93 protein-coding genes (2 of these 93 cut by a window edge) are annotated in these 115,343 nt (G+C 72.1%); 29 read left to right on the forward strand and 64 right to left on the reverse strand.

Going from position 1 to position 115,343, the window contains the following annotated elements:
• Together GIS00_RS09160 and GIS00_RS09165 are read right to left on the reverse strand one after the other, a co-directional pair.
• Positions 1-551: the 5' portion of an ABC transporter permease gene (locus tag GIS00_RS09160; protein ID WP_154768139.1), read on the reverse strand. 523 nt of this gene lie to the left of the window's left edge; only the first 551 of its 1,074 coding nucleotides appear in the window; it begins with the start codon at positions 549-551; the stop codon falls past the left edge of the window.
• Positions 548-1,735, reverse strand: a complete 1,188-nt coding sequence (locus GIS00_RS09165; protein ID WP_154768140.1) for a sugar ABC transporter substrate-binding protein — start codon at positions 1,733-1,735, stop codon at positions 548-550. The genes GIS00_RS09160 and GIS00_RS09165 overlap by 4 nt, the downstream gene beginning before the upstream one ends.
• Before the next feature lie 137 nt (positions 1,736-1,872).
• On the opposite strand from GIS00_RS09165, the gene GIS00_RS09170 reads away from it, so the two are divergent.
• Complete coding sequence (locus GIS00_RS09170; protein ID WP_322097759.1) at positions 1,873-3,003, forward strand: glycoside hydrolase family 76 protein; 1,131 nt, start codon at positions 1,873-1,875, stop codon at positions 3,001-3,003.
• Positions 3,004-3,017: 14 nt separating this feature from the next.
• Here GIS00_RS09170 and GIS00_RS09175 read toward each other — a convergent pair whose 3' ends face one another.
• Genes GIS00_RS09175 through GIS00_RS09195 form a run of 5 tightly spaced genes read right to left on the reverse strand, consistent with a single transcriptional unit; the run spans position 3,018 to position 8,306 of the window.
• Positions 3,018-4,148, reverse strand: a complete 1,131-nt coding sequence (locus GIS00_RS09175) for a glycosyltransferase family 4 protein (protein ID WP_154768334.1) — start codon at positions 4,146-4,148, stop codon at positions 3,018-3,020.
• Positions 4,145-5,239: a glycosyltransferase family 4 protein gene (locus GIS00_RS09180; RefSeq protein WP_322097761.1), complete on the reverse strand. Its 1,095-nt coding sequence runs from the start codon at positions 5,237-5,239 to the stop codon at positions 4,145-4,147. The genes GIS00_RS09175 and GIS00_RS09180 overlap by 4 nt, the downstream gene beginning before the upstream one ends.
• An 11-nt stretch (positions 5,240-5,250) precedes the next feature.
• Complete coding sequence (manB, locus tag GIS00_RS09185) at positions 5,251-6,399, reverse strand: mannose-1-phosphate guanylyltransferase (protein WP_154768143.1); 1,149 nt, start codon at positions 6,397-6,399, stop codon at positions 5,251-5,253.
• A gap of 16 nt (positions 6,400-6,415) precedes the next feature.
• On the reverse strand, positions 6,416-7,297 hold the full coding sequence (gene rfbA / locus GIS00_RS09190) for a glucose-1-phosphate thymidylyltransferase RfbA (protein WP_322097762.1): 882 nt from the start codon (positions 7,295-7,297) through the stop codon (positions 6,416-6,418).
• A 58-nt stretch (positions 7,298-7,355) separates the two neighbouring features.
• Positions 7,356-8,306: a glycosyltransferase family 2 protein gene (locus GIS00_RS09195; RefSeq protein WP_322097763.1), complete on the reverse strand. Its 951-nt coding sequence runs from the start codon at positions 8,304-8,306 to the stop codon at positions 7,356-7,358.
• 135 nt (positions 8,307-8,441) lie between these two features.
• Here GIS00_RS09195 and GIS00_RS09200 point away from each other — a divergent pair, with 135 nt between their 5' ends.
• Together GIS00_RS09200 and GIS00_RS09205 are read left to right on the forward strand one after the other, a co-directional pair.
• Entirely contained in the window at positions 8,442-10,784 is a 2,343-nt protein-coding gene (locus GIS00_RS09200; protein WP_196073197.1) for a DUF2142 domain-containing protein, read from the forward strand.
• 70 nt (positions 10,785-10,854) lie between these two features.
• Entirely contained in the window at positions 10,855-11,559 is a 705-nt protein-coding gene (locus GIS00_RS09205) for a class I SAM-dependent DNA methyltransferase (protein WP_230313352.1), read from the forward strand.
• Between the two features lie 92 nt (positions 11,560-11,651).
• Here the strand turns inward: GIS00_RS09205 and GIS00_RS09210 are convergent, their stop codons facing one another.
• The 5 genes from GIS00_RS09210 to GIS00_RS09230 all read right to left on the reverse strand — a co-directional run bounded on the left by GIS00_RS09210 (position 11,652) and on the right by GIS00_RS09230 (position 17,859).
• Positions 11,652-12,446: an ArsR/SmtB family transcription factor gene (locus GIS00_RS09210; protein ID WP_154768145.1), complete on the reverse strand. Its 795-nt coding sequence runs from the start codon at positions 12,444-12,446 to the stop codon at positions 11,652-11,654.
• A 187-nt stretch (positions 12,447-12,633) separates the two neighbouring features.
• Positions 12,634-14,097 (reverse strand): alginate O-acetyltransferase AlgX-related protein, encoded by a 1,464-nt coding sequence (locus GIS00_RS09215; protein ID WP_154768146.1) that lies wholly within the window; start codon positions 14,095-14,097, stop codon positions 12,634-12,636.
• Positions 14,098-14,109: 12 nt separating this feature from the next.
• Complete coding sequence (locus GIS00_RS09220; protein WP_322097764.1) at positions 14,110-15,549, reverse strand: MBOAT family O-acyltransferase; 1,440 nt, start codon at positions 15,547-15,549, stop codon at positions 14,110-14,112.
• Positions 15,550-15,721: 172 nt separating this feature from the next.
• On the reverse strand, positions 15,722-16,762 hold the full coding sequence (locus GIS00_RS09225; protein ID WP_154768147.1) for a glycosyltransferase family 2 protein: 1,041 nt from the start codon (positions 16,760-16,762) through the stop codon (positions 15,722-15,724).
• Positions 16,759-17,859, reverse strand: a complete 1,101-nt coding sequence (locus GIS00_RS09230) for a glycosyltransferase family 4 protein (protein ID WP_154768148.1) — start codon at positions 17,857-17,859, stop codon at positions 16,759-16,761. Before GIS00_RS09230 ends, GIS00_RS09225 begins: the two co-directional genes overlap by 4 nt.
• 327 nt (positions 17,860-18,186) lie before the next feature.
• On the opposite strand from GIS00_RS09230, the gene GIS00_RS09235 reads away from it, so the two are divergent.
• The 4 genes from GIS00_RS09235 (at position 18,187) to GIS00_RS09250 (ending at position 25,728) form a co-directional block, all read left to right on the forward strand.
• Complete coding sequence (locus tag GIS00_RS09235) at positions 18,187-18,957, forward strand: ABC transporter permease (RefSeq protein WP_196073198.1); 771 nt, start codon at positions 18,187-18,189, stop codon at positions 18,955-18,957.
• Positions 18,954-20,285 carry an ABC transporter ATP-binding protein gene (locus GIS00_RS09240; RefSeq protein WP_154768150.1) on the forward strand — a complete coding sequence of 444 codons (1,332 nt, stop codon included), beginning with the start codon at positions 18,954-18,956 and terminating at the stop codon, positions 20,283-20,285. The genes GIS00_RS09235 and GIS00_RS09240 overlap by 4 nt, the downstream gene beginning before the upstream one ends.
• A 79-nt stretch (positions 20,286-20,364) precedes the next feature.
• Positions 20,365-24,276 carry a rhamnosyltransferase WsaF family glycosyltransferase gene (locus GIS00_RS28900; protein WP_154768151.1) on the forward strand — a complete coding sequence of 1,304 codons (3,912 nt, stop codon included), beginning with the start codon at positions 20,365-20,367 and terminating at the stop codon, positions 24,274-24,276.
• A gap of 48 nt (positions 24,277-24,324) precedes the next feature.
• Positions 24,325-25,728, forward strand: coding sequence for a glycosyltransferase family protein (locus tag GIS00_RS09250; RefSeq protein ID WP_154768152.1), 1,404 nt, complete (start codon positions 24,325-24,327; stop codon positions 25,726-25,728).
• 210 nt (positions 25,729-25,938) lie between these two features.
• Here GIS00_RS09250 and GIS00_RS09255 read toward each other — a convergent pair whose 3' ends face one another.
• The 4 genes from GIS00_RS09255 to rfbB form a co-directional block, all read right to left on the reverse strand.
• Positions 25,939-27,033 carry a CAP domain-containing protein gene (locus tag GIS00_RS09255; protein ID WP_154768153.1) on the reverse strand — a complete coding sequence of 365 codons (1,095 nt, stop codon included), beginning with the start codon at positions 27,031-27,033 and terminating at the stop codon, positions 25,939-25,941.
• Positions 27,034-27,859: 826 nt separating this feature from the next.
• On the reverse strand, positions 27,860-29,320 hold the full coding sequence (locus GIS00_RS09260) for a CAP domain-containing protein (RefSeq protein WP_154768154.1): 1,461 nt from the start codon (positions 29,318-29,320) through the stop codon (positions 27,860-27,862).
• Positions 29,321-29,765: 445 nt separating this feature from the next.
• The gene (gene rfbD, locus GIS00_RS09265) at positions 29,766-30,647 is read right to left on the reverse strand and encodes a dTDP-4-dehydrorhamnose reductase (protein WP_322097765.1); all 882 of its coding nucleotides are present in this window, start codon (positions 30,645-30,647) and stop codon (positions 29,766-29,768) included.
• Positions 30,648-30,664: 17 nt separating this feature from the next.
• Positions 30,665-31,660: a dTDP-glucose 4,6-dehydratase gene (gene rfbB / locus GIS00_RS09270; RefSeq protein ID WP_154768155.1), complete on the reverse strand. Its 996-nt coding sequence runs from the start codon at positions 31,658-31,660 to the stop codon at positions 30,665-30,667.
• Positions 31,661-31,994: 334 nt separating this feature from the next.
• Between rfbB and GIS00_RS09275 the strand changes: the two genes are divergently transcribed.
• Positions 31,995-34,145: an LCP family protein gene (locus tag GIS00_RS09275; protein WP_196073199.1), complete on the forward strand. Its 2,151-nt coding sequence runs from the start codon at positions 31,995-31,997 to the stop codon at positions 34,143-34,145.
• Positions 34,133-34,831, forward strand: coding sequence for a TIGR03089 family protein (locus tag GIS00_RS09280; RefSeq protein ID WP_154768157.1), 699 nt, complete (start codon positions 34,133-34,135; stop codon positions 34,829-34,831). The genes GIS00_RS09275 and GIS00_RS09280 overlap by 13 nt, the downstream gene beginning before the upstream one ends.
• Positions 34,832-34,847: 16 nt before the next feature.
• On the opposite strand, the gene GIS00_RS09285 is transcribed toward GIS00_RS09280, so the two are convergent.
• From GIS00_RS09285 to GIS00_RS09300, 4 genes are all read right to left on the reverse strand, one after another.
• Positions 34,848-36,020 (reverse strand): acyl-CoA dehydrogenase family protein, encoded by a 1,173-nt coding sequence (locus GIS00_RS09285; RefSeq protein ID WP_322097766.1) that lies wholly within the window; start codon positions 36,018-36,020, stop codon positions 34,848-34,850.
• A gap of 91 nt (positions 36,021-36,111) precedes the next feature.
• Entirely contained in the window at positions 36,112-36,609 is a 498-nt protein-coding gene (gene purE / locus GIS00_RS09290) for a 5-(carboxyamino)imidazole ribonucleotide mutase (RefSeq protein ID WP_154768341.1), read from the reverse strand.
• A 47-nt stretch (positions 36,610-36,656) separates the two neighbouring features.
• Positions 36,657-37,937: a 5-(carboxyamino)imidazole ribonucleotide synthase gene (locus tag GIS00_RS09295; protein ID WP_322097768.1), complete on the reverse strand. Its 1,281-nt coding sequence runs from the start codon at positions 37,935-37,937 to the stop codon at positions 36,657-36,659.
• 214 nt (positions 37,938-38,151) lie between these two features.
• On the reverse strand, positions 38,152-38,898 hold the full coding sequence (locus GIS00_RS09300) for a GGDEF domain-containing protein (protein WP_154768158.1): 747 nt from the start codon (positions 38,896-38,898) through the stop codon (positions 38,152-38,154).
• Positions 38,899-39,351: 453 nt separating this feature from the next.
• Here GIS00_RS09300 and GIS00_RS27440 point away from each other — a divergent pair, with 453 nt between their 5' ends.
• Both GIS00_RS27440 and GIS00_RS09310 read left to right on the forward strand, forming a co-directional pair.
• The gene (locus tag GIS00_RS27440) at positions 39,352-44,157 is read left to right on the forward strand and encodes a sigma-70 family RNA polymerase sigma factor (RefSeq protein WP_322097769.1); all 4,806 of its coding nucleotides are present in this window, start codon (positions 39,352-39,354) and stop codon (positions 44,155-44,157) included.
• Positions 44,158-44,310: 153 nt separating this feature from the next.
• Positions 44,311-44,832 (forward strand): GtrA family protein, encoded by a 522-nt coding sequence (locus GIS00_RS09310; RefSeq protein WP_322097770.1) that lies wholly within the window; start codon positions 44,311-44,313, stop codon positions 44,830-44,832.
• Between the two features lie 21 nt (positions 44,833-44,853).
• Here the strand turns inward: GIS00_RS09310 and GIS00_RS09315 are convergent, their stop codons facing one another.
• From GIS00_RS09315 to GIS00_RS09335, 5 genes are read right to left on the reverse strand one after another with little or no spacing between them, the layout of a single operon-like run.
• Complete coding sequence (locus GIS00_RS09315; protein ID WP_154768159.1) at positions 44,854-46,098, reverse strand: sensor histidine kinase; 1,245 nt, start codon at positions 46,096-46,098, stop codon at positions 44,854-44,856.
• Positions 46,099-46,110: 12 nt separating this feature from the next.
• On the reverse strand, positions 46,111-46,782 hold the full coding sequence (locus tag GIS00_RS09320; RefSeq protein ID WP_322097771.1) for a response regulator transcription factor: 672 nt from the start codon (positions 46,780-46,782) through the stop codon (positions 46,111-46,113).
• A 46-nt stretch (positions 46,783-46,828) separates the two neighbouring features.
• Positions 46,829-48,349 carry an acyl-CoA carboxylase subunit beta gene (locus tag GIS00_RS09325; RefSeq protein WP_407666826.1) on the reverse strand — a complete coding sequence of 507 codons (1,521 nt, stop codon included), beginning with the start codon at positions 48,347-48,349 and terminating at the stop codon, positions 46,829-46,831.
• Between the two features lie 14 nt (positions 48,350-48,363).
• Positions 48,364-49,260: a DMT family transporter gene (locus tag GIS00_RS09330; protein ID WP_154768160.1), complete on the reverse strand. Its 897-nt coding sequence runs from the start codon at positions 49,258-49,260 to the stop codon at positions 48,364-48,366.
• Positions 49,257-50,417 (reverse strand): aromatic amino acid transaminase, encoded by a 1,161-nt coding sequence (locus GIS00_RS09335; protein WP_154768346.1) that lies wholly within the window; start codon positions 50,415-50,417, stop codon positions 49,257-49,259. The genes GIS00_RS09330 and GIS00_RS09335 overlap by 4 nt, the downstream gene beginning before the upstream one ends.
• Positions 50,418-50,515: 98 nt before the next feature.
• On the opposite strand from GIS00_RS09335, the gene GIS00_RS09340 reads away from it, so the two are divergent.
• A complete protein-coding gene (locus GIS00_RS09340) occupies positions 50,516-50,986 on the forward strand; it encodes an Lrp/AsnC family transcriptional regulator (RefSeq protein WP_154768161.1) in 471 nt (156 codons plus the stop codon).
• Here GIS00_RS09340 and GIS00_RS09345 read toward each other — a convergent pair.
• The 15 genes from GIS00_RS09345 to GIS00_RS09415 form a co-directional block, all read right to left on the reverse strand.
• Entirely contained in the window at positions 50,940-52,046 is a 1,107-nt protein-coding gene (locus GIS00_RS09345) for an ABC transporter ATP-binding protein (RefSeq protein ID WP_154768162.1), read from the reverse strand. The genes GIS00_RS09340 and GIS00_RS09345 overlap by 47 nt on opposite strands.
• Position 52,047: 1 nt before the next feature.
• Positions 52,048-53,070: an ABC transporter ATP-binding protein gene (locus tag GIS00_RS09350; protein WP_154768163.1), complete on the reverse strand. Its 1,023-nt coding sequence runs from the start codon at positions 53,068-53,070 to the stop codon at positions 52,048-52,050.
• On the reverse strand, positions 53,067-54,083 hold the full coding sequence (locus GIS00_RS09355) for an ABC transporter permease (protein WP_154768164.1): 1,017 nt from the start codon (positions 54,081-54,083) through the stop codon (positions 53,067-53,069). Before GIS00_RS09355 ends, GIS00_RS09350 begins: the two co-directional genes overlap by 4 nt.
• A 6-nt stretch (positions 54,084-54,089) precedes the next feature.
• On the reverse strand, positions 54,090-55,079 hold the full coding sequence (locus GIS00_RS09360; protein ID WP_154768165.1) for an ABC transporter permease: 990 nt from the start codon (positions 55,077-55,079) through the stop codon (positions 54,090-54,092).
• The gene (locus GIS00_RS09365; RefSeq protein ID WP_322097773.1) at positions 55,076-56,350 is read right to left on the reverse strand and encodes a metal-dependent hydrolase family protein; all 1,275 of its coding nucleotides are present in this window, start codon (positions 56,348-56,350) and stop codon (positions 55,076-55,078) included. Before GIS00_RS09365 ends, GIS00_RS09360 begins: the two co-directional genes overlap by 4 nt.
• 2 nt (positions 56,351-56,352) lie before the next feature.
• A complete protein-coding gene (locus GIS00_RS09370) occupies positions 56,353-57,999 on the reverse strand; it encodes an ABC transporter substrate-binding protein (protein ID WP_154768167.1) in 1,647 nt (548 codons plus the stop codon).
• Positions 58,000-58,067: 68 nt separating this feature from the next.
• Positions 58,068-59,864 carry a hydantoinase B/oxoprolinase family protein gene (locus GIS00_RS09375; protein WP_154768168.1) on the reverse strand — a complete coding sequence of 599 codons (1,797 nt, stop codon included), beginning with the start codon at positions 59,862-59,864 and terminating at the stop codon, positions 58,068-58,070.
• A 2-nt stretch (positions 59,865-59,866) separates the two neighbouring features.
• Complete coding sequence (locus GIS00_RS09380; RefSeq protein ID WP_196073202.1) at positions 59,867-61,933, reverse strand: hydantoinase/oxoprolinase family protein; 2,067 nt, start codon at positions 61,931-61,933, stop codon at positions 59,867-59,869.
• Between the two features lie 324 nt (positions 61,934-62,257).
• The gene (locus tag GIS00_RS09385; protein WP_154768170.1) at positions 62,258-62,932 is read right to left on the reverse strand and encodes a GntR family transcriptional regulator; all 675 of its coding nucleotides are present in this window, start codon (positions 62,930-62,932) and stop codon (positions 62,258-62,260) included.
• Positions 62,933-62,946: 14 nt separating this feature from the next.
• Positions 62,947-63,963 carry an ornithine cyclodeaminase family protein gene (locus tag GIS00_RS09390; protein ID WP_154768171.1) on the reverse strand — a complete coding sequence of 339 codons (1,017 nt, stop codon included), beginning with the start codon at positions 63,961-63,963 and terminating at the stop codon, positions 62,947-62,949.
• Positions 63,960-65,018, reverse strand: coding sequence for a proline racemase family protein (locus GIS00_RS09395; protein WP_322097774.1), 1,059 nt, complete (start codon positions 65,016-65,018; stop codon positions 63,960-63,962). Before GIS00_RS09395 ends, GIS00_RS09390 begins: the two co-directional genes overlap by 4 nt.
• 141 nt (positions 65,019-65,159) lie before the next feature.
• Positions 65,160-65,708, reverse strand: a complete 549-nt coding sequence (locus tag GIS00_RS09400; RefSeq protein ID WP_154768172.1) for a PH domain-containing protein — start codon at positions 65,706-65,708, stop codon at positions 65,160-65,162.
• 43 nt (positions 65,709-65,751) lie between these two features.
• Complete coding sequence (locus GIS00_RS09405) at positions 65,752-66,498, reverse strand: YggS family pyridoxal phosphate-dependent enzyme (protein ID WP_322097775.1); 747 nt, start codon at positions 66,496-66,498, stop codon at positions 65,752-65,754.
• Complete coding sequence (locus tag GIS00_RS09410; protein WP_154768173.1) at positions 66,495-67,334, reverse strand: biotin--[acetyl-CoA-carboxylase] ligase; 840 nt, start codon at positions 67,332-67,334, stop codon at positions 66,495-66,497. Before GIS00_RS09410 ends, GIS00_RS09405 begins: the two co-directional genes overlap by 4 nt.
• A gap of 4 nt (positions 67,335-67,338) precedes the next feature.
• On the reverse strand, positions 67,339-67,749 hold the full coding sequence (locus tag GIS00_RS09415; protein ID WP_154768174.1) for a VOC family protein: 411 nt from the start codon (positions 67,747-67,749) through the stop codon (positions 67,339-67,341).
• 107 nt (positions 67,750-67,856) lie between these two features.
• On the opposite strand from GIS00_RS09415, the gene GIS00_RS09420 reads away from it, so the two are divergent.
• The 5 genes from GIS00_RS09420 (at position 67,857) to GIS00_RS09440 (ending at position 73,248) form a co-directional block, all read left to right on the forward strand.
• Complete coding sequence (locus tag GIS00_RS09420) at positions 67,857-68,855, forward strand: helix-turn-helix transcriptional regulator (protein WP_322097776.1); 999 nt, start codon at positions 67,857-67,859, stop codon at positions 68,853-68,855.
• A gap of 83 nt (positions 68,856-68,938) precedes the next feature.
• Positions 68,939-70,552: an acyl-CoA carboxylase subunit beta gene (locus tag GIS00_RS09425; RefSeq protein WP_322097777.1), complete on the forward strand. Its 1,614-nt coding sequence runs from the start codon at positions 68,939-68,941 to the stop codon at positions 70,550-70,552.
• A 20-nt stretch (positions 70,553-70,572) separates the two neighbouring features.
• The gene (locus tag GIS00_RS09430; protein WP_154768175.1) at positions 70,573-70,764 is read left to right on the forward strand and encodes an acyl-CoA carboxylase subunit epsilon; all 192 of its coding nucleotides are present in this window, start codon (positions 70,573-70,575) and stop codon (positions 70,762-70,764) included.
• A 23-nt stretch (positions 70,765-70,787) separates the two neighbouring features.
• Positions 70,788-71,411 (forward strand): nucleoside triphosphate pyrophosphatase, encoded by a 624-nt coding sequence (locus GIS00_RS09435; protein ID WP_154768350.1) that lies wholly within the window; start codon positions 70,788-70,790, stop codon positions 71,409-71,411.
• Between the two features lie 70 nt (positions 71,412-71,481).
• Complete coding sequence (locus GIS00_RS09440) at positions 71,482-73,248, forward strand: acetyl/propionyl/methylcrotonyl-CoA carboxylase subunit alpha (protein WP_322097779.1); 1,767 nt, start codon at positions 71,482-71,484, stop codon at positions 73,246-73,248.
• 60 nt (positions 73,249-73,308) lie between these two features.
• Here GIS00_RS09440 and GIS00_RS09445 read toward each other — a convergent pair whose 3' ends face one another.
• The gene (locus tag GIS00_RS09445) at positions 73,309-75,891 is read right to left on the reverse strand and encodes an HNH endonuclease signature motif containing protein (RefSeq protein WP_196073203.1); all 2,583 of its coding nucleotides are present in this window, start codon (positions 75,889-75,891) and stop codon (positions 73,309-73,311) included.
• Between the two features lie 1,145 nt (positions 75,892-77,036).
• On the opposite strand from GIS00_RS09445, the gene GIS00_RS09450 reads away from it, so the two are divergent.
• The 3 genes from GIS00_RS09450 (at position 77,037) to GIS00_RS09460 (ending at position 78,623) form a co-directional block, all read left to right on the forward strand.
• A complete protein-coding gene (locus tag GIS00_RS09450) occupies positions 77,037-77,450 on the forward strand; it encodes an ArsR/SmtB family transcription factor (protein WP_154768178.1) in 414 nt (137 codons plus the stop codon).
• The gene (locus GIS00_RS09455; protein ID WP_154768179.1) at positions 77,447-77,932 is read left to right on the forward strand and encodes an SRPBCC family protein; all 486 of its coding nucleotides are present in this window, start codon (positions 77,447-77,449) and stop codon (positions 77,930-77,932) included. The genes GIS00_RS09450 and GIS00_RS09455 overlap by 4 nt, the downstream gene beginning before the upstream one ends.
• A 187-nt stretch (positions 77,933-78,119) precedes the next feature.
• Positions 78,120-78,623, forward strand: a complete 504-nt coding sequence (locus tag GIS00_RS09460; protein ID WP_322097780.1) for a DUF1707 SHOCT-like domain-containing protein — start codon at positions 78,120-78,122, stop codon at positions 78,621-78,623.
• Between the two features lie 132 nt (positions 78,624-78,755).
• Here the strand turns inward: GIS00_RS09460 and GIS00_RS09465 are convergent, their stop codons facing one another.
• From GIS00_RS09465 to GIS00_RS09500, 8 genes are all read right to left on the reverse strand, one after another.
• A complete protein-coding gene (locus GIS00_RS09465) occupies positions 78,756-79,394 on the reverse strand; it encodes a hypothetical protein (protein ID WP_196073204.1) in 639 nt (212 codons plus the stop codon).
• A gap of 444 nt (positions 79,395-79,838) precedes the next feature.
• The gene (locus GIS00_RS09470) at positions 79,839-80,333 is read right to left on the reverse strand and encodes a hypothetical protein (RefSeq protein WP_154768181.1); all 495 of its coding nucleotides are present in this window, start codon (positions 80,331-80,333) and stop codon (positions 79,839-79,841) included.
• Entirely contained in the window at positions 80,330-81,814 is a 1,485-nt protein-coding gene (locus GIS00_RS09475) for a DUF58 domain-containing protein (protein ID WP_154768182.1), read from the reverse strand. Before GIS00_RS09475 ends, GIS00_RS09470 begins: the two co-directional genes overlap by 4 nt.
• A gap of 49 nt (positions 81,815-81,863) precedes the next feature.
• Entirely contained in the window at positions 81,864-82,919 is a 1,056-nt protein-coding gene (locus tag GIS00_RS09480) for an AAA family ATPase (RefSeq protein ID WP_154768183.1), read from the reverse strand.
• Positions 82,916-83,557 (reverse strand): hypothetical protein, encoded by a 642-nt coding sequence (locus tag GIS00_RS09485; protein ID WP_154768184.1) that lies wholly within the window; start codon positions 83,555-83,557, stop codon positions 82,916-82,918. The genes GIS00_RS09480 and GIS00_RS09485 overlap by 4 nt, the downstream gene beginning before the upstream one ends.
• A 113-nt stretch (positions 83,558-83,670) precedes the next feature.
• Complete coding sequence (locus tag GIS00_RS09490) at positions 83,671-84,363, reverse strand: DUF4129 domain-containing protein (RefSeq protein ID WP_154768185.1); 693 nt, start codon at positions 84,361-84,363, stop codon at positions 83,671-83,673.
• Positions 84,364-84,512: 149 nt separating this feature from the next.
• Entirely contained in the window at positions 84,513-86,243 is a 1,731-nt protein-coding gene (locus tag GIS00_RS09495; RefSeq protein ID WP_154768186.1) for a glycerol-3-phosphate dehydrogenase/oxidase, read from the reverse strand.
• A 136-nt stretch (positions 86,244-86,379) separates the two neighbouring features.
• Positions 86,380-87,783 carry an NAD(P)H-quinone dehydrogenase gene (locus GIS00_RS09500; protein WP_154768187.1) on the reverse strand — a complete coding sequence of 468 codons (1,404 nt, stop codon included), beginning with the start codon at positions 87,781-87,783 and terminating at the stop codon, positions 86,380-86,382.
• A 113-nt stretch (positions 87,784-87,896) separates the two neighbouring features.
• Here GIS00_RS09500 and GIS00_RS09505 point away from each other — a divergent pair, with 113 nt between their 5' ends.
• On the forward strand, positions 87,897-88,355 hold the full coding sequence (locus tag GIS00_RS09505) for a gamma-glutamylcyclotransferase (protein ID WP_154768188.1): 459 nt from the start codon (positions 87,897-87,899) through the stop codon (positions 88,353-88,355).
• Positions 88,356-88,370: 15 nt separating this feature from the next.
• Here GIS00_RS09505 and GIS00_RS09510 read toward each other — a convergent pair whose 3' ends face one another.
• On the reverse strand, positions 88,371-89,672 hold the full coding sequence (locus GIS00_RS09510) for an amidohydrolase (RefSeq protein WP_154768189.1): 1,302 nt from the start codon (positions 89,670-89,672) through the stop codon (positions 88,371-88,373).
• Between the two features lie 149 nt (positions 89,673-89,821).
• Here GIS00_RS09510 and GIS00_RS09515 point away from each other — a divergent pair, with 149 nt between their 5' ends.
• The 3 genes from GIS00_RS09515 (at position 89,822) to GIS00_RS09525 (ending at position 93,427) form a co-directional block, all read left to right on the forward strand.
• Complete coding sequence (locus tag GIS00_RS09515) at positions 89,822-91,297, forward strand: glutamate-cysteine ligase family protein (protein ID WP_154768190.1); 1,476 nt, start codon at positions 89,822-89,824, stop codon at positions 91,295-91,297.
• A gap of 152 nt (positions 91,298-91,449) precedes the next feature.
• Positions 91,450-92,394 carry a hypothetical protein gene (locus tag GIS00_RS09520; RefSeq protein ID WP_154768191.1) on the forward strand — a complete coding sequence of 315 codons (945 nt, stop codon included), beginning with the start codon at positions 91,450-91,452 and terminating at the stop codon, positions 92,392-92,394.
• A 4-nt stretch (positions 92,395-92,398) separates the two neighbouring features.
• Positions 92,399-93,427 (forward strand): hypothetical protein, encoded by a 1,029-nt coding sequence (locus tag GIS00_RS09525; RefSeq protein ID WP_154768192.1) that lies wholly within the window; start codon positions 92,399-92,401, stop codon positions 93,425-93,427.
• Here GIS00_RS09525 and GIS00_RS09530 read toward each other — a convergent pair.
• From GIS00_RS09530 to GIS00_RS09545, 4 genes are all read right to left on the reverse strand, one after another.
• Complete coding sequence (locus GIS00_RS09530; RefSeq protein ID WP_154768193.1) at positions 93,387-95,342, reverse strand: flavin-containing monooxygenase; 1,956 nt, start codon at positions 95,340-95,342, stop codon at positions 93,387-93,389. The two genes, GIS00_RS09525 and GIS00_RS09530, sit on opposite strands and share 41 nt — an antisense overlap.
• 10 nt (positions 95,343-95,352) lie before the next feature.
• Positions 95,353-96,471: an LLM class F420-dependent oxidoreductase gene (locus tag GIS00_RS09535; protein WP_322097781.1), complete on the reverse strand. Its 1,119-nt coding sequence runs from the start codon at positions 96,469-96,471 to the stop codon at positions 95,353-95,355.
• A complete protein-coding gene (locus GIS00_RS09540) occupies positions 96,468-97,643 on the reverse strand; it encodes an acyl-CoA dehydrogenase family protein (protein WP_322097782.1) in 1,176 nt (391 codons plus the stop codon). Before GIS00_RS09540 ends, GIS00_RS09535 begins: the two co-directional genes overlap by 4 nt.
• 199 nt (positions 97,644-97,842) lie before the next feature.
• The gene (locus GIS00_RS09545) at positions 97,843-99,033 is read right to left on the reverse strand and encodes a TetR/AcrR family transcriptional regulator (RefSeq protein ID WP_230313353.1); all 1,191 of its coding nucleotides are present in this window, start codon (positions 99,031-99,033) and stop codon (positions 97,843-97,845) included.
• A gap of 252 nt (positions 99,034-99,285) precedes the next feature.
• Between GIS00_RS09545 and GIS00_RS09550 the strand changes: the two genes are divergently transcribed.
• From GIS00_RS09550 to GIS00_RS09565, 4 genes are all read left to right on the forward strand, one after another.
• The gene (locus tag GIS00_RS09550) at positions 99,286-100,110 is read left to right on the forward strand and encodes an enoyl-CoA hydratase-related protein (protein ID WP_154768194.1); all 825 of its coding nucleotides are present in this window, start codon (positions 99,286-99,288) and stop codon (positions 100,108-100,110) included.
• Positions 100,111-100,423: 313 nt separating this feature from the next.
• Complete coding sequence (locus GIS00_RS09555; RefSeq protein ID WP_196073205.1) at positions 100,424-101,293, forward strand: alpha/beta hydrolase; 870 nt, start codon at positions 100,424-100,426, stop codon at positions 101,291-101,293.
• A 119-nt stretch (positions 101,294-101,412) separates the two neighbouring features.
• Positions 101,413-103,035, forward strand: coding sequence for a flavin-containing monooxygenase (locus GIS00_RS09560; protein ID WP_154768196.1), 1,623 nt, complete (start codon positions 101,413-101,415; stop codon positions 103,033-103,035).
• The gene (locus tag GIS00_RS09565) at positions 103,032-103,973 is read left to right on the forward strand and encodes an alpha/beta hydrolase (protein ID WP_154768197.1); all 942 of its coding nucleotides are present in this window, start codon (positions 103,032-103,034) and stop codon (positions 103,971-103,973) included. The genes GIS00_RS09560 and GIS00_RS09565 overlap by 4 nt, the downstream gene beginning before the upstream one ends.
• A 95-nt stretch (positions 103,974-104,068) precedes the next feature.
• Here the strand turns inward: GIS00_RS09565 and GIS00_RS09570 are convergent, their stop codons facing one another.
• The 3 genes from GIS00_RS09570 to GIS00_RS09580 are packed head-to-tail and all read right to left on the reverse strand — an operon-like array spanning position 104,069 to position 106,145.
• Positions 104,069-104,506 carry a MaoC/PaaZ C-terminal domain-containing protein gene (locus GIS00_RS09570; protein ID WP_154768198.1) on the reverse strand — a complete coding sequence of 146 codons (438 nt, stop codon included), beginning with the start codon at positions 104,504-104,506 and terminating at the stop codon, positions 104,069-104,071.
• Positions 104,503-104,958 carry a MaoC family dehydratase N-terminal domain-containing protein gene (locus tag GIS00_RS09575; RefSeq protein WP_154768199.1) on the reverse strand — a complete coding sequence of 152 codons (456 nt, stop codon included), beginning with the start codon at positions 104,956-104,958 and terminating at the stop codon, positions 104,503-104,505. Before GIS00_RS09575 ends, GIS00_RS09570 begins: the two co-directional genes overlap by 4 nt.
• Positions 104,958-106,145, reverse strand: coding sequence for a lipid-transfer protein (locus GIS00_RS09580; RefSeq protein WP_154768200.1), 1,188 nt, complete (start codon positions 106,143-106,145; stop codon positions 104,958-104,960). Before GIS00_RS09580 ends, GIS00_RS09575 begins: the two co-directional genes overlap by 1 nt.
• Before the next feature lie 294 nt (positions 106,146-106,439).
• On the opposite strand from GIS00_RS09580, the gene GIS00_RS09585 reads away from it, so the two are divergent.
• A complete protein-coding gene (locus GIS00_RS09585; RefSeq protein ID WP_154768201.1) occupies positions 106,440-107,261 on the forward strand; it encodes an SDR family NAD(P)-dependent oxidoreductase in 822 nt (273 codons plus the stop codon).
• A 36-nt stretch (positions 107,262-107,297) separates the two neighbouring features.
• On the opposite strand, the gene GIS00_RS09590 is transcribed toward GIS00_RS09585, so the two are convergent.
• The 7 genes in view from GIS00_RS09590 to GIS00_RS09620 are tightly spaced (at most 21 nt apart) and all read right to left on the reverse strand, a layout consistent with a single transcriptional unit that may run on beyond the window.
• A complete protein-coding gene (locus GIS00_RS09590) occupies positions 107,298-108,320 on the reverse strand; it encodes a hypothetical protein (RefSeq protein WP_154768202.1) in 1,023 nt (340 codons plus the stop codon).
• A complete protein-coding gene (locus tag GIS00_RS09595) occupies positions 108,317-109,873 on the reverse strand; it encodes an AMP-binding protein (RefSeq protein WP_154768203.1) in 1,557 nt (518 codons plus the stop codon). The genes GIS00_RS09590 and GIS00_RS09595 overlap by 4 nt, the downstream gene beginning before the upstream one ends.
• Positions 109,873-110,763 (reverse strand): alpha/beta hydrolase, encoded by an 891-nt coding sequence (locus tag GIS00_RS09600; protein ID WP_154768204.1) that lies wholly within the window; start codon positions 110,761-110,763, stop codon positions 109,873-109,875. Before GIS00_RS09600 ends, GIS00_RS09595 begins: the two co-directional genes overlap by 1 nt.
• Positions 110,760-111,542, reverse strand: coding sequence for an ABC transporter ATP-binding protein (locus GIS00_RS09605; protein WP_154768205.1), 783 nt, complete (start codon positions 111,540-111,542; stop codon positions 110,760-110,762). The genes GIS00_RS09600 and GIS00_RS09605 overlap by 4 nt, the downstream gene beginning before the upstream one ends.
• Complete coding sequence (locus GIS00_RS09610; protein WP_154768206.1) at positions 111,539-113,473, reverse strand: branched-chain amino acid ABC transporter ATP-binding protein/permease; 1,935 nt, start codon at positions 113,471-113,473, stop codon at positions 111,539-111,541. The genes GIS00_RS09605 and GIS00_RS09610 overlap by 4 nt, the downstream gene beginning before the upstream one ends.
• A complete protein-coding gene (locus GIS00_RS09615; RefSeq protein WP_154768207.1) occupies positions 113,470-114,333 on the reverse strand; it encodes a branched-chain amino acid ABC transporter permease in 864 nt (287 codons plus the stop codon). Before GIS00_RS09615 ends, GIS00_RS09610 begins: the two co-directional genes overlap by 4 nt.
• Positions 114,334-114,354: 21 nt before the next feature.
• Positions 114,355-115,343, reverse strand: partial view of an ABC transporter substrate-binding protein gene (locus GIS00_RS09620; RefSeq protein ID WP_154768208.1) — the 3' portion only. Its footprint extends 316 nt past the window's final position; 989 of the gene's 1,305 nt are visible here — the last part of the coding sequence; its start codon lies beyond the right edge, outside the window — the gene reads right to left on this strand; it ends in the stop codon at positions 114,355-114,357.

Raw genomic sequence — 115,343 nt, forward strand, 5'->3', positions numbered from 1 at the left:
GCCCGGAACCCCGGCAGCGAGATGGCCAGCCCGCTCGGGATCAGGTAGGCGAGCCCACGCAACAGGGACATCGCGGCGAAGGTCATCGCAATGCTGTTCACCTCGGCGACCGTCACCAGCAGGCCGTTGATCAACCCGATGAGCAGGCCGGTGAGCACGGCCAGCAGCACCGCGACCACCATCCCGGATCCCGGCGCGGTGCCGGCCAGCACGATCCCGGTGAACGCGGCGGCGGCCCCGACCGACAGGTCGACGTGCCCGCTCATCATCAGGAAGGTGGCCGGCACGGCCAGCAGCCCGGCCAGCGCGACGTCCTCCATCAGGTTGACCAGGTTGTCGCCCGACAGGAAGTACGGGCTGGAGAACGAGAAGGCGACGGCGGCGAGCACGGCGCTGGCGGCGAGCAGCATCGTGGTCAGCGAGCGGCGCCGGCGGCGCACCCGACCGGCCGCGGAGGTCACCGCGGCACCGGCACCCGGTGTGCCGACGGTCGTGCCGGCTGCGTCGGACTCCGCGGTGGGCAGGGTGGGAACGGCGGTGCGGTCGGTCATGGTCCGGCACACTCCTGCACGTCGTAGACCTTCCGGAGGGAACCCGCCGACAGCAGTGCGGTGTCGACGAGGATCCGTTCCGGCACCGACTCCCCGTGCAGCAGGTCGAGCACGGTCGGCACCACCACCTCGCCGTAGCGCTCCGGGAAGAGCGCGGCGTCGCCGATCCAGTCCGGGTCGGTGGTGATGGCGCACCAGGCGCGCTGGTCGGCGCCGATCGCCCCGATCACCACGTGGTCGTCGCCACCCTCCGGGATCGCGGCGACCGCGCCCAGGGCGGCACCGTCGTTGACCGCCGCCACGATCACGTCGGCGTCGGCCGGCACCCCGGTGAGCACGGTGGCGAAGGCCTCGTAGGCGACGTCCTGGGTGCCGGCGTCCAGCACGGTCGGGGTGATCCCCACCCCCGGGCACTGGGCCTGCCAGCCGTCCAGCACCCCGGCGATCCGGGCCGCGGTGGAACCGGGGGACGCCGGGTCGGCGAGCAGCACCCAGGCCGCCGGCCGGCAGCCGGCGGCCACCCGCGCGCGGAGCCCGAGGGCCACCCCGAGCAGCCGGCCGGCCCGCACGTCGTCGGCGCCCACCGCGGTGCTCTGGCAGGGCAACGGGTCGGACCCGATGACCACCAGCGGGACCTCCTGGGGACCCGCGTCGCACAGCACGTCGCGGAGGTCGCCCGGCGGCCGCAGCACGATCCACCCGTCCACCTGCTGGGTGGCGAGCCGGCGGGCGCAGTCCAGCACCAGGCCCGGGTCGGCGCCGGCGTCGCAGACCGTCAGTTCCGCGCCGGCCAGGTCCGCCTGCTCGATCACCGAGTCGGTGACCGCCCGGTCGAAGGCGTCGGAGCCGGCCGACGAGATCAGCCCCAGCCGGACACCGGTGGCCGAGTCCGGGTCCGGGGTGCGGAACGGCACCGTGCTGCCCGGTGCCGACCACCAGGTGGTCGGCGTCGGCGTCGTCGTCCCGGTGGTCTCTCCCGTGGTCGCAGTGGGTCCTGCGGTGCCGTCCGTTCCGTCCGTGGCGGTGGTGGATGTGGTCCCCGTGCTGCCCGGGCCGGTCGACGGATCGGCACCGGTGCCCGTGGTGCACGCGGCCGACAGCATGGCGACGACCACCGCGCAGCCGATCAGCCGGGTGCGACGGCGCTCACCGCGGCGGTAGGCCGGGCGGCCGATCGGGAACACTGGGATCACCTCCGTGTGCGGTGCGGTCCAGTCTTCCGTACCCGACGGGGCCGCCGCTGCACCCCCGAGAGACCAGCACGACACCTGCCCGAGAGACCTGACAACACCTGCGAGAGCCGCCGGAGGATCGAGATCACGTGCGTCACCGCCGCCTGAGCCGCACCGTCGCCGCGGTGACCGCCGGGCTGCTCGCACTGACCGGGTGCGGCGGCCAGGCGCCCTCCGACGTGCCCGCGGTCGACGCCCTGGTCGGCTTCTACGACCAGGGCAGCGGGCTGTGGCCGACGACCGGCTGGTGGAACAGCGCGAACGCGCTCACCGCGCTGATCGACTACATGATCGCGACCGGGGACCGCCGCTATGCGTGGGTGGTCGAGAACACCTACGAGCAGAAGCGGAACGCCGCCCGCGGCAACTTCGTCAACGACCTGATCGACGACACCGGCTGGTGGGCACTGGCCTGGATCCGCGCCTACGACCTCACCGGCGAGCAGCGCTACCTGTCCACCGCGCGCACCGCGATCGACTTCATGGGCGGTTTCGAGGACGACCACTGCGGCGGCGGCATCTGGTGGACGGTGGCCAGGACCTACAAGAACGCCATCGCCAGCGAGCTGTACATCAAGGCAGCGGCCGAGCTGGACGTCCGGCTCGGCGGCGGCACGCCGTACCGGGACAGCGCGGTGCGGGTGTGGGACTGGTTCGAAGCCTCCGGGATGATCAACGAGGACCTGCTGGTCAACGACGGCCTGAACAACGGCACCTGCGAGAACAACGGGCAGACCACCTGGACCTACAACCAGGGCGTGGTGCTCGGCGCGCTGGTCGCGCTGCACGAGAGCACCGGCGACACGGCCTATCTCGAGCGCGCGGAGGAACTGGCGGACGCCTCCACCGACTCCGACGCGATCAACGTGGACGGCATCCTCACCGAACCGTGCGAGCAGACCGGTTGCGGCGTGGACGGTCCCAGCTTCAAGGGCATCTACGTGCGCAATCTCGGCGAGCTCGACCGGGCACTGGAGGACCGCCCGTACCACGACTACCTGGTGGACCAGGCGACCTCGGCCTACGAGAACAACCGCACCGAGGACAGCCAGTACGGCGTGCACTGGGCCGGTCCGATCGCCGGGATCACCGGCGCCACCCAGCAGAGCGCGGTGGATGCGCTGGTGGCGGCGCTGGTCCCGCCGGGCGAGGAGGAGACGGACACCGACGCCACCACCGACGGATCCACCGGGGCCCCGGCACCGGCGTCGACCGGCTGAGATCCCAGCGGCTGTCAGCGGGTGGCGGCGGCTCGGCGGTAGGCCTGCTCGTGCTTCTCGGCGCAGGCGTCCCAGGTGAACCCGGCGGCCCGCTCGACGGCCAGGTCCGCCAGCTCGGTGCGCCGCGCCGGGTAGTCCAGCAGACCGGCCAGTGCGTCGCCGATGTCGCCGGCCCCGGTCCCGGTGTAGGCGACCGCGTCGCCGCCCACCTCCGGCAGCGAGAGCCGGCGCGTGGTCAGCACTGTCGCGCGGCAGGCCATCGCCTCCAGCACCGGCAGCCCGAACCCCTCGCCCAGGCTCGGATAGGCCACCACGGTCGCGCCACCCAGGAGGGCCGGCAATCGGTCGAGCGGCAGGTGGCCGGTGCGCAGCACCCGCACACCCGGCGGGACCGCAGCGATGGCCGGGTCGACCGCGTGGTCCCAGCCCGGCGACCCGGCGAGCACCAGGGCGGGCGGGTCGGTGCGGCCGGCCACCGCGCGGACGAACCCGCGGATCAGCGCCGGGACGTTCTTGCGCGGTTCGACGGTGCCGAGGAAGGCGACCCAACCCGTGGGCAGGTCGAGGTCGTCGGCGAAGGCCTGCACGTCGGCGGCGGCAGGCGGGTGGAACAGCCCGGTGTCCACGCCGTGGTGCGCCACCACCAGCCGGCCGGTCCGGGCGCCGGCCAACCGCACCAGCTCGTCCGCGGTGGCCCGGCTGGGCACGACGCAGACGGCCGCCCGTCGCAGCGAGACCCGGGTCCAGCTGCGGAAGAACCGGCCCTTCACGCCGAGATGCAGGTTGCGGTCGGAGAAGAAGGTGGCGTCGTGCAGCGTGCTGACCACCGGCAGCCCGGCGGCCAGCGGCATCGTGTAGTGCGGGGAGTGGATGACCTGTGCCGCCACCCTTCTCGCCAGCCGGGGCAGGGTGGTCTGTTCCCAGGCGAGCCGGGCCGGGCGGTTCCGCAGCTCCTCGGCGACCGGCACGATCCGGCTGTGCGGGGCGAGCGCCTGCATGATCTCCGCGTCGCCGTGCTGGCAGGCGATCGCCAGGTCGGCGCCGCGGGCGTCCAGGGCGGCGGCGAGCTGGTCGACGTAGCGGCCGACCCCGCCACGCTCGGCGGGAATGGCGGTGGCGTCCAACAGGATCCGTGGCGGCGTCAGCACGAGGTGTAGACCTCCCAGGTCGCCCGGGCGGTGCGGTCCCAGCCGAAGTCGGCGGCGCGGGCGAGTCCGGCGGCGGACCGGTCGGCGGCCAGGGCGTCGTCGGTCCAGATCTCCCGGACCGCGTCGGCCAGCGCGCCGATGGACCCCACCGGCACCGGGATCCCGGCGCCACCGGCCACCTCGACGAGCGCGGGGATGTCGGAGTGCAGCGCCGGCACGCCGGCCGCCATCGCCTCGATCACCGGCAGGCCGAAACCCTCGGCCCGGCTGGGCATCACCAGCGCCCGGGCACCGGCCAGCACGGCGGCCAGGTCCTCGTCCGGGATCCGGCCGAGCAGATGCACACGGTCGGCGCGCACCCCGGAGCGGGCCGCCAGCCGGACGGGATCGACGTCGCCCCAACCGCTCTGGCCGACGACCACCAGGGCCGCGTCCCCGGACTCGGGCTTGGCCAGCGCGGCGAGCAGCACGTCGAGCCCCTTGCGGGGTTCCAGGGTTGCCAGACTGATCAGGTACTTCTCCGGCAGCCGCAGGGCGGCCCGGCGCGCGGCGGCGTCCGGCGGTGCGGGCAGCCGGGTGGCGCCCATGTGCACCACCCGGAGCCGCCCGGCGATCCCCGGCAGCACGCCTGAGAGTTCCTCCGCCACCGCCGCTGTCGGCACGATCACCGCGGCGGCCCGGTCGGCGGCCCGGCCGATCATGGTGCGGTGCCAGGACACCCCGCGCGGGGTCAGCGTCTCCGGGTGCGTCCACGGCACCGCATCGTGCACGGTGACCACCAGCGGGCCGCGGTGCCGGGCCGGGGCCAGCGGGGTGGTGGCGTGCACCACGTCACCGGCGACGGACGGTGGCAGGCCGCGTTCCCAGAGCCGGTTGAGCACCCGGTGTCCGACCGGCAGCCGGCGCGGGCCGCGGACGCCCGGCACCCGGGCCGCAGCCGTGTCCCGGTGGAACGCGGTCACCGCACGCACCGACCAGCCCACGGGGGCCGCGGCCGGCAGGTGCTCCAGCAGCGCCCGGGTGTACCGGCCGGTGCCGCCGGGGACCGGCGCCAGCACCTGCTCGGCCAGCACGGAGACGACGGGCACGACGATCCGGGTCAGGCCGGGGCGGAGAAGCGGACGGCGCCGTCGGCGATGACCGCGTCCGGCCAGACCCGGGCCCCGGCACGCAGTTCGCAGCCGGCGCCGAGCTGTGCCCGGTCGCCGATCACCGTGTCGGCCAGGTCGGTACCCGCGCCGATCGTGGCGCCGGCCCCGATCACCGAGCGGGCGATCACCGCGCCGGCCCCGATCACCGCGCCGTCGAAGACGACGGAACCGTCCACCACCGCATCCTCGCCGACCACCACGTCACGACCGATGGTGCTGCCACCGGAGATCCGGGCGGTCGGTGCGACGGCGGCTCCGGGAAGCACCAGGGCGTCACCGATCTCGCCGGGCAGCGCGCCGGTGGGGGCGAGACCGGTGACCAGGTCGGCGGATCCGGCCACGAAGGCCGCCGGCGTCCCGAGATCCCGCCAGTAGGTGGCGTCGACGTGTCCGTAGACGGGCGCACCGGCGGCGAGCAACCCCGGGAAGGTCTCCCGCTCCACCGACACCGGACGGTCGTCGGGGATCGACTCGATGACCTCGCGGCGGAAGACGTAGCAGCCCGCGTTGATCTGGTTCGTCGGCGGATTCTCGGTCTTCTCCAGGAAGGCCTCCACCCGGCCGTCCGGGTCGGTCGGCACGCAGCCGAACGCCCGCGGGTCCGGCACCTGCACGAGATGCAGTGTCACGTCGGCGTTCCGGCTGCGGTGGGTGTCCAGGATGGCCCGCAGGTCGAGGCCGGACAGCACGTCGCCGTTGAACACCATCACCGTCGGCGCGGTGAGCTCCGACAGCACGTTGCGGATCGCCCCGCCGGTGCCCATCGGGGACTCCTCGACGGCGTAGGTGATCGACATGCCCATCGCGGAGCCGTCACCGAAGTACTCGGTGAAGGTCTCGGCCTTGTAGGAGGTGCCCAGCACCACCTTCGTGATGCCGGCCTCCTTGATCCGGGAGAGCATGTGCTCCAGGAACGGCACGCCCGCGGTGGGCAGCATCGGCTTGGCCGCGGACAACGTCAGCGGGCGCAGCCGGGTGCCCTGGCCGCCGACCAGGATGGCGGCCTGCACCTCGTCGGTACCGGGAGTGCTTGCGGCGCCGTCGGTCCCGTCCGTCGCTGTGGCAGGGGGCGCTGGGGGCCCAGAAGGCACGGCCATGGTGTCCCGTCCCCGCTCAGCCGGTGGCGCCGGCCGCGCGGGCGACCGCCATCACGTACTGGCCGTAGGGCGACTTCGCCAGCGACCGGCCGAGCTCCAGGCAGGCATCGGCGTCGATGAAACCCTTGACCAGCGCGATCTCCTCGAGGCAGGCCACCCGGATGCCCTGGCGGTGCTCGAGCACCTGCACGAACTCACCGGCCTCGAGCAGCGAGTCGTGGGTGCCGGTGTCCAGCCAGGCGAAGCCGCGGCCGAGGTCGATCAGCGAGGCCTTGCCCTGCTGCAGGTACAGGTTGTTGAGATCGGTGATCTCCAGCTCGCCGCGGGCGCTCGGCGCCAGGTCGGCGGCCAGATCGACGACGTGGTTGTCGTAGAGGTACAGCCCGGTGATCGCCAGGTTCGACTTCGGCTTCTCCGGCTTCTCCTCGATCGAGAGCAGCTTGCCGGAGGCGTCCTTCTCCCCCACGCCGTACCGCTCCGGGTCGCGCACCGGGTAGCCGAACAGGACGCACCCGTCGACGTCGGTGGCCGCGCGGGTGAGCGTCTGCGAGAAACCCTGGCCGTAGAAGATGTTGTCGCCCAGCACCAGAGCGACCGAGTCGTCGCCGACGTGCTCGCGGCCGATGATGAACGCCTCGGCGAGACCGTTGGGCTGCGGCTGCTCGGCGTAGCTGAGGTTCAGGCCCCACTCGGAGCCGTCGCCCAGCAGGCGGCGGAACCCGGCGTTGTCCTCCGGGGTGGTGATGACCAGGATGTCCTTGATACCGGCCAGCATCAGCACCGACAGCGGGTAGTAGATCATCGGCTTGTCGAACACGGGCAGCAGCTGCTTCGACACCGCTCGGGTGATCGGATGCAGCCGGGTGCCGGCCCCGCCCGCCAGGATGATGCCCTTCACCGGTGCTCGCTCTCTGCTCTGCGGATCCCGGCGGGTTTCCGCCAGGACGCCACAGACCCTACCGGGGCGCCTCCGCCGGGACGTCCCTGGGCAACGCCGCACCACCCGCAATGTGCGGGGACCGGCGGGCGAGCGCGGCCCGCACGGCGAGCCCGGCGCGGAGCGCCCCGCGCAGCGGCGCCTGGTACCAGCGGTGGTAGCGGCGGGAGAGGTAGCGGTAGGCGCTGCGGTGGTGGGCGTCGACCATCGGCCCCGGATCCCGGCCCGTCGCGTGGCCGCCGGTGTGCACCGCCCGGGCCGTCGGGACGTAGACGTTCGCCCACCCGGCCCTCCCCAGCCGCTCCCCCAGGTCCACGTCCTCGAAGTACATGAAATAGCCCGGGTCGAACCCACTGACCTGCTCGAACGCCGGCCGCCGCAGCAGCAGGCAGGCGCCGGACAACCAGCCGGCGGTGCGCTCGACCGGGGTGTCGTGGTCGCGGCGGTAGGCCCGGGTCCACGGGTTGCCCGGCCAGCACCAGCCCAGCAGCGCATGACCGAGACCGGTGGTGATCGACGGCAGCATCCTGGCGGAGGGGTAGACGACCCCGTCGGCGGTGGTCAGCAGCGGCCCGACCGCACCGGCCTGCGGGTGCCGGTCCAGGGCCGCGCAGAGTTCGGTGATCGCACCGGGCGCGAGCACCACGTCCGGATTGACCACCAGCACGGCCGGGATCCGCCGGTCCAGCACGGCGACACCGGCATTGGCCGCGGACCCGTAGCCGAGGTTGCCGCCCATCGCCAGCAGGGTCACGTCCGGCGCGGCCGCCGCGGCCTGCACCGATCCGTCGGTGGACCCGTTGTCGGCCAGCACCACCGGGGTGCCGGCAGCGGCCCCGGCGGCCGGCAGGCAGGACAGCAGGGAGGTGAGGGCATCGCCCGGCGAGTAGGTGACGACCACCACCGCGAGGGCCGGTGCGGGGTGCTCCGGGCCGGATCCGGCGTCATGGTCCGGCAGCGGGGTGGTCACGGTCGCACCTTTCGTCCGGACGGTCCCGGCTGCACCAGTTCTGGGTCATCGCCGCTGGTCCGGGGCCTGCGAAACGGGCACCGGACAGGCTCGCGGCACACCGGGAACGACGTCCCGGACTGCTATCTTCACCTCGTGCCAAGCCAGCCCAGCGACGACAGTACCGACGATATCGCCACTGCCCACTCGGACCGTACTGCCGGGCAGGGCGACCCGCAGACCGCCGGGACCACCGGCCCCGGGCCGGCCGAACTGCCCACTGCAGAGCTCCCGGTGACCCCGGTGCAGCCCGGCGGGACCGCCGACAGCGCCGGGACTGTCGAGAACGCCGGTACCGGCGGAACCGCCGAGGACACCGGCACCCCGGCCCCGTCGCCCGACCGGCCGGCGGACGGCGCCGGCGAACAGCCGCCGATGCCGTTGCCGACGCCGTTGCCCCGGCTGACCCCGCCCGCGCCGCTGCCCGGGCCGGATCTGCAGAAGTCCGACCGGCAGGTGTCGGAGCAGCCCACCGCACAGTTGCCGGTCGTCCCTGCCGGGGTCGACGGACCCGGCACCGCGGCCGGACGGACGGACGACCGGTCGGCCACCCAGGTGCTCCCCGCGGTGTCCGGCAGCTCCGCCCCGGGGGCGAACCCGGATCCCGCCGCCACGACGGTGCTGTCGCCGGCGCTGCCCACCACGGTGGCGGCCAGCCCGGCCGACACCGCACCGACGACCGAGATGCGCCTCGGCCACCGCGAGTTCATGGCCGGCACCGCAGCAGGCGCGCCGGCCCCGGTGAAGGAGCGCAAGGCCGTCACCGGCCGGCTGTTCGCCTGGGCCGCGACGTTCCTGATGGCCGCGCTCTCGCTGGCGTTCCTGGTGAACACCCCGCCGTTCTACGCGGCGGACGAGGCCTACCAGTTCGACCGGGTGATGGCCGCCGAGCACGGCGACATCCTGGTCACGCCGGGCGAGTTCCGGATCAGCGTCGGCGGGGCGTCGATCCAGCCGGTGCTGCTGTCCGGCCTGGTCAACCTGGGCCGCACCAACATGGCCGACTACACCCCGATGATCCGGTCGGAGCGGCCGTCGTACAACGAGGCCGGCGGCAACGACCGCAAGGCCGACGCCCCGACCAACTACATGTCGCAGCACCCGCCGCTCTACTACGCGCTGATGGGTGCGGTCACCTACCTGATCCCTGGCGCCGACGACCAGCCCGCCGACCTGGTGCTGTTCATCCTGCGTGGCTTCAACATCCTGCTGCTGCTGCCGCTGCCGTTCCTGTTCCACCTCGCCGCCCGGCGGTTCGTCGGACCCGGGGCGGCGGCCAACGCCGCGGCCTTCCTGCCGCTGCTGGTCCCCGGCCTGCTGCGCGGGGCGGCCACCCTGAACAACGACAACCTGGCGATCCTGGTCGGCGCGGCCGCGGCCTACTGCTGCGTGCGGATCATGCTCGGCGACCGTTCGGTGAAGATCGCGGTCTGGGTCTCGCTGCTCTGCGTCGCGGCATCGCTGACCAAGGGCACCGTCGTGTTCGCGATGCTGATCGTGCCGATCGCCTACATCGTGCAGTTGATCCGGCTGCGCCGCTGGCCGCCGGCGAAGACCCTGGTGACCCTGGTCATCGGGGCCGTGCTCACCGGGGCGTGGTGGATCACCAACTACATCCGGTTCGGCGTGGTGCAGCCCGAGGGCGCGTCCGCCGAGCAGGCCCTGGCCTTCGGCCCGCCGCGGCCGGACGGCGTGCCGATGGACATGGACCGGTTCTGGACCAAGGTCTTCGAGGTGATGACCGCGCGGTTCTGGGGGTCCCTCGGCGTGCTGGAGCCGCCGGCGCCGCCGCTCTGGGGCACCATCACGCTGTGCGCGATCGTCGTGGTGTCGGCGATCCTCGTCACGGCCCTGCTGGCGCAGCGCCGGTTGCTGCTGTTCGCCTTCTACCTGCAGTTCGTGCTGCTGGCGGCGTCGATCGTCTACGAGAGCTACTCGAGGTACCGCACCTCGCTGGGTATCGCGGGTCTGCAGGGGCGCTACTACTACCCGCTGCTGTTCGCCGTCGTCTTCCCGGTCGCCGTGGCGATCGCCTGGCTGCTGCGGGGCGGCGCCCGGTGGACGCCGGTGGTGACGGCCGTGCTCGGCACCGCGGTGTCGATCTGGTTCCTGCTGATCATGGCGTTCTGGCTGTGGATCCCGTTCGAGGACGCGGTCACCCCGGGCACCATCAGCGCCGGCGTCCGCCGGTTGATCGCCTTCGGTCCGCTGCCCGGCGTGCTCACCGCCGGGCTGCTGGTGCTGATCGCCGTGCTGCTCGTGCTCGGTCTGTTCCTGACGATCCGCGGGGCGATCCGCAGCGCGCCCACCCGCTTCTCGACCGAGTACCGGGCCGAGCTGGACCGGGCGGCGGCCGAGAAGGACGCGCAGCGCACGGACGAGACCCCGGACGGCCCCGGCCCGGCCGGTGCGCCCGCGCAGGTGCCCGCGGCGCTCTGAGGTCGGTGGCGGGACGTCGGTGGCGGCCGGTGCGGACCTCGCTGTCGGGGCCTCCTGCGATGCTGCCGGCATGAGCGACGCCGACCGCAGCGACACGGACCGCAGCGACGCGGACCGCGGCGATATGGACCGCGGCCACGCCGCCCGCACCCGGCAGTCCTACGACACCGTGGCGGAGGCGTACGCCTCACTCACCCGGGACGCGGTCACCGAGCAACCGGTGCTGGCCGCGGTGCTCGGGATGTTCGCGCACCTGTCCCGGGCGGCCTGGCAGTCGGACGGCCCGCCGCCGGTGCTCGACATCGGCTGCGGTCCCGGTCATTTCGCCGGTCACCTGGACGGTCTGGGACTGGCGGTCACCGGCATCGACCTCTCCCCCGGGATGATCGGCATCGCCCGGCGGGACCACCCCGGGCCGCGGTACGCGGTCGGATCGATGACGGCGCTGCCGTGCCCCGACGCCGCCGCGATCGGCGCACTGGTGTCCTGGTCGATCATCCACGTGCCGGACCAGCAGCTGGATCCGGTCGCCGGCGAGCTGCGTCGGGTGGTGCAGCCGGGCGGGATCGTGGCCGTGGGCTTCCATGTCGGGGACCGGACGAACCACAGGACCGAGGGGTACGGTGGCCTGCCGATGGATCTGGATGTGCACCTGCGTCCGGTCGAGGTGATGTCGGATCTGTTGCAGCGCCACCACTTCCACATCGAGGCGACGATGCTGCTCGACCCCGGGCGAGCCACGCCCGGCGGCGTGGTGCTGGCCCGCCGGACCTGATCCCCCGGACGACCCGGTCGGACCGACGTCGGCCGGGAACGATCGGACCGCCGCCGGCCGCCCTCGACATCCCGTCCGCCGGACCGCGCCGATCAGGCCGGCACGGCACCGGTCTCCAGCAGGGTCTTGAGGTCGGAGAGCAGTTCCGGCCACCCGCCGCTGATCATCCCGCGCAGTTCGCCGTCGGCGTCCAGGTCGTCGTGCACGACCGTCAGCTTCACCTTGCCGTCCAGCTGCTCGATCTCGAAGGTGACCTTCGACCGCGGCTGTGCGAACAGCCGGGCCCGCTGGTCCTCGGGCATGTCGACCGTGGCGGCGAACTCGGGTGTCATCGTGTGGAAGGTGTACGAGAGCCGGTGCGGCGGTTCGGAGATCAGCACGACCTGCTCGGGATCGGCGATCCGCACCTTGTCCTGGACCGTCCACACCATCGGACTGCCCGCCTGCCAGTCGGTCTCGAACTCGACCTGCCAGTACTGCCGGGTGAACCCCGGATCGGTGATGGCCTGCCAGACCTGCTCCGGCGTGGCCCTGATGTAGCTGGTGTAGACGAAGGCGTCGGCGCCCATCGTGGTCTCCCCGTTCCCCTCGAGCCGGTCCGCGAGGGCGGCGAGCGTCTCGGCCCGCGGGATGTCGTAGCGCCGGACCCACCGCCGGAAGATCGCCGTGATCGGCCCGGCATCCAGGTGGTGCAGCTTCTCCCGGCCGCGGCGCATCGTGGTGACCAGACCGGCCGCCTCCAGCACCGCCAGGTGCTTGCTCACCGACTGCCGGGCCATGCCGAGCCCGTCGCCGAGCTCCCGCAGGGTCTGGCCGTTCCGGGCGTTCAGCCGGTCCAGCAGCTCCCGTCGCGCCGGATCGGCCAGCGCCCGGAACACCTCGTCCATCCGCAACCCCTCGCGAAAGGCAGCCGATCGGCTGCCTTTTCTGACAATAGGCACCCATCCGGCTGCCTGTCAACGGCAGGTGCGGAGCCGCGCGGTCACGGACGTCCTGCGACCGGTGAGCACCACCTCACCGTGTCGTGTCATCAGGAGTGGGACATCACCCGTGCGACAACGGGTTCCGGCCCGGTCAGCGGGGGTTGGCCTCGAGGGCGGCGACGAGGGCGTCGACGTTGGCCGGGCGGAGGATCGCCGCGGCGCCGCTGACGGCGTTGCGCTCGACCAGTTCCAGCACGACGGTGTCGGCCTGCACGGCACGGTTGGCCATCGAGGTGATGGCACCCTCCTGGGCCGCGGCGTTGTAGTTGATGTAGCTCACCGACGAGAAGTAGGGCACGACGTAGGGCACGCTGCTGGCCAGGAACGAGTCACCGAAGATCACCGTGTCCGGCTGGTAGAGCGTGGCCGGACCGTCGGTGGTACCGCGGATCTCCTGGAAGCTGTACCCGACCGTCGGCGCCTCGGCCGCGGTGATCGGCGCGCCGTCCAGGGACAGCTGGACGCCCGGCCGGTCCAGGGTGACCCCGGGGACGTCCTCGGTCTGCGGGGTGCCGAGCAGTGCGGACAGGTCGCCGCGCAGCGAGACGGTCCCCTCGACCGTGGCGGTGGTGTTGTCCAGCAGCGTCGGGTCGAGCGCGTCGGCCAACTGCTGCCCCATCACCGAGGCGCCGAGCGGGCCCCAGTGGGTGTCCAGCTTGCGCCACGCGGACTCCCCGGAGGACTGCTCCTTCTCCTGGACGGCCGGCAGCGGGTTCACCAGGGTGACCCCGTCCAGCTTGTCCGCAGCGGCCCAGAACTCGTCCCGCGCGGTGTCCATGCAGTCCCGGCCGGCGAAGGTGTCCGGCATGAACTCCGGTTCGGCGGCCGACTTGTCCGGCGCGACCACCAGCACGAAGTTCCGGCCGGAGGCCTTCACCGCGTCCGAGATCCGTTGCAGCGCATCGGCGGACTCCTGCGGCGTCATCGTCGGCTGGCAGGGCTCGGAGACGTCGCCGCCGACGAACAGCCAGCCGTCCTTGCCCTGCAGCACCCGCGGGTAGTTGATCTGCCCCGGGGTCGAGGTGGTGCCACCCGAGGACCCACCTCCCGGGACCTCGCCACCACCGCCGGGCACCGGGCCGATCTCGTCGGAGCGCTGCCCGTAGTTCGGCGGCTCCTTGAAAAGCCACTCGGAGATCTTGGTACCGGCCTTCACGGCCTCGGCGCGCAGCGGCAGGTGGTCGTTGGCCCAGGCCTGCAGCTCCGGGATGAACTCCCAGCCGGCGGAGACGGCGGGGAACTTCGTCAGCGGCCGGTTGTCGATCTCGGTGGCCCGGTTGCCGAGCACGAAGGCGGCGGCCGGCCCGAGGAAGAACACCGCGGCGACGACCAGCGGCACGATGTAGATCTTCGTCTGCCGGCGGCGGCCGGAGTGCTGCGCCTCCGGCGGGTCGGCGACCGGCTGCACCCCGGTGTGCGCCCGGGGGTGGTGCACCGGGTCGATGTCGTCACGGAGGCGGCGGGCCGCCTCGTCGGCAGCCGCGCCGGCGGCAGCACCCTGCCCAGCGGCGGGGCCGCTGTTCGCAGGTCCCTCGGGAGGGGTCGGGGAAGTCATCAGGACACCACCCTAGAACTGGAAGTAGAGGAAGGGGCTGAAAGTGCCGGCGGCGGCCGAGATGGCCGCGTAGGGCGCCAGCACGAACAGCACGACGTAGCGGAAGACGGCGGCCGGCCGCGACTTGTAGTCCTCGATGACCCGGCCCATCACCACCGACGCCGGCATCATCACCACCAGCAGGCCGATGACCAGCATGACCAGGCCCTGGTTGGTGGTCGCGGCGATCAGCGCGTCCGAGCGCCCGCCGGACACCGGCCAGAACATCGCCCGCAGGAACGCCCAGGCCTGGTCCATGTCGACGGCCCGGAAGAACACCCAGCCGACGATCACCAGCAGCATGGTGACGACCCGCCGGATCACGTCCTCGACCACCGACTTCGGGTCACGGGTGCCCAGCCCGGTCAGCCGCTCGATGACCATCAACAGGCCGTGGTAGGCGCCCCAGACGACGAAGGTCCAGGCCGCCCCGTGCCAGAACCCGGTGAGCAGGAAGATGATCGACAGGTTGACGTAGGTCCGGATCGGACCCTTCCGGTTGCCGCCGAGCGGGATGTAGACGTAGTCGCGGAACCAGCGGGACAGCGACATGTGCCAGCGCCGCCAGAAGTCGGTGATGCTGTTCGCGGAGTACGGCCGGTTGAAGTTCTCCGGGAGCCGGAAGCCGAACATCAGGCCCAGACCGATGGCCATGTCGGAGTAGCCGGAGAAGTCGAAGTAGATCTGGACCGTGTAGGCGAGCGCACCGATCCAGGCGGTGGTGGTGGTCAGGTCGCCGTTCGACGTGGCGAACGCGCCGTCGGCGATCACCGCCACCGAGTCGGCGATGATCACCTTCTTGCTCAGGCCCAGCGCGAACCGGGAGAAGCCCCGGGAGATGTCGGCGAGCCGGTCCCGGTCGGTGTCGGCCAGCTGCGCGGAGATCTCGTGGTACCGGACGATCGGGCCGGCGATCAGCTGCGGGAACATGCCGATGTAGGTGACGAACTGGACCGGGCTCTTCTGCGCGCGGCGCGAGTGCCGGTACACGTCGATCACGTACGACATGTGGTGGAAGGTGAAGAACGAGATGCCGATCGGCAGGGCCAGCGAGATGATCGCGGTGCTGCCCAGGCCCAGCGACTCGGACAGCGAGTTGACCTGCTGGGAGAGGAATCCGGCGTACTTCCAGATGCCGAGGATGGCGACGTCGGCGATCAGCGTGAGGATCAGCAGGGTCTTGCGGCGGCGCTGCTGGTCGGCCAGCTTGTCGGAGTCGATCACGATGCCGGCGGTGAAGTTCAGCACCATGCAGGCCAGCAGCAGCCAGATGTAAGGGCCGGCGCCCCACGTGTAGAAGAAGAGGCTGGCGATCGAGATCAGGCCGTTGCGCCAGTGGCGCGGCAGGACCAGGTACAGCACCAGCACCGTGGGCATGAAGAACCACAGGAAGACCGGGGCGACAAAGGACACGCTGAACCCTTCGACTCTCGCAGGCCCCGCGGTCCCGTTCGGGTACCGGCGGAGCCACACCTACGCCGACGGAGCCGCGTCCAACGACGGGCCGCCCCGGATCACCGGTCCCGACCCCGGAACACGGTGTCGCACGGCGCAACCGGCCCGTTCACGACCGCGTCGGACCCTATCACCGACCCGGGTGATGCCCCTGTTCCCGCAGCGTGCCCCGGATGCCCTCGCCCAGCACGGCACCACGGCCGCGGACCGCGATCGCGGAGATCCGGCCCCGGCCGCGCAGCAGTCGGGGCAGCGCCCGCAGGGTCTCCAGCAGCACCCCGACCCGCAGGCCGACCCGGAAGTTCGGGTGGTCGGCGGCCGCCTGCCGGGCGTCCGCGCGCAGCCGCTGTCGCAACGCGAGCGACGCGGTGGTGAGGACGAAGCGGACCAGCCCGGTCAGCGCGAAGGTCAGCGGGGCGCAGCGCAGCAGTGTCCACAGCCGGTTGCGCTCGTTGTGCCGGTGGAACAGCTCGGACCGCCGGTCGGTGGTGGCGGCGTGGTGGTGCAGCACCCGGCTCCCCGGGACCCGCCGGATCGTCCAGCCGGCCAGCCGCAGCCGCCAGCCGGTGTCCAGGTCCTCGTAGTAGAGGAAGTACTCGGCGGGGAAACCGCCGACGGCCCGGACCGCATCGGTGCGCAGCAGCGCGGCACCGCCGCAGAAGCCGAACACCTCCACCGGCCCCACCGGGACCGCGTCCGCCGGGGTGTCCGGCGCCAGGTCGACGCCGTAGCCGAAGGGCGTCAGGCCGGCCCCGGCGTTGTTGACCAGCTCCGGGTGGTCGAACTGCAGCATCAGCGAGGTCCAGGCGGCCGCGTCGGGATCGTCCCGGGCGACCGCGAGCAGCTGCGCCAGCCAGTCCGGGTCGGCGACCGCGTCGTCGTTGAGCAGGGCGACGAACCGGGTGCCGACCACCTGCAGCGCCGCCGCGACCGCTCCGGCGAACCCGAGATTGGCCGGGGTGCGCAGGATCTCGTCCGCCTGCAGGCGCGCGGCCAGCAGCTCCGCGGTGCCGTCGGTCGAGTGGTTGTCCACCACCAGCAGCCGGTGCGGCGCGCTCTGGGCGGCCAGCGAATCCAGGCACGGCTGCACCAGGTGGCGGCCGGCGTGGGTGACCACCACGACCGTGACGTCCGGGCCGGCGCCGGGTCCGGCGTTCACGACGTCGTTCATGACGCGGCTTCCCGGTAGGCGGTCAGGGTCCGGGCGACGCAGTCGTCCCAGGTGCGACCCAGGGCATGCCGCCGCACTGCGGCCGTGGCCGCCGGGCCGGGCGGATCGGTGAGGGTGGACAGCAGCGCCGCCGCCAGGGCCTCCGGATCCCCGGGCGGCACGAACAGCGCGTGCCCGCCCAGCACCTCGCGGGTGACCGGCAGGTCGGAGGCGATCACCGGTGCCCCGGCGGCCAGCGCCTCCAGCGGCGGCAGCCCGAATCCCTCGTACCGGGACGGGAAGGCGAACACCGACGCCGCGGCGACCACCGACGGCAGCACCGCCGCGTCCAGATATCCGGGCAGCACCACCCCGGGATCGGCACCGTGGGTGCCGGCCCCCCAGCCCTGCGGGCCGACCAGCACCAGCGGCGGCACCGACGGGTCCTCGCGCCGGGCCGCCGCGTGGGCGGCGATCAGCACGTCGAGCCCCTTGCGCGGTTCCAGGGTGCCGACCGCGAGCACGTACTCGGGCGGCAGGCCGAGGGCGGCGAGTTCCCCCGGCGAAGCGGGGACGGCGGCGGCCCAGCCCGGGTCCACCCCGAGCGGGGTGGCGATCGTGCGGTCCGCGACGTGCGGGTAGGCATCGGCCAGCTCGGCGGCCACCGCCGCCGAGGGGGTGAGCACCCGGGCCGCGTGCCGCAGACCGCGCGGCACCAGTTCGGTCAGCTCCAGCGAGGCGGCGTCCACCCAGTCCGGGTGCCGCAGGTAGGTGAGGTCGTGCACGGTCAGCACCCCGGCGCCACCCGGCACCGGGGGCAGCACGAAGTTGGTGCCGTGGAACACATCGGTCCGCCCGGCGAACAGCGCGGCCGGCAGCGGCAGGCCCGCCCGCCAGGCCCTGCGGGACAGCCGGGCCGGCACCGGGAGGTGCCGCCAGCCGGTCCCGGCCGGCAGGTCGGCCGGCGGCCCGCCGCCGCGGACGGTGAACGCGGTCGCCCGCAGCCGCACCTCGCCGGGCCGCGCGGCCAGCCCGGCGACCAGGTGCTGCACGTAGGTGCCGATGCCGGTGCGACGGCCGAGCAGGGGTGTGGCGTCGATCCCGACCTGCACGAACACCCTCCTCCTGGACCCGACGGGAGCGCCGACACCGGCTTCGGCGACCGGGCCGGCGGTGCCGGGTCCGGTATAGTCGCCGGTCGGCGCACCGTCGTCAACAGTAGAGAACGACCGGACCCGACCCCGCCGCTCCCTGTCCCCCGGTGACCTGCAGCTGCTCGTTCAGCGGTGGTCGCGAGTGCCGGGGAGCAGCACGGGAACAGCAGGTCGGAACGGGTCCACGAAGGATCGGCGGTCCCGACGCGGATCGCCGCGCGGGCACAGCAGACGGGATCGGATTCGGGTATGGCAGTTCGGGGAGCAACGCACCGGTCGTACGCGAATCTGGTGCGCAATTTCGCCTCCCGCGAGCTCAAGGGCCGGTTCAAGGGCAGCGCGCTGGGCTGGGCGTGGTCGCTGATCAACCCGCTGGCCACGCTCGCGGTCTACGCGACCATCTTCGGGTTCTTCCTCAAGTTCGAGCCGCCGACCGGCGGCAACGGCACCCTGCACAACTTCGCGATCTACCTGTTCACCGCGCTGGTGCTGTGGAACTACTTCTTCGCCGTGGTCACCGGCAGCATGGGCGCGCTGATCGGCGCCGGCCCGCTGATGAAGAAGATCTACTTCCCGCCGTGGACCCCGATCGTGGGCAGTGCCCTGGCCACGCTGACCCAGCTGGGCATCGAGCTCGGTCTGCTGGTGGTCGTCTACATCATCATCGGCAACATCTCGTGGACCGTGCTGCTGGTGCCGGTGCTGGTCGCGCTGCTCACGCTGTTCTCGCTGGGGCTCGGCTTCGCCCTGGCGATCCTGAACGCCAAGTTCCGGGACGTGAACTACATCGTCACCGTGCTGATGAACCTGCTGTTCTACTCGGCACCGATCATCTACCCGATCTCGCTGGTGCGGGAGCAGTACGCCCTGCACCCGTGGGCGAGGATCTACGAGTGGAACCCGCTCGTGCAGTTCGTGGAGGGGATGAAGGACCTGCTGTACAGCCTGAAGGCCCCGTCGCTGAGCAGCATGCTCTACATGGTGGTCGTCTCGGTCGGTGTCTTCGTGCTGGGTGCGTGGTTCTTCGACCGCACCTCGCGGGATGTGAGTGACGAGCTGTGAGCAGCGACATCGTCTCCGCCATCCCCGGGCCCGACGCGGTCACGGCGCCCGCCGACCGCGAGGTGGCCGAGCCGGCCGTCGTCGTCACCGGCGTCGGCAAGCGGTTCCGGCTGTTCGCCGACCGCCGCACGAACCTCAAGGAGATGTTCACCCAGCGCCGCCGCAAGACCCGGTACGAGGAGTTCTGGGCGGTGCAGGACGTCTCGCTGTCGATCCCCAAGGGGTCGACCTTCGGCCTGGTCGGGCACAACGGATCCGGCAAGTCGACCCTGCTGAAGCTGATCGCCGGCATCCACCGGCCGACCACCGGCACCATCACCTCCGTCGGCCGGATCTCGGCGCTGCTGGAGCTCGGCGCCGGCTTCCACCCGGAGCTGTCCGGCCGCGACAACATCTACCTCAACGGCGCGATCCTCGGCCTGTCCCGCAAGCGCATCGACAGCGCGATCGACGAGATCATCGAGTTCAGCGGCCTGGGCCACTTCATCGACGTGCCGGTGAAGGTCTACTCCTCCGGCATGTACGTCCGGCTCGGGTTCGCCATCGCGGTCACCCTGGACCCGGAGATCCTGGTCATCGACGAGATCATCGCCGTCGGCGACGAGGAGTTCCAGCGCCGCTGCTTCGACTACCTGCACCGGCTGCGCAAGCGCGGCGTCACGATCATCTTCGTGACCCACTCGATGGGCCTGGTGCAGCAGCTCTGCGACGGCGCCGCCTGGCTGGAGAACGGCCGGGTGAAGATCGTCGGGACCGCCGACGAGGTGGTCAACGCCTATCTGGACACGGTCAACGCCGCCGAGGCCGAGCGCCTCGAGGAGGAGCGGGCCGAGCAGGGCGGGGCCGACGGGGAGTCCGGGACCGCGAGCAGCAGCGGGGTGCACGACCGGGGCAGCGGCGAGGTCACAATCGACCGGCTGGAGTTCATCGACCGGCTGGGCCAGACCAGGACCACCGCGATCACCGGCGACCCATTGACCGTCCGGGTGCACTACAAGGCGCACACCCCCACCGACGAGGTGGTCTTCGGGCTGTCGCTGCGGCACGAGTCGGGCCCGGAGATCGCCGGGCCGAACACCCGGACCTCCGGTCACGGCCCCACCGCCGTGCACGCCGACGGGCACGTCGACTACGTGCTGGAGCCGCTCACGGTGAACCCCGGCAAGTACTACCTGTCGGCCGCCGCGGTCGACGCCAGCATGCTGCACGTCTACGACTATTGGTACGACGCCGGGGAACTCACCGTGCAGCCCGGTCACGGCCAGACCCAGGGCGGCCTGGTCGTCCTGCCCGGCAGCTGGAACCTGCCGGCCGCCGACCCGGCCTGAGCACCGCACCCGACACCAACCACCCAGCACCACCTGATCCCGCACGGCACGTCAGCAACAGCGAAGGGAATCCCCTGAAGTGAAGGTCAATCTCGGCAGCGGCCAGGCGTACATGCCCGGGTGGGTGAACGTGGACGCCAGCCCGGACGTGAAGGCCGACATCCACCTGGACGCGGCGGAGTTCGTCCGCCAGTACGGGGCGCAGGTCGAGCAGGTCTACATGGGTCACGTGCTGGAGCACGTGATGCCCGGGGACTCGCTCACCCTGCTGCGGCTGCTGAACGAGCGGCTGCCCGCCGGCACCGTCATCAGCGCGGTCACCCCGGACATGGGCGCCATCTGGGAGGCCTACAAGGCCGGCGAGATCGACTCCTACCAGCTGAACGCCGCGTTCATCTACTCCTACGTGCAGCCCTCGCACCACGTCTGGTGCTACGACCAGGAGTCGCTGCTCGAGCTGTTCCGCCGCGCCGGCTTCGTCGACGCCGAGCCGGTCGACCCGCACACCTGGGAGCCGGTGTTCCACAAGGACGGCGTCGAGTCCAAGTGGCAGACCGGCGTCCGGGCCACCGCCCGCGGCCTGGAGGGCGAGAAGAACGTCGCCCCGCCCGAGGTGGAGGCGCTCACCTGGGATCTCGTCGAGGCCGAGGTGGCCCGCCGGGAGAACAAGAAGGTCGGCGAGATCAGCACCCAGGAGCTGCTGCTGCACCGGCTGGAGGAGCTGCGCTCAGCGCTGGCCCGCGAGGCCGACCTGCGCGGCGGCTACCAGCAGGGCTTCGACGACGCCGCCCGGCAGCTGGAGGAGGCCCGCGCCGAGATCCGCGAGCTGCGCGAGCACGGCGTGACCGTCGGCGAGAAGGAGAAGCCCTTCGACCCGAACTCGACCCGCCCGGCCGTGCTGCCGACCAACGCGCCGGTGATCCCGCCGCCGGTGCACGTGGACCCGGCCGAGGTGCCGACCACCCTGCGCGGCAAGGTCCGCAAGGCCGTCGGGCAGAAGCTGCCGGAGGGGTCCCCGCGCCGGCGCAAGGCGAAGGCCGCGCTGGACGCCTACCGGGAGACCGTGGAGTACGGCCGCCGGCTCAAGCGCACCTGGGAGAGCCGCACCGTCGAGTCCGAGATCGCCGCCACCGAGGCCGCGATCGAGACGATGAGCTACGACACCTGGCTGGCCGGCCACCGGATCTCGGCCGATCAGGTCAAGGCGCAGAAGGACTGGGCCGAGGCGGTCGCCAAGAACGGCCGCATGCTGACCGTGCAGGTGCTGGTGCTGCCCGGCTCCGGTGATCTCGGCACCACCCTGGACAGCCTGGTGGCGCAGTCGTGGCCGGCCTGGACCGCGGCCGTCTGCACCCCGGCCTCGATCCCGTCGTCCTGGAGCGACAAGCGGATCAGCAACAGCGCCGTCGACACCGGATCGGTGTTCGACGCGGCCAACGCCAAGGTCGTCGCCGAGAAGGCCGACTACGTCATCGTTGTCCACGCCGGCGACACCCTGGAGCCGGACTGCCTGTTCACCATCGCCTCGGCCGTCCGCCGCGACCCGCTGCTGGAGCTGCTGGTCTGGGACGACGACGTGCGCGACGCCTCCGGGCACCGCAGCTCCCCGCACTTCCGGCCGTCCTGGTCGCCCGAGATGCTGCTGGGCGCCGACTACATCGGCACCGCGGCGGCGATCCGGCGCACGGCGTGGGAGTCGTCCGGCGGGCTGATCGAGAAGTTCGGCGACAGCGCCGGATGGAACCTGCTGCTGTCCCTGGACCTGACCGACGAGCGCGTGTTCCGGTCCTCCCGCGTGCTCGGCTCGGTCACCGCCCGGCGCGGACCGGACCCGGCCACCGCGACCACCGTCGTCCAGCACCACCTCGACGACAAGGGCATCCCGGCCACCGCCGAGCTGGTCGACCAGGTCGTCCGGGTGCGCTGGAGCATGCAGGACGCACCGAAGGTCACCGTGGTCATCCCGACCCGGCACAACCGCAAGATGCTCTCCACCTGCCTGCCGTCGCTGGCCCGGACCGACTACCCGGACTTCCACGTGGTGATCGTCGACAACGGCGGCCACTCCGCGGACAACGAGCGCTGGTACGAGGAGAACAAGGGCTCGCTGGACCTGAAGGTCATCTGGTGGACCGAGACCCCGTTCAACTACTCGGCGGTCAACAACGCCGGTGCGGCCGCCGGCGACGGCGAGGTGCTGGTCTTCCTCAACGACGACACCGAGCTGCTCGACCCGACCTGGATGCAGGAGCTGGTGGGCTGGGCCCGCCGCCCCGAGATCGGCGTGGCCGGCCTGCAGCTCATCGGCCCGGACGACGAGATCCAGCACACCGGCGTCATTCTCGGCCTCGGCGGGTTCGCCGATCACATCTTCGAGGGCACCCGCCCGCACGAGGACTCGATCTTCGGCCGCAACGACTGGTACCGGAACTCGCTCGCCGTCACCGGCGCCTGCATGGCGATGACCCGGGACTACTTCGACGAGGTCGGCGGGATGGACGAGCGGTTCATCCTGTGCGGCAGCGACGTCGCGATCGGGCTGGACTCGGTGCTGCGCGGCTACCGCAACGTCTGCTCGCCGTTCGGCACCATCCGGCACCTGGAGTCGGCCACCCGCGGCACCAACGTGCCGCACTGGGACTTCTTCATGAGCTTCTGGCGGTACAGCAGCTGGCTGTTCGGCGGCGACCCGTACTTCTCCCCCAACGTCTCGCTGTCCAGCCGCATCCCGGAGTTCCGGTCCGCGGCGGAACCGACGCCGCAGCAGCGGGTCTCGATCCCGCTGGGCCGCTCGTTCGAGGCCTTCCGGCAGACCACCACCGAGGCCGAGTCGAAGATGCTCTCGGACATGTGCCGGGCGCTGCCGATCGACGAGGCCGGCGTGAACGACCTGCACGCCCGCAACGCCGAGCCGTTCGACGTGAAGAGCATCAACTGGTTCATCCCGGACATCGACAGCCCGTTCTACGGCGGCATCAACACCGCGCTGCGGATCGCCGACGAGCTGGCCCGGGTGCACGGGGTGCAGAACCGGTTCGTGGTGTGGGGCGGCGGCAACGAGAACTTCGTCCGCTCCGCGCTGGCCTCGGCCTTCCCGGCCCTGCAGCACAGCGAGATCGTGTTCTACACGAACCCGAACGCCGCGACGCTGCAGTCGATCCCGTACGCCGACGTGTCGATCGCGACGCTCTGGGTGACCGCCTACGCGGTGACCCACATGCCGAACACCAAGCGGAAGTTCTACCTGATCCAGGACTTCGAGCCGATGTTCTACCCGGCGTCGACGCTCTACTCGCTGGCCGAGGAGACCTACAAGCTCGGCCTGTACGGGCTCTGCAACACCGACAACCTGCGGAAGATCTACGCCGACGAGTACGGCGGGAAGGGCATGTCCTTCACCCCCGCCGTCGACCCGGCGATCTTCCACGCCCGCGGCCGCGAGGAGCGGGTGGACGGCTCACCGGTCACCCTGTTCGTCTACGGCCGGCCCGGTCACTGGCGGAACTGCTGGGAGATGGCGGCTCTCGCCCTCGAGGAGCTCAAGGACCGGCTCGGCGACCGGGTGCGGATCGTCACGGCCGGCGCCTGGGCGCAGGGCGGCGGCGCCGAGATGGAGATCAAGCGGCTGGGTCTGCTCGACTACCGGGCCACCGGCGAGCTCTACCGGCACTGCGACGTCGGCCTGGCGCTGACCGTGTCCAAGCACCCGTCGTACCTGCCGCTGGAGCTGATGGCCTGCGGTGTGCCGATCGTGGCGTTCGACAACCCGTGGGGCTACTGGATCCTCGAGGACGGCAAGAACTCACTGCTGGCCAAGCGGACGGTCGACAGCCTGGTCGACCGGCTGGAGAAGGCGGTCGTGGACACCGAGCTGCGACGCAACATGCAGGCCGCCGCGCTGGAGTCCATCGCGGCCCGGCACAACGACTGGTCGGCGGCCATCTCGCCGATCTACCCGTACCTCTGCGATCCCGAGGGCAAGCGGGGCTGATCATCGACGCCGCAGCGCTCGCGGACGTGACCCGGTGCGGGTGACGGCGTGAGATCGACACGGCCCGCACCGGGAGATCCCTCCCGGCGCGGGCTGCTCACCATCACGGCCGAACAGGTCTCCGCACGGTTGGCCGGCCCGGCGATCCGGGCACTGGAGCTGTCCACCGCGGTCGCGGCGGCGGGGATCCCGGCCCGGGTGGTCTCGCTCGGCGCGGTGGAGACCGTCGAGCTGCCGCTGGGCGGCGTCCAGGTCGACACCGCGGACGCGGTCGACCTGCCGGCGCTGGTGGCCGCCGCCGGCTGCGTGCTGGTGCAGGGTGATGTGCTCGGCCTGCTCCCCTGGCTGGCCGGCACCGACGTGCCGATCGTCGTCGACGCCTACGACCCGTTCCACCTCGAGCAGCTGGAGCAGGCCCGCCCGGCCGGGGAGACCGGTCGCCGGGCGATCGTCCGGGACACGGTCACCAGCCTCAACCTCCAGCTGTCCCGGGCCGATCTGGTGCTCGCCGCCTCCGCGCGGCAACGGGACCTGTGGCTGGGCCACCTGGCGGCACTGGGCCGGATCAACCCGGTCACCTACGACGCCGCGCACGACCTCTCCGGCCTGCTGCGGGTGGTGCCGTTCGGTCTGCCCGACGCTCCCCCGGTCCGGTCCGCGCGGCCGGGTCTGCGTGCGGAGTTCCCGGAGATCGGCCCGGACGCCGTCGTGGCACTCTGGGCCGGCGGGCTGTACGACTGGTTCGACCCGGTGCTGGTGGTCGAGGCGGTGGCACGGCTGCGGTCCGGCGGCGCCGACGTGCATCTGGTGCTGCTCGGGGCGGCCCACCCGGTGCTGGGCGTCCCGTCGGCCGCGGAGGCCGCCGCCCGCGCCCGCGCGGTGGACCTGGGCGTCCTGGACGCCGGGGTGTGGTTCGCCGACCGCTGGTTGCCCTTCGCCGAACGCGCCGACTGGTTGCTGGAGGCCGACCTCGGCGTGCTCGCGCACCACGCCGGCGTGGAGGCCGAGTTCGCCTACCGCACCCGGCTTCTCGACCACCTCTGGGCCGGGCTGCCGACCGTGACCACCACCGGCGATCCGCTCGGCGGTGCGCTGATCGGGGCCGGGGCGGCGGTGGGTGCCGCACCGGGCGACGTCGACGGGTTCACCGCCGCCCTGGCCGCACTGCTGCCCGCCGTCGATCGCCTGTACGTCGCGACCGCCGCCCGGGCGCTCGTCCCGGCACACCGCTGGTCGGTGACCGCGGCGCCGCTGGTGGACTTCTGCCGCTCGCCGCGGCGGGCACCGGACCTGGTGCTCTCCCGTGCCCGGCGTGCCCAGCTCGGGCTGCGCACCCCCGGCCTCGACCGCTCCCTGCCCACCCGGCTGCGGGCGGCCCTGCTCGAGGGTGGGCCGCTGGTGCTGCTCCGCCGGGTGTCCGGCAGGCTGCGCCGGCTGCTGCCCGGCCGCTGACACCGGCAGCCCTGGTCGACCCGGCGCCGCCGCTGACTCCCGGGACGGCGGCAGCGGACCCTGCGCAACGGTTCCGACCGCCCGCCGGCGACATCCGCGCGCGGATCCCGGTTCCCACCGAGGACGACGACGGCCGGCCCGGGCTCGATGCCCGGACCGGCCGAGGGTCCTGGTGGTGCTGTGCCGTCCGGGCCGCGGGCCCGGCCCGGCTCACTTCTTCAGGTGGTTGTACGCCCCGCCGGAGCCGGCCTTGGCGATCGCGTTCTTGTCGACCACGGTGGTGGGCTTCACGCCGCCGACCGAGGACCACGAGCTCAAGTAGTGCAGCTTGCCCCAGAGGACGCGGTACACGGTGGACGAGCCGGAGGCGATGATGAAGGTCTCGTTCCGCGGGTACCAGAGCAGGTGGTTCCAGGCGCCGCCCTTGTTGGCGTAGCGGATGGCCGCCCCGTCGATCCAGGTGACCGACTTGACCCCGCCGAACTGCGCCCAGCTGGTGACGAAGATCGGTGCGCCACCGGCGATCCGGTAGACCACGCCGGTGCCGCGGTCCGCGACGAAGGTGCCGTCCCGCGGGTAGTCCGGGAGCTTGTTGAACTGGGCGGCGGTGAGCCGCTTGTAGGGCTGGATCCCACCGAAGCTGGTCCAGCTGGACACCACGACCGGTGCGCCACCGGCGATCCGGTAGTAGAGGCGGCTGCCCTCGTCGTAGACGAAGTCACCCTCCTTGACCGAGACGGTGGGGGTGGCCGACGGGGTGGAGACGACCTGGCCGGACTCAACCTTGTCGGTGAACTCGGTGGTGTTCCACAGGCCGCGGCTGCCGCCGACGGTGCCCATGCCGACGTAGCGGTAGGCGGAGCCGAGGATGTTGGCGCGGTGACCCGGCGAGGCCATGTAGGCGTCGAAGATCTCCTGCGCGGGGGTGGAGGTCGACGACGACCACGCCACGTTCTCGCCCCAGGTGGTGCGGTTGGACGCGCCGTTCTCGGCGACCTGGGTCCAGGCGTTCGGGTTGTGCGCCAGCTTGTAGCCGGTGGCGCCGGCGTTCATCTGGTTCGACCAGTACAGCGAGACCGAGGTCAGGCCGCGGGCCTCCTGCAGCGCCGGCAGTCCGCGGTCGGTGCGGGCCTTGTTGATCAGCGCGATCATCTGCTTGTCGAAGGAGACCATCTGGGGAGCCGCGGGCGCAGGCACCGGTGCCGCGTTCGACACCGCCGCCGGCAGCACGAGGGCCGCGATCAGAGTGGTCAGCACGACCAGGATGCGGCCGAGGCCGACCCGCGTCGATCCATTCACTGTCATCACCGATTCCGGGTTCGAGCGGCGTTACATCAGGCCGCTGAGGACCTACCCAGGGTAATGCGATAGCTACACAAGGTGATATAGCCAGCCCGGGTGATTCCGGAGCGTCACTGCCACGCTCCGTTCGCGACCCTGTGCCACGAGCCAGGCGGGCTCGGGACACCATGGTCCGACGGGCGCGGGAACGGCACCCGAATCGGCGGTCAAAGTATCACTCAGAGTGAGAAATGGCCGCATTGCGCTCTACAGATCGTGCTACTTGACACAATGCGTGCCCGATCCACTGCACTCCGAGAGCTAGACCGTCCGGGAATCGTCGGAGCGAACCCGGATCACCCGCGACCGTCGCGCAAGGCCGTGACACCCGGAATCCGCTCACGGACGGTGACATCGTCACGGATCACGGAACGATCACGGAAACGTCACGGCCTTCGGGCCTGCGACCTGCGGCGACAACGCTGTCAGCCGCCCCCTACCGGGGTCGGTCGGAGCACCGGCAGGGCAGACGAGTATGACCGTCGGAAGCTGTCCAGGGACCTGACGAGGGTTTCACACCACCCGTCCGGCGGATCGACGCCCGGGAGTGGGCCTTTCCCATCACACAGGGCCGGATGCGCAGCGCCGATCCGTCGATCACGGAGCGAGGACCTGAACCGGCTGCCGGACCGGGCACCGCGGGACAGCACGGGCCGGACGGGTCGACTCCGGGCACGCCTGGTCGGCAGCCGCAGAGCCGTGCGGGCGACAACGGGGTGTCATCGGCCGGGCGGACACGCGAACGGCCCCGGCGACACGAGGTCACCGGGGCCGTGATGCGGACCGGGCGCTACTTGCGCAGGTGGTTCCAGACGCTGCCGCGGCCGGCGTAGGCGATGGCGGCGTTGTCGACGACGGTGGTCGGCTTGACGCCGCCGACCGAGGCCCAGGACGTCACCGCGACCGGCTTGCCGGAGACGATCCGGTAGACCTTGTTGGTGGCCTTCGCCCGGACGTAGGTGGTGGTCTGCGGGTACCACAGCAGGTGGTTCCAGGAGCCGGCCTTGCCGCCGTTGGTCACCGTCAGCGGGTCGATGGTCACCGGGGACCCGGTCGTCCCGACCGCGGCCCAGCTGGAGACGTAGAGCGGGGCGCCACCGGCGATCCGGTACACCTTGCCGGCCGCCCGGACGAAGGTGCCGTCGGCAGGGCGGAAGCTCAGGTTGGCCCACCGGCCGGTGCCGGCCTTGGTCACTGCCGACGGATCGACGGTCACCGCGGACCTCGTGCCGCCGACCGCCGCCCAGGATGAGACGTACAGCGGCGCGCCGCCGACGAACTGGAAGACGCTGCCGGTCCCGGCCCGGACGAAGGTGTTGTCGGCCGGTGCCTTGCGCAGGTGCGACCAGACACCCGACTTCCCGGCGTTGGTGATCGCGGCCGGATCGACGGTCACCGCGGATCTCGTGCCGCCGACCGCCGCCCAGGAGGAGACGTACAGCGGTGCGCCACCGACGATCTGGTAGACCGCCCCACCGGCCCGGACGAAGGTGCCGTCCTTCGGGTAGGTGTTCAGCGCGCCGAACTCGGCGGTGGTCAGCGAGACGACGGGCTGCGCCCCGCCGACCGAGGCCCAGTTGGAGACGTAGACCGGCGCACCGCCGACGATCCGGTAGACCGCCCCACCGGCCCGGACGAAGATGCCCTCGACGACGTCCAGCACGGCGGCGCTGACCACCTGGCCGGTCTCCACCTTGTCGGTGAACTCGACCGTGTTCCACAGGCCTCGGGTGCCGCTGACGGTACCGACGCCGATGTACTTGTAGTCCTTGCCGAGGATGTTCGCGCGGTGCCCGGCCGACTTCATGTAGGCGTCGAAGACCTGCTGGGCGGTGCTGGTGGACGTCGAGGCCCAGGCCACGTTCTCGGCCCAGGAGGTCCGCGAGGAGGCGCCGTTCTGGGCGACCTGGGTCCAGGCGTTCGGGTTGTGCGCCAGGGTGAACCCGGTGTCGCCGGCGTTCATCTTGTTGGACCAGTTGACGGCGACGGCGGTCAGCCCGCGGGCCTCGGCCAGGACCGGGAGGCCGTTGGCGGTCCTGGCCTGGTTGATGAGCACCAGCATCTGCTTGTCGAAGTCCACCTGCTGGGCCACCCGGGGCGCCACGGGCGCAGCGGCGGCGGGCAGCACGGCGGCGACGAGGGCGGCGATCAGGGTGGCGACGACCAGGAAGGTGCGGTGCAGACCGCTCCGATCACCGCGCTGCTCCGCCTTGCGCCCGGTCCGACCTGACGCGACTGACTCTTGACCCACCGTGATCACCGTTCCGGAACTCCGGCGGGTTGCTGACCCCCACCGCGCACTCCACTGAGGGTAGTTTTCTAGCTACACGCAGTCATAGTCCCTTGTCGGGTGATCGAGTCGGCCGTCCGGTGACCACTGATCGCAACGGTGTCCCGCCCGCTCCGGCCGGCCGTGCCACGACGGTGGGCCGCGACGCACCGTGACCGTCCCGTCCGGGGAACGGCTGTGACGGTCCGTGCGGAAGGTGTCACCGGACACAGCGACCCGGCCGGGTTCGCGGCATCCCCGCCCGGGGGTTCGTCACCCGTGCGGTCGGGCGGGGATCACCCGGCAGGAAAGGTCCCGGGTCACCGCTGGGGGGAACCGAGCGGGGACGACAGGACCCCCGGCCCAGGAGGGCGCGGGGGTCCTTGAGGTGTCGGGTCGGCCGGCGGCAGCGGTGCCGGCCGTGGGCTCAGGCGGGGCGGAAGGCCTCGCCGTGTGCGGCGAATGCGGCATCCAGTGCCTCGGCCCAGGGGCGCAGCGGGGTCAGCCCCGCCTGGTTCCAGGCCGAGGGCGACAGCACCGAGTAGGCCGGCCGCGGCGCCGGGCGCGGGAAGGCGTCCGTGGTCGTCGGATGCACCCGCTCCGGGTCGGCGCCGACGTGCTCGAACACCGCGCGGGCGAAGTGGAACCAGGTGGTCTCGCCGCCGCCGGTCGCGTGCAGCACGCCACCCGGGACGTCACCGAGGGCCAGTTCGACCAGGCCGGCGGCCAGGTCGGCCGACCAGGTCGGCGACCCCTGCTGGTCGTCGACCACGCTGACGGTGGGCCGGGAGGCGGACAGCGCAGCCATCGTCTTGACGAAGTTGCCGCCGGTCGCCCCGTACACCCAGGCGGTCCGCACCACGTGGGCGGCCGGGTGGGCGGCCAGCACGGCCTGCTCGCCCGCCAGCTTGGAGGCACCGTAGACACTCTTCGGCCCGGTCGGTGCGTCCACCTCGTAGGGCGCGGTGCCGTCGCCGGGGAAGACGTAGTCGGTGGAGACGTGGATCAGGCCGAGCCCGAAGGCCGCGGCGTGCAGCGCCAGGTACCCGGGGCCGTCCCCGTTGACCGCGAAGGCCCGGTCCTGGTCGGTCTCGGCGGCATCCACCGCGGTGTAGGCCGCGGCATTGATCACCACGGCGGGCAGGTCACCCGCCGCCGCGAACTGCTGCAGCGCCACCTCGACCGCGGCCGCATCGGAGATGTCGAGATCGGCGGAGCCGAGCCCGGTCGCCGGGATGCCGCGCAGCTCCGCGAGCGCCAGCAGGTCGGAACCGAGCTGGCCGCGGGCACCGGTGATCAACAGACGCACGAGAGGTGTCCCTGCGCTCAGCGGTCGATGGCCGAGCGGGCCTTCAGCGGCTCCCACCAGTCGCGGTGGTCGGCGTACCACTTGATGGTGTCGGCCAGGCCCTGGTCGAACGGCACCAGCGGCTGGTAGCCCAGCTCGTTCGCGATCTTGCTGATGTCCACCGAGTAGCGCTTGTCGTGGCCGCCACCGCGCGGGTCGTGGATCCGCTCGATGTAGCTCTCGTCGCGGCCGGTGGCCTCGATCAGCTTCTCGGTCAGCTCGGCGTTGGTCAGTTCGGTGCCGCCGCCGATGTTGTAGATCTCGCCGGCGCGGCCCTTGGACAGCACCAGCGCGATGCCTCGGCAGTGGTCGTCGACGTGCAGCCAGTCCCGGACGTTGGCGCCGGCGCCGTACAGCGGCACCTTCAGCCCGTCCATCAGGTTGGTGACGAACAGCGGGATGACCTTCTCCGGGAACTGGTACGGCCCGTAGTTGTTGGAGCACCGGGTGATCGCCACCGGCAGGCCGTGGGTCTTCGCGTAGGCGCGGGCGATCAGGTCGGACCCGGCCTTGGCGGCGGAGTACGGCGAGTTCGGCTCCAGCGGCTGCAGCTCGTCCCACGACCCCTCGTCGATGGAGCCGTACACCTCGTCGGTCGAGACGTGCACGAACTTCTGCAGCTTGGTGGCCAGCGCGGCCTGCAGCAGGGTCTGGGTGCCCAGCACGTTGGTCAGCACGAAGTCGGCGCCGCCGAGGATCGACCGGTCGACGTGCGACTCGGCCGCGAAGTGCACCACCGCGTCGACCTTGCCGACCAGCTCGGCGGTCAGCTCGGGATCGCAGATGTCGCCCTGGACGAACTCGTAGCGGTCGCTGTCCTCGACATCTGTCAGGTTGGCCAGGTTGCCCGCGTAGGTCAGCTTGTCCAGCACGATCACCTCGGCCCCGACCAGGTCGGGGTACTGATCTGCGAGGACGTTGCGGGTGAACGCCGAACCGATGAAGCCGGCGCCGCCGGTGACCAAGATGCGCATGGTCGGTCATTGTGCCGTATCCGGCGGGTGATCCCCCCATCCCGTGGAACAGCAGGGACGCAGAACCGGTCACATCCGTCGGGGATGGCACCGGACGACACCGGACGACGGGGGGTGACACGAACGGACTGCACCCCCGCGCCCTACCGCTACGCAACGGCGTCCCCGCCTACCCTCGATCCGGGGCAACCAGGTGACCGGACGACCGTCCTTGTTCGGACACCGCATGTCCCGGTGCCGCTCCCGCAGGGGCACCGGCGCACCCGCGCCGGACGCACCACCGCAGGACCTGTCAGCAGCACCTCTCGTGACGACAAGGATGGAAGGCCGCCCGATGACCCCACCGCCCGACGACCCGCGGCAGGGTCCGCGCCGGCCGGACCGACCCGGCGGCGACCCGCGGCGTGGTCAGGGGCAGGGTCCGGGTCAGGGTTCGGCCCAGGGCTCCGGTCCGCAGCAGCGGCCGGGCGGCGGCCGGAACAGTCAGCAGGGCCAGCACGGTCAGCAGGGCCGGCCGGGCCAGCATGGCGCACCGGGTCAGCAGGGCGCACCGGGCCAGCAGGGCCGGCCGCAGGATCCCCGCTTGCGCAACCAGCAGCCCCCGCAGGGTGGTGGCCGTTCGGGACCGCAGCCCGGACCTGTCGGGTCCGGTGGTCCGGCCGGCCCGGCCGGCCAGCAGCGCCGCAACCCGCTCGCCCCGGGCAACCTGCCGCGGGATCCCCGCACCCCGGCGGCCCGGCCCGGCAGCGCCTGGTCGGAGATCGACGCGCACCCGCACACCGCCGTGATGCCGGCGGGCATGATGCCCGATCCGGGCGAGCCGGCTCGACGACCCCAGCAGCCCGGAGGTCGGCAGGGGCCCCGCGGCCCGGTGCCGCCCGGCGGTCCCGGGCGGCGACCGGCCCCGGCCGGTGTCCCCGGCACCCCGCACCGCACCTCCGGCGGGCTCGTCGCCGGCCGGATCCTGGCCGCGGCGGTCTCGCTGGTCGTGCTGGTGGCGTCGGGCTTCTTCTACTTTCTCGCCGACAACGCCTCCACCGCGGTGGCCGACTCCAACGGCGTGGCCGACGCCGGTGACGCCGGGGTGAGCTTCCGCGGCGGTGTCAACATCCTGCTGGTGGGCTCCGACGCGCGGACCGACGCCGACGGCAACCCGCTGACCGCCGAGCAGCTCTCCCAGGTGCTGACCGAGGAGTCGAACGGCGTCAACACCGACACGATCATGGTCGTGCACATCCCGGAGGGCGGTGGGAGGGCCACCGCGGTCTCCCTCCCCCGCGACACCTGGATCCCGAAGACCGTCACCTCGGTGGTGAAGGGCCCGTACGACGACGGCACCTTCGGCACCTACCAGCCGAACAAGATCAACTCCTTCTACGGCACCGCGAAGTTCTACACGGAGGAGACGCTGGCCGCGCAGGGCGAGGGCGCGAGCCCGGCCCGGGAGCGGCAGTCCAGCGAGGCCGGCCGGACCATGCTGGTCAAGATCGTGCAGGCGTTCACCGGGCTGAAGATCGACCACTACGCCGAGGTGAACCTGATCGGCTTCTACACGCTGTCCGAGGCCATCGGCGGCGTGCCGGTGTGCCTGAACGCCGCGGTCGACGACCCGTTCTCCGGGGCGAAGTTCGCCGCCGGCCCGCAGGAGGTGTCCGGCAGCGCCGCGATGGCGTTCGTCCGGCAGCGGCACGGCCTGCCCGGCGGTGACCTGGACCGGGTGCGCCGGCAGCAGGCCTTCCTGTCCGGCGCGACGCAGAAGATGCTGTCGGCCGGCACCCTGACCTCGCCCGGCAAGCTGTCCTCGCTGATGGACGCGGCGAGCAAGGCGCTGGTACTGGACAAGGACTTCGACCTGCTGACCTTCGCCTCGCAGATGGCGGGTCTGTCCGGCGGCAACGTCGACTTCACGACGATCCCGACCACCGGCGCGACCACCGACCCCGACGCGGCCGGCAAGGACGCCCTCGGCACCGACCCGGCGGTGATCAAGCAGTTCTTCGCCAACCTGTCCGGCGGGTCGTCGGCCGGTGGCGCATCCTCCGGCAGTGCCTCCGGCGCCGCCACCACCTCGGCCGCGTTCGACCCCTCCTCGGTCACGGTGGACGTGCAGGACGCCACCGCCGCGGCCACCGCCGGCACCCCGGTGATGGACACCCTGGCGGCCGCCGGCTTCGTCCGCGGCCAGAACGCCGATGCGCCGGACATCGACGAGAGCAACCAGCACGCGGTGACCACCATCGCCTACCCGAAGGGCGGCCAGGCCGCCGCCCAGCAGGTGCTGGACACCCTCGGTTTCGGCGAGCTCAGCGAGGACGCCTCGGTCGAGGCCGGCCACGTGGTGGTCGTCGTCGGCACCGACTCGACGGGCAGCGGGCTACGCTCCCCCGGCCGCGCCCTGGTGTCCGCCCCCGCCCCGCTGGTGGTCGAGGAGACCACGCCCACCGGCGCCGACCTGAATGCGAGCACAGTGCCGTGCGTGAACTAGGCGGTGTCACCGGTCGCATCCTCGGACCGCTGCAGCAGGGTGACCCGCACCGTCCCCGGCTGACCGTACTGGGCGCCGACGGCGCCCGGACCGAGCTGTCGACCGCCTCGCTGGCGAACCTGGCGGCCAAGGTCGCCGGGCTGCTCCGGGACGAGATCGGCGCCACAGAAGGCGATGTCGCCGCCGTGCTGCTGGACCGGTCGTGGCAGACCGCACCGATCCTGCTCGGTTGCTGGTGGGCCGGGCTCACCGTGGGCACCGACGACGATCCCGCTGCGGTCGCGGCCTTCGTGCCCGAGGGTGCCGACGCCGCGGTCGGCGCCGCCGACGAGGTGTTCGTGGTCACCGCCCACCCGCTCGGCCTGCCGTCCGCCGGGATCGCCGCCCATCAGCGGGATTTCACCACCGCCGCGATGCCGCAGGCAGACCGGTTCGGAGCGGGCCGGGTCGAGTTGTCGGCGCCGGCGCCGGCGCTGGACGCCGTGACCGGTGACGACCTGCTCGCCGCCGCAGCGGATCTCGCCGCGAGCTGGGGCACAGCCGCACGAGTGGCGGCCCGCACCCCCTGCGCCGTCACCGATCTCGCTCCACTGCTGCTCGGCGCCCTGCTCGCCGACGGCTCGCTGCTGCTCGCACCCGACGGCGTCCCGGTCCCCGACGGCGAGCAGGTCACGGTCGAGATCTGAACCAGATCAGCGATGTTCAGCGGAGCAGTGAGCGGGCCATCACCAACCGCTGCACCTGGTTGGTGCCCTCGTAGATCTGGGTGATCTTCGCGTCCCGCATCATCCGCTCCACCGGGAAGTCCCGCGTGTACCCCGCACCACCCAGCAGCTGCACCGCATCCACCGTCACCTTCATCGCCGTGTCCGAGGCCAGACACTTGGCCGCCGACGCCAGGAACCCCTTGTTCGCATCCCCCCGCTCGGTGGCCGCCGCCGCCTGGTAGACCAGCGTCCGCGCCGCCTCGATCGACATCGCCATGTCCGCGATCATGAACTGCAGCGCCTGGAACTCCGCCAGGTGCTTGCCGAACTGCTTGCGCTGCTTCACATAGTCCACCGACACATCCAGCGCGCCCTGCGCGATCCCCACCGCCTGCGCCCCGATCGTCGGCCGCGTGTGATCCAACGTCGCCAACGCCGTCTTGAACCCCGTCCCCGGCTCCCCGATGATCCGGTCCCCCGGGATCCGGCAGTTCTCGAAATGGATCTCCCGCGTCGGCGACCCCTTGATCCCCAACTTCCGTTCCTTCGTCCCCACCACAAAACCCGGATCATCTTCGTGCACCACGAACGCCGAGATCCCGTTCGCCTTCTTGTCCGGATCGGTCACCGCCATCACCGTGTACCAGGCCGACACCCCGGCGTTCGTGATCCAGCACTTCGTGCCGTTCAACACCCAGTCGTCCCCGTCGGCGACCGCCCGGGTCCGCATCGCCGCCGCATCACTGCCCGCCTCCCGCTCCGAGAGCGCGTAGGAGATCGTCGCCTCCCCCGCCGCCACCGACGGCAACACCTTCGCCTTCAGCTCCGCCGACCCGGACAGGATGATCGGCATCGACCCCAACTTGTTCACCGCCGGGATCAACGACGACGACGCACACACCCGCGCCACCTCCTCGATCACGATCACCGTCGCCACCGCGTCCGCCCCCGCACCCCCGAACTCCTCCGGGACGTGCACCGCGTTGAAACCCGAAGCGGACAGAGCTTTCTCGGCTTCGACCGGGTAGCGCTCCTGCTCGTCGCACTCCGCGGCGAACGGCAGGATCTCCTTCACCGCGATCTCCCGCACCGCCTCCCGGACAGCGCGGTGATCCTCGGACAGGGCGAACAGCTCGGACTCGGGACTCGACGACTCAGGATTGGACACAGTGCCACCTCATCGGGACGGGGCCCTCGCGCTCAGGGTTCGCTACCGGCCGGTAACTTGCATCCTAACCAGCGATCGGCGGTCCGGCCCGTCAGGTGGTGCCGGGCTCCCGGACGGCCCGCTGCAGCAGCTCGTCCTTGGCGGCGACCATGGCCTGCAGGTCGTCCCGGTAGGCGGCGAGTTCGCCGGCCAGCTCCCGACCCCGGTCGTCACCGGCCGAGGCCAGCACCCGCACGGCCAGCAGCCCGGCGTTGCGGGCCCCGCCGATCGACACCGTGGCGACCGGGATGCCCGCGGGCATCTGGACGATCGAGAGCAGCGAGTCCATGCCGTCCAGGTACTTCAGCGGGACCGGCACGCCGATCACCGGCAGCACGGTGGCCGAGGCGACCATGCCCGGCAGGTGCGCGGCGCCGCCGGCGCCCGCGATGATCACCCGGATCCCCCGGTCGAGAGCGGTGCGGGCGTAGTCGAGCATCTTCTCCGGGGTGCGGTGCGCGGACACCACGCCGACCTCGTACGGGACGCCGAAGTCCTCCAGGATCTCGGCGGCCTCCTTCATCACGGTCCAGTCGGAGTCGCTGCCCATGATCAGCCCGACCACGGGGCGATCAGCACTGCCTGTGCTCGCTGTACTCACCGGCCGGTCCTCTCGATGAACGGGACCGCCGCGGTGGTGGCGGCGGTGTGCGGGTCCCATCCGTCCGTCCACTCCCCCGTCGACAGCCAGTCGGCGGCCAGCCGGGCGGTGCGGCGCAGCCGCGCCAGGTCGGACCCGAGAACGTTGACGTGACCGAGCTTGCGGCCCGGCCGGAACGCCTTGCCGTAGAGGTGCACCTTCACCTCGGGGAAGCGCGCCGACAGGTGGTGCACCCGCTCGTCCATCCCGATGCCGGCGCCGGCCCCGTCGGCCGGGCCGCCGAGCACGTTGCCCATCACGGTCCACGGCGCGAGCGCATCGGTGCGGCCCAGCGGATAGTCGAGCACCGCCCGCAGGTGCTGCTCGAACTGCCCGGTGACGGCGCCGTCCATCGACCAGTGGCCGGAGTTGTGCGGCCGCATCGCCAGTTCGTTGACCAGGATGCCGTCCGGCGCGGTGTCGGAGACCGGCACCTGGAAGAGCTCCACCGCGAGCACCCCGACCACCCCCAGCTCGCCGGCGATCCGCAGTGCGAGGCGGGAGGCGGCGGCTGCCACCCTGCCGTCGAGATCCGGTGCCGGGGCGATCACCTCGACGCAGATGCCGTTCTCCTGCACGGTCTCCACGATCGGCCACGCGGCCGCCTGCCCGAACGGGGACCGGGCGACGACGGCGGCGAGCTCGCGCTCGAGCGGGACCAGCTCCTCCAGCACGAGGTCGGTGCCGGGGCCCAGCTCGGCGAGCAGCGCGGCGGCCGCCGGCTCGTCCTGCAACACCCAGACCCCGCGGCCGTCGTAGCCGCCGCGCGCGGTCTTGAGCACGACCGGCCAACCGGGTGCGGCGAAGTCCACGACGGCGGCGAGGGTCGCGGCCGGATCGCGGTCCGCGGCGCCGGGCAGTACCGCGTACCGCGGCACCGGCGCACCGAGCGCAGCGAGCCGCTCCCGCATCAGCGCCTTGTCCTGGGCGAACTGCAGGGCGTCGGCGCCCGGGTACACCAGGTGGCCGGCGGCGACCAGGGCCCGGATGTGCTCACCCGGAACGTGTTCGTGGTCGAAGGTGACGACGTCGCAGCCCTGCGCGAACCGGGTCAGCGCCTCCAGGTCGGTGTGCGTGCCGATCTCCACCTCGGGGGTGACCAGGGCGGCGGAGTCGTCGGGCGACTCGGCGAGCACGCGCAGCGTCTGGCCGAGGGGGACGGCGGCCTGGTGGGTCATCCGGGCCAGTTGCCCGCCGCCCACCATGCCGACGCGGGGCATTCCGGTCCGTGGATCCACGAGGAACGAGAGTAGTGGCCCGGATCCGGGCTCCCCGACCGCAGGAGGGTGGGGGTGGGCGCGATCACCCGCGTCTTCGCAGCGGGATCGGGCAGGTGCCGTCCTGGTGGAGGCCGGGGCGTGCGCTTCGGGGGGCGCACGCCCCGGCTCCCTCGTCATCGGCTGCGACCGGACCGGGAATTCCGATCGTCACCGATGGCGTCTCGATGCGGCCTCAGCGGCCGAGTTCGCCCAGCAGGTCGAGGGCGGAGTTGTAGGTCGGCGGCAGGTTCTCGATCCAGACCTGCGGGTCCGGGATGGAGGCGGCCGGGTCGACGGCGAGCTGCGAGCCGATCATCGTGGCGAGCAGCCGGGCGCGGCGGGCGAGCACGGCATCGCGGTCGGTGAGGACGACGGCGACGGACGGCCCGAGCTGGGCCAGGGTGCGGCCGCCGTCGAAGACGGAGCGCATGACGTCGGCGGACAGGATCATCGGCAGCACCCGCTGCCAGCCGGTGCGGTCGGTGAGGTCGAGGCGGACGACGACAAGGGCACTGCTGTCCGGGACCGCACCGCCCTCGACCTCGGCAGCGCGGTAGATCTCGGCCAGCCGGACCTTCAGGTACTCGGGGGTGACCAGGCCGGTCAGCGGGTCGGACACGGCGGCCGGCGGCGCGGTGACACGGTCCGCCCAGCCCAGGGAGACCGCGCGGCGCAGGCTCTCGGTGTAGCGGGGATCGGTGATGGTGGCCAGGACGTCGATGTCGGCGAGGGCCTCGGCCAGCGAGACACCGGCGGCGGCGCGGGCCCGGCCCAGCCGCTCGGCGGCGGGCCAGATGTTGCCGCCCTCGTCGATCGCCTCGCACAGTGCCTCGACCGCCGGGTCCTCCCAGTCGGCCGGGAAGGTCCACGCCAACGAAGTGGTGCGGAGCCGCCACTCGTCGTGGAGCTCCGAGCTGCCCGATGTCACCGGCCGTCCCATGTTCGTGTCTCCTTCAGCGTCACCTGTGCACCGTTCCTCCCGGTGGTGCCGGTGACGCGTCCCGGATCGATGACCGTCCCCGACGAGTACCGATCGCTGCGGTTGTCGCGGCCCGTGAGCCGCCTGTCCGTGTCGTGCAGCAAAGGGACGTCCCGGCCCGGCGATCGTCACGCAGATCGCAGGAAAACTTTGCAGAATCTTCCGTGGTTGGGCTGAACGAGTGACACCGCTCGAATTTCACTCCATTGATCGTCACAATAGTGAGCCAAGTGATCACACCGTGTAGAAGTCAGCGGAGCGATCAGGCCTCACAATGAACTGAACCCCTCAGCTCGGCATCAGCAAGCAGGGTCGGACGGCGCCGGAAACGGCACCGCCTGCGTGTCCGGGTGGGTTCAGGCGGGGCCGCGGCCGTGCCGAAGTGACGGAGAAGTAGCAATTGGGGAGCGGACAGTGACCACGGGCCACGATCACGCGCAGCTGGCGAGCGACGCCGAGCTGATCACCCGCGTGCGCGCCGGTGACCGCAAGGCGTTCGGCGACCTCTACTCGCGCCACGCGTCCGCCGCCGGCACCCTGGCCCGGCAGTTCGCCCATTCGGCGGCGGAGGCCGACGACCTGGTCTCCGAGGCCTTCGCCCGCGTGCTGGACGGCCTGCTGGACGGCAAGGGTCCCGACACCGCCTTCCGCGCCTACCTCTTCACCACGGTCCGGAACACCGCGTACGACCGCACGCGCAAGGACAAGCGGCTGCAGTTCACCGACCAGATCGAGACCCACGACACCGCGGTCGAGCAGGACGACCCGGTGCTGGCCGATCTGGAGAACGGTCTGGTGGCGCGGGCGTTCGCCGGGCTGCCCGAGCGGTGGCAGACCGTGCTGTGGCACACCCAGGTCGAGGGGCAGAGCGCGGCCGAGGTCGGGGTGCTGCTCGGCATGGCACCGAACGCGGTGTCCAGCCTGGCGTTCCGTGCCCGGGAGGGGCTGCGCGAGGCGTACCTGCAGGCCCATCTGGCCGAGACCGGCGCCGAGCTCTGCCGCACCACCGTCGACCGGCTCGGCGCGTGGACCCGCGGGGGCCTGTCCAAGCGGGAGAAGGCCCAGGTCGACGCCCACCTGGAGACCTGCGAGCGGTGCGGCGCGCTGGCCGCCGAGCTCGCCGAGATCAACACCGGGCTGCGCGCCCTGCTGGCCCCGCTGCTGCTGGGCGCCGGCGCCGTCGGCTACCTGGCCACCCTCGGGCCGGTCGCCCCGCTGCTGCAGGTCGGTGCACTGACCGGTGCGCAGGGCGCCGGGGTCGGCACGGCCGCCGGGACGGGTGCCGCGGCCGGGACCGGGGCTGCCGCTGGGGCCACCGGAGCCGGAGCGACCGGCACCACGGGTGCCGCCGCCGGAGCAGGGGCCGCAGGAGCAGGCGCCGCCGGAGGCGGAGCGGCAGCCGGCGCGGGAGCTGCCGGCGCGGCAGGCGCAGGCGCGGCCGGCGCCGGGGCAGCGGCGGGTGCGGGAGCGGCGGGAGCAGGAGCGGCCGGCGCCGGTGCCGCCGCCGGAGCCGGAGCAGCGGCCGGAGCGGGAGCCGCAGCAGCCGGAGCCGGCGCGGCCGGTGCCGCAGCCGCCGGCGCGGGTGTCGCGGCCGGAGCGGGGGTAGCGGCCGGAGCAGGTGCGGCCGGTGTCGCAGCCGGCGTGGGAGCAGGGGCCGCCGTCGCGGCCGGGGTCGGGGCCGGTGCCGCGGCGGCGGCCTCGTCCGGGATCCTGGCCACCGTGGTCGCCGCGGTGGCCGGTGCCGGCGGTGCGGTCTTCGCCGGCGCGGCCGCGGTCGTCGCGGTCGGCGTCGCCGTCGTCACGCTGAGCCTGAGCGGTGGCGGGACCCCGCCGGCCGCGGTCGACGACCCGGGCGTCGCGCAGAGCATCACCACCGGTGTGCCGGGCACCGCCACCGGCGGGACAGCGGTCACCGGTACCCCCGGCACCGGCGGCACCCAGGCCACCGGCGGCACCGACACCGGCGGCGTTCCCGGCCCCGTGGTGACCGGCACCGACGGCCTGCCGGTCACCACGGTGATCACCACCGACGGCACCGTCATCACCACCGGAACCGTCGGGACCACCGGCACCGCCGCCACCGACACCGCAGTCACCACGGCGACGACCGCCACCGACGGCGCCCCCACGGTGCCCGTGCTGCCCCCGGGGGTCACCGACACCGGGATCCCGACCGGCACCACCGTGCCCACAGCGCCCACGACGGCCACCGACCTCACCGGGACCGGCCCGTCGGCGACCGACACCGCCGGCAGCACCGCGCCGACCGGCGCGACGACCGGCCCGACCACACCGACCGACCTGACCACCACACCCACCGACCCCGGGACCACCACGCCCACCGGCCCCGCGCCGGATCCGGACGCCGGGGTGGCCGTGTCCGGCTCGCCCGCGGTGGGCACCGTGATCGCCGGCGGCGGTACCGGGTCGCTGTCGATGTCCATCACCAACTCCGGCCCGGTCAACAGTTCCGACGGCCGCCCGCTGACCGTGTCCGCCAGCTCCGGCCTGCTGGTCTCCACGCCCGGCTCGTCCACCGGCACCGCGCTGCGCGGCGGGGTGTCCGCCTTCGCCGCCACCCCGTTCGTCGGGGCCGCCCCCGGGGACCCGGTCACGTGCACCGGCACCGTCCCGGCGCAGACGCTGTCCTGCGTGCTACCGGCCATCGCGCCCGGCTCGACGCTGACCCTGACCTTCCCGGTGACCGCGGACACCACGACCGCCTCCGGCACCGTCGACATCACCCTCGGCGCCACCACCACCGCCGCGGGCAGCACCACCAGCACCCCCGTCCAGATCCCGGCCGGCTACCAGGCGGTGAGCATGGTCGGCACCGACCTGGGCGCGCCGGCGCTGGACCGGGTCCGGCTGACCGCCGACCTGCGGACCGGGGTCACCGACCCCGGCACCATCCGGCTGCCGGCGGCGGTGGGCGGCGGTCTGCGGATCGTCGACCTGCCCGGTGCCGGCTGCAGCTGGGCCGATGCCGAGCAGACCCTGCTGGACTGCACCGCCGGCGCGCTGGCCGGCGGCGGGGTGGCCGTCGACGTGCGCGCGGTGAACGGGGCGGCCGGCGACATCGCCGCCACCGCCACCGATCCCGCCGGACGGTCCGTCGCACTCACCGACGCGGTCACCGTGGCGGCCTCGCCGCTCGGCGCCTACGCCGACGTGGTGCTGGCCGGCCCGGGCGCCCCGATCCGGCCGGGCACCGCCGACACGGTGACCCTCACCGGCCTGCCCGTCAGCGGCGCCGTCCGCAACCCCGGTGTGCTCACCGTGCCGGTCGACCTGGCGCCCGGCGTGACCGTCGAGGGCGTGCCGGCCGGCTGCGCCGTCGAGTCCGGGACCGTCCGTTGCGTGCCCGCCGACGGTGTCGCACCGTCCTTCGCACTGTCCGTCTTCGTCGACCCGTCCTCCCGCGCCTCGTACTTCCCGGGTGACGACCTGCCGTCGACCGCGACCGTCGCCAACGGCGGCAGCACCCCGATCGGCGTCGGCAACACCGGCCTGGTGGCCGACCCGGACCGCACCGGCTACGACGCGCTGACCATCGCCGACACCACCGCCGGCGGCCTGACCGCCGGCGCCGACGGCACCGTGCAGATCACCGCCACCCCGGGTGCCGGTGTCCGCGATCCCGGTGTCGTCAGCTTCGTCAACACGATCACCCCCGGCCTCACCGTCGTCGGCAGCCCGGACGCCGACTGCACCGTCGGCCCGAACGTCACCAGCTGCACCCCGACCCTGCTCGGCCTGGGCGACGCCCCGGTGGACACCTGGACCCTGCAGGTCACCACCGCGACCGACGCCCGCGGCACCCTTGCCGCGCCGCCGGCCACCCTGGAGGGCCGGCGCAGCCAGCGCACCACCGGCGACCTCCCGGTCGTCGGCGGTTACGGCAGCTCCTCGCTGACCCTGCCCGGGGGCGGCGCTCCCGCGCTCGACGCCGGCACCACCGCCACCGTCCGGTGGCAGGTCGATCCCGCGGTCCCGGCGGTCACCTCGCCCGGCCCGGCCACCCTGCCGACCGTGCTCGCCGACGGCCTGGTCGTCGCCTCGGCGCGGGGTGCCGGCGGCACGGCCTGCACGGTGGGCGCCTCGACCGTCACCTGCGACCCGGGCACCTCCGGCACCATGACCGCCGATCTGCAGGTCGTCGCCCTCCCGCGGTCCGCCGGCGGCCGGGTGCTGCCGGCCACCGGCACGGACACCGGACGGGCACTGCCGCAGCAGGCCGGCGCGAGCATCTCCGCGCGTGCCGCGGGGGCGTCGATCCCGTCGATGACCGGGCCGTTCGGCGGCACCATGGCCGCCGCGCAGACCATGGAGTGCATCGGCGGCTACGCCCGCGGCACCTGTGACCCGCTGGCGCTCACCCCGACCACCGTCACCCGCCAGTTCACCGTCGACGACACCGCCGTGTTCGCCGACCTGACCTGGGCCGCGGCCGCACCCGGCCGCACCGGCACCGACTGCAGCACCCCGACCACCTCCCTCGGCACCGCGGCGGTCCGCTGCCTGTCCACCGTCTCGGTCTCCGTCGACGGCGGCGCACCGGTCACCGTGACAGGTGTGCGTCCGCCGAGCGCGGTCGACGTCAGCGGGCAGATGTACGTCCGGTCCGCCGACCTGCTGGCCTATCCGGACCTGGCGGCCGCGCTCACCCCGGGCACGCACACGATCACCGTCACCGACCTGCACGCCCGGACCACCGCGGCCGGCATCGCGCCGTTCGGCGCCTGGTCGCTGTCCGTGCTGTGGGTGACCCCGGGTGCGTCGCCGACCACCGTCACCACCGCCAACCCGGGCGCGCTGACCTCGAACTACACCGGCGGCAGCCGCTACACCCGGGTCGCCGACGCCGGCGCGGCGATCGACGACCTGTGGTTCACCCTGTGGGCGCCGGATCCCGGCCCGCGGAAGTGGCTGTCGGACTCGAGCGACCCGCAGGGCGTGCTGCTCGCCGAGCAGGGCACCGAGCGGACCGGCGCCACGGGCGTGGAGACCCGCGACGACGGGCCCGCCGCGGTCGGGTACTCGCTGGTGCACACCGCGCCCGGCCTGGACCGGTCGTTCGACACCACCCCGGCCGATCCGGTGGTGACGGCGGGCATGCCGGAGAGCTTCCGGACCCACCAGCTCAGCTTCGCGCTCACCACCTCCGGGCGCGACGACGTCTGGGTCGGGCCGATCCTGATCGTCCGCGACGCGGGCTGATCGTCACCTCCCGCAGCACACCACCCCCGTCCCCCACCCGATCGGGTGGTCGGCGACACGCTGTGCAGTGGCTCCGGCCGGTGTGTGATCCGTGTGGTGTGACAGATGCTGTGATCAGGCACGACGGGTGGATTCCGGGCTTAGACTGATCCGGTGAATCTGGTCGAGCGCGTGCGCGAGGTGCTGCCGCCGAAGTATCGCGAGCTGGCGAAGTTCCTCGTCGTCGGCGGGTCCTCCTGGGTCGTCGACTCGGGATTGTTCCTCATCCTGTCGCACACGATCCTGGACGAGAAGGTGATCACCTCCAAGATCATCTCGATCCTGGTGTCGACCATCTTCAGCTACATCCTCAACCGGGAGTGGTCCTTCAGCCATCGCGGCGGCCGCGAGCGGCACCACGAGGCCATGCTGTTCTTCCTGGTCAACGGGATCGGCCTGCTGCTGAACCTGGTGCCGCTGTGGATCTCGCACTACCTGATCGGGATCAGCCAGCCGGACTACTCGCGGCTCACGGTGAGCGTCGCGGACTTCGTCTCCGGCAGCATCATCGGCACGCTGATCGGCATGGCCTTCCGCTTCTGGGCGTACCGCCGCTTCGTCTTCCCCGACGAGCTCAGCAGTGCCGACGAGCAGCAGGGCACCGGCGGCGAGCCCCCGGTCCGCGCCGGCAGCTGACCCGGAAGGGTGCGCGGCCGCTCAGGGCCGGTGCGCCAGCAGGTAGATCGCGAAGGTCGGCGGAGCCGGCCGACGCAGTTCCAGCCGCCCGCCGTCGGACTCGACGAACGCCCGGGCCAGGTCCAGCCCGATCCCGGTGCTGGACGCGGTGGACATCCCGCGGTCGAAGATGTGCGCGGCCAACCCCGGGGTGATCGGTCCGCCCTGGTCCTCCACCTCGGTGACGACGGTTCCGGCACCGTCCCGGACGGTGACGGTGACCGTTCCGGCCCCGTGCCGCAAGGCGTTGTCCAGCAACACCTCCACCGCCTCCCGCAGCCGGACCGGGGTGGCGCGGACCACGGTGTCGGCAGCGCCGGTCACCAGGTCCAGCCGGCGGCCGGCGGCCCCGAAGGTCGGTTGCCAGCGGTCCACCAGGTCGACCAGCAGCGGGACCAGCGGCAGCGGCTCGGCGCCGGCCGCCCGGCGCTCCCGGGCGGTGGCCAACAGGTCGTCGACCACCGCGACCAGCTGGTCCGTCTGCTGCAGCGCGGCCCGGGCGGCGGCCGCCAGGTCCGGGTCCGGCTGCGTCGCCAGCTCCTCCACCTGCAGCCGCAGCCCGGTCAGCCGGGTGCGCAGCTGGTGGGTGACGTCGCCGACCAGGTCCCGTTCCCGGCCGATCAGCGCCGCGATGTCGCCGGCCGAGGTGTCCAGCACCTCCGCGACCCGGTCCAGTTCGGCGATGCCGTAGCGCTCGGGTACCGGCCGGAAGTCACCGGCGCCGAGCCGGGCCGCCCGGTCCGCGACCTGCACCAGCGGCCGGGACAGCCGGCGGGCCAGCACCAGGGCGATGCCGGCGCCGACTGCCAGCGACAGCAGCACCGCGGCGGACACCAGCAGCAGCGCGGTCCGCTGCTCGGACTCGATCCGGTCGGCCGGCACCGACAGCCGGACGGACCCGCCGCCCGAGAGCGAGACCTCCTCGGCGAACCGCTCCTGCACGGCGGGGTCGAAACCGGGCCCGGGCACCTCGCCCGCCCGGCCACCGGACATCCGGACCTGCAGCAGGCCGCCGTCGGGCACCAGCAAGGCATACGGGGCGAGATCGAGCTCCGGCAGGGCGGCCTGCTCCCCCAGCGAACCGGCGACCGATTCCAGCCGGCCCAGCAGGTCGGTCCGCACCCCGTCGGTGACCAGCCGGTAGGAGACGATCGCCAGCGGCACCCCGAGCGCCAGCACCGATGCCAGCATCACCATCAGGATCGACGCGAGGACCCGGCGACGCATCGGCGGCGCGGATCAGCCGTTGAACCGCAGACCGGCACCGCGCACGGTGGCGACGTGCCGGTCCAGGGGCTCCTCCTGGCCGGCGGCGAGTTTGTGCCGCAGCCCGGAGACGTGCATGTCCAGGGTCTTGGAGTTCAGCACCGACGGGTCGCCCCAGAGCGCGTCCACGATCTCCTCGCGGCTGACCACCTGGTCCGGGGTGGTCATCAGCAGGTGCAGCAGGTCGAACTCCTTGGGGGTGAGCGCGACCTCGGTGCCGGCGACGGTGACCTTGCGGGCGGATGCGTCCAGCAGCACCCCGTTGCTGGACAGCAGCACCACCCCGTTGCGCCGGAGCAGCGCCCGCACCCGGGCCAGCACCTCCGACATCCGGAACGGCTTGGCCACGTAGTCGTCGGCGCCGGCGTCCAGGCCGACCACCACGTCCATCTCGTCGGCCCGGGCGGTCAGCATCAGCACGGCGATCCGGCGGCCGGAGGCACGGATGCGGCGGCAGACCTCGAGTCCGTCCACCCCGGGCAGGCCGAGATCCAGGATCATCACGCTCACCGGCTGCTCGGTGGCCGCGGCCAGTGCGGCACCGCCGCTCTCGGCGAGCACCACCTGGTAGGACTCCTTGCGCAGGGCGCGCGCCAGCGGTTCGGCGATCGCGGGGTCGTCCTCAGCCACCAGTACGACGGTCACGCCGACAGCGTACGGTCCGCGGTCGCGGACTCCGGTGAGGTGCCGCTCAGACGGGTGTCACCCCGTGCCGCCGCGGGTACCGGGGACGTTCCCGCCCGGCGGCCAGGGCCAGCCGGGCGATGAGTTCGCCGCGCAACTCCTCCGGTTCGACGATCGCGTCGATCACCAGGTCCGCGGCCAACCGCACCAGGTCGATGTCCCGCTCGTACTCCCGCCGCAGCCGGTCCACCAGCGCCGCCCGTTCGTCCGGGTCCGCCACCGCGGCGATCCGGTGCGCGTGCACCGCGTTGACCGCGGCCTCGGCGCCCATCACCGCGATCTTCGCCGTCGGCAGGGCGAGGGTGACGTCCGGGTCGAAGCCGGGGCCGGCCATCGCGTACAGCCCGGCGCCGTAGGCCTTGCGGATCACCACGCAGGCCTTCGGCACGGTGGCCTCGGCCACCGCGGTGATCATCTTCGCGCCGTGCCGGATGATGCCCTGCCGCTCGACCGCGGTGCCGACCATGAACCCGGGCACGTCCGCCAGGAACACCAGCGGCAGCCCGAAGGCGTCGCAGAGCTGGATGAAATGCGCGGCCTTGTCGGCGGAGTCGACGAACAGCACGCCGCCGCGGACCATCGAGTTGTTCGCCACGACCCCGACCGGCCGGCCGTCCAGCCGCCCCAGCCCGACCGTGAGCTCGCGGGCCCAACCGGGGTGGATCTCGAAGAAGGAGTCCTCGTCCAGCAGGGCCCGGACCACCCGGCGCATGTCGAACGCGACCCGCTCCGAATCCGGCACCAGGGCGCGGATGTCGCCCTTCCCGGCCGGCCGCGGGTCGGTCGCCGGCAGCGGGCCGTCGCAGCGGGACGGGAAATACGACAGGTACTGCCGCACCGCGCCCAGCGCGGCCGGTTCGTCGGACACCAGCAGATGGCCGACACCGGAGACGGTGGTGTGCATCCGGGCACCGCCCATCTCCTCCAGCGTGGTCCGCTCCCCGGTGACCATCTCCACCATCCGGTCGCTGCCCAGGTACATCGACGCATTGCCCTCGACCATCACCACCAGGTCGCAGAACGCCGGGATGTAGGCGCCACCGGCCGCGCTCGGGCCGAACAGCGCACACACCTGCGGGATCACCCCGGACGCCCGCACCTGGGTGGCGAAGATCTTGCCGGCGCCCCGGCGGCCGGGGAACAGCTGCACCTGATCGGTGATCCGCGCACCGGCCGAGTCGACCAGGTAGATCATCGGAACACCCGCAGCACAGGCCTTCTCGATGATCCGGATGATCTTCTCCACCGTCCGGGCCCCCCAGGACCCGGCCTTGACGGTCGAGTCGTTGGCCATCAGGCAGACCGGCCGTCCGTCGACGGTGGCCGACCCGGTGACCACCCCGTCGGCCGGCAGGCCGTCGGCCAGCGCGTTCGCCAGTTGCCCGTCCTCGACGAAAGAGCCCTCGTCGACCAGGATGTCGATCCGTTGCCGGGCGAACAGCTTGCCGCGTGCGGCATTCGCATCGTGGTACTTCGCGGGGCCGCCGGCGGCCGCGAGGCGGCGCAGTTCACCGGGGGTGGAGGGGATCGGCGACGGCTCTGTCACCCGGCCAGTGTAGGTGAACGGCGGTTCACCGGCCTGCTCCGGTCCGGCACCGTGTTCGCGGCGATCACGCCGGCGACGACCAGCACCGCCCCGGCCAGCAGCGGCAGGGTCGGTCGCTCCCCGAACAGCGGGAAGGCGATCGCTGCCACCAACACCGGGGTGAGCGCGCCGGTGGCGGCAGCCGGCCGCGGCCCCAACCGGGCCACCGCCACCGCGTAGGTCAGGCCCGCGCACAGCCCGATCCCGATGCCCTGCACAGCGGTGAACACCAGCACGTCCGGCAGTCCCGCGGTGCTGGAGAGCAGGGCGCTCCCCGACGGCCGCAGCACCGCGAGCAGCACGGTGACCGGCAACGACGGCAGGCAGACCAGCAGCACGGTGTCCAGCGGTCGCAGGCCGGCCCGGCGCAATCCCAGGGTGAAGGCGGCCCAGAACGCCGACGCGGCGAGCAGCACGGCGAGCCCGGGCCCCGACCGCAACTCCGGGACGGCGATCACCGTCACCCCGGCGACGACCAGCGCGAGCGCGCCGAGGCGGGGTGCCGACGGCATCGCCCGGCGGCGCAGCGCCACCGCCGCGGTGACGAACACCGGGACGGTGCCCGGGATGACCAGCCCGACCAGCGTCGCACTGGTCAGCCGGCCACCGAGGGCGGAGGTGAGGAAGTACGGCAGCCCGGCGCCACAGGCGATGGCGACGGCCGCGGGCAGCGGCGCCCGGCGGATCCGGCGGACCGCCGCCGGGACCACGGGCAGCAGCACCAGCACCGGCAGCCCGAACCGCAGCAGCGCCACATCGACCGGGGTCAGCGAGGACCCGGCAATCCCGCGGATGCTGAGCGCGAATCCGGCCCAGAGCACCACCGTGGCCGCCATCGCGGCCGGCCCCTTCATCCGAGCGCCGTCAGCGCCGCGGCCAGCCGCGGGATCCGGCCGGTCGGCAGCCCGGCCACGTTGATCCGGCCGCCGGGTGCGCAGTACACCGCTGCCTCTGTCATCAGCCACTGCCGTTCCGACTCCGTCATCGGGAGGACCGAGAACATGCCGCGGTGCCGGGTGACGACCTGCCACCGGCCCGGACCGACCGCCGCGGCGAGCTGCCGGCGGATACTCATGATCCGGCGTCGCATCGACTCCAGTTCGGCGGTGTGGTCGGCGCGCAGTGCCGTGTCGCCGAGGATCTCGGTGACCACGGCCGCGCCGTGGTCCGGCGGCTGGGAGTACGAGGCCCGGGCGATCCGCTGCAGCGCGGCGCCGGCGACCGCCCGCTGCGCGGCGGAACCGCCGGTCACCAGAGCGATCCCGGTGCGCTCGGCGTACAGCCCGAAATTCTTCGAGCAACTGGCGGCCACCAGCGCCACCTCGGCCGCCGCGACCACGGTGCGCAGCCCGGCCAGGTCGGCCGCCATGCCCTCACCGAAGCCGTGATAGGCCGAATCGACCAGCGGTACCAGACCGAGAGCGGCCATCGCGTCGGCGATCTCGCGCCACTGGGCCGGGTCCGGGTCGGCGCCGGTCGGGTTGTGACAGGCCGCCTGCAGCAGCACGACGTCGCCGGGCCGCGCCCGGTGCAGGGCCTCCAGCAGGGCGGGCACATCGGCCCGCCCGTCGGGGGTGAGGGACGGGTGGCCCTGCACCCGCAGGCCGGCCGCCTCGGCGATCGGCCGGTGGTTGACGTACCCCGGCTCCCCCAGGTGGACGGTGGCCGACGGCGACGCCAGCGCGACCAGCTCCAGCAGCACCCGCAGCGCACCGGTCCCGGCAACGCTCTGCACCGCAACGGTTCCGGCGGCGGCGGCCGGCCCCAGCAGCAGATCGGTCATGGCCGCCAGGAACGGTGCCGACCCGGACGGGCCGACGTAACCGCGCGGCCGGCGGCGGGCGGCGAGCCGCTGCTCGGCCTCCGCGACCGCCCGCATCACCGGGGTGCGCCCGGTCTCGTCCCGGTACACCCCGACGACCAGGTCCAGCGGATCGCGCCGATCGGCGCGCAATGCTCCGGCCATCGCCCAGAGCGGGTCCGGCAGCACCGGTCCCAACGTCGACAACATGCTCACCCGCGCAACGCTAGACCTGCTGCAATGGCAGCCGATTGCCAGTTCTGCCGTCGTTCGCGACATCAGGAGCAGGATCTGCCACACTTAACGCCATGGACGACATCGACCGCGACATCGTCCGGCTGCTCCAGCAGGACGGCCGGCTGAGCAACCAGGACCTGGCCGACGCGATCCGGCTGTCACCCTCCCCCACCCTGCGCCGGGTGCGCCGGCTGGAGGAGGACGGCGTCATCGCCGGCTACACCGCGCTGGTCGACCAGCGGGCCTGGGGACTGCCGGTCACCTGCTTCGTGCAGATCCGGCTGTCCGAGCACAACCGCGCCGCCGTCGAGGCCTTCGAGCAGGCGGTGCAGCAGGTGGACCGGATCCAGGAGTGCTTCCTGATGACCGGCGAGGCCGACTACCTGCTGCGGGTGGTGGCCGCCGACCTCGAGGACTACGAGGACTTCGTCCGGTCCACGCTGCACCAGATGCCCGGGATCGCCTCCATCGGCACCGGTTTCGCCTACGGTGTGGTCAAGAGGACGCCGGCGCTGCCGGTGCCGCGGCCTCAGGCTCGATGAGCGGGTAGCGCTCGGCCAGCTCGCCCGGGAAGTGGCAGGCCACCCGGTGCTCCACCGAGCCCTGGGCGGGACCGGCGGTCAGCAGGGGCTTCTCGGTCGAGCAGATCGCCCGATCCGCGCCGACCGGGCAACGGCTGACGAAAGCGCACCCCTGGGTCGGCCGCCGGGACTGCGGCTCGCCGCCGAGCACGATCCGCTCCCGCTTCACCACACCGCGGGGCGCCGGCGCCGCGGACAGCAGGGCCGTGGTGTACGGGTGCTGCGGTCGGGCGAAAAGATCCTCGGCGGAGGCGATCTCGACGATCTCCCCCAGGTACAGCACCATGACCCGGTCGCAGAAGTACTCGGCCGCGGCCAGGTCGTGGACGATGAACAGGTAGGTCAGGTCCAGCCGGCGCTGCTCCTTGCGCAGCAGGGTGAGCACCTGCGCCTGCACCGAGACGTCCAGCGCCGAGATCGGCTCGTCCAGCACGGTGATCTCCGGCCGCAGCACCAGTGCCCGGGCGATCGCCACCCGCTGCCGCTGGCCGCCGGACAGCGCGCCGGGGACGCGCTCGAGCAGTTCCCCGGTCAGCCCGACGTCGGACAGGATCTCCTCCGCCTGCCGGCGGCGCTCGGCGGCCGGCACCCCGTGCACGGCCAGCGGCTGCTCGACGATGTCGCGCACCGTCATCCGCGGGTCCAGCGACCCGAACGGGTCCTGGAACACCATCTGGATGCGCTTGCGTGCCTGCCGCAGAGCGCGCCCGGACAGCCCGCTCAGCTCGGTGCCGTCCAGCTCGATCGTCCCGGTGGTGCGGCCGCGTTCGGTGCCCAACCGGAGCAGCGAGCGGGCCAGCGTCGACTTGCCGCAGCCGGATTCGCCGACCACGCCCAGGGTCTCGCCCTTGTGCACCTCGAAGGACAGCTCGTGCAGCACCGGGTACGCGCCGCGACCGGCGGCGTAGGACCGGCTCAGCTCCCGGACCGTGAGCAGCGGCTCCCGGTCCTTGACAGCAGTGCTTGTCGCAGCGGCGGTGCTTGTTGCTGCAGTGCTTGTTGCAGCGGGGGTCTCGCCCATCTCAGGCCAACCTCTCCAGTCGGGCGGTCTGCGCCTCGGTGGCGCGGCGGCACTCGGCGACGTGCCCCACGGTCTCCAGCGGGATCCGCGGCGGTTGCCCGGTGGTGCACTCCGGCTGTGCCCAGGTGCAGCGCGGGGCGAACGAGCAACCCGGCGGCAGCGCGGTCAGCGCCGGCGGTGCGCCCGGGATCCAGGACAGCTCACCGTCCTTCACCGCCCCCGGCACCGGCAGCGAGTCGAGCAGCGCGCCGGTGTAGGGGTGCGCGGCGGCCGGGAACATCAGGTCGGTGGGCACCTCCTCGACGATGCGGCCGGCGTACATCACCAGCACCCGGTCGCAGAACTCGGACACCAGGCCGATGTCGTGGGTGACCAGGACAACGGCGATGCCGAGTTTCTCGACCAGCGAGTCGAGCAGGTCCATGACCTGGGCCTGGGTGGTGACGTCGAGGGCGGTCGTCGGCTCGTCGGCGATCAGCACCGCCGGGTCGTTCGCGATGGCGATGGCGATCAGCACGCGCTGCCGCATGCCACCGGAGTACTGGTGCGGGTACTGCTTCAGCCGGCTCGCCGGGTCGGGCACGCCGACCCCGGCCAGCAGTTCGATCGACCGCTCCCGTACCTGCGCGCGCGACATCTTCGGGTGGTGCTGCTTGAGCGCCTCGCCGATCTGCGCACCGATCGACTTCACCGGGTCCAGCGAGGTCAGCGGGTCCTGGAAGACCAGCGACATCTCCGACCCGCGAAGCCGGTTCATCGCCTTCTCGTCGTCGTAGTCGACCTGGTTGCCCAGCAGGTGCACGGACCCACCGGTCACCCGGCCACCGGCGGCCATCAGCCCCATCAGGGCCAGCGCCAGCGTCGACTTCCCGGAGCCGGATTCGCCGACCACGCCGACCTTCTCGCCCGGCCGCACCACGAGATCCACCCCGCGCACGATGCCCACCCCGCCGTACCCGGCGTGCAGGTCCGAGACCTCCAGCGCCGCCGTCCCGGTCGCCGTCTTCTCCAGCAGCGCGCTCATCGCCCGCCACCCACCCGGAGCCGCGGATCCACCAACGACATCACCCCGTCCGCGATCGAGTTCGTCACCACATACAGGACTGCGGACAGCAGCACGAAGGCCTGCACCACGGCGAAGTCCTGCCGCTGGATGCCCTGCACCAGCACCTGGCCGATGCCCGGCCAGTTGAACACCTGCTCCACCAGCACCGAGCCGGTGATCATCGTCGCCAGGATCATCCCGGCGGACGAGATGGCCGGCAGCAGCGCGTTGTGCAGCACGTGCCGCCGGTGCGTCTGCCAGCGGGTGACGCCCTTGCTGCGCACCACGGTGACGAAAGCGGCCTTGGCCACGTCGTTCTGGTTCGCGGTGATCAGCCGGACCAGGAACGAGGCCGGGATGATCGCCAGGCAGAGCGCGGGCAGCAGCAGGTGCGCCATCGCGTCGGAGAACACCACGAACTGCCCGGACAGCAGCGCGTCGATGCTGTAGAGCCCGGTGATCTTCGGCGGCGGCTGCAGGAACGAGGTGAGCCGGCCGGAGGCGCCCGGCAGGATCCCCAGGCCGGAGGAGAACACCAGGATCAGCACCAGGGCGACCCAGAACTGCGGGGTGCCCAGGCCGATCAGCGACAGGATCTTGGAGACGCCGGCGAAGATGCCCTTGCGGTAGCTGGACAGCGTGGCCAGGACCAGTGCGCCGATCACCGCGAAGATGAACGCCCACAGGGCCAGCTCCATGGTGGCGGGCAGCCGGTTGGCCATCACCTCGGTGACCTGGGCGCCGTTGCTGTAGCTGTAGCCCCAGTTCAGCGTCACGAAATCGCCGACGTACTTGAAGTACTGGGAGATCAGCGGCTGGTCCAGGCCCAGCTGCGAACGGATCGCGGTGAGCGTGTCCTCGGTGGCCAGCGAGCCGGCGATCAACCGGGCCGGGTCACCGGGCACCGCGCGGAGCACGACGAAGGAGACCACGGAGGCCAGGATCAGCGTCTGCAGGACGCCCAGGACGGTGCGGATCGGTCGGGCCGACATGGGGGATCACCCCTCCTTGACGAGTGCGGCGGCGGGTACTGCGGCGGCGGCCGGGACCTCGGCGGAGGCGTCTCCCGGTGCAGCGGTTCCGGCCGGGCCGGAAGGTCCTGTGGTCACGCCCGTCGACCCGGTGCCGGCAGGCCCGCTGCGGCGGCGGGCCTTGCGGGCGGCGCGGCGGGCGCGCAGGTCGGGCAGGCTGTCGGAGAGCAGGTTCACCGCGACAACGGTGACCAGCAGCGCGATCCCGGGGAACACGCCGATCCACCACTGACCGGTGAGGGCGTTCTGCAGGCCGTCGGTGATCATCGCGCCCCACTCCGGGGTCGGCGGCTGCGCGCCCATGCCGATGAAGCTGAGGCCGGACAGGATCAGGATGACGTTGCCGAAGTTGGCGGCCAGCTGCACCGAGAAGGTGGTGTTCAGGTACGGGACCACGTGCTTGACCGCGATCCGCGGGGTGGACAGCCCGATGGTGCGGGCGGCCTCGACGAACGGTTCGGTGGTGGCCCGGCGGGCCTCGGCCCGCAGCGTCCGGGCGAACACCGGGATCACCGTGATGGTGATGCCGATCAGCGCGGTGACCAGGCCGGTGCCGAAGGCCATGGTGATGGCGAGTGCGAGCAGGAACGCGGGGAAGGCCATGATCGCGTCCAGCAGCCGCATCACCGTGGTGTCCAGCCAGCGCGGCCCGAGCCCGCAGACCAGCGCGATGGCCAGGCCCAGCCCGCCGCCGATCGCGATCACCGACAGGCCGGACCCCAGCGCGATCGAGGTGCCGAAGGCGACCCGGGCGAACACGTCCCGGCCCTGGTTGTCGGTGCCGAACCAGTGGTCGGCGCCGGGCGGCAGCAGCACGGAGGCGACGTTGACCTTGTTCGCCTGGTCCTCCAGGAACAGGCCGGCCACCGCCATCGCGACGATCACCAGCAGCAGCCCCAGGGCCACCCGCAACTGGACCGACGATCCCGCGGACCCGCCCGCACGCTTCCGGCTCATCCGAGTGCCTCCTCCTCGCCGGACCCCGGCCCGGCGACGGTCCTGCCGCCGAGCACCACCAGGGTCGGCGCATTGTCCTTCAGCAGTTCGGGGTACGTCACCGGGTCGCCTCCCCAGGCCACCAGATCGGCGACCTTGCCCGGCTCGATGGTGCCGACCTCCGCGTCGATGCCCAGGATCTCCGCATTGACCCGGGTGACGGTCTGGATGCCGGCGCTGCCGCCGAAGAGCCGGGCGTGCAGGGCCGGTTCCCAGGCCCGCAGGTCCTGGGTCTCGCCGACCAGATCGGCGCCGCCGCCCACCCGGACGCCCGCCTCGCGCAGCATGGTCATCGACTGCACGGTGAGATCCCGCAGCCGGGCGGCCTCCTCGCGGCGGGAGGCATCCAGGCCCCAGGTCTCCGGGTCGACCCGCAGCAGTTCCTGCATGGTCAGTGTGCCGATCACCGCGACGTCGTTCTCCACGATGGCCTCGAGGGTCTCGGCGTCGATGTGGCTGGCGTGCTCGATGCACCTCGCCCCGGCGCGCACGGCGCGCAGCAGGCCGCGCGGGGTGTGCGCGTGGGCGGTGACGTAGCTGTTGCGGTCCTCGGCGATCTCGACGGCGGCCCGGATCTCGTCGACCGAGAGCTGCGGGCAGTCCACCGGGTCGCCGTGCGAGAGCAGGCCGCCGGTGGCGAAGACCTTGAGCTGGGTGGCGCCGCGCCGGAACTGGTCGCGGGCCGCCTTGCGCATCTCGTCGACCCCGTCGACCAGCCGCATGGCCAGGGCCAGGCCGGTGGCGCCGGTCCCCGGGTTCGCGGCCTCGTCCGAGTAGTGGCCGCGCATGTCGCCGTGACCGCCGGTCTGGGACAGGATCTGGCCGCTGGGCAGCAGCCGCGGACCGGGCACCAGCCCGTCGGTGATGGCCTGCACCAGGCCGCCGTCCACCCCGCCGAGATCGCGCAGGGTGGTGAAGCCCTGGCGCAGCGAGGATTTCAGGATGGCGAAGATCGTCGCGGCCTGCACGGCCGGCGGCAGTGCCGCCTGGCCGTGCAGCCGCAGGATGCCGACGTGCGCGTGGGCGTCGATGAACCCCGGCAGGAGTGTGCTGCCGGAGACGTCGGTCACCCGGGCCCCGTCGCGGCCGGCCCGGTCGGCCGGCCGCGACGAGGGGTCCACCGGTTCGACGGCGGTGATCCGGCCGTCGGTCACCAGCACGTCCGCCCGCAGGCGGGCCGCGCCGGTGCCGTCGAAGACGTGCCCGCCGACGAACCAGTGCTGTGCTGCCACCGTCACGCAGCTGCCTTCCAGGTCCGCATGTCGGTGTACTGGTTCCACAGGTACTCGGTGCCGGTCTTCATGACCACCGCGGTGGCGTCCAGGTAGAGGATCGCCTTGGGCGAGTCGGCCACCCAGTTCTTGGTCAGCTGGGCCAGGGCGGCGTCACGCTCGGCGTCGTCCTTGGCCGCGCGGACCTCCTTGAGCAGCACGTCGTTGCCCGGGACGCAGATGACACCGGTGTTGAAGGAGATCCCGCAGGCCTCGTCATAGGACAGGTAGTAGCCGGCGCTGAAGATCGCCGGGCCGTCCAGGCGGAGGGCGGCCTGGGTCTTCAGGCCGTAGACCTGGTCGCCCCAGGCACTCTCGGACAGCGGGTTGACCGTGACCTCGATGCCCAGCTCGCCGAGCGCGGACTGCAGGATGGTGGCGATGGAGGCCTGGGTGGCGTCACCGGAGATGGTGTCCAGGGTGACCGTGATCGGGGTGGTGACCCCGGCCTCGGCCATCAGCGCCTTGGCCTTCTCCACGTCGTAGGTGCGCGGCGTCGAGTCGGCGGCGTCGTAGCCCGGCATGGTCGGCGGGACCGGGCCGTAGTACAGCTGGCCGTAGCCCTTGAGGACGTTGTTCAGGATGTCCTCGTACGGGATCGCGTAGGTGACGGCCTCGCGGACCTTCTCGTTGGTCCACGGCTCCTTGTCGTTCGGCATCAGGAAGCCCATGTTCGCGGTCGCCGTGCTGGCCGCCACGGTGAAGCCCTCGGTGTCCTGCAGCGAGGCCGCCGAGTTCTTGGTCAGGCCCTGGACGATGTCCAGCGAGCCGTTCTGCAGCTCCAGCAGCATGGCCGAGTCGGACTTGATCCAGTTGACGTTGATGACGTCCGAGGCCGGCGCCTCACCCTTGAAGTTCGGGTCCTTCTCCAGCACGGCCTTGGTGCCCGGCTCGTAGGAGGCCAGCCGGAACGGGCCGGAACCGGCGTCGTGCGAGGCCATCCACTCGTTCGGCGTGGCGTCGACGACGCCGCCGTTGGCCTCGACCAGGGTCGGGTCGACGATGGAGGCGGACGGGGTGGCCATCGCCAGCGGGAAGTTGGCGTCGACGAAGTTCAGGTCGAACTTCACCGTCGTCGGGTCGACGACGGTGATCTCCTTGATCAGCAGCGGATCCAGGTACAGGTCGTTGACGATGGCCTGGCCGCAGCCGGCGATGGAGTTGACCCGGTCGATCGAGTACTTGACCGCCTCGGCGTCCATCGGGGCGCCGCTGGGGAACTTCCAGTCCGACGGCAGGGTGAAGGTGTAGCTCAGGCCGTCCGCGCTGACCTCGTAGTCGGTCGCGAAGTAGGGCTCGACCTTGGTCGGGTCCTGCTCCTTGACGCCGTTCGCGTCGGTCCGCTCGCCGTACTGCATCAGCTGGACGTACAGGCCCATGGTCAGCCGGACGTCGTCCAGCGTGCAGCCGGAGGCCGGGTCGAGGGTGGTGGTGGCGACCGAGAAGGCCACGTCGGTGGTGACCGGGCCGGCCGCCGCGGACGACGACCCACTGCCGGTGGCACCGCCGGCCGAGGTCTGGGTGGTCGGGGCGGTGGCGGTGCACGCCGAGGCGAGCAGCGCCAGGCCGGCGATCGCCGGCACTCCGAGCCGCCGGAAGGTGGAGCTCATGCATGTCCTCCTGGAAAACGGTTCTGGTGAAAGGTTTCTCTGGGAACTGGCTGGCTGGTGCAGGTGGCTCAGACCGCCGCGCGCAGCGCGGTGGTCGCGGCCAGGTCGACGTCCCAGATGCCGGGCAGCGACCCGGCGGTCAGCACGACCTTGTAGATCTCCGAGGCGTCGGCCAGGGTGACCCGCTCGTCGCGGACGTCGTCGGCCACCCGCTGCGGGTCCCGGTCCACCGGGTTGCCGTAACCGCCGCCACCACCGGTGGCCTGCCGGAGCACCGAGCCGACCGGCACCGGCCGGTCGACGATGCGCTCCGCGACCTTCTCGACAGTGCCGTCCGGGTGGATGAGCTCCACGTGGGTGGGCTTGGCGGTGACACCGCCGCGGACGCCGCGGGAGATCGGGTCCTTGGAGCTCTCGGACGCGGTCTTGACCATGGAATCGGCCTGCAGCACGTGCATGTCGCGGAACACGCCCGCGCCGCCGCGGAACTGACCGGCGCCGGAGGCCTCGGTGCGCAGCGAGAACTGGTTGCAGCGCACCGGGAACCGCATCTCCAGCACCTCGACCGGGGTGTTCGAGCAGTCCCCGTCGGTCACGAACATCATGCAGGCGCCGTCCTTGCCCGGGAAGGCACCGTGCCCGCCCTGCACCGGCTCCGCGAAGACGTAGGCGCTCTCGGTGTCACCGGTGGTGGACATGACGTAGGTCGAGACCATCTGGTAGCCACCGGCGCGCACCCGCTGCGGGGCGACGTCGGCGAAGGCCAGCTGCATGGTCTCGATGACACCGGTCATCAGGTAGCCGTAGGAGTCGCACGGGGCCGGCTTGGCCGGGTTGACCATGGTCGGCCGGTCCGGCCAGACGATGTCGGCGAGCTCCAGGTGGGCCTGGTTCGCGGTGCCCAGCGGGTCGAGGACGCCCTTGAGCACCTCGGCGATGGTGGCCTTGGTGGCCTCGGCACCGGCGTTGATCGGGCCGGAGGACTGCTTGGTGGTGCCCTCGAAGCTGACCTGGACCCGGTCGCCCTTCACCGTGGTGGTGACGTGCACCTCGGGCACCTCGTCGCGGTCGACACCGCTGAAGTCGAAGGTGAACGCCGACTTCATGGTGGTGTCCGGCATCGCGGCCAGCTCCCGGCGCAGCGCGCGCTCGGTGTTGGCGATGACGTACTCCATCAGCGTGGTGACCTCGGCGGCGCCGTAGCGGCGGCACAGCGCGACGACCCGCTCCGCGCCGGTCCGGGCGGTGGCGATCTGCGCGCGCAGGTCGCCCATGACGACATGCGGGACCCGCATGTTGTTCTCGATGAGGTCGAACATGTCCGGGTTCTCCTCGCCCCGGATCATCAGCCGCTGGTGGGTGAAGGCGATGCCCTCCTGGTAGATCTCGGTGGAATTCACCGTCCAGCCGCCCGGGCTCATGCCGGAGACGTCGGCCCAGTGGGCCATGCTGCCGGTGAAGGCCACCAGCTCGCCCTCGAAGAACACCGGCATGTACACGGCGGTGTCGGAGATGTGGGTGCCGTTGAGGTACGGGCTGTTCACCACGAAGACGTCGCCGTCGTGGATGCGGTCCCGGCCCCACCACTGCAGGCCGGACTTCACCGAGGCCGGCAGCACGCCGGTGAACACCGGCAGGCCGGGTGCGTCCGCCCACAGGTCGCCGTTCGCGCCCATCACGCCGACGCCGAAGTCCTTGACGTCGAAGATCAGCGGGTTGTAGGCGCTGCGCACCAGGGTGGTGTTCATCTCCACCGCGGCGGACTGCAGGGCGTTGCGGGTGATCTCGGCCTTGATGATGTCGATCGAGGGGTCGATGCCGTCGGAACCGGTGGCGGTGTCGGGCTTCTCGGAAACTGCGGTCATGGTCAGGCCTCCGTCCGGGTCAGGACCAGGTTGCCGAACTCGTCCAGGGCCGCGGTCCAGGTCGGCGGGACGATGACGGTGGTGGTCCACTCGTCGACGACACACGGGCCGGCGAGCCGGTCCGTCGCGGACATCTCGGTGCGCTCGTACACCGGCACCTCCTCGACCCAGCCGGTGGCCGGGAACCAGATCGGGCGGGTGGACACCGGTGTCGCGGCGCCGTCGGCGAACTTCCCGACGGTCTTCGGGCTGGTGACCGGGGCGACGGCGCGGCAGCGTGCGGTGACGATCTGCACCGGCGCGCCGGCCTCGCCGTGGCCGTAGCGCTGCTTGTGCCGGCCGGCGAAGGCGATCGGCAGCCCGGCGACGAGGTCATCGCCGGATCCGGTCAGCCAGGCCGGGTCGACCGGGGTGGTGATGGTGTGGTCCTGGCCCAGGAAGCGGACGTCGGCCGAGTAGGCGACCTGCAGCGCGTCGCGCTCGAAACCGTAGGCGGCCAGAGCGTCCTGGGCCTCCTCGGCGAGCTTGGCGAAGCTCTCCCGGATGACCGGCAGCGATTCGGTGGCCACGTCCACCACCGAGGTCAGGGTGGCGTCCTCGCGGTAGTCGGCGGTGAGCATGCCCCAGGCGGAGAAGCCCGCCGCGGCCTGCGGCACCAGCACGGTGGTGACACCCAGTTCCTCGGCCACACCGGCGGCGAACAGTCCGCCACCGCCGCCGAAGGAGAGCATCGCGAACTCGCGCGGGTCCAGCCCGCGCTCGGTGGTGATGACCCGGATGGCGTTGGCCATGTTGGTCTGCGCGATGGTCAGGATGCCACCGGCCAGGTGGACCAGGTCGCGGTCCTCGCCGAGGTGCTTGGCGATCGCGGTCTCCGCCTTGGCGCGGTCCAGCTTCATCCGGCCGCCGAGGAAGCGGTCCGGATCGAGCAGGCCGAGCACGACCTGCGCGTCGGTGACGGTCGGCAGCTCGCCGCCGTTGCCGAACGCGGCCGGCCCGGGCGAGGCACCGGCCGACTCCGGGCCGACCCGCAGGCTGCCCGAGATGGCGTCGATGACGGCGATGGAGCCGCCGCCGGCACCGACCGAGACGATGTCGATGACCGAGCCCATGACCGGGCGGCCGGCGATGTCGGTGTTGGACCGCTCGACGATCTCGCCGTCCTGGATGAGCGCGACGTCGTAGGTGGTGCCGCCGACGTCGGCGCAGACGATGTTGCGGTAGCCGGTGCGGTCGGACAGCGCGTGCGCGCCGATGACGCCGCCGGACGGGCCCGAGCCCAGGGTCTCCACCGGGCGGCCGCCGGCCGCGGCGATGGTCATGACGCCGCCGTTGGAGCGCATGAACGCGATGCCGTGCTCGTAGCCCTTCTCGCGGACCCGGGTGTCGATGGTCTTCGCGTAGGCGCCGAAGAGCGGCTGGGTGTAGGCGTTGATGACCGAGGTCGAGGTGCGCTCGTACTCGCGCCACTCGCGGACCAGCTCGCTGGAGACGGTGACCGACAGCTGCGGGTACTCGGCCCGGACCAGCTCGGCGATCGCGGCCTCGTGCGCGGTGTTGGCGTAGGAGTGCAGCAGGCAGATCGCGACGGACTCGATGCCGTGGGCGACGAGGAACTCCATCTCGGAGCGCACCCCGGCCAGATCGAGCTCGGTGAGCACGGTGCCGTCGGCGGCGACCCGCTCGGTGACCTCGCGGCGCAGGTAGCGCGGCACCAGCGGCGGGGCCGGCTGGTAGCGCAGGTCGTAGATGTCCGGGCGACCGGCCCGGCCCAGCTCCAGCACGTCGCGGAACCCGGCGGTGGTGAGCAGGCCGGTCTTCGCACCGCGCTCCTGCACCAGGGTGTTCAGCGCGACGGTGGTGCCGTGGATGAACATCGACAGCTCGGAGGTCTGCACCGGCAGCCGCTCCAGGCCGCGGACGAACTCGTCGACCAGGGCGGTCGCGGTGGCCGGCTGCTTGTCGATGACGACGGAACCGTCGGCCTCGTCGAGCAGGATGTAGTCGATGAACGTGCCACCGACGTCGACGGCCAGCCGGTGGCCCCCGTGGCGAGGCGAACTGCTCACGCCTGTGTCTCCCTTCGCGGTGGACCTGGGTCGCAGGCCATCCGATGTGCGGTCCGTCGGACCGGTTGCCCGGCGGGGCTGAACACCTCCCGAGGGAGGTAGTGGGTAGAGCATTACCCATCACCGATCACGCATCAAGCGGTGACGGGGAGATTTACCGATCGGAAACACTCTGGACCGATCCAGTTGCAGCGAGAATTTTGCCACGGCAAAGGATCTCGGAGCACGGACGGTGACGGACCGCCGCGCTCCGCTCACGGACGGTCAGGCAGCGCGGGTTCGGGGCCGGTCAGCGCAGGTCAGCGGCGGTGGGTGGGCCGCCGCTCAGTCCTGCGGCTGGTCGCCGCTCCACTCCCCCAGCACGTGGTGCAGGTGGGCGGTCATCACGGCGGTGGTGGTGCCGGCGTCACCGCGCTTGAGTGCGCGGAGCAGGTCCAGGTGCTCCTCCGCGGAGCGGAGGATGTCGCCGGCCGCGCCGAACAGCCGGGTGCGGTCGCGGAGCAGCCCGACCACGTCCACCAGCTGGTGGTTTCCGAGCAGGCCGAGCAGGCCCAGGTGGAAGCGTCGGTCGGCGTCCAGGAAGGCCAGGACGTCACCCTCGCGGGCGGAATCCAGGATCTCCTGGGCGATCTCGCTGTACCGGTCGTAGGCGGCGAGCAGCTCGGGCCGCCCGGCCAGCCGGGACATGGCGGGCACCTCGAGCATCATCCGGACCTCGAGCACGTCCTCGCGCTCCTGCCGGCTGAGGTTCACCACCACGAAGCCGCGGTTGCGCACCGCCTCCACCAGGCCCTGGTTCTGCAGCTCCAGCATGGCCTCGCGGACCGGGCTGTTGGACACCCCGAGCTCGTTGGCCAGCACCGTCACCGAGTAGATCGTCCCGGGGCGCAGCTCCCCGGTGACCAGTCGCTGCCGCAGCACGCTCAGCGCCTGGTCGCGCAGGCTCGTCCGGCCGAGTCGCACCAGCGACACCCCGTCGAGCGCCTCCGCTCCGGTCATCGTTCCTCCAGCCGTCACCCTGCGGCCGCGTCCGCGGCGCGCCCCTGCAACCAGCGGCGATGCACTGCATCCCCCACCACGAGATCCTGCCAGGACATGCCCGTGCCCTTGAAGACGACGGGCCGGTCGCGGCTCAGCTGTGCGCGCCCGGTGACCACGTCGGCCATGGTGACCAGCCGGGCCGGGTCGAGGCAACCCTCCTCCACGGCCTGGATCACGTCGCCCGCCTCCCGCAGCGCCGTCGCCGGGTCCTCGACCACCACGTGGGCGCGGGCGAACAACGCGCCGTCCAGCTCCCGCTTGCGCGGCTCGTGCGATCCCATCGCCGCGGCGACGACGTCGTCCCGCAGCAGCGCGGAGTCGAAGACCGGCGAGGTCGCCGTGGTCGCACAGATGACCAGGTCGGCGGCCGCCAACGCCCGGTCGCCCTCCGGCGTGCCGAGGCGCGGCGCGGTGACCGCGGTGCCGGCGTCCAGGCCCTCGTCGAGCCGTGTCCCGCCGTCGTGGTCCCGCCGGCCGAGGAAGGCCACCGAGGCGATCGGGCGGACGCCGGCCAGCGTGTCGGCCAGGCAGACCGCGTGCCCGCGGCCCTGCAGACCGCGGCCGACGATGGCCACCTGCAGCGGCGAGTCCTGCTGCGCCAGCAGGGGTTCCAGCGCGGCGACGGTGACCGCCGGGGTGCGCAGCGCGGTCAGCGCCGGCCCGTCCATGGTGGCCAGCGGGACGAACGTGTCGGCGTCGAGCAGCACGTAGACGCCCTGGATCAGGTCCAGTCCGCGGCCCGCGTTGCCGGGCGCGACCAGCGCCAGCTTGACCCCGGCACGGTCGCCGAACTCGGTCGGCATCAGCAGCAGCTGGCCGGACCGGAACTCGACCAGGCCGCGGTCCGGGTCGTCCGTGGGCTGCAGCCCGTCGCGCAGGGCGGTCTGCAGCATGGCGACCGCCTCCCGCGGGGCGACGGTCGCGAAGACCTCGTCGGCGGTGATGTGCGGCAGGCCGGCCTGCACGGGCAGGGCGAGGTGGCTGCTCATCGGAGCACGAAACCCGGTGCGATGGCGTCGGTCCGGTCCAGCACGAACTCGTGCACCCCGGTCCGGTGGGCGTGGCCGGTGACCGCGACCACCACCTCCGGCCCGAACGGGCCGTCGATCGTGTCCCGCACGGAGACGTCGAACTGCGAGTCCACGATCGACCGGTGCCGCAGCGTGCGACCCGGGGTCAGCACGCCGTCCTGCACCAGCACCGCGGCCCGGGCACAGGACCCGGACCCGCACGGCGAGCGGTCGACCTCGCCATCGGCGAACACGGTGACGTTGCGCTGCACCGGGTTCCCGTCCGGATCGGTGCCCAGGTCCTCGTGCAGGATGGTGCCGTAGACACCGCTGAGCCGGTCGTCGGTGGGATGCACCGCCTCCGGCAGCTCGTTCGCGGCCCACTTGATCTCGCGGCCCACCTCGATGAGCGCGGTGACGTCGTCCGGCGACACGCGCAGACCGAGGTCGCCGGCCCGCACCGACGCGTAGAGCGCTCCGCCGAACGTCAGCGTGACATCGACCATCCCGCGCGAGGTCTCGACCTTCAGGTCGCGGGCGACGACGCGGCTGGGCACGTTGACGAAGTCGACACCGGTGGTCAGCCCGCCGCTGCGGTGCACGGTGGCGCGGACCCGCCCCGAGGGCACGTCGATCAGGACGTCGACGGAGCCGTCCTCCGGCGCCGCGACCCGGCCGGTGTCGACCGCCCACACCCCGAGGGCGATGGTGCCGTGACCGCACGCGGTGGAGAAGCCGTCCTTGTGCCAGAACAGCACGCCGAAGTGCGCCGGCTCCTCACCGGGGCCGACCTCGTTCGCCGGCACGACGAATCCGCCGTACATGTCGGCGTGGCCGCGCGGTTCGTAGCAGAGGAACTGCCGCAGGAACTCGACGTCGGGGTCGGCCAGCGCCCGTTCGCGCCGGTCGGGCACGTCGGTGCCGGGCAGCGGGACGGGTGGGTGTTCGACGATCCGGAAGGGTTCTCCGGCCGTGTGGTAGTCGACGGTGCGGACGGAAGACCAGTCCGGCGACCGCGGATCCGTGGTCGGCACATACTCTCCTCGAGCTCAGGTACTACGTAGCGTATTACGTACCACTACCTGAGGGGAAGAGCCATCGTTGAGACATGCGCGCGCCGTTGCGCCAGGCGCAGCCGTGGTGGTTCCGGGGCGCTGGGTCAGGGCGCCGGGGTTTCAGCCCTGGGCCGGCGTCGGCCCGGTCGGGTACCCACCCTGCTGCGGACCGCCGCGGTGGGCCTGCTTGTCGTCCATGATCAGCTGGTTGAGCACGGACTGCACCTTGGGCAGGGACGCCACGTTCTCGAACTCCAGCGGCTGGTCCGCGGCCGACTCGACGATCAAGGTGCCGAATCCGAGCAGCCGACCCCAGAACGACACCGAGGTCTCCATGTTCTGGATGTGGCCGAGCGGGATCTGGTGCTCGCGGCGGTGCAGGATGCCGGACCGGAAGAACACGTGGTAGTTCGTGATCACGAAGTGCTCGGTGCGCCACCGCAGGAAGGGCACCACCACCAGCCAGATCAGCAGCAGCAGGCCGAGCACGCCGATCACGATCCAGGCGATGGTGTGGTACTCCCAGTTGCGGAGCACCGCGGCCAGGGTGAAGCCGCCACCGACGATCACGATGAAGAAGATGATCGGCAGGACCAGCATCTTCCAGTGCGGGCGCTTGCTCAGGACAACGCTCTCGCCACGGGAGAGCAGGTTGTCGGGATAGGCCATCGGGTGCCCCTGTCACGATCCGTCGGTTGGTCCGAACGGAACGCTACCGGGGCGGACCCTCGCGAACCACACTTTCCGGGCTGTTCGCGCGGGCGCCGAAGACCGAGGACCCCAGCCGGACGACGGTGGCGCCGCAGGCGATGGCCGACTCGTAGTCCCCGCTCATGCCCATCGACAGCTCGACCGCGTGCTCGGCGCCGGGCATCCCCTGCTGCTGTGCCCGGTCCCGCCAGTCGACGAGGGTCCGGTAACCGGCCTGCACGGCGGCGGCGTCGGCCGAGTTGAGCCCGATCGTCATGTAGCCGCGCACCACCAGCTTCGGGTACGTGGTGAGCGCCTGCAGCAGGTCCGGGATCTGCTCCGGCGCGATACCGGACTTGCTCGCCTCCCCGGACACGTTGACCTGCAGCAGCACGTCGAGGGTGCGGTCGCCGTCGAGCCGGGAGTGCAGCGCTGCGGCCAGGTCGGCCGAGTCCAGGGTCTGCAGGCAGCTGATGTGCGGCAGCAGCTGGTTGATCTTGTTGCGCTGCAGGTGCCCGATGAAGTGCAACTCGTGCGGGACGGCGGCCAGCTCGTCCGCCTTCTCGGTGACCTCCTGCACCCGGTTCTCCCCGATCAGCCGGTAGCCCGCCGCCAGCACGGGCAGGATCCGCTGGGCCGGAACGGTTTTCGTCGCGATCAGCAGTCGGACGTCGGCGGCAGCGCGGCCGGACGCCTCCGCGGCGACGCGGATCCGACGATCGATCCCGGCGAGGGCCGGCAGCGGGTCCGGGGGCTGGGGACTGCTCACCCCGGCAGGGTATCGGCCGGGCGCAGGTGCACCACGTCACCGGCGCGGTAGGTGGTGTGGGCGCCGTCGGGGGTCCGGAGAACGATCCCGCCGTCCGGGTCGACGTCCTCCGCCTGGCCGGTCACCGAGCTGCCACCGGGCAGCTGCACCCGCACGTCGGTCCCGAGAGTGCTGCACACGGCGCGGTAGTCGCCACGGACGCCGGCGGCGTCGACGTCCCCGCCGGCCGCCTCCCACCGGTCGAACCGGGCGACGAAGGAGCCGAGGATCGCGGCGAGCAGCGCCGCCCGGTCGACCGGGCCGGCACCGGCCAGCCGCAGCGAGGTCGCGTCGTCCCGCGGCAGTTCGTCGGTGCGCAGCGAGATGTTGATGCCGGATCCGACCACCACCCCGGCCGGCCCCATCTCGGCCAGGATGCCGGCCAGCTTGCGCGGCCCGACCAGGACGTCGTTGGGCCACTTGAGCGTCACCGGCCGGAGATCGGGCAGCAGCGGGCGGACCGCGTCCAGGATCGCCAGCCCGAGTACGGCGCCGATCCAGCCGATCCGCTCGGCCGGGATTCGGCCCCGGTCGGCGCGCACGGAGAACATCAGCCCGGCCCCGGGCGGACAGCTCCAGGTGCGGCCGGACCGGCCGCGGCCGGCCACCTGCTCCTCGGTGGTGAGCACGGTGAACGGTGTGTGTGCGGCGGCCGCGCTGCCGGTGGGCGCGGCGAGGTCGGCGTTCGTCGACCCGGTCCGCAGCGCGTGGGTGAGTGCGACCCTCCGGTCGATCCCGGCCTGTGCCAGCAACTCGCGGGTCCGTTCGACCTCGAGCGGTTGCCGTTCGTCCTGCACCTGGTCAGCGTAGGCCCCATTTCGCGACCGCCTGCTCGGTCACCGGGGTGAACAGGTTGACCAGGCTGCCGTCCGGATCGCGGATCAGCAGGGACCGGTTGCCCCAGGGCATGTCGGTCGGCGGCTGCACCACCGGCGCACCGGTCGCGGCCAGCCGGGCGAACTCGGCGTCCACGTCGTCGACGAGGAACTCGACGATGACGCTGTGGTTGTCGGCGGCCTGCGCCGACCCCTCGCCGAACAGGGCCACGGTGCTGGTGCTGCCCATCGCGAGAACGAAGGTGGGTGTGCTGATCTCGGCGAAGTCCGGGGTGGCCCAGGTCGCCGGCAGCTCGGTGACGGTCTCGTAGAAGCCGGCCAGCCGCGGCAGGTCGTCGGTGATGATGCGGATCGAACTGATCCTGGTGATGGCCATGATGACTCCTCCGGTGTCCTGGTTCCCGGCCGCTCCGGCCGGGCTCGTCACCGACGCTACGAGCGATACAGGACACTTCCCGCCCGGTATCGGCGCAGAATGTTCCGGTGCCCCGGCCGACCGCCCGCGTCCTGGCCCTGCTGGAGATCCTGCAGGGCGGCCGGACGCACACCGTCGCCGAGCTGGCGGAACGGCTGGGGGTCGACGACCGGACGGTGCGCCGGTACGTCACGCACCTGCTCGACCTGGAGGTGCCGGTGGTCACGGTGCGCGGCCGGTACGGCGGATACCACCTGGCGCCCGGATTCCGGATACCGCCGCTGATGCTGACCGACGACGAGGCACTGGCCGTGCTGCTCGGGCTCCGGGCCGGCCGTCGCTCCGGCACCTTCCCGGCGACGGTCGGCGAGGTGGCTACGGCGACCGAGGCGAAGATCCGCCGGGTGCTGCCGGCCCGGACCGCAGCCCGGCTGGACGCGCTGCTGCTGGTCGCGCACGACACCGCCGCTGCGGCGGCGCCGGAGGTGGGCACCGAGGTGCTGCTGCGTCTGGCCGGGGCGACGCACGACCGGCGGCCGGTGCGGATCCGGCACACCCGCCGGGACGGCAGCGCGACCGACCGCACCTTGCACCCGCACGGCCTGGTGGCACATCGCGGCCACTGGTACGTCACCGGCGTCGACCCGGACCTCGACGAGCAACGCACCTTCCGGGTCGACCGGATCGACCGGGTGTCGTTGCAGGACGGGACGTTCGACCCCCCGGACGACGCCGACCCGGTGGCGGCGGTGCTCGAAGCGCTGGCCGCCACCCCGTGGCGGTACGACGTCCGGGTGCTGGCCCGGCTGCCGGCCGCCGATCTGCTCGCGCGGCTGCCCGCCGGCCTGGCGACCGTCCGGGAGCTGCCGTCCCGGCCGGGCTGGTCGCGGATCCGGCTGCGGGCCGAGCAGCTGGACTGGCTGCCGGGCCTGCTGCTGGGTCTGGGTGCCGAGGTGGTGGTGGAGCGCCCGGCGGAGCTGCGCGCCGAGGTCCGCGCCGCCGGCGAGCGACTGCTCGCGGCGGCCGGTGGGTCCGATGTCACACGCTTCCCGGTGGACGAGGGGTGAACCCATTCAGTTAACCTCGGCTCACTGACGATGCGGTCGTGGGCGTACGAGCACGGCCGGACCGGAACTGAGAGGTGGACACCGTGGTCGACGAGGTTCCGGCTGCCGGTACTCCGGCGGCTCCGCACACGACGGCGGGGAAGCTGGAAGATCTGCTGCGGCGCGAGTCCGAGCACCTGCACGCGGGTTCCGAGGCCGCCGTCGAGCGGCAGCACGCGAAGGGCAAGTTCACCGCCCGCGAGCGGATCGACATGCTGCTCGATCCCGGCTCGTTCGTCGAGTTCGACGCCTATGCGCGGCACCGGTCGACCACCTTCGGGATGGAGCGCAACCGGCCGTACGGCGATGGCGTGGTCACCGGGTACGGCACCGTCGACGGCCGCGAGATCTGCGTGTTCTCGCAGGATGTCACCGTGTTCGGCGGGGCGCTGGGCGAGGTCTACGGCGAGAAGATCGTCAAGGTGATGGATCTGGCGATCCGCTCCGGGCGGCCGCTGGTCGGGATCAACGAGGGCGGCGGCGCCCGCATCCAGGAGGGCGTGGTCTCGCTCGGCCTGTACGCGGAGATCTTCAAGCGCAACGTGCACGCGTCCGGCGTCATCCCGCAGATCTCGCTCATCATGGGTGCGGCGGCCGGTGGGCACGTCTACTCCCCCGCGCTCACCGACTTCGTGGTGATGGTCGACAAGACCAGCCAGATGTTCATCACCGGACCGGATGTCGTGAAGACGGTGACCGGCGAGGACGTGACGCTGGAGGAGCTGGGTGGTGCGCGGACGCACAACACCCGGTCCGGCAACGCGCACTACCTGGGCGGCGACGAGCAGGACGCGATCGACTACGTGCGGGAGCTGCTGTCCTTCCTGCCGTCGAACAACCTGTCGCTGCCGCCGGTGGACCCGGACGTCGACCCGGCCGGCGTCGACCTGGAGGCGACCGACGAGGATCTCGCGCTGGACGTGCTGATCCCGGACTCGGCGAACCAGCCGTACGACATGCACGAGGTGATCCGCACCGTCCTGGACGACGGCCACTTCCTCGAGGTGCAGCAGCTGTTCGCGCCGAACATCGTGGTCGGCTTCGGTCGGGTGGCGGGCCGCAGCGTGGGGGTGGTCGCGAACCAGCCGCAGCACCTGGCCGGGACGCTGGACATCGACGCCTCGGAGAAGGCGGCGCGGTTCGTCCGCACCTGCGACGCGTTCAACATCCCGGTGCTGACCCTGGTGGACGTACCGGGCTTCCTGCCGGGGACCGACCAGGAGTGGAACGGCATCATCCGGCGCGGGGCGAAGCTGATCTATGCCTACGCCGAGGCGACCGTCCCGCTGGTCACCGTGATCACCCGCAAGGCCTACGGCGGGGCGTACGACGTGATGGGCTCCAAGCACCTGGGTGCCGACGTGAACCTGGCCTGGCCGACCGCGCAGATCGCCGTGGTCGGGTCGCAGGGTGCGGTGAACATCCTCTACCGCCGGGATCTCGCCGCGGCCGGCGACGGTGCCGCGGAGCTGCGGGCGAAGCTGCAGACCGAGTACGAGGACACGCTGGTCAACCCGTACGTGGCCGCCGAGCGCGGGTACGTGGACGCGGTGATCCGGCCCAGCGAGACCCGCGCCCAGGTGACGCGCGCGTTGCGGATGCTGGCCGACAAGCGGGCCGATCTGCCGTCGAAGAAGCACGGGAACATTCCCCTGTGAGCGAGCGAACCGATGTTGCTGTGAGCGAGCGAACCGATGTTGCTGCGGACGAGGACGCGGCGGTGGTGCTGGCCGTGGTGAACGCGGTACTGGCCGGTGCCGGCGAGCCGGAACCCGTTGCCCCACGGTCGGTGTGGTCGGATCCGTCGTTCCGCCGTGGGCGCCCGGCGCCGGGCCCGCTGACCTGGTGGGCGTCCGGGAGCCGTCGGTGACCGTGCCCCCGCGGAACGTCCCGCTGACCACCGTGCTGGCGTCGGCCTCGCCGGCCCGGCTGGCGGTGCTGCGCGCGGCCGGGATCGATCCGGTCGTCCGGGTGTCCGGGGTCGACGAGAAAGCCATCGAGGCCGCGCATGCCGGGGGCGATCCGGCCGACACGGTGGCGGCGCTGGCCCGGGCGAAGGCGGAGGCGGTGCTGCCGCAGCTGGCGGACGACGTCCGGGAGGCGGTGGTCATCGGCTGCGACTCCATGCTGCTGATGAACGGCACCCTGCGCGGCAAGCCGGCGAACGAGGCCGATGCGCGGCTGCAGTGGGCCGAGATGGCCGGTGGGACCGGCGATCTGCTCACCGGCCATGCCGTGGTGCGGGTGTCCGGGGGCGAGCGGGTGGCCACCGCGGTCGGCACCGAGCGCACGGTGATCCGGTTCGGCCGGCCGGAGCCGCACGAGATCGACGCGTACCTGGCGACCGGCGAGCCGCTGCACGTGGCCGGATCGCTGACGATCGACGGGTACGGCGGTTGGTTCGTCGACGGCGTCGACGGCGACCCGAGTTCGGTCATCGGCATCTCGCTCCCCCTGACCCGTTCCCTGCTCGCCGGCATCGGTGTCGGCGTGACGGACCTCTGGCGGGCCTTGTGACCGCCACCTGCTCCACCCCTGCTGTCACCAGTGTTGTCACCAGCGCACCCATCTCCGGAAGGACCATCCCGTGCACACAGTGCTGATCGCGAACCGCGGGGAGATCGCCGTCCGCGTCGCCCGGGCCTGCACCGACGCCGGCCTGCGCTCGGTCGCCGTCTACGCCGACCCGGACGCGGACGCCCCGCACGTGAGCCTCGCCGACGAGGCCTACGCGCTGGGTGGCTCGACCTCCGCCGAGACCTACCTGGACATCCCGAAGCTGCTCGACGTGGCCGCCCGCAGCGGCGCCGATGCGGTGCACCCCGGCTACGGGTTCCTCTCGGAGAACGCCGATTTCGCACAGGCGGTGCTGGATGCGGGGCTGACCTGGATCGGTCCGTCGCCGCAGGCGATCCGGGACCTGGGCGACAAGGTCACCGCGCGACACATCGCGCAGCGGGCCGGCGCGCCGCTCACCCCCGGTACGCCGGACCCGGTGTCGGGTGCGGACGAGGTGGTCGCGTTCGCCGACGAGTTCGGCCTGCCGGTGGCCATCAAGGCGGCCTTCGGTGGTGGCGGGCGCGGCCTCAAGGTGGCGCGCACCCGTGAGGAGATCCCCGAGCTGTACGAGTCGGCCGTCCGCGAGGCGGTCTCGGCCTTCGGTCGCGGGGAGTGCTTCGTGGAGCGCTATCTCGACAAGCCCCGGCACGTCGAGGCCCAGGTGCTCGCCGACACGCACGGCACCGTCATCGTCGTCGGCACCCGCGACTGCTCGCTGCAGCGCCGGTACCAGAAGCTCGTGGAGGAGGCGCCCGCGCCGTTCCTCACCGACGAGCAGCGCGCGCAGATCCACGCTGCGGCAAAGGCGATCTGCCGGGAGGCCGGCTACTACGGGGCCGGCACGGTGGAGTTCATCATCGGACAGGACGGACTCATCTCCTTCCTCGAGGTCAACACCCGGCTGCAGGTGGAACACCCGGTCTCCGAGGAGACCAGCGGCCTGGACCTGGTGCGCGAGCAGTTCCGCATTGCCGAGGGCGAGAAGCTGCGCTGGACCGAGGATCCGGCCCCGCGCGGGCACTCGATCGAATTCCGGATCAACGGCGAGGACCCGGGTCGCGGCTTCCTCCCGGCGCCCGGCACGGTCACCGCGTTCGTGGCCCCGTCCGGCCCTGGTGTGCGGCTGGACTCCGGCGTGGTCACCGGATCGGTGGTGTCCGGCAACTTCGACTCCCTGCTGGCCAAGCTGATCGTCACCGGCGCCGACCGGGACGAGGCGCTCGCCCGGTCGCGCCGGGCGCTGGCCGAGATGAAGGTCGAGGGCATGGCGACCGCACTGTCCTTCCACCGCGTGGTCGTCGACGACCCGGCGTTCACCGCGCCGGACGGTGACTTCACCGTGCACACGCGTTGGATCGAGACCGAGTTCGACAACACGATCGCCCCGTTCACCGGTGCTGCCGATGTGGCCGACGGGGGCGAGGTCACCAAGACCGTCGTGGTCGCGGAGGTCAACGGCCGCCGCGTGACGGTGAGCCTGCCGTCGGACCTGTTCGCCGGCGGGCCGGCCCGCAAGGCCGCACCGGCGAAGGCCAAGCGCAGCAACCGGTCCCGCGGTGGGGCCGCGGCCGGTGGCGACTCGGTCGTCGCTCCGATGCAGGGCACGGTCGTCAAGGTGGCAGTCTCCGTCGGTGATGTCGTGGCGGCCGGTGATCTGGTCGCGGTGGTCGAGGCGATGAAGATGGAGAACCCGATCACGGCGCACCAGGCGGGCACCGTGGCGTCGGTGGCCGTCAGCCCCGGCGATGCGGTCACCTCCGGCGCGGTCATCGCAGAGATCACCGCCGGCGAATGATCGGACCGGTGTGACTCCGCGCTGGGTGATGTAGAACGGCGTGACTCAGAACGGCCTGCCTCAGAACGGCGGCGGTACATCGTCGGTCCTCCACTCGGCGGGATGGGTGACTGCCGGCGGTGGCCGGAGGTAGTTGTTGCCCAAGGGGCCGGTGAAGGTGGCCGACCGATCGGGATGCTCGGTGTAGTTCCAACCGCCGTGCGTCTTCATCCGATGGTGATGTCGGCACAGCGGTCTCAGGTTGTGCACGCAGGTCTGGCCGCCGGAATCGGGATCGGACGGGTCGTACGGGATGCAGTGGTCGGCGTCGCAGCGCTCGGACGGCCGGCGGCAGGACGGCCAGCTGCAGGTCTGGGTGAGCAGCTGCATCTTGCGCCGGGTATGGGCACGCGGGAGGTACGTGCGGTCCGAGACCCCCACCGGGGCACCGGTCTCGGGGTCGATGACCAACATCGTCACCGTGGTCGCGGCGCTCATCATGGCCTCGGCCAGCTCGCCGGTGACCGCGCCGTAGCCGCTCAGGTGACCGGCGAAGGTGCACTCGCTGTACCCGTGCCGGGCATGGTCGGTCAGTTGGCGATAGACCTCCAGCGACACCATGATCACCCCGTGGAACGCGTGCTCGGCACGCACCGCCCTGGCCGGCATTGTGGTTTCGGTGGGTTCGGTGGTCCAGGGATCCAGAGGTGGGCGGGTAGCGAACCGGCGCCGGCGGTGATGAGCTTTCTCCGCGGTCGCGTCGTCCGGTGCCGGATCGTCCGGTGCCGAGTCGTCAGGAGCCGGACCTTCTGATGTCGGGTCGTCCGCTGTCGAGTCGTCCGTGGCCGAGCCTGCTGTCGAGTCGTCCGGCGCAGAGCCACCCCATCCCGAGTCGTCCGGTCCCGAATCGACCGCTGTCGAGTCGTCGGTGGCCGGGCCTCCAGATGTCGAGTCGTCCCGCGCAGAGCCACCCCACGCCGGGTCATCCACTGTCGGGTCCTCGGTGACCGGTCCGTCCGATGTCGAGTCATCCGGTTCCGTGTCGGACGCGACTGGGTCGTCGATGGCCGGACCGCCCGAAACCGCGTCACCCTCGGCGGCACGGTCCGCGTCAGCGGAGTGGCCATCGGCATCATCGGAGCACCGCGTGGCGCCGTCCTCGGAGCGGCGCCCAGCCGGCCCAGCGGGGTCGGCATCAGCCGCAGCCGCAGACCCCTCTGAATCCTCTCCCACGGGGTGACCACCGGAATCGCCGTCGGGACCTTCCGGTTCCTCCTCGGACGGCACCTGCTCGTCGGTCGCTCCCGCCTCGCGGACGTCCCGGAGTTCGGGGAAGTCGTAGAGGTCGGCCAGGGTCACTGTCCGTCCGGCGGCGAGGCGGGCGAACAGATCGGTGAGTGCGTCGGCGCGGCGGGCGTTGATCCCGCGCTCGTCCATGCCCCGCGTGGCATCGGCCAGCATGGCCAACACCTTCATGATCATCTGCGAGTCCTCCGCCGCCACATCGGCCGTCAGCCGGGCCATCCCGCGCGGGAGGCTGCGCTCGGACACACCACGTCTGGCGTATGCGGCGTGTTCGGCGTCCGATGCCTCCGCCGGATCCATGGCGATCACCAGACGATCGGCCAAGGCAGCGAGATTCGACGTGCACCGCCCCGGAGCGGCGACGAGCATCCTCGCCTCGAAGGTGGCCCAGAGATGCTCTGGCAGCTGACATGCCTTGTCGCAGATCAACAACGCTCGCGCCTGATCCAACTCTCCCGCCGCCAGGGCGTGCAACGTGGCGGTCAGCGGACCGGTGAGCATGCGGGCCTGGTGCACGCGATGGCGGGCGGTACGCGGCGACATCGTCAGCACACCACCGATCTCCCCCGCCGCCTGCGATGCAGCGGCCTCCTCCGCCTTCGCCCAGGCGACGGCAGCCGCGATCTGCGCGTCAAGATCCGGATCGGCGGCACCGATCGAGCGGTCACGCGGGCCACCGACGTCGGGAGTCCCGCCGGGCGTCGTCACATCCTCACTGCCGGAGGCGAGTTCCTCACCCGCGTCGATGACCCCGGTGTCGGACGTCGACTCCACGGATGACGTGGCACCGTCCGCAGGGTCGTAGCCGGCACCGTCGGAGGCCATCAGTTCCTCGGTGTCGGATGAGACCTCCCGACCAGCGTGGAAGGTTGTGGCATCGGGACCCGGTTCCATCGGCAGTGCGGCACTGTCAGCGGAGTGGTCGCCGGACGGACTGTCCGGCGCGCTCTCGGAGTCGGATGCGACTCCCTCAGGCACAACGATGGTCTCGGAGTCGGGAGCCACCGTCGACGACGCGGGCTTGCCCGCCAGGTGGTCGCCGCCTGCGACGTCAGGAACGTCCTCGCTCTCGGGCTCGACTTCCTCACCTGGAACGGTCGTCTCGGCGCCGCTAGCCGTCGCCGCCGTTGGCACGGGTTCGCCATCAGCAGTGGCAGGCGACTCAGCTCCTCCTGTCGCCCGGCCGCGGGGAGAACTGCCGGGGTCAGCCGAGTACTTGGCGAGACCTTCGACCGGCCCGGCGACCCCGGGAACCGCCAATGCCGCCATCAGTTCCAGCGTCTGCGCCTGCAGCAGCGCGATCAGCGCCCGACCGGCGTCGATCCGGATGACGAGATCCCGCCCGGACAACTCCGTCACGGACGATCCGTCGAGCAGGTCGGCCGTACCGAAGGGTCGATCTGCGAAAGGAGACGGTTCCGACGACTCAGCCGGCTCCAGGGGAGCACCGCCGCCGGCATGTGCATCGATCGACAACGACATCACCCCACTCGTTGATTGGTCTGAACGCCTGATCGGCCTCTGCCGGAAACCCTGCCCCGCCGGACACCCCTCCGGCCTGTCATCACAGTAGCAGCGCTCCGGCGGTTCTTAGGACGGATGTACGACAAACCTGTGAACCACCCGATCGGATCAATGCTTCGTGGCGAAACGGCCCGAACTGCAGGCTGTCTCGCCGGCGTCCCGGGATTCCCCGCCTCGATCGGGTGGCCTCAGCCATCACCGTCCAGCTTCGCTTCATCGACCGTTCGGGTGACACTCCCACCAGAGCAACACATCTCGTCGATCGACTGTCGGACCGCCGGTGCACAGTGAACTCCATCAGGACCACGACCGAGCAATCCCGAGGCCCGTGTCTCCGCAACAGACCGAGAACGACTACAGAACAGGTGATCTCATGCAGACAGGCCCCTTGTCCCGGCAGCCACGCCTCGGAACGTGGACGCTGATCTCGATGCCGCACTTCTCGTCGACCGCGGACCCCTTCACCGCCAGGGCATGCCCGCCGAACGGCGTGGTGACCTTCGAGCGAGACCGTGGCCGCGCCCGTCAGAGACCGATTCCCACAACGACCCTCACTCGCTCTCAAGAGTTTCCTGCTGCCGCACAGAGCGTTCGGCGACGGCTGCAGACCAATGCGCCTGCGACGGCCGTTCTGCAACTGACGGTGAGCCGTCCACCGCCGGCGTTCGACAGACACTTCCTGCGAACCCTTCCCGCCGGATGAACCCGCGGGGCGATCGACACCTCTCGCGCGCTCGGCGGACATCGAACGATGCCAATGCCGACCCGGGACGGCCCGGTGCGACAGGAACGGGCCTGCTGTCGACCTGACCCTGATTCCCGACGGGACGCGGACCCGAAGTTCCGAAGGTCCGCGACCGCGACCGCGACCGCGACCGCGACCGCGACCGCGACCGCGATCATCGCCCTTGACACCGTCCCGCCATGGGTGGAACATAACATTATCGTTCTGGAACGAGATCGTTATGGATGGAGGAACGATGACGGAGGACCAGCTCGATGCGGTTTTCGGCGCCCTCGCCGACCGCACCAGGAGGGCCATCCTGGCGCGTCTCACCGAGGGCGACGCCACCGTCGCCGAGCTGGCTGCACCGTTCGCGATGTCGCAACCTGCGGTGTCGCGGCACCTGAAGGTCCTGGAGGGCGCCGGCCTGATCAGCCGCACTCGACAAGCAACCGCGCGCCTGAGCCATCTCGAAGGCGGCCCTCTGCAGGAGGTCACCGGTTGGCTCGGCACCTATCGCGAGTACTGGCCGGAGGCACACGAGCGCCTGGACGCCCTGCTCGCCGCACTCAACGAGCCGTCCCCCGCAGACATCGGGAGACCTCGCGTTCGCACAGGCCGAGGACGCCCCGGCCGAACCGCAACCCCGATCCAGGAGGAATCGACATGAGCACCACCACCGGTACGACCATCACGGCACAGCCCGGCACCCAGCAGATCGTGATGACGAGGGAGTTCGACGCACCCCGAGAGCTGGTACGCCGCGCCTACTCCGAGCCGGACCTGCTGACCCGCTGGCTCGGGCCGGACGACCTGGTGATGAAGGTCGAGGAGTTCGACCTCCGTCACGGCGGCAGCTGGCGGTACTCGCACACGGCACCGGACGGGACTGCCTACATCTTCCGCGGCACTTTCCACGGCGACCCCACACCGGACGGCTTCACCCAGACGTTCGAGTACCTCGGCTGGCCCGGGCATGTCGCTCTCGAGCGGGTGGACTTCGTCGACATCGGCGACGGCAGGACGCGCGTCGAGACCCTCTCGGTCTACCAGTCCGTCGAGGACCGGGACGGCATGATCGCCTCCGGTATGGAGGACGGGGTGGTCGCCGGCTATCGCAAGCTCGACGCCCTGCTGGCCGACCTGGCTTGAACGCGGCGGACTCACCAAGCCGCTCTCTGCCCCGATCCGGCAGCGGTCCGGTCCGGAACGGCGGCGGTCCGGTCCGGAACGGCGGCGGGCCCGGTCCGGCAGCGGTCTGGACCCGCATACGGCGACACGCGAAGCCGTCATTGCCCCGCGGACCAACGGTCGGTGACGGTTTCGCTACCGTGGCGGGGTGAGCGCACCCGACGCCGGCAGCCCGGCCGATCCCGATCCGACCGAGCTGCGCGTCGGCGACGCCGACCGCAACGCTGCGGTCGACGCCCTGAGCCAACATCTGTCCGCCGGGCGGCTGGACCTGGACGAGTTCGGAACGCGCAGCGCACAGATCAACACGGCTCGGACCGCACGGGAGATCACCGCGGTGTTCGCCGACCTACCGGCGCCGCACCCGACGCTCTCCACCGCTGTCGCTCCGCCGGCACCCGTGCAGCGTTCCGGCGGAATCGCGGTGCCACCGCCGCGATCGCCTGCCGTCGGGGACGATCGGAGCACTCCGCAGAAGATCGTGGCCGGGGTGTCCGCCGTCTCCGGCGTGGTCGCCGTCATCCTGTTCTTCGCGCTCCAAGGCGTATGGGCGCAGGCGTGGTTGGTGTTCCTGATGATCCCGGCGGTCGGCCTGATCTCCAACGCGATCTGGGGCGACGACAAGGACAAGGACCGGCGCGAACGGGACTGAAACGGCACGCAGCCGCGGACTGCCGTGGACCGTCCCGGACGACGTTGCAGTCCCGGACGACGTTGCCGTCCAGGACGACGTTGCAGTCCTGGATGACGTTGCAGTCCTGGATGACGTTGCAGTCCCAGGCAACTAGCAGATCGCCGAGATCTGCAACTCCTGCACCACTCTCGCCGCCAAGCTCTCCGCGACGGCGACCACCAGTTGTTCGTGCGGGGCAGTCCAGGACTCCCACCGACCGGCAACAGCCGCGTCGATCATCGACTCCTGCCGCTCCGGCGCGACGCCGGCCACGGCAAGGAACCATCCGAGCACCGTCGCGCAGTGCAGGTACCAGGCCCCGCCTGCATCGGTACGTTCGACGATCGCAGTGATGAGATGGGCGATCGCCAGCGCCCAGAGGTCGACCAACTCGTCGTGGGTCAGGTCGACCGGCGTCGGAAGGTACTGGGCGAACCGGCGGGCGAGATCCTCGAGCCAGGTCCGCCACTCGCACACGGCCGCGGCAACGGTCGCGAGAGTCGCCTCGGCAGAAGTGATCGAATGCCGTGGGCAACACCATGCGGTGACCGGCCCGCCGTCGAGGTCACTCTCGCCGAGCGCCCACCGCCAACCTGTCACCCATGGCCCGTAACGACCGACCAGCGCGGCCGTCATGGCGATCGCCCAGGGCTCACCGATCTCGTCCGACCAGTCCTTGTCCTTGATGACCGACGGTGGATCGATCGGGACCCGCTGCGCCGCAGGAAGGGAGCGAACGACGTCCAGCACACTCAATGGGTCGAACGGATGTCGGGCGGGGTCCACCTCCGACCAGGACAGCCGCGCAGGTGGCACCGGGCGACCCGGCCTGGTGGGACCGGCGATCCGGGCGCACCTGCGTGACTCCACCACTGCCCCCTCCACCCACACACCCTCCGCCCGTGCCTTCGTCGAGCACGCGCCCACCGTCTGGCGGCCTGTCGTCGGTCTGGATGCCGTGCCCGATCGAGCTGTCTTCCATCACGCTGTCCCCCATCACGCTGTCCCCATCGCGCTTGTCCCCCGTCGGTCGCTGCACCAGGCGGCCGGAACCCCTCCGCCGCCGGGCGGGCTGCCCCCTGCAGCCACCCGCGCCCGAGCATCCGGCGCCTTCACCGGAGATCGGTGGCAGTCCGATGTGGATCATGCGGGACCAGGGGCCCCCGCATCATGCCGAACCAGATGCCCCCATCCTCAGCCCACGTAGGCGACGATCCCGGTCGCGATGGCGAGCAGCATGATGACCACCGTCAGCAGCACGGCGGCGGCGTAGCGAACGGCGCTCGGCAACAGCGCCACGGCACGGAGCTCCGCCCGCACCGGCACCACAGCGGCGAGTGCGGCGAGCACGTGCACCAGCGGCACCAGCACCACCAACCAGATCAGCTGCCCGTCCAGCACCGCGCTCCCGAAGAACAACCGCAGCCCACCCGCGGCCAGCAGCACCAGCAGCGGCGCGATCGAGTCGGGAGCCGCGGCCGCGGCGATCACCAGGCCGGCCATGGCGAGCCCCTGCAGCCAGGCGATCCCGGTGACCGGGGTGTCCACCCACGACACGGCCATCAGGCCCGCAGCGGCCAGCAGGACGAACCCGCGCAACCATGCACCGCCCTGCGGCAGCACCACCGCGCGTGGCGTATCAACATCGGCGGGCGGGAAAGAACCGGGCATGCCGGCGGCCGCGCTCATCGCCGGGACCTGGCCCGCCGCAACAACTGCAGCTCCGCGGCGACGGCCGCCGGCCCCGCCTGCCACTGCACCAGCGGCAGCCCGCGGTCCCGGAGCCGGTGCAGCCGTACCTCGCGCTCGGCCAGCAGCAGATCCAGTTCTGCCGCCTGCTCGGCAGCGCCCCGGGCGTCGGCCAGCGCCATGGCCCGCAGATCGGCCACCGGCAGGGTGTCGACGACCAGCACCTGGTGCCCACGGCCCTGCAGATCGGCGGCCGCGCTGACCACCGCGTCGTCGGTCAGCGGGCTCAGCACCACCACGACCGCCGCCGACGGCAGCCCCCACGTCTCCACCCGGGTCAGCGGTCGCCACGGCTGCAGGTCCACCGCCGCCAACTCGTGCCGCAGCCGGTCGAGGTGCCGGGAGCCGGCACCCAGCCGCACGCCGCGCTTCCCCGACGCCAGGTCGAGCACCCCGACCCGGTCGCCCACCCGGCACTGCGCCTCGGCGATCGCCGCCGCGGCGTGCACCGTCACGTCCAGGCTGGTCCGCGGCGCCGGCTCCACCGACTTCGGATCGGCGGACGGCACCCGGACCATACCGACCCAGAAGTCGCGCCACCGGTCGAAGCGCCCGCCCCACCGCCGCGAGACCCGTTGCTGCCACACCCGTGCCGGGCCCTGCTGCGGCCGGACCTCCACCCGGGTGTCGACGCAGATCACGAAGTCGGCGTCGGCGTCGCTCTGCGTCCGGCGGACATAGAGCTTCTGGTGCCGGGCGAACGCCCGCCAGTGGATGCTGCGCAGCCGGTCGCCCGGGGCGTACTCGCGCAGGTCGATCAGCTCACCACCCTGACCCGGGCGGCGACTCGCGTGTTCACCCGCCCATCCGGTCGAGATCGGCGCCAGGGCCAGCGAATCCAGCTCGGCGATCCGCGGCGGCACGGTGATCTTCAGCTCCGGGGCACGCACCGCCGGGGTCACCGTCAACCCGTCCGGCCCGGCGACGGTCACGTCCGGGCGCACCACGGTCAGCGGCCCCCAGTCCGGCAGCACGGTCGACCGGACCACCGTGCGGTCACCGCCCGGAAGGGTCTCCGCCCAGGGCCGGCCCGGCCCACCCGGGTAGGGCACCGCGACCGTGGTGAACTGCGCACCCGCCGTTCCCCGGACGGTCACAGCGATGTCGGCGGCGGTGCCACCGGGTGGGGTGCCGATCAGCCGGGCGCGGCCGGACGGCGCCACCGACCGGTCCGGGACCCCGGCCGACAGCGCCAGCACCAGCCCGAACACCAACGGGGCGCCGATCGCGGCCAGGTCGGCCCGGCCGAGCGAGACCGCCAGCCCGATCAGCAGCGCGGCCGCCACGGCTGCCCGCAGCAGGGCGCGGGTCGGGCGGCGCACCGGCGCCCCGCCGTCGGAGGCCCCGGCAACCGTAGCGGCACCGGCCGGATCGGCCGGCAGCGAGCGGGCCCCGGCCCGGAGCGACGTCGAGCTCCTCACCGGAGCTCCCCGCGCCGGACCAGGCACCAGCGCGCCCGAGTGCGTCCGGTCATCGCCGCGGTGCGCCCCGGCGGCTCGGCGGCGCGGCCACCGTCGCGAGCAGCTGGGAGATCACGTCCTCGGACGAGACCGTCTGGTAGGCCTGCAGGGTCAGCACGAGCCGGTGTGCCAGGGCGGCCACCGCCACGTCCTTCACGTCCTCCGGGATGACGAACCCTCGCCCGTCCAGCGCCGCCCAGGCCCGGGCAAGCAGCAGCAGCGCCTGCGTGCCGCGCGGCGAGACCCCCGCCTCGACCGACGGGTGGCGGCGGCTGGCCACCGCGAGATTGACGCAGTAGCCGATGATGTCGGGATCGACCCCGACCTGCTCGACACCCGCCTGCAACCGCCGGAGCCCGGCCGCGTCGGTGACCGGCGCGACCACCGGATCCGGCGCCGCCCGGTGGATCCGGCGCCGCAGCATCTCGGCCTCGGCCTGCGGCGGCGGGTACCCGAGCCGGGTGCGCACCAGGAACCGGTCGAGCTGCGCCTCGGGCAGCGCGTAGGTGCCCTCGTACTCGATCTGGTTGGCCGTGGCGATCACGTGGAACGGTTGCGGCAACGGGTGTGTCGTGCCCTCGACGCTGACCTGTCCCTCCTGCATCGCCTCCAGCAGCGCCGACTGCGTCTTCGGCGGGGTCCGGTTGATCTCGTCGGCCAGCAGCAGGCCGGTGAACACCGGGCCGGGCTGGAAGTCGAACGCCGCCTTGCCCGGGTGGTACAGGTACGACCCGGTCACGTCCGAGGGCAGCAGGTCCGGGGTGAACTGCAGGCGCCGGAAGTCCAGCCCCAGCGCGCCGGCGAGACTCCTTGCCAGCAGCGTCTTCCCGAGGCCAGGATTGTCCTCGATCAGCACGTGCCCGCCGGCCAGGATCGCCGCCAGGGTCAGCCGCAGCGGCACCCCGTGCCCGACCACCGCCGTGCCCACCGCCTCGGCGATCCGGGCCGCCGACTGCGCGATCTCCGGGGTCAGCGGGGGTCCCGACGGCTTGCCGAGGGTCACCTCCGCAGCGGCCTCCGCCGTCGAAGCAGTGGGAGCGACTGTCGCTTCGGATGTCTCGGTCATGACGCTCCTCTCGCGGTGCCGGCCGGGGCACGGCGTCCGCTGGTGACGGGGTCGGGGTGGAAAGCAGGAACCGCGTCAGGCCGTCCGGCACCGCGAGCCAGCGCCAGGACGGCATCGACGAGTGCCCGCCGGTCCTCGGCGGAGGGCCGGGGCACCCGCGGATCCGGCGGGACGGCGCCGGTCGGATCGCCCGGATCGGACAGCTGCCGGTAGGCGGTCCCACCGAGCAGTGCCTCCGCCCGTTCCGACGGGAAGTCGATGCCCCGGGCGGACAGCAGATCGGCCACCAGCGCCCGCAACCGCACCCGCGCCCGTTCCTGCTCCTCGGTCGGCCCCTGGTGCAGCAGGTCGCCCAGCCCGGCGAACTCCCACCGCCGGACCGAGGTGCGGCGCTGCGGTTCCGGGGGGCCGGGCGGCCGGCGCGGCGGCGCGATCCGCCGCACCAGCAGCGAGCAGATGACGGCGACCACGGCGGTCATTGCGGCGAAGCCCACCGACCGCCCGATCGGCGCCTCCGCCGCGAACAGCACGAAGAAGCCGACCAGCGCCGCCGCGGCACCGATGACCAGGTGGTCGGTCCAGGTGACCCGGGCCGGCACCGGCGGCGGCGCCACGGAGTACATCGCCCCTGGAGTCACCGGGTACGTCCCTGCCGGATACTGCGACGCGGGGTACGGGGCCGGTACGTACCAGGTGCCGGCCGCGGGCACCTGAGGCGTCGGCGGAGGCGGCGGCATCGGAGGCACAGAGGTCACGGGACCACCGCCGGGGTGATCGCCGCGAGCGCACCGCGGATCTGCTCAGCCGCCCGCTGCGCGGTCGCGGCGCTGTCCGGAGCGAGTGTGTGCAGGTCGAACCGGGCCCGGTGGTAGAGCGGGAGCAGGTCGTCCGCCCCCGGCGGCATCGGCACCGCCGCCCGCAACGCGTCCAGGAACTCGGTGGGCGTCTGCTGTGGTCCGCGGGGCAGTCCGGCGGCCCGGGCGCCCGCCTCCACCCAGAGCCAGCAGGCGATGACGTGGTCGGCGGCGGCACGCGCGTCGAAGGGCAGGTGCGCGGCCGGCGGGGCGGGCAGACCGACGAGGTCGTCGTCGTCCCGGTCCACCGCGTGCCGGCCGGCCCGGTCCCGGCGCCAGAAGAACAGCATCACCACGAGCGCGACCAGCAGCACCGCACCCAGCCCGATCAGCACCCAGACCAGCCAGCCGCTGCCGATCGCCGCCGGCGGCGGAGCCAGGTCGACGTCCGGCAGTGAGGGCGGGGTGAAGTCCGGCAGGTCGGTCGGGATCGGCGGCAGTTCGGTACCCGGTTCGCGGCCGATCCAGGGTCCGACACCCGCGGCACCCCAGGCGATCCCGACCAACACGACGGCACTGAGCCCGATCAGGATGATGCGCAGCGGCCACCCGCCCGCGCCGCCGGGTCGCATCCCGGACCCTTCCGACATGACACCCGCCTCCACCGCCGGCGGCCCGTCCCGGTGACCGGGCCTCTGTGCGGCAGGCTACCGACCCGCCGCGCCGCGCACCGGCGGTTCGTCGAGTTGTGCACAGCGCCCCAGGTCAGCGGAGCGCCGGCAGCAGGTCGGGAGCAGGATCAGGCGACCGGCGACTTCAGCAGGTCGCGGATCTCCGGGGCCTCCAGCCGGACCTCGTCGGCGGCCTGGTCGTCGGGCATCGTCTGCGAGCGGCGCTCGGCGTCGACCCGCGCGAGGTAGGCCTTCACCTCGCTGTCCCGCTCCTCGTCGGACCAGCCGAGCACCCCGGCCATGATCTCCGCGACCCGCGGCGCCGTCTCGGTGCCGCGGTGCGCGTACTCGATGGAGATCCGGGTGCGTCGGGCCAGCACGTCCTCCAGGTGCAGCGCACCCTCGTGCGTGGTCGCGTACAGCGCCTCCACCTGCAGGTAGTCGTCCGCGCCGGGCAGCGGCTGCAGCAGCGACGGATCCTCCAGGGCCGGCGCCATCAGCTCGTGGATCTCCGAGCCGTAGCGGTTGAGCAGGTGGTGGATCCGGTACGGGTGCACACCGAACTGCTTGCCCAGCCGGTCGGCCTGGTTGACCAGCGCCTTGTAGCCCTCGGCGCCGAGCAGCGGGACGTCCTCGGTGCAGGACGGGTTGATCCGGCCCGGCAGGTCCTCGGCCGCGGCGTCCACCGCGTCGGCGCCCATCACCCGGTAGGTCGTGTACTTGCCGCCGGCGATCGCCACCAGGCCGGGGGCGACCCGGGCCACCGCGTGCTCCCGGGACAGCTTCGAACTCTGCTCGCTCTCCCCCGCCAGCAACGGCCGCAGCCCGGCGTAGACCCCCTCGATGTCCTCGTGACCCAGCGGCACCGCCAGCACCTTGTTCACGTGCTCGAGGATGTAGTCGATGTCGGCCTTGGTGGCCGCCGGGTGCGCCAGGTCGAGATTCCAGTCGGTGTCGGTGGTCCCGATGATCCAGTGCGCCTTCCACGGGATCACGAACAGCACGGACTTCTCGGTCTTCAGGATGATCCCGGACTCCGAGGTGATCTTGTCGCGGGAGACGACCAGGTGCACGCCCTTGGAGGCGCGGACCTTGAACCGGCCGCGCCCGCCGGACAGCCGCTGCAGTTCGTCGGTCCACACGCCGGTGGCGTTGATGACGACCTTGGCGCGGACGGTGGTGCGGTCCCCGGTCTCCACGTCCATCACGTGCACCCCGGCGACCCGGTCCGCCTCCTTCACGAATCCGACCACCTGGGTGGAGGACCGGACCAGCGCGCCGTAGGCAGCGGCGGTGCGGGCGACACCGAGGGTGTGCCGGGCGTCGTCGACCTGGCCGTCGTAGTAGCGGATCCCGCCGACCAGTGCGTCCCGCTTCAGGCCGGGCACCAGGCGCAGCGCGCCGGCCCGGGTGAGGTGCTTGTGCCCCGGCACCGACCGGGCGCCGCCCATCGAGTCGTACATGATCAGGCCGGCACCGACGTACGGGCGCTCCACCACGTGCTTGGACAGCGGGTAGAGGAAGGACACCGGCTTCGCCAGGTGCGGGCAGATCTTGGTGAGCATCAGCTCGCGCTCCCGCAGTGCCTCGCGGACCAGGCCGAACTCGAACATCTCCAGGTAGCGCAGGCCGCCGTGGAACAACTTCGAGGACCGCGACGAGGTGCCGGAGGCGAGGTCCCGGGCATCGAGCAGGGCCACCGAGAGGCCGCGGGTCACCGCGTCCAGGGCCGCGCCCGCACCCACGACGCCGGCGCCGATGATGACGACGTCGAACTCCTCCGAGCCCAGTCGCTCCCAGTTGGCCGCACGCTCCGCCGGCCCGAGCCGGGCCCCCGAGACCACACCGTCTCCACTCATCGCACTACCTTCCGGTTCAGCCTGCCGTCACGCGCCTGACCGGCCCACGGTACTGCGGCAACGGCGCACCCCGCCCGGGGAAGCGTTCGGCATTGTCGAACGGCCCCGGCCGGTGACACCCGCGCGGCGGCAGGGATCAGCCGAGGTCGCCGTCGAAGTGCATCAGCTGGCGACCGAGCTCGGTGATCGACCCGGACAGCGACGGGTAGACACTCAGCGTGTAGGCGAGATCCTTTGCGGTCAGGCCGTTCTGCACGGCCATGGCGATCGGCAGGATCAGTTCCGAGGCCTGCGGCGCGACCACCACGCCGCCGATGACGATGCCGGTGGCCGGCCGGATCACCAACTTCACGAAACCCTCGGTGAGGCCGATCATCTTGGCCCGCGGGTTGGTGGCGAGCGGCAGCATCAGCACCGAGGCCGGGATCGTCCCGGCGTCGACGTCGACCTGCGAGATGCCGACGGTGGCGATCTCCGGGTGCGTGAACACCGTGGAGGCAACGGTTTTCAGCCGCAGCGACGGCACACCTTCGCCCAGCGCATGCCACATCGCGATCCGGCCCTGCATGGCCGCCACCGATGCCAGCATCAGCAGGCCGGTGCAGTCGCCGGCCGCATAGATGCCGGAGACCGAGGTCCGGGACACCCGGTCGACGGTGATGAACCCACCGTCGTTCACCGCGACACCCACGCTCTCCAGCCCGATGTCGCTCGTGTTCGGCACCGAGCCGACGGTCATCAGGCAGTGCGAGCCGCGCACCTCGCCACCGTCGGTGAGCCGCACGACCACCTCGTCGCCCTCCCGGGTGACCGACTGGGCGCGGGCCCGCCTGACCAGCTTCCCGCCGTGCTCGGAGAAGACCTCCTCGATGACCGCCGCGGCGTCCGCATCCTCGGACGGCAGCACCCGGTCCCGGCTCGAGACCAGGCTGACCCGGACGCCCATCTCGGTGTAGGCGGAGGCGAACTCGGCGCCGGTGACACCGGACCCGACCACGATGAGGTGCTCCGGCAACTCGGTGAGCGAGTAGAGGTCGCGCCAGGTGAGGATCCGCTCGCCGTCCGGCCGGGCGTCCGGCAGCACCCGCGGCGCGGCGCCGGTGGCGACCAGCACCACGTCGGCCTCGAACTCGGTGACGGTGCCGTCCGGTGCGGTCGCCGCCACCCGATGCGCCGCCAGGCCGGGGGCGCTGTCGGCGAGCGCGGCCCGGCCGGTGACCACCCGCACCCCGACGCCGGTCAGCCGGGCGTGGATGTCTGCGGACTGCGCCCGGGCCAGCCCGGTCACACGGGCGTTGACGGCGGCCAGGTCCACCTCGATGCCGGCGGGTACCACCACACCCAGCCCGCCCGCCTCCAGTGCCGCGGTGCGGCCGCCGGCCGAGGCGATGAAGGTCTTGGACGGCACGCAGTCGTAGAGCACGCACCCGCCGCCCGGCCCGTCGGACTCGATCAGGGTGACGTCGGCGCCGTACTGCGCCGCGACCAGCGCGGCCTCGTAACCGCCCGGTCCACCACCCATGATCACGATGCGGGTCATCGGCGCTCCCTTCTCCAGGGTCATCGGGCACGGCCGGAACCGTGGAGCCGGGCGCGGCGGCGCCCGGCGGCCGGTCCACCGTATCGGCCGCAGGCGGACGTTAGGCTCCGGGCATGGCTCTCTACGCCGCCTACGGGTCGAACATGGATCCGGCGCAGATGTTGCAGCGCTGCCCGTCCTCGCCGGTGGCCGGCATCGGCTGGCTGCCGGGGTGGCGACTCACCTTCGGCGGCGAGGACCTGGGCTGGGAGGGCGCGCTGGCCACCGTCGTGCCGGACCCGGATCCGGAGGCCTCCGTCTTCGTGGTGCTCTACGACATGGCCTCCGCCGACGAGCGCACCCTGGACTCGTGGGAGGGCTCCGACCTGGGGCTCTACACCAAGCTGCGACTGCGGGTGCACACCATGGACGGCGACGTGCTGGCCTGGCTCTACGCGCTGGAGGCGTTCGAGGGCGGCCTGCCGAGCGCCCGCTACCTCGGGGTGATCGCCGATGCCGCGGAGGCGGCGGACGCTCCGGCCGAGTACGTCAAGGAGATCCGGCACCGGCCCTGCCGGTCCATCGGGAGCTGACCGAGGGGGGCCTGGTCAGAGCTGTTCGAGGGACGCGGCCGCGGTCAGCGACTCCGACCGCAGCCCGGCCAGCGCGGCGTGGGTGAGCAGCCGCACACCGAGCGGGATCGCCCGCTCGTCGGCCACGAAGGTCGCCGAGTGCAGATCGACCTGCGGCGAGATGCCGTCCCACACACCGAGTCTGGCCATCGCACCGGTGGAGGCGTCGATCAGCACGGAGAAGTCCTCGCCACCGGTGGACTGCTCGGTGGGACCGACCGCCCCGGCCCCGGCCGCGTGCTCGCCGGCCACCCGGAGCAGTCCGGTCGACACCGGCTCGTTCTCCACCGGCGGGACCCCGCGCCGGTACAACAGCTCGTGCTGCACCCCGGTCGGCGCCAGCAGCTGGGCGATGAGTTCGCGGACCAGCGGCTCCGCGGCCTCCCAGCCGCGCCGGTCCATCATCCGCAGCGTGCCGCGCAGCACCCCGTGCTGCGGGATGGCGTTGGCGGCCTCCCCCGCGTGCACCGCGCCCCACACCATGATCGGCACCGAGCGCGGGTCCAGCCGGCGGCTCAGCATCCCGGGCAGGCCGGTGATCACCAGGCCGAGCGCGTGCACCAGGTCCGCGGTCAGGTGCGGCCGCGCGGTGTGCCCGCCGCGGCCGGTGACCGTCAGCTCCACCAGGTCGGAGGTGGAGGTGATGGCGCCGGTGCGCAGCCCGATCCGGCCCACCTCCAGCCGCGGGTCGCAGTGGAAGGCGAAGATGCGCTCGACACCCTCCATCACCCCGGCCTCCACCACGTCGTGCGCGCCGCCGGGCATGACCTCCTCGGCCGGCTGGAAGATCAGCCGCACCCGACCGGGCAGCCGGTCGGCCACCTGGGCCAACGCGCCGGCCGCACCGAGCAGGGCGGTCAGGTGGATGTCGTGCCCGCACGCGTGGCTGGCGTCCGGCACCGTCGAGGCGAACGGCAGGCCGGACAGCTCGGGCAGCGGCAGCGCGTCGATGTCCGCCCGCAGCCCGATCACCCGGTCCCCGGTGCCGATCTCGGCGACCACGCCGGTCCCGCCCGGCAGCACGCGGCCGCGCACCCCGTAGCCCTGCAGGATCCGCAGGATCTTCGCCGACGTGGCGGACTCCTGGCGGGACAGCTCGGGGTGTGCGTGCACCTCCCGGCGCACGGTGACCAGGCCGGGGAGTTCGCGGGCCAGGAAGAGGTCCAGCCAGTCCGGCCCGAGCCCGGCGCCCGGGTCCGGGACGGGAGCGGCCGGTAGGGGGACGGCAGGGAGGGACGGTGTCCCGTCTGCGCGCTGCTGCTCGATCCCTGAAGCCATCACGGGAACCCTAGGTCATCGGGGGCGGTGCACCGACCGGGTCTCCCGCTGCGGCGGGTGACGTGGTTGGGTGGTCCCGGCGGGGGTCGGTTCCGCTCCGCGCAGCTGCACCGGTGCCGGTGCACCCGACGAGCACGCCGGAGGACCGCATGGGCGACGACATCGCGCAGGTCGAGTACACGCGGGAGCAGCGGCTGAAGTACCGGCAGAAGGTGCGCCGGTGCCTGGACGTCTTCGAACGCATGCTGGCCGAGCACGCGTTCGACGTGGACACCCCGCTGACCGGTCTGGAGATCGAGCTCAACCTGGTCAACTCCGAGTGGGCGCCGGACATGGCCAACGCCGTCGTGCTGGAGGCGATCGCCGATCCCGCCTTCCAGACCGAGCTCGGCCAGTACAACATCGAGCTGAACGTGCCACCGATGCCGCTGGCCGGGGATTCCTTCGCCACGCTGGAGACCACGCTCCGGGCGTCGCTGGACCACGCCGAGTCCAGGGCGAACGAATCCGGCTCGGAGATCATCATGATCGGCATCCTGCCGACCCTGTTGCCCGAGCACTTCGAAGCCGGCTGGATGAGCCACAACCCGCGCTACGAGGCGTTGCAGGACGCCATCTTCGCGCACCGCCGGGAAGACCTGGAACTGGACATCTCCGGGGTCGAGTCGCTCCAGATGTACGCCGACACCATCGCTCCCGAGTCCGCGTGCACGAGTGTCCAACTGCACCTGCAGGTCCCGCCCGCCGACTTCGCCGCCACCTGGAACGCCGCGCAGGCACTGGCCGGGCCGCAGCTCGCGCTCGGCGCCAACTCGCCGTTCCTGTTCGGCAAGCGGCTGTGGGCCGAGACCCGCACCGAGCTCTTCCTGCAGGCCACCGACACCCGCTCCCCGGAACTCCGCAACCAGGGGGTCCGACCACCGGTGTTCTTCGGGGAACGCTGGATCACCTCGATCTTCGACCTGTTCGAGGAGAACGTCCGGTACTTCCCGGCACTGCTGCCGGAGACCACCGACGAGGACCCGGAGGCCGAGCTCGCCGCCGGCCGGGCACCCCGGCTGCAGGAGCTGCGGCTGCACAACGGCACGGTCTACCGCTGGAACCGACCGGTCTACGACGTGGTGCAGGGCCGGCCGCACCTGCGGGTGGAGAACCGGGTGCTGCCGGCCGGCCCGACCGTCGTCGACGTACTGGCCAATGCCGCCTTCTACTACGGCGCGGTGCGCATGCTGGCGACCGACGACCGACCGGTGTGGACCAAGATGTCCTTCGCCGCGGCGGAGTCGAACTTCGGCTCCGGCGCCCGGCTCGGGGTCGACGCCACCTTCTATTGGCCAGGCTTCGGCGAGGTGCCGTGGGACGAGCTGATGCTGCGTCACCTGCTCCCGCTGGCGCACGACGGCCTGGACCGCTGGGGGGTCGACCCGGCCGTCCGGGACCGACTGCTCGGCATCGTCGAGGCCCGCTGCAAACTGCGCCGCAACGGCTCCTGGTGGCAGTCGGAGACCGTGGCCCGACTGGAGGGCCGCGGCCTGGACCGGATGCAGGCACTGACCGGGATGTTGCACCGCTACTCGGATCTCATGCACTCCAACGAGCCAGTGCACACCTGGGAACTTCCCTGAACCAGCACCGGAACAGCACCTGAACCTGCACCGACCCGGCACACCGACGGGTGATGTGCGGCACCAGGCTCCGGACACCACTGTTCAGCGACCGGTTAGGCCATTAGGGTGAGGTGGACCGATCGGTCCTGTCAGCTGGGGGAAGTTCTCGTATGTCCGTACTCACGCGCGCCGGTGCGGCGGTGCTCGGCCTGTTCCTCGTCGCGGGGTGCAGCACGCCGGTGATCGGTGCCGCGGTCCGCGGCACGACCGTGCCCACTGCAGCCACCGCCGCGCCCGGTTCGTTGGGGTCCGCGGTGACCACCGGGTCCACCGGGATCACCCGGGCCTCCTCGGCGGCGGTGCCGCCCACCGACAGCACCGACAGCACCGACAGCACCGACAGCTCCGTGGACCCCGACAGCGCCGGGTCCGACGGACTGGAGGACCTGCTGGACATCATCGACGACGGGATCCTCGAGCACACCAGCGCCTCGCTGACGATCACCGTGGACCGGCCCGGCAAGCAGGCCGACCTCGACTGCGCGGTCACGGTGACCTACGACGACATCTTCGCCGACGACCTGATGGCGGACTGCGCCGGCAGCACCGGGGACTTCACCCTGCTCCGGGTGGACGACATCGCCTGGTACGGCCCGGCCGATCTCCCGGGCGGACCGACCGACAGCGGCGGCGGCTACAAGTGGGTGCTGATCGACCCGGGCGCCGGTGTGCCGCTGCAGCTGGGGATGAACCTGCTGGTCCGCACCTTCGCCGACCTCGCCGACGGCACGGCGATCTGGGACCTGTCCTACTACGCAAGGGATCTCACCGACGCCGGCACCGACACCCTGGAGTCCGGCCCGGCGAAGCGCTGGACCGCGCACATCGACGGCGGCGAGGTCGCCGACGACTTCGAGCCGGCCGGTCTGCTCTCCGACCCGGGTCGGGACGCGACGGTCGACATCTGGCTCCGCGACGGGTCGATGACCGGGATGCGCTACCTGGCGTCCTCCTACGGCGCTGACGACACGGCGGTCGAGATGACGGTGACCGGATTCGACGACGCACCGCGGATCCAGGCACCCGACATCGCCGACGTCGTCCCGGCGGGCTGAACCCGTGACCAGGAACCTGCAGCCCGGCGGAATCACGCGCCGCGCCGCGCCCATCGGTCTGCTGGCGGCGGCCGTCCTGCTGCTGGGCGCCTGCGGTGACCCGGTTGCCGGGAGCGCCTCCGCCGCAGGCAGCCCTGGCGCCACGATGAGCAGCAGCCCGCCCGCCGGTGGCTCCGGGACCACCGCACCGTCCCCCACCACCCCGGCGACGACGTCGCCGTCCGCTGTCGCGACGACCGCCACCACCGCCGCGCCCACGAGCAGCACGCGGTCGACCACCCGGCCGACGACCGCACCCCCGACCACGGCGAGCAGCGCCGCACCCGCCGGCAGCTACGCCGACGTCGACGAACTGCTCGACGCGGTGGACAGCGGGGTCGAGCGGCACTCCGGAGCCACCCTGCGGACGGTCACCGACAAACCCGGCGAGGGCGACGACTCCAGCTGCACGATCCTGGCCACCTACTCCGGGCCGTGGACGGAGAACTTCTCCGCCGAGTGCATCGGCGACGAGCCGGGCGAGTCCTCCTCGTTCCTGCAGGTGGACGGCACCACCTGGGTCAGCGGTCTGCCGGATGCGCCGACCCGCGCGGACGGCACGCCCTACCGCTGGTCGGAGCTGGACCTCGAGCAGGGCGAGGACCTCGAGCTCGGTGGCCAGAACGCGACCGCGCTGGAGTTCGCGATGCAGTCCTTCAAGAACCTGGCCGACGGGTCGGCGATCTGGGCCTACTCACCGCACGTCGTCGACTTCGCCTACGCCGGAACGGACAACCTGACCGGGGGGCCGGCCGAGCGCTACAGCATGACCGTCGACGCGCTCGCGCTCGCCCAGTCGGCGAACCCGGACGTGGAGGGCCCGCCGATGACCGGGTACCTGGACGTCTGGATGCACCCGGCGGACGGCCTGGTGAAGTTCCGCTTCGCCTTCTCCGACGGCGACCGCGAGCAGGTGACCGGCATGGAGGTCGACAGCTTCGACGACGTGGCGCTCAGCGCACCGGCTCCGGAGGACGTCGCGCCGACGGGGTGAGCACCGGAGCGACGTCGAAGTCGGCCAGGTCCGGCCGGTGGGTCATCCGCCAGTACTCCGGCACCGGCCACGGCGAGTTGGTGACCACCCGGCCGGCGGCGTTGCGGTAGTAGTTCTGCACCCCGTCGATGCCGTAGACCATCTTGGTGTTCGCCTCGTCGAGCGCGAGATTGTAGGCACGGAAGGGCTCCTCGCGGCACTCGACGGATGCGAGGTCGTCCCGCACCATCGTCACCAGCAGCTCGCTGATGTACCGCGCCTGCGCCTCGGCGACGGTGATGAAGCTGCCGCCCGGCGGGTTGGTGTTCGGCCCGAAGAGGTGGAACAGGTTCGGGAACCCGGGCGAGGTGATCCCCAGGTAGGCGCGGCCGTCGTCGTCGTGCCACTCCTCGCGCAGGCTGTGCCCGTCCCGGCCGGTCAGCTCCATCGGGAACAGGAACCGCTGCTGGGCGAAACCGGTGCACAGCACCAGGGTGTCGATCTCCCGGCGGTCGCCGTCGGTGGTCACCACCTCGGTCGCGGTCAGCTCCGCGATGCCGGTGCGCAGCAGCTCGACGTCGTCCCGCCGGATGGTGGAGAACCAGCCGTTGTCCAGCAGCAGTCGCTTGCCCATCACCGGGAAGTCCGGCAGCGTCGCCTCGATCAGGTCGCCCCGACCCCGCAGCTGCGCGGTCAGGTAGGAGGTGAGCGCGGACCGGAAGTACTGGTTGAGCGCGTTGACCGAGCGCCCGTCGTCGGACCACTCCGGGTCGACGGCCTGCAACCCGTAGAGCCGCTCCGAGTACACCCAGAACAGCCGGAACCGGTACCAGCTCCGGTAGAACGGCACGTGGTCGAACAGCCACTGGTGGTGCGGCCCGGTGGCCGAGAAGTAGTCCGGGTGCGGCGAGACCCACTGCGGGGTGCGCTGCAGCACGGTGAGCTGCGCCGTCTCGTCGGCGATGGCGCAGACCAGCTGCATGGCGGTGGCGCCGCTGCCGAGCACCGCGACCTTCCGGCCGCGCAGGTCGAGATCGTCGGGCCATTGCGCGGAATGGACCACCCGGCCGCGGAACTCGTCGCGACCGGGCAGGTCCGGGATCTTCGGCCGGTTGTGCAGTCCGACCGCGGTCACCAGCGCGGTGCCGGTGACCTCCTGCTCGCGGCCGTCGGCACCCGCCACCACGACCTTCCAGGTGCCGGCCTCCTGGTCCCAGATCGCGCGGCGCGCCTCGACACCGAACCGGATGTGCTCGCGGATGCCGAAGGAGTCGGCGAGATCGGTGAAGTAGCGGGCGATCTCCGGCTGCCGGGCGAACATCTCCGACCACGGTCCGGGAGCGTAGGACACCGAGTAGAGATCGCTCGGGATGTCCACCCGGACACCGGGATACCGGTTCTCCCACCAGGTCCCGCCGACCTCGGAGTTCTTCTCCAGGACGGTGAACGGGATCCCGGCGCGGGCGCAGTTGATCGCGGCCAGCAGGCCGGACACGCCGGCGCCGACGATGACCACCGAGAAGTCACGGCCGCTCGCCGCGAGCAGGCCGCTGACGTCCTGCGGCACGTACGGCGCGAACCCGCTCTGCTCGGCCACGATCGGCGCGACCGACGCGGGCACCCGTTCGCCCAGCGACGTCGACATCAGCGTGGTGAGCACGTCGTCCGTCGGGCGCGGCACGGCGGCCGGACGGCCGGCGTGCCAGGCCGCGACCGCGTCCACCACCGCCTGCCGGATCTCCGCCTGCACGTCGTCGGAGAACCCACCGTCGACCTGCAGGTCGAACCCGCGGATCTTCGCCGGGCGGTAGGCCTCGCCGAGCCACCGCTCGTCACCGGTCAGCTGGTACAGCAGCGGCACCAGCACCGGCAGGTGCGCCGCCCCGATGGCCTCGACCAGCCGGTCACGGTCGAGATCGGTGTCTGGTGGGATCATCTCGTTCTCCTCAGGACTGCGCCGGGACTGCCGGGACATGCGCGTGGGCGTCGAGCAGGTCGCGCAGCGCGGCGACGTCCTCGACCCGGCGGGTGTGCTCCGCGGCCAGTGGTTCGACGTTGAGCAGGGTGACGCCGGCCGCCCGCAGCGCGGTGACCCGCTCCCGGAGCTGGTCGACGGTGCCGACCAGCGCGGTGGCGGCGACCAGGTCGTCGGGGACGGCGGCGGCCGCCTCGGCCATCCGGCCGGCCAGGAACAGGTCCTGGATCTTCTCCGCGGCCTCCGGGTAGCCGTAGCGCACGGCCAGGTCGTTGTAGAAGTTGTGACCGCGCGAGCCCATCCCGCCGATGTACAGGGCCAGCTTCGCCCGCACCTGCGGCAGCAGCGGCTCGGTGTCCTCGCCGACGGCCAGCGGCAGCCGGACCACGACATCCAGCGATCCCAGTGCGGGGTCCCGCCTTGCCGCACCGGCGTCCAGCGCCGCGCCCCAGACCTGACGGGCCGCACCCGGGTGGAAGAAGATCGGCTCCCAGCCCTCGGCCAGCTCGGCCGCCAGCTCGACGTTGGCCGGCCCGATCGCGGCCACGGTGATCGGGATCCGGTCCCGGACCGGGCGGTTGATCAGCTTCAGCGGCTTGCCCTCGCCGGTGCCGAGGCCGGCGGGAAGCGGTACCTGGTAGTGCTTCCCGGCGTGGACGAGCTTGTCCCGGCGCCACACCTGACGGCAGATGTCGATGACCTCACGGGTCCGGGCCAGCGGCGCGTCGTAGCGCACGCCGTGGAAGCCTTCCACCACCTGTGGCCCGGAGGCCCCGATGCCGAGCCGGAACCGGCCGTCGGACACGTAGTCCAGGCCGGCCGCGGTCATCGCCGTCGTGGTGGGCGTGCGGGCGTAGACGGACAGGATCCCGGTGGCCAGTTCGATGGTCCGGGTCCGCGCGGCCAGGTAGCCGAGCTGACTGACGGCATCGAAGGTGTAGGCCTCGCTGAACGTCGCCGAGTCCAGTCCGACCGTCTCGAGATCGGCGATCTCCCCGGCGATCTCGCCGATCGGCCGGCCGTGGCCGACGATCGTGCCGATCCGCGTGCGCACCGCCGGCCCGTCCCCGGACCCGTTCACCTGGCTCACAGTCCCAGTCCCCTTCCGATGACTTCCTTCATGATCTCGGTGGTCCCGCCGTAGATGCGGGTGATGCGGGCATCGGCCCAGGCGCGGGCGATCGGGTACTCCAGCATGTAGCCGTAGCCTCCGAAGAGCTGCAGGCAGCGGTCCACCACCCGGCCCTGCAGCTCCGTGCACCACCATTTGGCCTTGGCGGCGTCCTCCGCCGACAGCTCACCGGCGTTGTGCAGCCGGACGCACTCGTCGACGAAGGTCTGGGCGACGTCGATCTCGGTGGCGATCTCGGCCAGCACGAACCGGTTGTGCTGGAAGGTGCCGATCGGCCGGCCGAAGGCCTTGCGCGCCAGCACGTACTCCAGCGTCTGCTCCAGCGCGGTCCGCGCCGCTGCCAGCCCGATGACCGCGATCCCCAACCGCTCCTGTGACAGGTTCACCATCAGGCTGCGGAACCCGCCGTCCTCGGTGCCCAGGAGGTTCGCCACCGGGACCCGGACGTCGGTGAAGGACAACTCGGCGGTGTCCTGCGCGTGCTGGCCGACCTTCTCCAGGTTGCGGCCACGCCCGAAGCCGGCCATGCCGCGTTCGAGCACGAGAAGACCGATGCGGTGCCGCTTCTCCGGCTCGCCGGCAGCCCCCGTCCCGGCCGGTGCGATGATCCGGACGGCGGTGATCACCAGGTCGGCGTTGATCCCGTTGCTGATGAAGGTCTTGGCGCCGTTGACCAGGTAGTGCTCACCGTCGCGGACCGCGGTGGTGGCGATCGCGGCGAGGTCGGAGCCGGTCCCCGGTTCGGTCATGGCCACCGCGGTGATCAGCTCGCCGCTGACCAGACCCGGCATCCACCGAGCACTCTGCTCCTCGTTCGCCAGGTGCAGCAGGTAGGGCAGGCAGATGTCGTTGTGCGTCGCGATACCGAGCCCGGCACCGCTGACGCCGGCGGCCGCGATCTCCTCCGCGATCACGGCGTTGAACCGGAAGTCGTCGACACCGCCGCCGCCGAACCGCTCCGGCACCGCCATGCCGAGGAACCCGTGGGCACCGGCGGCGGTGAACAGCTCCCGCGGCACGATGCCGTCGGACTCCCACTTCTCGCGGTGCGGGACCACCTCCTCGAGCAGGAAGCGACGGAAGGAGGACCGGAACTCCTCGTGCTCCGGCTCGAACAGCGTGCGCCTCACGGCTGCGCCCGTCTAGCTGCCTGTCCGGCTGCCGGCCCTGCTGCGTGATGTCCCATGACTGTTCCTCCTGCGCAGCGTCGCGCGACCAGCACGTGAAGATCGATTCCACACCCTAGCGCGGATGCTTCTGGGAACATAGCAGTTCACGGCCAGTGAGGTTAAACCTGCTTCTGCGGCGATCGGTGCCGCGCGGGCAGGGTCAGGCGAAGATGGCGGCGTGCGCCAGGGCCCGCAGATCGGCGCCGATGCCGGGGCGGGCGCGCAGAGCCGGGATCTGCACGACCTCGTTGATCAGCGAGATCGTGGTCTGCGAGAAGGCCCGCGCCTCGGCGGGGCCGAGCTCGGGCCGCAGCGCGGAGAGGGCCACCACCCATTCCTCGACGTACTCGCGCTCGCTCTTGCGGATCGTGTGCTGCACCGGGGCCGGGAGGTAGATCAGGTCGGCGGCCAGAATGCCGAGCAGGCGGCGGTGCGGCCCGAGCGCCAGTTCGACGTAGGAGTCGATCAAGATCTCCAGTGCGAGCGCGTCGGTCGGTGCCCCGGACAGCCGATGCCAGGTGAGGTAGTGCGCACCCTCGATGCCGCGCTCCAGCGCCGCCTGCAGCAGCTCGGCCTTGCTCGAGAAGTACTGGTAGACGGTCGCGATCGCCGCATCGGCGGCCTCGGCGATGTCCTCGATGGTGACCGCGTAGTACCCACGGGTGTCGAACAACCGGATCGCCGCCTCCAGGATCCGTTCCCGGCGCCCGGCCGGCCGCCGGGGCGGGTCGGCGTCGTCCTCGCGGCCCTCGGCGTCCCCGGGAGCGTCTCGTGCGGTCAGCTCGACACCCACCACCGCCCGCGCCATGGCCTGCAGCGATGCGACCACCCGGGCCGCCTCGATGGCCGAGCGGTACTCCCGGGAACTGGCGAAGATGGCGAGCAGACACCAACTGAGCAACCGGATGTCGGCGTCGTCCAGCTCCGGGCGGACGCCGCGCACGATGCCCGCGGTCACCCGGCCCACCTCGCGCAGCCGGTGGCGGAAGTCCTGCTGGTCGTCCCCGGTGAGGTGGCGGCGCTCCCGCTTCCAGAGCAGGGCCTCGTCCACCTCCACGACCAACGCCCCCATGCCGGACAGGAACGCCTCGAACTTCTCCTGCGGACCGCCGTCGAGATCCGCGGCCTGCCGGACGACGCCCTCGATCAGCACCAGCTGGCCGGTGAGCGCCTGCGCCAGCAGGTCGTGCTTGTTGCGGAAGTGCCGGTACAGCGCGGGACCGGTCACCCCGACCGCGGTGGCCAGGTCGTCCATCGAGACGTTGTGGTAGCCGAACTCCTGGAACAGCCGGGACGACGCCTCGATCAGCTGTGCCTTCCGGGACGACTGCCGGACCGGTCGCGCCATCATCGTGCCACCCCTCCTCTCGTCCCGGCCCGACCGGCCGACCGTGGTTGCCCACAGTACGGGCAGGTGGGCACCGGCGGAACGGGACACGGCGCGGGCAAGCAGAACACCGTGCAGGACACCTGGTCGGACCCGCGGCCGGGCAGAACCGGGATTCACCCACGGCTTGACCGCCTCCGGCGGCCGACCCTAGTGTCCGCACAGGGCCCGGGCACGTCGGTGTGCCGGAGCGAGACCACCACGAGACGAGATCCCATGACGGACTACGCAGATGTGACGCTGACGGTCGAGGACGGGGTCGCACTGCTGACTTTCGCCCGCCCGGAGCGCCGGAACGCCTTCACCCTGCCGATGCTCGCCGAGGTTCAGGACGCGCTGGCCGCGGCCGACGCCGACCCGGCCGTCCGGGCGGTAGTGATCACCGGTGCCGGGGAGCGGTTCTCGCTCGGCGCCGAACTGCGCGGCCCGGACACCCTGCGGCTGGCGGTGGACGACGACCTGGCCGGGCACACGCCGCGCGGGTACCGGGAGCCGGCCGGCCGGATCAGCGAGCAGATCGCCGGCATGCACGTCCCGGTGATCGGTGCGGTGAACGGCGATGCGGTGGGTGGCGGCGCCACTATCCTGGCGGCGATGGACGTCCGGATCATGTCCGACCGGGCGCGGATCGGGTTCGTGTTCACCCGGCGCGGCGTGAGCCCCGAGGGCGCGTCCACCTGGTTCCTGCCGCGGCTCGTCGGGCTGGGCACCGCCACCGACTGGCTGATCTCCGGGCGGATCATCCCGGCTGCCGAGGCGTTGTCCGCCGGCTTCGCCACCCGGCTGGTGCCGCCGGAGCAGGTGCTGGAGACCGCACTGGAGTACGCACGGCAGTTCAGCACGGTCACCTCGCCCCGTTCGGTGGCCCTCACCCGGGCTCTCCTGGCCGCCAGCTTCCACCACCCCGACCCGGCGGCCGCGGCCTACGCCGAGTCGGCCGTCTACCAGGGACTCACCGACACCCCCGATGCCAAGGAGGGCGTGCTCTCCTTCATCGAGCACCGCGCGCCGGCCTTCACCAGCACCGGCCGGGAGCACTGACCCGGACTGTCCGGGATCGAGTGCTCCTTCCAGTTCGCTCGAGGAGCTCCCACCGATTCCTGCTCACCTGGCCAGCACTGACAGGGCCATGTCGACAGAACATGTGAATCGTCCTTCTGGCAATGTCGACAGGAACGGGCTACGCTTCCCGGAGTGTCGGCGGTCACAGGCACCCGGCGCCGGACGACGGCGGCAAAGCCGGCCCCGACACCCCGACGCAGGCAAGCACGGGCAGCACGACACGGACAGCACGACACGCACCAGACACGACGCACACACAGCGGTGGCGTCGGCGGACAGGAGTCGACCAGTGGTGGCACAGCACGTTGCAGACGCACTCGCGAAGGGCTATGCCTTCGCCACGGAGACCACGCTGGAGGGGATCCGCGCCGGCTACGACCGTTGCATGGCCGCCGATCTCCCGCCGGGTGTCTCCGCCGAGCCGGCCGAGGTCGCCGGGGTCCCCGGCACCTGGTTCCGTCCCGCAGGGGCGGGCACCGACGACGTGGTGCTGTTCCTGCACGGCGGTGGGTACTTCGCCGGGTCCAGCCGGAGCCACGGCGCACTCGCGGCCCACATCGCCGACGCGGCAGGCCTCGCGACCTTCGCCGCCGACTACCGACTCGCCCCCGAGCACCCCTTCCCGGCCGCCGTCGACGACGCGGTGGCGGTGCTCGCCGCGCTCGGATCCTCCAGCAGCGGCAAGGTTTTCGTGGTCGGCGACTCCGCCGGCGGCGGCCTGACCATGGCCACCCTGCTGGCCACCCGGGACCGCGGCCTGGCCCTGCCGGCCGCGGCCGCCACCATGTCGGCCTGGCTCGACCTGCGGCTGGTGCACCCGGACATCGACGAGAAGGCAGCGATCGACCCGGTGGTGTCGCGGGCCGGCCTGGAGTTCAACACCTCGATGTACCTCGGCGGGCAGCCGGCCACCGATCCGCTGGCGTCCCCGCTGCTCGGCGACCCGACGGGCCTGCCGCCGCTCCACATGCAGGTCGGCACCGAGGAGGTGCTGCACCAGGACACCGTGCAGTTCGCGGACAAGGTGCGCGCGGCCGGCGGCGAGGTGACCGTCGAGATCGAGGACGGGATGCCGCACGTGCACCAGATCCTGATCGCCGACCTGCCGGAGGCCAAGGACTCGGTCGGCCGGATCGGCAAGTTCTTGCGCGCCCACAGCTGACCGGGGCGCGGCCTGCTCCGGGCCCCACCTCCGCACCCCTCACCCACGACCACCGCCCGCCGGGCGGCGGTGCGCTGCCACGCGCCCGCACCCGGCCGGACCGCCAGGAGGACACGACCATGAACGACCCCCAGCCATCCGCCGGCGCCGCCCTGGATCTCGACGTCCTGGTGATCGGCGCCGGTATCGCCGGCATCTACCAGCTGCACAAGCTGCGCATCGAACACCCCGACCTGAGGGTCGAGGTCGTCGACGCGGCCGGCGGTGTGGGCGGCACCTGGTACTGGAACCGTTACCCCGGCGCCCGTTTCGACTCGGAGAGCTACAGCTACGCGTACTTCTTCTCCAAGGAACTGCGCGACGACTGGCGGTGGAAGGAACGCTTCTCCGGACAGCCGGAGATCGAGGAATACCTCAACCACGTGGTCGACCGGTTCGAGCTGCGGCCGTACATCACCCTGGGCTTCCGGGTGCAGTCGGCGACCTGGGACGAGACCTCCCGGTCCTGGTCGGTGCGGACGGCGGACGGCCAGGAACGCCGCACCCGGTTCCTGGTGACCGCGGTCGGCCTGCTCTCCGCGCCGCAGTTCCCGATCGCCCCCGGTCGTGAGGAGTTCCGCGGGATCGCCCACCACACGGCGCTCTGGCCGGCCGGCGGTGTCGACTTCACCGGCAAGCGGGTCGCCGTCATCGGCACCGGTTCCAGCGGCGTGCAGATCACCGGCGCCATCGCCGACGAGGTCGCCTCGCTCACCGTCTTCCAACGCACCCCGAACTGGTGCACGCCGCTGAACAACACCCCGATGGGCGACGAGGAGTACGCGGACATCTCGTCCCGGCTCGACGAGATCCACGCGACCCTCATGGGCTCCTTCGCCGGGTTCGTGCACCAGTTCCAGCCGGTGTCGGCGTTCGACGTCAGCCCCGAGGACCGGCACCGGCTGTACGAGCAGCTCTGGGAGCAGCCGGGTTTCGCCAAGTTGCTCGGCAACTACATGGAGGTGCTGTTCTCCCCGGAGATCAACGCCGAGTTCAGTGCGTTCCTGGCTGGCAAGATCTCCGGACTCGTCACCGACCCCGCGAAGGCGGACAAGCTGATCCCGAAGGACCACGGGTACGGCGTGAAGCGGCCGCCGTTCGAGGCCGGCTACTACGCCGCGTTCAACAAGCCGAACGTCGACGTGGTCTCGCTGACCGACTCCCCGATCGAGCGCTTCACCCCGACCGGGCTCATCGCCGGCGGCACCGAGCACGAGTTCGACATCATCGTCTACGCCACCGGTTTCGACGCGATCACCGGTGCCTTCGACCGGATCGACATCCGGGCCGGCGAGGGGCAGTCGCTGCGCGAGTACTGGGAGTACGGCCCGCACACCTTCCTCGGCATGCAGAGCCCCGGATACCCGAACCTGTTCTTCATCGCCGGGCCGCACAGCACCGGCGGCAATGTGCCGCGGGCGATCGAGGGCCAGGTGGACTTCCTCACCGGACTGCTCACCCGGGCGGTCTCCCACGGGCACGAGCGGGTGGAGGTGACCCCGCAGGCCGAGGTGGCCTGGACCGAGCACGTGCTCAAGGGGGTCGAGGGCACCGTGGTGGCGGTCGGCAAGGACTGGGCGTTCGGCGGCAACACCCCCGGCAAGAAGCTGGCCTACCGGCACTACGGTGGAGGCATCATCACCTACTCCACCCGGTGCGCCGAGGTCGTCGCCGGCGACTACGCGGAGTTCGATTTCGCGTGACCCCGACCGACCCTGCCGTGAACACCGCGAACCCTGCCGACGCCACATCGACCCGGACCGACCCGGCGGCGCGCGCGGCCGCACTGTACCGAGCCGTCTTCGACCCCTCCGCCGACCCGTCGCTGCGCGGGCTGCGCGGCCGGTTCGACCGGATGCTGGACGAGTTCCCGCTCGACGACACGGATGTCGTCGACGAGATCACGGTGGCCGGCCGGCCGGCGCTGACGGTCGCCCCGGCGGGCGGCGGCACCGGTGTGCTGCTCTGGTTCCACGGCGGCGGGTACGTGATCGGCAGCCCGGCCGGCTACCGGCACCTCGGATCGGCGCTGGCCCGGGTGACCGGGCGGACGGTGATCCTGCCCGACTACCGGCTGGCGCCCAAGTACCCGTTCCCGGCCGCTCCGGAGGACGCGACGGCGATCCTCGGCGAGGTCCTGCAGGCACACCCGTCCGCGGTCCTGGGCGGCGACTCCGCCGGCGGCGGGCTGGCTCTCGTCGCGATGACGGCGCTGCGCGACTCCGGCGGCGCGCTGCCGACCGCGGCCGTGCTGTTGTCGCCACTCGCCGACCTGACCGGCACGTCGGCCAGTGTGACGGAGCACTCGGCGACCGACCCCGCGGTCACCGCCACCTCACTGGCCGACATCCGCGCCGCCTACCTGCAGGGACACGACCCCGCCGATCCCCGGGCCTCCCCCGTGTTCGCCGACCTGCACGGGCTGCCGCCGGTACTGGTGATGGCCGGCGGCTCGGAGGCGCTGCTGGACGACGCCCGGACGGTCGCCGACCGGATCGGGGAGGCCGGTGGCACCGTCGAGCTGGTGATCGGCGACGGCATGGTGCACGTCTGGCCGCTGTTCGAGTCCTTCCTGCCGGAGGCCGCCGTGGCGATGGAGAGGATCGGCGGGTTCGTCGGCGCCGTGCAGACGGTCGGCTGACGCCTGGCACGACACATGCGAAGGCCCCCACCGGGATCCGGTGGGGGCCCTCGCATGTCGGTGTCGGAGGTCGACGCTGTCGGAGGTCGACGCTGTCAGAGGTCGACGACGGCCGTCCCGCGCAGGGTGACGGTCCCGTCGGCCAGGGCGACCTGCAGGTCCAGCACGGCCCGGCCCGGCCCGTCTCCGTCGCGCTCGACGGAGGTCACCGTGCCGGTGCAGACCGGCACGCCGTGCACCGGGGTGACCGCGGTGAACCGGGTGGAGAACGACCGCAACCGGGACTGCGGGATCCAACCGGTCAGCAACCGGCCGAGGTAGGCCATCGACAGCATCCCCTGCGCGAACACGTCGTCCAGACCGGCCGCCCGTGCCACGTCGATGTCCAGGTGGATGGCGTTGTGGTCGCCGGAGGCGATGCCGAACTCGGCCAGGGTCGTCCGGCTGACCGGGGGCAGCTCGAGCGCGGGAAGCACCGCACCCACTGCGATCTCTGCGCTGCCAGGGACGGTGGGGGTCACGTCGACGCTCATGCGGCCGCTCCGTTCCGGATGACCGCGACGTTGTCCAGCTCGGCGACCAGGGTGCCGTCGGCCCGCACCACGTCGGTGTGCCGGACCAGGAAGTCCAGCGCGCCGCCGGCCTTGCTGTAGGTCTGGGTGAAGGTGGAGGTGAAGGTCAACCGGTCCCCCGCGTGGATGTCGTGGTGGTAGGTGAAGGACTCCTCGCCGTGCAGCACCCGGCCGAGATCCACGCCGTGGCGGGCGATCACGTCGAAGGTGTCCGACCGTTCCAGGTCCAGCCCGAACAGGATGGTCGGCGGCGCGAGCACGTCCGGGTGGCCGGCCGCGCGGGCCGCGTCGACATCCAGGTACACCGGGTCGGTCTCGCCGATCGACTCGGCGAACATCCGGATCCGGCCCCGCTCGACGTCCACCGTGACCGGGGTCTGGGTGAGCCCGACGATCGCCGGGTCGACGGCCATCAGGAGACCTTCTCGTACAGCGACACCACGCAGGCGCCGCCGATCCCGATGTTGTGCTGCAGGGCGACGTCGGCCCCCTCCACCTGGCGCGGCCCGGCCTCGCCGCGCAGCTGCCAGACCAGCTCGGCGCACTGGGCGAGTCCGGTGGCACCCAACGGGTGTCCCTTCGACAGCAGCCCGCCGGACGGGTTGGTGACCACCCGTCCGCCGTAGGTGTTGTCGCCGTCCATGACGAACTTCTCGGCGGTGCCCTCCGGGGTGAGCCCCAGGCCCTCGTAGGTGATGAGCTCGTTGGCGGTGAAGCAGTCGTGCAGCTCCACCACCTTGATGTCCTCCGGACCGATGCCGGCCTTTTCGTAGACCGCACGGGAGGCGGCGGCGGTCATGTCGTACCCGACCGGGCCGCGACCGTCGGCACCGTCGAAGGCGCCCGCGAAGTCGGTGACCAGGGACTGCGCGCGCAGCCGTACCCGCATGTCCAGCCCGCGGCTGCGGGCGTACTCCTCGCTGTAGACCACCGCGGCGGCGGCACCGCAGGTGGGCGGGCAGCACTGCAGACGGGTCAGCGGGCCCCAGATGTGCGGGGATCCCATGACCTCCTCGAGGGTGACCTGCTGGCGGAACACCGCGTACGGGTTGTTCGCCGCGTGCTGCCGGGCCTTCACCGAGATCATGCCGAACGTCTCGGGTCTGGTGCCGAACTTCTCCATGTGGGTCAACCCGGCGCCGCCGAACATCTGCGCGGCCATCGGCGCGTACTGGTCGTACTGCGGATGCGCCTTGACCACGTCCTCCGACCGCCCGGTCGGGCTGAGCCGGTCGTCCCAGTGCGCCACCAGGGCGCCCGGCCGCATCTGCTCGAAGCCCAGGGCCAGCACGACCTCCGCCTCACCGGAGGCCACCGCCTGCCGGGCCAGCCACAGCGCGGAAGAGCCGGTGGCGCAGTTGTTGTTGACGTTGACCACCGGCACCCCGGTCAGCCCGAGCGGGTACAGCGCCGCCTGCCCGGACGTGGAGTCGCCGTAGACGTAGCCCACGTAGGCCTGCTCGATCGCGGCGTAGTCCACGCCCGCGTCGGCCAGTGCCGCGGCGGCGGCCTGGGATCCCATGTCCTCGTACGCCAGCCCGGCGCTCGGCTTGGCGAAGGGGATCATGCCCACCCCGCCGACCAGAACGGATCGACCCATCTGCCCGTCTCCTTCCCCGGCCACCCCTGTGGAGCCGGACGCGGTTCCCGTGTGCACCGACCACCGATGGGTCGTCGACTAGAACCTGGACTCACACTACCGGAGAAGCCGCACCGCGAACACTGCTGGATCGCCCACATTGACTGCCGCCACCACCAGAACTATTCTTCACCCACGGCCCGCCGGGGTGACCGGCGCCGGGCACAGTGGCCCGTTCGTCGCTGCCGGTCGCGCCGTTCCCACCGCCGGCTGCCTCTCGTGCGGCCGGTGAACAACCCCGAGAGGACCGACCCCATGGGAAAACTCGACAACCAGGTCGCCCTGGTCTCCGGCTCCGGCCGCGGGATCGGCCGCGCCGTCGCCGAGAAGCTCGCCGCCGAAGGCGCTGCCGTCGTGGCGAACGACCTCGACCCGGGCCCGGCCAAGGAGGTCGCCGAGGCGATCATCGCGGCCGGCGGCCGGGCCGAGATCTGCCCGGGCAGCGTCACCGAACCCGATTTCGCGGACCGGTTCGTGCAGACCGCGGTGGACGCCTTCGGCGGTGTCGACATCATCGTCAACAACGCCGGTTACACCTGGGACAACGTCATCCAGAAGATGACCGACGAGCAGTGGGCCGCCATCCTGGACGTGCACCTGACCGCTCCCTTCCGGATCCTGCGCGCAGCGCAGCCGGTGATCTCGGCCGCGGTGAAGCAGGCCAGGGCGGACGGCGCACCGGTGCCCGTGCGCAAGATCGTCAACATCTCCTCCGTCGCCGGCCTGGACGGCAACCCGGGCCAGGCCAGCTACTCCTCGGCGAAGGCCGGCATCGTCGGCCTGACCAAGACGCTGGCCAAGGAGTGGGGCCGCTACAACGTCACGGTCAACGCGGTGGCCTTCGGTGTCATCCGCACCCGGCTCACCGTGGCGACCGAGAACGAGAGCAACATCGACATCCTCGGCAACGAGATCAAGGTCGGCATCCGCGCCGACGTGCTCGCCCAGGCCGAGCAGTCCATCGCGCTGGGCCGGGCCGGCACTCCGGAGGAGGCCGCCGGCGCGATCTACCTGCTCTGCTCCCCGGAGTCGAGCTACATCACCGGCCAGGTGCTCACCTGCAGCGGCGGCCTGTAACCGGTCCGCACCGCCGCTGTCGTCACACCACTGCCGTCACACCGCTGCCGCCGCCCGACGTCGGGCGGCGGCAGCGGCGTTCAGGGTGGAGACGTCGGCGTGCCAGAGGGTCTCGCCGATCCCGGTGCGGCCGTTCCACGTGCAGTCGAGCAGATCGAAGACCTGGTAGACGTTCTGGCCCCCGTCGAACTCCAGGCCCGCTCGGGACACCCCGTCGATGCGGTGGTGCTCACCGGTCTCGTCGTCGACCTCGAGGGTGAGCCGCTCGGTCCGCAGCCCGGCCCGGTGGTAGGTCATCGTCGCCCCGGTCACCCGGCGGACCTGGTCCCCGCGCAGGACGTAGGCGTTGGTCACCACCGACTCCACGGCGCCGTCCCGCGGGTGCTCCGCGGTGTGCGTGAGCACGGTGAGCTCGCGGCCGAAGTGGAACATGTCGAAGGTGCCGGTGTCGTGCCCGGCCTCGGCCCGCGGGCTCCACGAGTGGTCCCGGTTGGCCGGCCCGTCGACCTCGTGCCGCACCCCGTCGAGCAGCAGGTGCCCGGTGACCCACATGGTCTGGTCGATGTGCCCCATCGGCTCGTCACCGGACCGGCCGGACAGACCCGCCGGCACCGCGGCCGTCGGATCGGCAGGGCGGTGGAAGGCCATGAAGCCGTTGACGTCCCGGGCCACCGTGGTCACGGACAGGTCCGCCGGCGGCATCATCGCCCGGTAGTCCAGGTGCGCCTCGAACCGCCGGGTCCGGTGGACCACGCGGTAGTGATCGGGAGCAGGGGCACCCTTCACCGTCAGGCCGCTCGCCAGCCGGTAGTCGGCGAGCCGGGCGCCCCCGATCGGCTGCTGGTAGCGGGAGTCGTGGAACTCCATGTCGGCCACCGAGGTGGACCCCGCCGAGTAGGCGTAGATCTTCGTGAACGCCACGCCCAGGTTCGTCCGGAAGCCGACCCAGATGTGCAGCCGGATCGTCCCGTCCGCGGTGAACGCCGAGAACCAGTTCGTCTCCAGCCATCTCGGGTCGCCCTCGGTGGGCCGCGAGAAGTCGGCGAACCCCCGGCTCATGCCGACACCGCCGGCAGGAAGGGCGCGCGCAGCGCCGCCTTGTCGACCTTGCCCGCGGCGCTGCGCGGCAGGTGCCCGACGAAGTCGTAGCTGCGCGGGCACTTGAACCGGGCCAGCAAGGTACGACAGTGGGTGTCCAGCTCCGTCTCCCCGACCGCGGTGCCCGGCAGCAGCTCCACCACCGCGCGGACCTGCTCGCCCATGTCCGGGTGCGGGATGCCGAAGACGGCGGCGTCCGCGACCGCCGGGTGTTCCATCAACGCGTCCTCCACCTCACGTGGGTAGATGTTGACCCCGCCGGAGATGATCGTGAAGTTCTTCCGGTCGGTGAGGAACAGGTAGCCGTCGTCGTCGAGGTACCCGAGATCACCGGTGGTGCTCATGGTCCCGTCGGCCGAGCGGCCGTCGGTGGTGGCCGCGCCGCCGAAGTACTCGAAGTTGGTGGCGCCGGCGAACCAGACCTCGCCGACCGTGCCGGGCGGGACCGGCGCACCGGTGTCGTCCAGGATCCGCACCTCGCCGAGCGCGGCCCGGCCGACGGTGCCCGGGCGCTCCAGCCACTCCTGCGAGGTGCAGGTGGTCCCGCCGTTCGCCTCGGTGGAGCCGTAGTTCTCGTAGAGGATCGGGCCGAGCCACTCGATCAGCGCCCGCTTCACCCCGGGCGGGCACGGGGCCGCGACGTGCACGACCGCCTCCAGCGACGACACCTCGTACCGGTCGCGCACGTCGACGGGCAGTTGGACGGCCCGGGCCAGCATCGTCGGGACGGCCATCAGGTGGGTGACCCGGTGGGCGTCGACGGCGGCCAGCATCGCCTGCGCCTCGAAACGCTCGAGCACCACGGTGGTCCCACCCAGCCGGAGGGCGCAGGAGGTGGAGGCCTGCGGACCGGAGTGGTAGTTCGGCCCGGGCTGCAGGAACACCATGTCCTCCCGCATGCGGTAGGCCACCCGGGCGGCCGTCTCCCAGAACTCGCCGGCGGTGTCGGGTGCGGCGTCCGGGACGGGGCGGAGCACGCCCTTGGGCCGGCCGGTGGTGCCGGAGCTGTACAGCATGGGCCCGCCGAGCCGGCGCACCTCGTCGGGCAACGGATCACCGGATGCGGCGGCCATGAGCGGGTGCAGGTCCGAGAAGTGCTGCGGCACCGGGGCTGCGTGGTTGCCGAGAGACGGGTCGAGCACCCACCACCGCTGAACCCGGGGACAGGTGGCGGGCAGCCGGTCGGCGAGCCCGTCGAACGTGGCCGAGACGATCACCGCGCGGGCGGTGCTGTCGTCGACGATGTACGCGGCCTCCGGTGCGGTCAGGTGGAAGTTGACCGGCGTGTGGTAGAGCCCGCAGCGTTCGGCGGCGCCCTGCGCCACGTAGGCCGCGAGGGAGTTCTCCAGCAGGAAGGCGACGTGGTCGCCCGGGCGCAGACCGGCGTCCAGGAACACCCGGGCCAGCCGGTTGCACCGGTCCTCGTACTCCGCGAAGGTCAGTTGCCGCCCGCTGCCGGCCATGACCAGCGCCGGCCGGTCGGGGTGCAGCCGGGCCCGGTGCGCGGCGTACATCAGGCGGTGGTCCCGCCGTCGTGCGCGCGCAGGAAGCCGGCGGCCTCGTCGATCGCGGCCACCGCCTCGGGCAGCGCCCACCACATCATCTGGAAGACGTGCGGCATCCCCGGGTACACCGTGTGCTGTGTCCGCACCCCGGCCGCCACGGCAGCGGTCGCCAGCCGGGCAGAGTCGCCGGACAGCACCTCGTCGCCGCCGGTCTGCAGCAGCAGCGGCGGGTGCCCGGTCAGGTCCGAGAACACCGGCGACACCAACGGATCCGCCGCGTCACCGGCCGGCCCGAGGTACATGTCCACGTCGGCCTGCAGGTCGACGCGGCGGACCAGCAGGTCGACGTCGGCGAGCTCGTCGAAGGTGGGGCTCTGCAGGGTCAGGTCGGCCCACGCCGACATGGTGACCACGGCGGTCGGGCCGGGCAGCCCGGCGTCCCGGGTGGCGGCGACCGACCCGAGGGCCAGCCCGGCGCCGGCCGAGTCGCCGGCCACCGCGTAGGTCCGGCCGTCCGCGGCCAGCGCGCCGATCACCGCCAGCACGTCCTGGATCGCCGCCGGGTGCCGGTGCTCCGGCGCGAGGCGGTAGTCGGGCAGGAACGCCTCCCGGCCGGCCGCCGCCGCCACCCGGGCCACCAGGTCGCGGTGGCTCAGCGCGGATCCGCAGACGTACCCGCCGCCGTGCAGGTGCAGCAGCACCGCCGATCCCGGTTCCGCGCCGGCCGGGGTGATCCACAGCCCGTCGATCCCGCCGACCGTGCGCGGCTGCACCGCGACACCGTCCGGGATCTCGCGGGCGATGGCGTCGATACCGACCCGCAGCTGCTCGACCGTCGGGTCCGGCGGCACCGCCGCATAGGCCTCGCCGAGTGCCTGCAGGACGCGCTGTTCGGTCACGGTGTCTCCTTCGACCCGTTCGTCGGTGTGGGATCGGCGGCCGGTGCGACACCGGCGGCGCCGAAGTAGATCTCGCTCATCTCGCCGGAGCCGAGCAGCTCCGCGCTGCTCCCGGCCAGCACGATGCGACCGCGGTCGATGACGTAGCCGCGGGTGGCGACGGCCAGCGCCTGCTGCGCGCGTTGTTCGACCAGCAGCACCGCCAGGCTGCGCCGCCGGGCGAGTTCGGCGACCAGGTCCAGCACCTCCACGGTGAGCCGCGGGCTCAGGCCCAGGGTCGGCTCGTCCAGCAGCAGCACCTGCGGGCTCGCCGCCGCGGCCCGGGCCAGCGCGACCATCTGCTGCTGTCCGCCGGAGAGCAGGCCGGCCTGGGTCGACATCCGTTCGCGGACCACCGGCAGCAGGTCGAGAACCTCGTCCAGCAGGGCCTTCCCACCGCCCCGGCCGGACAGCCGCAGGCCGAGTTCGATGTTCTCGGCGACGGTCATGTGCAGGAACAGCCGCCGGCCCTCGGGTGCGGTGACGATGCCGGCCCGGGCCCGGCGTTCCGGCCGCATCCGGGTGACGTCCCGGCCGCCGGAGTGCACGCTGCCGGCGCGGGCCGGCAGCAGGCCGCCGATGGTCTTCACCAGGGTCGACTTGCCGGCGCCGTTGGCGCCGAGCAGCGCCACGATCTCCTCCGGCCGGACCTGCAGGTCGACCTCGTGCAGCACGTCCACCGGCCCGTATCCGGCCGAGAGTCCCTGCACCACCAGGCCTTCGCCGGTCGCCGTCGTCATCGCAGCTCCTCCGTCGGGGTGGCGCCGGCGGTGACCGCGCCGAGGTAGGCCTCACGCACCTGCTCGTCGGCGAGGAACGCGGCCGGATCGCCGCGGAACAGCACCCGCCCCTGGTCCATGCAGGTGATGACCGCCGCGGTGCGGGTGACCAGGTCCATGTGGTGCTCCACCAGCAGCACACCGAGGCCGTCGGCGGTGAGCCGCTGCAGCACCTGCACCAGCTCCGCCTCCTCGTGGTGGTTCAGGCCGGCGGCCGGCTCGTCCAGGATCAGCAGGGCCGGCCGGCCGGCGATCGCCCGGGCGATCTCCACCATCCGCTGCCGGCCGTAGGACAGGTCGCCGGCCAGACGCTCGGCGTCGGCGAGCATGTCGAGGTACCCCAGCGCCCAGATCGCCCGTTCCCGGGCCTGCGCCGAGTCCCGGACCGCACGCGGGCTGTTGGCCGCGATCCGCCACAGCCCGGCCGCACCGGGTGCGCGTACCCCGGCCATCACGTTCTCCAGCACCGTGCGGTCGACGAACAGGTGCGGGACCTGGAAGGTGCGGGTCACCCCGAGCGCCTTGACCTTGTCCGGGCGGGCGTCCTGCACCTGCCCGCCGTTGATCCGGATCGTCCCGGTGTCCACCGGGTACACCCCGCTGACCAGGTTGAGCAGGGTGGTCTTGCCGGCGCCGTTCGGCCCGACCAGCGCGTGCACGGTGCCCGCCTCGACGGTCAGGTCGACGTCCGAGACCGCCTTCAGCCCACCGAAGGTGATGGAGGCGTTCTCCACGACGAGCACCTGCGGGTCGAGCACCCGGGCGCCGATGGTGTGGTCGGTGTCGCCGGCCACCGGCGGTGCCGGACGGTGCCGGGCCGTCTGCCGCCACCACTTCTGCGCGGTGCCCACGATGCCGCCGGGCAGGAACTTCACCACCAGGATCAGCACCAGCCCGCTGATGCCGGTCGAGCCGATGAACCACTTGTCGCTGATCCAGGAGTTCTGCAGGTCGACGATCCAGCCGGTGGTGGAGTCGGACTCCAGGAACAGCAGGAAGAGCACGCCGACCACCGGGCCGAGGACGGTACGCGAGCCGCCCACCATCACCATCACCAGCAGGTCGATGCTCAGCACCAGCAGGAACGACTCCGGCTGCAGGTGGCCGAACACCATCAGGTAGACGGCACCGCCGACGGCCCCGAAACCGGCGGCGATCATGAAGGTCTGCACCTTGGTGCGGAAGACGTCGACGCCGAGGTGCGCGGCCACCAGGTCGCCGTGCCGGACCGAGTCCATCGCCCGGCCGAACTGCGAGCCGGCCAGGTTCCGGTAGAGCACGACGGCCAGCACCGCGAGCACCGCCGCCGCGAGCACGGCCCAGCCGGTGACGCCGGGCAGGAACGGCCGGTCCAGGTGCAGGCCGAACAGTTCCGGCGGGCGCACGCTGGAGGTGCCCTGCGCCACCGTGCTCGGGTACCCGGAGGCCCGGCCGAAGGCCGGCGCCTGGTTGAGCACGGTGACCACCAGCAGGGTGAAGATCAGCGTGACGATGGCGACGAACGGCCCCTCGAGCCGAAGCGAGGCGATGGCCAGCAGCGCGCCGACCACCGCGGCCACCAGCACCGCGACCACGACCGCCAGGAACCAGGGCAGACCGTTCTGCACGCCGATGGCCGTGCCGTACCCACCGATGGCGAAGAACCCCGCCTGGCCCAGTGACAGCTGACCGGCGCAGCCCCACAACAGGTTCAGGCCGACCGCGGCGATCAGGTACGCGGCGCCGAGACCGACCTTCTGCATGTAGTCGACCGACCCGGCGGAGCCCGCGAGGCCGGGCAGGAACAGCGCGACGGCGGCGACGAGGCCGGCGACCAACAGGATCGTCGAGCTGTGCCCGCTGTGCCCGCCGGTCCGGCGCTCCCGGGCCGGCGCGGTGGCGGCGGCGTTCACACCTTCTCCTTCGGGACGGTGCCGAGGATGCCCTCGGGCTTGAGCATCAGCACCAGCACCACCGCGATCAGCCCGGCGGTGGAGCCGACCACGGCGTCGAAGAAGTAGGTGCCGAGCTGGTTGATCAGGCCGTACGCCAGACCGCCGATGAGGACGCCGGGGATCGAGTTGATCCCGCCGATCACCGCCACGCTGATCGCCCCGACCAGCAGCGGCGGGCCGAGCGAAGGAGTCACGGTGGTCTGGGCGCCGTACATCAGGCCGGCCAGCACCGCGATCATCGACGCCCCGGCATAGACGAACATGCTCAGCCGCTTCACCGAGATGCCCATCAGCAGAGCCGTTTCCGGGTCCTCCGCCGAGGCCCGGATGACCCGCCCGAGGGCGGTCCAGCGCAGCACGCAGCTGATCCCGACGGACAGCAGCACGGCCAGCGCCAGGATGACCAGGGCCTGGTAGGCCAGGCCCAGGTCGCCCAGCCGGTAGAACCCGTCGATCTTGAAGACCGCGAGCGAGAGCGGTTCCACGCCCATGCCGTTGGTCTGCAGGTCGATCAGGATCATCCCGAGGCCGAGGGTGGACAGCAGCCAGCGGTAGTCGCGGGCGTTCACGTGGAACGGGGTGATCAGCAGCCGGCTGATCAGCGCCCCGAGCAGACCGCCCACCAGCAGGGCGAGCAGGAACCGGAGCCAGCCCGGCCCGACCGCAGCGGACAGCACGGCCACCCCGGCACCGGCGCTGACCAGCTCGCCGGTGCCGAAGTTGCCGGTGCGGGTGGCCAGGAAGGTGAGCGACAGGCTCAGCGCGACGAGCGCGAAGAGTCCGCCGACCAGGATCCCGGAGGTGATGGCGTTCAGCATCGGGGTGTCACCGCCTCCCGGTCAGGAGGTCGCGTCGATGGTCTCGACGAGCGTGTAGTTGCCGTCCGCGTCGAAGCCGTACAGGCCCCAGGCCACGCTGTCCAGGTCCCACATGCGGTGGTCGTCGGCGGAGAACGGGGTGGTCACCTCGACACCGAGACTGCTGAAGTCCTGGATGTTCTCGATGGCGTCCCGGACCGCCGGGTAGTCCTGCGCGCTGCCGGCGGCCTCGACGCCCTGGGCGTACATCTTCAGGCAGGCGTAGGCGGCGACCACGGCGGCCGTCTGCTGCGGGTCCTCGCCGTAGGCGGCCTTGTAGTCCGCGAGCAGCGTGGTGTAGTCCTCGGACAGGATCGGCCACGGCACCACGAAGGTCACCTTCTGCCGCTGCTCGGGCGTGGCGTTGGCGGCGAAGCCGCCCTGGATGGCACCGGTGCTGACGATCTTCGACGGGGTGAAGCCGACCTGGTCGAAGGCGTCCAGCACCTTGACCATCTCGGTCGGCAGGGCGACGCCGACGACGACCTCGGTGACGCCCGCGTCCTTGAGCGCCTGTGCCTGCACCGACAGGTCGGTGGCGGCCATGTCGAAGGTCTGCTTCTCGTAGGCCGGCAGGCCCTTCCCGGACCACACGGTGGTCATCGCGGCGTCGAAAGCCTGTCCGTAGGCGGTGGTATCGGCGATCAGGCCGACCTTCCCGGCCGGGTCGATCACGTTGGTGGCGATCACGTTGATGGCCTGCGGGGCGGTCGCGGACAACTGGAACGCCCAGTTGCCGGCGGCGGTCGCCTTCGCCACCGCCTCGTCACCCGCCAACGGCAGGCACCACGGCCGGCCGACCGACTGGATCAGCTCCTGCACCTGCAGTGCACCACCGCTGGAGTAGGGCCCGAAGATCGCGTCGACCTTGTCGTCGTTGAGCGCCTTCTGCACCGCACTCACCGAGCCCTCCGGGGTGCCCTTGTCGTCGCCGTCGACCAGCTCGAAGGTGATGTTCTCATCGCCCAGGT

It is taken from the genome of Nakamurella alba, assembly GCF_009707545.1.
Taxonomy (GTDB): domain Bacteria; phylum Actinomycetota; class Actinomycetes; order Mycobacteriales; family Nakamurellaceae; genus Nakamurella; species Nakamurella alba.

What these genes read in the sequence shown, in the direction of transcription:
- GIS00_RS09335 (WP_154768346.1), bottom strand. Translation starts at nt 50,417, where the DNA reads ATGTTGTCGACGTTGGGACCGGTGCTGCCGGACCCGCTCTGGGCGATG.
- GIS00_RS09585 (WP_154768201.1), top strand. Translation starts at nt 106,440, where the DNA reads ATGGGAAAACTCGACAACCAGGTCGCCCTGGTCTCCGGCTCCGGCCGC.
- GIS00_RS09595 (WP_154768203.1), bottom strand. Translation starts at nt 109,873, where the DNA reads ATGTACGCCGCGCACCGGGCCCGGCTGCACCCCGACCGGCCGGCGCTG.
- GIS00_RS09550 (WP_154768194.1), top strand. Translation starts at nt 99,286, where the DNA reads ATGACGGACTACGCAGATGTGACGCTGACGGTCGAGGACGGGGTCGCA.
- GIS00_RS09530 (WP_154768193.1), bottom strand. Translation starts at nt 95,342, where the DNA reads ATGATCCCACCAGACACCGATCTCGACCGTGACCGGCTGGTCGAGGCC.
- GIS00_RS09350 (WP_154768163.1), bottom strand. Translation starts at nt 53,070, where the DNA reads ATGAGCGCGCTGCTGGAGAAGACGGCGACCGGGACGGCGGCGCTGGAG.
- GIS00_RS09360 (WP_154768165.1), bottom strand. Translation starts at nt 55,079, where the DNA reads ATGAGCCGGAAGCGTGCGGGCGGGTCCGCGGGATCGTCGGTCCAGTTG.
- GIS00_RS09375 (WP_154768168.1), bottom strand. Translation starts at nt 59,864, where the DNA reads ATGACCGCAGTTTCCGAGAAGCCCGACACCGCCACCGGTTCCGACGGC.
- GIS00_RS09385 (WP_154768170.1), bottom strand. Translation starts at nt 62,932, where the DNA reads ATGACCGGAGCGGAGGCGCTCGACGGGGTGTCGCTGGTGCGACTCGGC.
- GIS00_RS09590 (WP_154768202.1), bottom strand. Translation starts at nt 108,320, where the DNA reads ATGAGCCGGGGGTTCGCCGACTTCTCGCGGCCCACCGAGGGCGACCCG.
- GIS00_RS09545 (WP_230313353.1), bottom strand. Translation starts at nt 99,033, where the DNA reads ATGATGGCGCGACCGGTCCGGCAGTCGTCCCGGAAGGCACAGCTGATC.
- GIS00_RS09330 (WP_154768160.1), bottom strand. Translation starts at nt 49,260, where the DNA reads ATGAAGGGGCCGGCCGCGATGGCGGCCACGGTGGTGCTCTGGGCCGGA.
- GIS00_RS09300 (WP_154768158.1), bottom strand. Translation starts at nt 38,898, where the DNA reads ATGGGACGGCCGGTGACATCGGGCAGCTCGGAGCTCCACGACGAGTGG.
- GIS00_RS09225 (WP_154768147.1), bottom strand. Translation starts at nt 16,762, where the DNA reads ATGAACGACGTCGTGAACGCCGGACCCGGCGCCGGCCCGGACGTCACG.
- GIS00_RS09450 (WP_154768178.1), top strand. Translation starts at nt 77,037, where the DNA reads ATGACGGAGGACCAGCTCGATGCGGTTTTCGGCGCCCTCGCCGACCGC.
- GIS00_RS09390 (WP_154768171.1), bottom strand. Translation starts at nt 63,963, where the DNA reads ATGAGCAGCCACCTCGCCCTGCCCGTGCAGGCCGGCCTGCCGCACATC.
- GIS00_RS09505 (WP_154768188.1), top strand. Translation starts at nt 87,897, where the DNA reads ATGGCTCTCTACGCCGCCTACGGGTCGAACATGGATCCGGCGCAGATG.
- GIS00_RS09495 (WP_154768186.1), bottom strand. Translation starts at nt 86,243, where the DNA reads ATGAGTGGAGACGGTGTGGTCTCGGGGGCCCGGCTCGGGCCGGCGGAG.
- GIS00_RS09255 (WP_154768153.1), bottom strand. Translation starts at nt 27,033, where the DNA reads ATGACAGTGAATGGATCGACGCGGGTCGGCCTCGGCCGCATCCTGGTC.
- GIS00_RS09490 (WP_154768185.1), bottom strand. Translation starts at nt 84,363, where the DNA reads ATGTCGGAAGGGTCCGGGATGCGACCCGGCGGCGCGGGCGGGTGGCCG.
- GIS00_RS09575 (WP_154768199.1), bottom strand. Translation starts at nt 104,958, where the DNA reads ATGGCCGTCGACCCGGCGATCGTCGGGCTCACCCAGACCCCGGTCACG.
- GIS00_RS09560 (WP_154768196.1), top strand. Translation starts at nt 101,413, where the DNA reads ATGAACGACCCCCAGCCATCCGCCGGCGCCGCCCTGGATCTCGACGTC.
- GIS00_RS09215 (WP_154768146.1), bottom strand. Translation starts at nt 14,097, where the DNA reads ATGACTTCCCCGACCCCTCCCGAGGGACCTGCGAACAGCGGCCCCGCC.
- GIS00_RS09520 (WP_154768191.1), top strand. Translation starts at nt 91,450, where the DNA reads ATGTCCGTACTCACGCGCGCCGGTGCGGCGGTGCTCGGCCTGTTCCTC.
- GIS00_RS09370 (WP_154768167.1), bottom strand. Translation starts at nt 57,999, where the DNA reads ATGAGCTCCACCTTCCGGCGGCTCGGAGTGCCGGCGATCGCCGGCCTG.
- GIS00_RS09510 (WP_154768189.1), bottom strand. Translation starts at nt 89,672, where the DNA reads ATGGCTTCAGGGATCGAGCAGCAGCGCGCAGACGGGACACCGTCCCTC.
- GIS00_RS09315 (WP_154768159.1), bottom strand. Translation starts at nt 46,098, where the DNA reads ATGCGTCGCCGGGTCCTCGCGTCGATCCTGATGGTGATGCTGGCATCG.
- GIS00_RS09615 (WP_154768207.1), bottom strand. Translation starts at nt 114,333, where the DNA reads ATGCTGAACGCCATCACCTCCGGGATCCTGGTCGGCGGACTCTTCGCG.
- purE (WP_154768341.1), bottom strand. Translation starts at nt 36,609, where the DNA reads ATGGGCAGCGACTCCGACTGGACCGTGATGAAGGAGGCCGCCGAGATC.
- GIS00_RS09515 (WP_154768190.1), top strand. Translation starts at nt 89,822, where the DNA reads ATGGGCGACGACATCGCGCAGGTCGAGTACACGCGGGAGCAGCGGCTG.
- GIS00_RS09275 (WP_196073199.1), top strand. Translation starts at nt 31,995, where the DNA reads ATGACCCCACCGCCCGACGACCCGCGGCAGGGTCCGCGCCGGCCGGAC.
- GIS00_RS09480 (WP_154768183.1), bottom strand. Translation starts at nt 82,919, where the DNA reads ATGACCGAGACATCCGAAGCGACAGTCGCTCCCACTGCTTCGACGGCG.
- GIS00_RS09345 (WP_154768162.1), bottom strand. Translation starts at nt 52,046, where the DNA reads ATGGGCGAGACCCCCGCTGCAACAAGCACTGCAGCAACAAGCACCGCC.
- GIS00_RS09470 (WP_154768181.1), bottom strand. Translation starts at nt 80,333, where the DNA reads ATGAGCGCGGCCGCCGGCATGCCCGGTTCTTTCCCGCCCGCCGATGTT.
- GIS00_RS09415 (WP_154768174.1), bottom strand. Translation starts at nt 67,749, where the DNA reads ATGGCCATCACCAGGATCAGTTCGATCCGCATCATCACCGACGACCTG.
- manB (WP_154768143.1), bottom strand. Translation starts at nt 6,399, where the DNA reads ATGGCCGTGCCTTCTGGGCCCCCAGCGCCCCCTGCCACAGCGACGGAC.
- GIS00_RS09455 (WP_154768179.1), top strand. Translation starts at nt 77,447, where the DNA reads ATGAGCACCACCACCGGTACGACCATCACGGCACAGCCCGGCACCCAG.
- GIS00_RS09355 (WP_154768164.1), bottom strand. Translation starts at nt 54,083, where the DNA reads ATGTCGGCCCGACCGATCCGCACCGTCCTGGGCGTCCTGCAGACGCTG.
- GIS00_RS09570 (WP_154768198.1), bottom strand. Translation starts at nt 104,506, where the DNA reads ATGAGCGTCGACGTGACCCCCACCGTCCCTGGCAGCGCAGAGATCGCA.
- GIS00_RS09500 (WP_154768187.1), bottom strand. Translation starts at nt 87,783, where the DNA reads ATGACCCGCATCGTGATCATGGGTGGTGGACCGGGCGGTTACGAGGCC.
- GIS00_RS09580 (WP_154768200.1), bottom strand. Translation starts at nt 106,145, where the DNA reads ATGGGTCGATCCGTTCTGGTCGGCGGGGTGGGCATGATCCCCTTCGCC.
- rfbB (WP_154768155.1), bottom strand. Translation starts at nt 31,660, where the DNA reads ATGCGCATCTTGGTCACCGGCGGCGCCGGCTTCATCGGTTCGGCGTTC.
- GIS00_RS09210 (WP_154768145.1), bottom strand. Translation starts at nt 12,446, where the DNA reads ATGGACGAGGTGTTCCGGGCGCTGGCCGATCCGGCGCGACGGGAGCTG.
- GIS00_RS09400 (WP_154768172.1), bottom strand. Translation starts at nt 65,708, where the DNA reads ATGGCCTATCCCGACAACCTGCTCTCCCGTGGCGAGAGCGTTGTCCTG.
- GIS00_RS09205 (WP_230313352.1), top strand. Translation starts at nt 10,855, where the DNA reads ATGAGCGACGCCGACCGCAGCGACACGGACCGCAGCGACGCGGACCGC.
- GIS00_RS09605 (WP_154768205.1), bottom strand. Translation starts at nt 111,542, where the DNA reads ATGACGACGGCGACCGGCGAAGGCCTGGTGGTGCAGGGACTCTCGGCC.
- GIS00_RS09340 (WP_154768161.1), top strand. Translation starts at nt 50,516, where the DNA reads ATGGACGACATCGACCGCGACATCGTCCGGCTGCTCCAGCAGGACGGC.